The sequence below is a fragment of the Klebsiella sp. 10982 genome, assembly GCF_048589245.1.
Taxonomy (GTDB): domain Bacteria; phylum Pseudomonadota; class Gammaproteobacteria; order Enterobacterales; family Enterobacteriaceae; genus Klebsiella; species Klebsiella quasivariicola.
The window spans coordinates 1-110638 of record NZ_JBMAXV010000012.1; the positions used below are offsets into that span (position 1 = coordinate 1).

Annotated in this window: 101 protein-coding genes, 3 tRNA genes, 4 pseudogenes and 1 other annotated feature; of the genes and pseudogenes, 52 read left to right on the plus strand and 56 right to left on the minus strand. The window is 55.7% G+C overall.

What is annotated here, in order from left to right:
- The first annotated feature begins 69 nt into the window (after positions 1-69).
- Positions 70-369, plus strand: a complete 300-nt coding sequence (locus ACKLKD_RS11850; protein WP_050310681.1) for a DUF2188 domain-containing protein — start codon at positions 70-72, stop codon at positions 367-369.
- Positions 370-371: 2 nt separating this feature from the next.
- The gene (locus ACKLKD_RS11855) at positions 372-992 is read left to right on the plus strand and encodes a hypothetical protein (RefSeq protein ID WP_044784805.1); all 621 of its coding nucleotides are present in this window, start codon (positions 372-374) and stop codon (positions 990-992) included.
- A 209-nt stretch (positions 993-1201) separates the two neighbouring features.
- Here ACKLKD_RS11855 and ACKLKD_RS11860 read toward each other — a convergent pair.
- The 4 genes and pseudogenes from ACKLKD_RS11860 to ACKLKD_RS11875 form a co-directional block, all read right to left on the minus strand.
- Positions 1202-1357, minus strand: a pseudogene (locus ACKLKD_RS11860) (restriction endonuclease); the annotation flags it as partial.
- 9 nt (positions 1358-1366) lie between these two features.
- Positions 1367-2179, minus strand: coding sequence for a TIGR02391 family protein (locus tag ACKLKD_RS11865; RefSeq protein ID WP_047063039.1), 813 nt, complete (start codon positions 2177-2179; stop codon positions 1367-1369).
- Positions 2180-2200: 21 nt separating this feature from the next.
- On the minus strand, positions 2201-2680 hold the full coding sequence (locus tag ACKLKD_RS11870) for a hypothetical protein (protein ID WP_047063037.1): 480 nt from the start codon (positions 2678-2680) through the stop codon (positions 2201-2203).
- Positions 2681-2758: 78 nt separating this feature from the next.
- The gene (locus ACKLKD_RS11875) at positions 2759-3697 is read right to left on the minus strand and encodes a hypothetical protein (protein ID WP_075324470.1); all 939 of its coding nucleotides are present in this window, start codon (positions 3695-3697) and stop codon (positions 2759-2761) included.
- A gap of 884 nt (positions 3698-4581) precedes the next feature.
- On the opposite strand from ACKLKD_RS11875, the gene ACKLKD_RS11880 reads away from it, so the two are divergent.
- Positions 4582-5943, plus strand: a complete 1362-nt coding sequence (locus tag ACKLKD_RS11880) for a HEPN/Toprim-associated domain-containing protein (protein ID WP_080897514.1) — start codon at positions 4582-4584, stop codon at positions 5941-5943.
- 173 nt (positions 5944-6116) lie between these two features.
- On the opposite strand, the gene ACKLKD_RS11885 is transcribed toward ACKLKD_RS11880, so the two are convergent.
- The 9 genes from ACKLKD_RS11885 to ACKLKD_RS11925 are packed head-to-tail and all read right to left on the minus strand — an operon-like array spanning position 6117 to position 14080.
- Positions 6117-6272 carry a hypothetical protein gene (locus ACKLKD_RS11885; RefSeq protein ID WP_165931753.1) on the minus strand — a complete coding sequence of 52 codons (156 nt, stop codon included), beginning with the start codon at positions 6270-6272 and terminating at the stop codon, positions 6117-6119.
- A 40-nt stretch (positions 6273-6312) separates the two neighbouring features.
- On the minus strand, positions 6313-7503 hold the full coding sequence (locus tag ACKLKD_RS11890) for an ABC transporter substrate-binding protein (protein WP_080897513.1): 1191 nt from the start codon (positions 7501-7503) through the stop codon (positions 6313-6315).
- Between the two features lie 4 nt (positions 7504-7507).
- A complete protein-coding gene (locus tag ACKLKD_RS11895; RefSeq protein WP_080924877.1) occupies positions 7508-8530 on the minus strand; it encodes a CobW family GTP-binding protein in 1023 nt (340 codons plus the stop codon).
- On the minus strand, positions 8520-8831 hold the full coding sequence (locus ACKLKD_RS11900) for a hypothetical protein (RefSeq protein ID WP_080897511.1): 312 nt from the start codon (positions 8829-8831) through the stop codon (positions 8520-8522). Before ACKLKD_RS11900 ends, ACKLKD_RS11895 begins: the two co-directional genes overlap by 11 nt.
- Positions 8832-8841: 10 nt before the next feature.
- Positions 8842-9588, minus strand: coding sequence for an SDR family NAD(P)-dependent oxidoreductase (locus tag ACKLKD_RS11905; RefSeq protein ID WP_080897510.1), 747 nt, complete (start codon positions 9586-9588; stop codon positions 8842-8844).
- Positions 9589-9597: 9 nt separating this feature from the next.
- On the minus strand, positions 9598-10374 hold the full coding sequence (locus ACKLKD_RS11910; RefSeq protein ID WP_077253999.1) for an SDR family NAD(P)-dependent oxidoreductase: 777 nt from the start codon (positions 10372-10374) through the stop codon (positions 9598-9600).
- 9 nt (positions 10375-10383) lie between these two features.
- Positions 10384-11757, minus strand: a complete 1374-nt coding sequence (locus ACKLKD_RS11915) for an MFS transporter (protein ID WP_080897509.1) — start codon at positions 11755-11757, stop codon at positions 10384-10386.
- Positions 11758-11789: 32 nt separating this feature from the next.
- Entirely contained in the window at positions 11790-12671 is an 882-nt protein-coding gene (locus tag ACKLKD_RS11920) for a polysaccharide deacetylase family protein (RefSeq protein ID WP_025711155.1), read from the minus strand.
- Positions 12672-12673: 2 nt separating this feature from the next.
- On the minus strand, positions 12674-14080 hold the full coding sequence (locus ACKLKD_RS11925; protein ID WP_080924878.1) for an amidase family protein: 1407 nt from the start codon (positions 14078-14080) through the stop codon (positions 12674-12676).
- Between the two features lie 319 nt (positions 14081-14399).
- Between ACKLKD_RS11925 and ACKLKD_RS11930 the strand changes: the two genes are divergently transcribed.
- A complete protein-coding gene (locus ACKLKD_RS11930) occupies positions 14400-15410 on the plus strand; it encodes a GntR family transcriptional regulator (RefSeq protein ID WP_025711158.1) in 1011 nt (336 codons plus the stop codon).
- A gap of 47 nt (positions 15411-15457) precedes the next feature.
- Here ACKLKD_RS11930 and ldtA read toward each other — a convergent pair whose 3' ends face one another.
- From ldtA to nac, 3 genes are all read right to left on the minus strand, one after another.
- Positions 15458-16399, minus strand: coding sequence for a L,D-transpeptidase (gene ldtA / locus ACKLKD_RS11935; protein WP_080897507.1), 942 nt, complete (start codon positions 16397-16399; stop codon positions 15458-15460).
- A 78-nt stretch (positions 16400-16477) separates the two neighbouring features.
- Positions 16478-17428, minus strand: coding sequence for an HTH-type transcriptional regulator Cbl (gene cbl, locus ACKLKD_RS11940; RefSeq protein WP_004180456.1), 951 nt, complete (start codon positions 17426-17428; stop codon positions 16478-16480).
- Positions 17429-17534: 106 nt separating this feature from the next.
- Positions 17535-18452: a nitrogen assimilation transcriptional regulator NAC gene (nac, locus tag ACKLKD_RS11945; protein WP_002911729.1), complete on the minus strand. Its 918-nt coding sequence runs from the start codon at positions 18450-18452 to the stop codon at positions 17535-17537.
- Positions 18453-18782: 330 nt separating this feature from the next.
- Between nac and ACKLKD_RS11950 the strand changes: the two genes are divergently transcribed.
- Positions 18783-18858: transfer RNA gene (locus ACKLKD_RS11950), tRNA-Asn, on the plus strand.
- A gap of 93 nt (positions 18859-18951) precedes the next feature.
- Here ACKLKD_RS11950 and ACKLKD_RS11955 read toward each other — a convergent pair.
- Positions 18952-20586, minus strand: coding sequence for a Na+/H+ antiporter (locus ACKLKD_RS11955; protein ID WP_025711161.1), 1635 nt, complete (start codon positions 20584-20586; stop codon positions 18952-18954).
- Positions 20587-21177: 591 nt separating this feature from the next.
- On the opposite strand from ACKLKD_RS11955, the pseudogene ACKLKD_RS11960 reads away from it, so the two are divergent.
- The 3 genes and pseudogenes from ACKLKD_RS11960 (at position 21178) to ACKLKD_RS11970 (ending at position 23906) form a co-directional block, all read left to right on the plus strand.
- A pseudogene (locus tag ACKLKD_RS11960) lies at positions 21178-22003 on the plus strand (TetR/AcrR family transcriptional regulator).
- Positions 21936-22856 (plus strand): MDR family oxidoreductase, encoded by a 921-nt coding sequence (locus tag ACKLKD_RS11965; RefSeq protein WP_223862129.1) that lies wholly within the window; start codon positions 21936-21938, stop codon positions 22854-22856. The pseudogene ACKLKD_RS11960 and the gene ACKLKD_RS11965 overlap by 68 nt, the downstream one beginning before the upstream one ends.
- Before the next feature lie 117 nt (positions 22857-22973).
- Positions 22974-23906: a nucleoside recognition domain-containing protein gene (locus ACKLKD_RS11970; protein WP_025711164.1), complete on the plus strand. Its 933-nt coding sequence runs from the start codon at positions 22974-22976 to the stop codon at positions 23904-23906.
- Here ACKLKD_RS11970 and ACKLKD_RS11975 read toward each other — a convergent pair.
- Positions 23817-25439, minus strand: a complete 1623-nt coding sequence (locus ACKLKD_RS11975; protein WP_025711165.1) for an alpha/beta hydrolase — start codon at positions 25437-25439, stop codon at positions 23817-23819. The genes ACKLKD_RS11970 and ACKLKD_RS11975 overlap by 90 nt on opposite strands.
- 270 nt (positions 25440-25709) lie before the next feature.
- Between ACKLKD_RS11975 and pmrD the strand changes: the two genes are divergently transcribed.
- Positions 25710-25955: a signal transduction protein PmrD gene (pmrD, locus tag ACKLKD_RS11980; RefSeq protein ID WP_080897505.1), complete on the plus strand. Its 246-nt coding sequence runs from the start codon at positions 25710-25712 to the stop codon at positions 25953-25955.
- 129 nt (positions 25956-26084) lie between these two features.
- Entirely contained in the window at positions 26085-27539 is a 1455-nt protein-coding gene (locus tag ACKLKD_RS11985; RefSeq protein ID WP_025711167.1) for an AMP nucleosidase, read from the plus strand.
- Positions 27540-27627: 88 nt separating this feature from the next.
- Here ACKLKD_RS11985 and ACKLKD_RS11990 read toward each other — a convergent pair whose 3' ends face one another.
- The 4 genes from ACKLKD_RS11990 to ACKLKD_RS12005 all read right to left on the minus strand — a co-directional run bounded on the left by ACKLKD_RS11990 (position 27628) and on the right by ACKLKD_RS12005 (position 30985).
- Positions 27628-28839: a hypothetical protein gene (locus ACKLKD_RS11990; protein ID WP_080924880.1), complete on the minus strand. Its 1212-nt coding sequence runs from the start codon at positions 28837-28839 to the stop codon at positions 27628-27630.
- Positions 28840-29157: 318 nt separating this feature from the next.
- Positions 29158-29233, minus strand: a tRNA-Asn gene (locus ACKLKD_RS11995).
- Positions 29234-29360: 127 nt separating this feature from the next.
- The gene (locus tag ACKLKD_RS12000) at positions 29361-30797 is read right to left on the minus strand and encodes an EmmdR/YeeO family multidrug/toxin efflux MATE transporter (RefSeq protein ID WP_025711169.1); all 1437 of its coding nucleotides are present in this window, start codon (positions 30795-30797) and stop codon (positions 29361-29363) included.
- Between the two features lie 8 nt (positions 30798-30805).
- Entirely contained in the window at positions 30806-30985 is a 180-nt protein-coding gene (locus ACKLKD_RS12005) for a DUF5951 family protein (RefSeq protein WP_219163281.1), read from the minus strand.
- Positions 30986-30990: 5 nt separating this feature from the next.
- Here ACKLKD_RS12005 and ACKLKD_RS12010 point away from each other — a divergent pair.
- Positions 30991-31066 (plus strand) — tRNA-Asn (locus ACKLKD_RS12010).
- 53 nt (positions 31067-31119) lie between these two features.
- On the opposite strand, the pseudogene ACKLKD_RS12015 reads toward ACKLKD_RS12010, so the two are convergent.
- A pseudogene (locus ACKLKD_RS12015) lies at positions 31120-31197 on the minus strand (type II toxin-antitoxin system PemK/MazF family toxin); the annotation flags it as partial.
- A 141-nt stretch (positions 31198-31338) separates the two neighbouring features.
- Between ACKLKD_RS12015 and ACKLKD_RS12020 the strand changes: the two are divergent.
- Complete coding sequence (locus ACKLKD_RS12020) at positions 31339-32439, plus strand: phosphotransferase (RefSeq protein WP_025711171.1); 1101 nt, start codon at positions 31339-31341, stop codon at positions 32437-32439.
- Here the strand turns inward: ACKLKD_RS12020 and ACKLKD_RS12025 are convergent.
- The 3 genes from ACKLKD_RS12025 to ACKLKD_RS12035 form a co-directional block, all read right to left on the minus strand.
- Positions 32436-33407 (minus strand): sensor domain-containing diguanylate cyclase, encoded by a 972-nt coding sequence (locus ACKLKD_RS12025; protein WP_025711172.1) that lies wholly within the window; start codon positions 33405-33407, stop codon positions 32436-32438. The genes ACKLKD_RS12020 and ACKLKD_RS12025 overlap by 4 nt on opposite strands.
- A gap of 209 nt (positions 33408-33616) precedes the next feature.
- Positions 33617-34453, minus strand: a complete 837-nt coding sequence (locus ACKLKD_RS12030) for an alpha/beta fold hydrolase (protein ID WP_087805711.1) — start codon at positions 34451-34453, stop codon at positions 33617-33619.
- A gap of 188 nt (positions 34454-34641) precedes the next feature.
- Positions 34642-35217, minus strand: coding sequence for a hypothetical protein (locus ACKLKD_RS12035; RefSeq protein ID WP_025711174.1), 576 nt, complete (start codon positions 35215-35217; stop codon positions 34642-34644).
- Between the two features lie 131 nt (positions 35218-35348).
- Here ACKLKD_RS12035 and ACKLKD_RS12040 point away from each other — a divergent pair, with 131 nt between their 5' ends.
- On the plus strand, positions 35349-36263 hold the full coding sequence (locus tag ACKLKD_RS12040; protein ID WP_025711175.1) for a LysR substrate-binding domain-containing protein: 915 nt from the start codon (positions 35349-35351) through the stop codon (positions 36261-36263).
- Positions 36264-36268: 5 nt separating this feature from the next.
- On the opposite strand, the gene ACKLKD_RS12045 is transcribed toward ACKLKD_RS12040, so the two are convergent.
- Together ACKLKD_RS12045 and ACKLKD_RS12050 are read right to left on the minus strand one after the other, a co-directional pair.
- On the minus strand, positions 36269-36604 hold the full coding sequence (locus ACKLKD_RS12045; protein WP_025711176.1) for a DUF1869 domain-containing protein: 336 nt from the start codon (positions 36602-36604) through the stop codon (positions 36269-36271).
- Between the two features lie 6 nt (positions 36605-36610).
- Complete coding sequence (locus tag ACKLKD_RS12050; protein WP_080924881.1) at positions 36611-36943, minus strand: DUF1971 domain-containing protein; 333 nt, start codon at positions 36941-36943, stop codon at positions 36611-36613.
- Between the two features lie 97 nt (positions 36944-37040).
- Between ACKLKD_RS12050 and ACKLKD_RS12055 the strand changes: the two are divergent.
- Positions 37041-37147 (plus strand): annotated as a pseudogene (locus ACKLKD_RS12055) (hypothetical protein).
- Positions 37148-37163: 16 nt separating this feature from the next.
- Here the strand turns inward: ACKLKD_RS12055 and ACKLKD_RS12060 are convergent.
- Both ACKLKD_RS12060 and ACKLKD_RS12065 read right to left on the minus strand, forming a co-directional pair.
- Positions 37164-39074 (minus strand): putative bifunctional diguanylate cyclase/phosphodiesterase, encoded by a 1911-nt coding sequence (locus ACKLKD_RS12060; RefSeq protein WP_080924882.1) that lies wholly within the window; start codon positions 39072-39074, stop codon positions 37164-37166.
- A gap of 10 nt (positions 39075-39084) precedes the next feature.
- Entirely contained in the window at positions 39085-39582 is a 498-nt protein-coding gene (locus ACKLKD_RS12065) for a molybdopterin-dependent oxidoreductase (RefSeq protein WP_042929064.1), read from the minus strand.
- A gap of 306 nt (positions 39583-39888) precedes the next feature.
- On the opposite strand from ACKLKD_RS12065, the gene shiA reads away from it, so the two are divergent.
- Together shiA and ACKLKD_RS12075 are read left to right on the plus strand one after the other, a co-directional pair.
- Positions 39889-41208: a shikimate transporter gene (gene shiA / locus ACKLKD_RS12070; protein ID WP_025711180.1), complete on the plus strand. Its 1320-nt coding sequence runs from the start codon at positions 39889-39891 to the stop codon at positions 41206-41208.
- 46 nt (positions 41209-41254) lie between these two features.
- On the plus strand, positions 41255-41995 hold the full coding sequence (locus ACKLKD_RS12075) for a lipoyl protein ligase domain-containing protein (RefSeq protein ID WP_025711181.1): 741 nt from the start codon (positions 41255-41257) through the stop codon (positions 41993-41995).
- Here the strand turns inward: ACKLKD_RS12075 and ACKLKD_RS12080 are convergent.
- Complete coding sequence (locus ACKLKD_RS12080; protein WP_025711182.1) at positions 41955-42911, minus strand: LysR family transcriptional regulator; 957 nt, start codon at positions 42909-42911, stop codon at positions 41955-41957. The two genes, ACKLKD_RS12075 and ACKLKD_RS12080, sit on opposite strands and share 41 nt — an antisense overlap.
- A gap of 115 nt (positions 42912-43026) precedes the next feature.
- Between ACKLKD_RS12080 and ACKLKD_RS12085 the strand changes: the two genes are divergently transcribed.
- A complete protein-coding gene (locus ACKLKD_RS12085; RefSeq protein WP_004175282.1) occupies positions 43027-43416 on the plus strand; it encodes a tautomerase family protein in 390 nt (129 codons plus the stop codon).
- Positions 43417-43437: 21 nt separating this feature from the next.
- Here ACKLKD_RS12085 and ACKLKD_RS12090 read toward each other — a convergent pair whose 3' ends face one another.
- A complete protein-coding gene (locus ACKLKD_RS12090) occupies positions 43438-44169 on the minus strand; it encodes an HPP family protein (RefSeq protein ID WP_080924887.1) in 732 nt (243 codons plus the stop codon).
- A gap of 198 nt (positions 44170-44367) precedes the next feature.
- On the opposite strand from ACKLKD_RS12090, the gene ACKLKD_RS12095 reads away from it, so the two are divergent.
- Entirely contained in the window at positions 44368-45477 is a 1110-nt protein-coding gene (locus ACKLKD_RS12095; protein ID WP_004184774.1) for an adenosylhomocysteinase, read from the plus strand.
- Positions 45478-45519: 42 nt separating this feature from the next.
- Here the strand turns inward: ACKLKD_RS12095 and cobT are convergent, their stop codons facing one another.
- The 6 genes from cobT to dacD form a co-directional block, all read right to left on the minus strand.
- Entirely contained in the window at positions 45520-46587 is a 1068-nt protein-coding gene (cobT, locus tag ACKLKD_RS12100; protein ID WP_025711184.1) for a nicotinate-nucleotide--dimethylbenzimidazole phosphoribosyltransferase, read from the minus strand.
- Positions 46588-46614: 27 nt separating this feature from the next.
- Positions 46615-47355 (minus strand): adenosylcobinamide-GDP ribazoletransferase, encoded by a 741-nt coding sequence (gene cobS / locus ACKLKD_RS12105; protein ID WP_025711185.1) that lies wholly within the window; start codon positions 47353-47355, stop codon positions 46615-46617.
- A gap of 314 nt (positions 47356-47669) precedes the next feature.
- Complete coding sequence (locus tag ACKLKD_RS12110; protein ID WP_022631342.1) at positions 47670-47993, minus strand: DUF496 family protein; 324 nt, start codon at positions 47991-47993, stop codon at positions 47670-47672.
- A gap of 167 nt (positions 47994-48160) precedes the next feature.
- Positions 48161-49219, minus strand: coding sequence for an FUSC family protein (locus tag ACKLKD_RS12115; RefSeq protein WP_002911885.1), 1059 nt, complete (start codon positions 49217-49219; stop codon positions 48161-48163).
- Between the two features lie 98 nt (positions 49220-49317).
- Positions 49318-49791: a DNA gyrase inhibitor SbmC gene (sbmC, locus tag ACKLKD_RS12120; protein ID WP_080897496.1), complete on the minus strand. Its 474-nt coding sequence runs from the start codon at positions 49789-49791 to the stop codon at positions 49318-49320.
- Positions 49792-49967: 176 nt separating this feature from the next.
- Positions 49968-51131 carry a serine-type D-Ala-D-Ala carboxypeptidase DacD gene (gene dacD / locus ACKLKD_RS12125; RefSeq protein WP_025711187.1) on the minus strand — a complete coding sequence of 388 codons (1164 nt, stop codon included), beginning with the start codon at positions 51129-51131 and terminating at the stop codon, positions 49968-49970.
- 180 nt (positions 51132-51311) lie between these two features.
- On the opposite strand from dacD, the gene sbcB reads away from it, so the two are divergent.
- Positions 51312-52736, plus strand: a complete 1425-nt coding sequence (gene sbcB / locus ACKLKD_RS12130) for an exodeoxyribonuclease I (protein ID WP_021313318.1) — start codon at positions 51312-51314, stop codon at positions 52734-52736.
- A 49-nt stretch (positions 52737-52785) separates the two neighbouring features.
- Here sbcB and fusA read toward each other — a convergent pair whose 3' ends face one another.
- Positions 52786-54888 (minus strand): elongation factor G, encoded by a 2103-nt coding sequence (fusA, locus tag ACKLKD_RS12135; protein WP_016161446.1) that lies wholly within the window; start codon positions 54886-54888, stop codon positions 52786-52788.
- A 239-nt stretch (positions 54889-55127) separates the two neighbouring features.
- Between fusA and ACKLKD_RS12140 the strand changes: the two genes are divergently transcribed.
- Positions 55128-55436 carry an ArsR/SmtB family transcription factor gene (locus ACKLKD_RS12140; RefSeq protein ID WP_008804136.1) on the plus strand — a complete coding sequence of 103 codons (309 nt, stop codon included), beginning with the start codon at positions 55128-55130 and terminating at the stop codon, positions 55434-55436.
- Between the two features lie 16 nt (positions 55437-55452).
- On the opposite strand, the gene nifJ is transcribed toward ACKLKD_RS12140, so the two are convergent.
- Complete coding sequence (gene nifJ, locus ACKLKD_RS12145) at positions 55453-58968, minus strand: pyruvate:ferredoxin (flavodoxin) oxidoreductase (protein ID WP_087805715.1); 3516 nt, start codon at positions 58966-58968, stop codon at positions 55453-55455.
- A 403-nt stretch (positions 58969-59371) separates the two neighbouring features.
- On the opposite strand from nifJ, the gene nifH reads away from it, so the two are divergent.
- The 14 genes from nifH to nifM all read left to right on the plus strand — a co-directional run bounded on the left by nifH (position 59372) and on the right by nifM (position 73119).
- Positions 59372-60253 (plus strand): nitrogenase iron protein, encoded by an 882-nt coding sequence (gene nifH, locus ACKLKD_RS12150; protein WP_004203553.1) that lies wholly within the window; start codon positions 59372-59374, stop codon positions 60251-60253.
- A 16-nt stretch (positions 60254-60269) separates the two neighbouring features.
- Entirely contained in the window at positions 60270-61718 is a 1449-nt protein-coding gene (nifD, locus tag ACKLKD_RS12155; RefSeq protein WP_012541112.1) for a nitrogenase molybdenum-iron protein alpha chain, read from the plus strand.
- Positions 61719-61773: 55 nt separating this feature from the next.
- Positions 61774-63336 carry a nitrogenase molybdenum-iron protein subunit beta gene (nifK, locus tag ACKLKD_RS12160; protein ID WP_008804133.1) on the plus strand — a complete coding sequence of 521 codons (1563 nt, stop codon included), beginning with the start codon at positions 61774-61776 and terminating at the stop codon, positions 63334-63336.
- A gap of 39 nt (positions 63337-63375) precedes the next feature.
- Positions 63376-63594: a putative nitrogen fixation protein NifT gene (gene nifT, locus ACKLKD_RS12165; RefSeq protein ID WP_004203557.1), complete on the plus strand. Its 219-nt coding sequence runs from the start codon at positions 63376-63378 to the stop codon at positions 63592-63594.
- Positions 63595-63604: 10 nt separating this feature from the next.
- Positions 63605-64267 (plus strand): NifB/NifX family molybdenum-iron cluster-binding protein, encoded by a 663-nt coding sequence (locus tag ACKLKD_RS12170; protein WP_008804132.1) that lies wholly within the window; start codon positions 63605-63607, stop codon positions 64265-64267.
- A gap of 715 nt (positions 64268-64982) precedes the next feature.
- The gene (nifE, locus tag ACKLKD_RS12175) at positions 64983-66356 is read left to right on the plus strand and encodes a nitrogenase iron-molybdenum cofactor biosynthesis protein NifE (RefSeq protein ID WP_012541110.1); all 1374 of its coding nucleotides are present in this window, start codon (positions 64983-64985) and stop codon (positions 66354-66356) included.
- 9 nt (positions 66357-66365) lie between these two features.
- Complete coding sequence (gene nifN, locus ACKLKD_RS12180; protein ID WP_008804130.1) at positions 66366-67751, plus strand: nitrogenase iron-molybdenum cofactor biosynthesis protein NifN; 1386 nt, start codon at positions 66366-66368, stop codon at positions 67749-67751.
- The gene (locus tag ACKLKD_RS12185; protein ID WP_087805717.1) at positions 67738-68208 is read left to right on the plus strand and encodes a NifB/NifX family molybdenum-iron cluster-binding protein; all 471 of its coding nucleotides are present in this window, start codon (positions 67738-67740) and stop codon (positions 68206-68208) included. Before nifN ends, ACKLKD_RS12185 begins: the two co-directional genes overlap by 14 nt.
- Before the next feature lie 194 nt (positions 68209-68402).
- Positions 68403-69242 carry a Fe-S cluster assembly protein NifU gene (gene nifU, locus ACKLKD_RS12190; RefSeq protein WP_008804128.1) on the plus strand — a complete coding sequence of 280 codons (840 nt, stop codon included), beginning with the start codon at positions 68403-68405 and terminating at the stop codon, positions 69240-69242.
- A 15-nt stretch (positions 69243-69257) separates the two neighbouring features.
- On the plus strand, positions 69258-70460 hold the full coding sequence (gene nifS, locus ACKLKD_RS12195) for a cysteine desulfurase NifS (RefSeq protein ID WP_023297938.1): 1203 nt from the start codon (positions 69258-69260) through the stop codon (positions 70458-70460).
- 16 nt (positions 70461-70476) lie between these two features.
- Positions 70477-71619, plus strand: a complete 1143-nt coding sequence (gene nifV, locus ACKLKD_RS12200; protein WP_032733504.1) for a homocitrate synthase — start codon at positions 70477-70479, stop codon at positions 71617-71619.
- Between the two features lie 2 nt (positions 71620-71621).
- Complete coding sequence (locus ACKLKD_RS12205) at positions 71622-71879, plus strand: nitrogenase-stabilizing/protective protein NifW (protein ID WP_008804125.1); 258 nt, start codon at positions 71622-71624, stop codon at positions 71877-71879.
- Entirely contained in the window at positions 71876-72319 is a 444-nt protein-coding gene (locus tag ACKLKD_RS12210; RefSeq protein ID WP_087805719.1) for a nitrogen fixation protein NifZ, read from the plus strand. Before ACKLKD_RS12205 ends, ACKLKD_RS12210 begins: the two co-directional genes overlap by 4 nt.
- Positions 72319-73119: a nitrogen fixation protein NifM gene (gene nifM / locus ACKLKD_RS12215; RefSeq protein ID WP_087805722.1), complete on the plus strand. Its 801-nt coding sequence runs from the start codon at positions 72319-72321 to the stop codon at positions 73117-73119. The genes ACKLKD_RS12210 and nifM overlap by 1 nt, the downstream gene beginning before the upstream one ends.
- Positions 73120-73141: 22 nt before the next feature.
- Here nifM and ACKLKD_RS12220 read toward each other — a convergent pair whose 3' ends face one another.
- On the minus strand, positions 73142-73672 hold the full coding sequence (locus ACKLKD_RS12220; RefSeq protein WP_008804122.1) for a flavodoxin: 531 nt from the start codon (positions 73670-73672) through the stop codon (positions 73142-73144).
- Between the two features lie 319 nt (positions 73673-73991).
- Between ACKLKD_RS12220 and nifL the strand changes: the two genes are divergently transcribed.
- The 4 genes from nifL to ACKLKD_RS12240 all read left to right on the plus strand — a co-directional run bounded on the left by nifL (position 73992) and on the right by ACKLKD_RS12240 (position 79133).
- Positions 73992-75476, plus strand: a complete 1485-nt coding sequence (gene nifL, locus ACKLKD_RS12225; RefSeq protein ID WP_008804121.1) for a nitrogen fixation negative regulator NifL — start codon at positions 73992-73994, stop codon at positions 75474-75476.
- Positions 75473-77047 (plus strand): nif-specific transcriptional activator NifA, encoded by a 1575-nt coding sequence (gene nifA / locus ACKLKD_RS12230; RefSeq protein WP_008804120.1) that lies wholly within the window; start codon positions 75473-75475, stop codon positions 77045-77047. Before nifL ends, nifA begins: the two co-directional genes overlap by 4 nt.
- Before the next feature lie 164 nt (positions 77048-77211).
- Positions 77212-78618, plus strand: coding sequence for a nitrogenase cofactor biosynthesis protein NifB (nifB, locus tag ACKLKD_RS12235; protein WP_016161454.1), 1407 nt, complete (start codon positions 77212-77214; stop codon positions 78616-78618).
- Complete coding sequence (locus ACKLKD_RS12240) at positions 78618-79133, plus strand: nitrogen fixation protein NifQ (RefSeq protein ID WP_080897492.1); 516 nt, start codon at positions 78618-78620, stop codon at positions 79131-79133. The genes nifB and ACKLKD_RS12240 overlap by 1 nt, the downstream gene beginning before the upstream one ends.
- Before the next feature lie 1483 nt (positions 79134-80616).
- On the opposite strand, the gene plaP is transcribed toward ACKLKD_RS12240, so the two are convergent.
- The 4 genes from plaP to ACKLKD_RS12260 form a co-directional block, all read right to left on the minus strand.
- Positions 80617-81975: a putrescine/proton symporter PlaP gene (plaP, locus tag ACKLKD_RS12245; protein ID WP_080897490.1), complete on the minus strand. Its 1359-nt coding sequence runs from the start codon at positions 81973-81975 to the stop codon at positions 80617-80619.
- A complete protein-coding gene (gene yoeI / locus ACKLKD_RS12250) occupies positions 81965-82027 on the minus strand; it encodes a membrane protein YoeI (protein ID WP_096335043.1) in 63 nt (20 codons plus the stop codon). Before yoeI ends, plaP begins: the two co-directional genes overlap by 11 nt.
- A 237-nt stretch (positions 82028-82264) precedes the next feature.
- Positions 82265-83155: a LysR family transcriptional regulator gene (locus tag ACKLKD_RS12255; RefSeq protein WP_080897489.1), complete on the minus strand. Its 891-nt coding sequence runs from the start codon at positions 83153-83155 to the stop codon at positions 82265-82267.
- Between the two features lie 37 nt (positions 83156-83192).
- Positions 83193-84017, minus strand: coding sequence for an SDR family oxidoreductase (locus ACKLKD_RS12260; protein ID WP_025714195.1), 825 nt, complete (start codon positions 84015-84017; stop codon positions 83193-83195).
- Positions 84018-84193: 176 nt separating this feature from the next.
- On the opposite strand from ACKLKD_RS12260, the gene hisL reads away from it, so the two are divergent.
- From hisL to ACKLKD_RS12320, 12 genes are all read left to right on the plus strand, one after another.
- The gene (gene hisL, locus ACKLKD_RS12265; protein ID WP_004899375.1) at positions 84194-84244 is read left to right on the plus strand and encodes a his operon leader peptide; all 51 of its coding nucleotides are present in this window, start codon (positions 84194-84196) and stop codon (positions 84242-84244) included.
- Positions 84220-84342 (plus strand) — a sequence feature (His leader region). It overlaps the preceding gene by 25 nt.
- 47 nt (positions 84343-84389) lie before the next feature.
- Positions 84390-85289: an ATP phosphoribosyltransferase gene (hisG, locus tag ACKLKD_RS12270; RefSeq protein ID WP_002912152.1), complete on the plus strand. Its 900-nt coding sequence runs from the start codon at positions 84390-84392 to the stop codon at positions 85287-85289.
- 39 nt (positions 85290-85328) lie between these two features.
- Entirely contained in the window at positions 85329-86633 is a 1305-nt protein-coding gene (hisD, locus tag ACKLKD_RS12275) for a histidinol dehydrogenase (RefSeq protein ID WP_064188319.1), read from the plus strand.
- The gene (hisC, locus tag ACKLKD_RS12280; RefSeq protein WP_087806089.1) at positions 86630-87691 is read left to right on the plus strand and encodes a histidinol-phosphate transaminase; all 1062 of its coding nucleotides are present in this window, start codon (positions 86630-86632) and stop codon (positions 87689-87691) included. Before hisD ends, hisC begins: the two co-directional genes overlap by 4 nt.
- Entirely contained in the window at positions 87688-88755 is a 1068-nt protein-coding gene (gene hisB, locus ACKLKD_RS12285) for a bifunctional histidinol-phosphatase/imidazoleglycerol-phosphate dehydratase HisB (RefSeq protein ID WP_004144133.1), read from the plus strand. Before hisC ends, hisB begins: the two co-directional genes overlap by 4 nt.
- Complete coding sequence (hisH, locus tag ACKLKD_RS12290) at positions 88755-89345, plus strand: imidazole glycerol phosphate synthase subunit HisH (RefSeq protein ID WP_024622793.1); 591 nt, start codon at positions 88755-88757, stop codon at positions 89343-89345. Before hisB ends, hisH begins: the two co-directional genes overlap by 1 nt.
- Positions 89345-90082 (plus strand): 1-(5-phosphoribosyl)-5-[(5-phosphoribosylamino)methylideneamino]imidazole-4-carboxamide isomerase, encoded by a 738-nt coding sequence (gene hisA, locus ACKLKD_RS12295; RefSeq protein WP_087806087.1) that lies wholly within the window; start codon positions 89345-89347, stop codon positions 90080-90082. The genes hisH and hisA overlap by 1 nt, the downstream gene beginning before the upstream one ends.
- Complete coding sequence (hisF, locus tag ACKLKD_RS12300) at positions 90064-90840, plus strand: imidazole glycerol phosphate synthase subunit HisF (RefSeq protein ID WP_017899707.1); 777 nt, start codon at positions 90064-90066, stop codon at positions 90838-90840. The genes hisA and hisF overlap by 19 nt, the downstream gene beginning before the upstream one ends.
- Positions 90834-91433, plus strand: coding sequence for a bifunctional phosphoribosyl-AMP cyclohydrolase/phosphoribosyl-ATP diphosphatase HisIE (gene hisIE, locus ACKLKD_RS12305; RefSeq protein ID WP_025714192.1), 600 nt, complete (start codon positions 90834-90836; stop codon positions 91431-91433). The genes hisF and hisIE overlap by 7 nt, the downstream gene beginning before the upstream one ends.
- Before the next feature lie 284 nt (positions 91434-91717).
- Positions 91718-92002 carry a GtrA family protein gene (locus ACKLKD_RS12310; protein WP_229265947.1) on the plus strand — a complete coding sequence of 95 codons (285 nt, stop codon included), beginning with the start codon at positions 91718-91720 and terminating at the stop codon, positions 92000-92002.
- Positions 91999-92979, plus strand: a complete 981-nt coding sequence (locus ACKLKD_RS12315) for a glycosyltransferase family 2 protein (protein ID WP_025714437.1) — start codon at positions 91999-92001, stop codon at positions 92977-92979. Before ACKLKD_RS12310 ends, ACKLKD_RS12315 begins: the two co-directional genes overlap by 4 nt.
- A gap of 1 nt (position 92980) precedes the next feature.
- The gene (locus ACKLKD_RS12320; protein ID WP_025714436.1) at positions 92981-94441 is read left to right on the plus strand and encodes a glucosyltransferase domain-containing protein; all 1461 of its coding nucleotides are present in this window, start codon (positions 92981-92983) and stop codon (positions 94439-94441) included.
- Between the two features lie 69 nt (positions 94442-94510).
- On the opposite strand, the gene ACKLKD_RS12325 is transcribed toward ACKLKD_RS12320, so the two are convergent.
- The 7 genes from ACKLKD_RS12325 to rfbA form a co-directional block, all read right to left on the minus strand.
- Entirely contained in the window at positions 94511-95719 is a 1209-nt protein-coding gene (locus ACKLKD_RS12325) for a glycosyltransferase family 2 protein (RefSeq protein WP_025714435.1), read from the minus strand.
- A 93-nt stretch (positions 95720-95812) separates the two neighbouring features.
- Positions 95813-96955 (minus strand): glycosyltransferase family 4 protein, encoded by a 1143-nt coding sequence (locus ACKLKD_RS12330; RefSeq protein ID WP_165931778.1) that lies wholly within the window; start codon positions 96953-96955, stop codon positions 95813-95815.
- Positions 96956-97849: a glycosyltransferase gene (locus ACKLKD_RS12335; protein ID WP_087806083.1), complete on the minus strand. Its 894-nt coding sequence runs from the start codon at positions 97847-97849 to the stop codon at positions 96956-96958.
- A complete protein-coding gene (rfbD, locus tag ACKLKD_RS12340; protein WP_087806081.1) occupies positions 97846-99000 on the minus strand; it encodes a UDP-galactopyranose mutase in 1155 nt (384 codons plus the stop codon). The genes ACKLKD_RS12335 and rfbD overlap by 4 nt, the downstream gene beginning before the upstream one ends.
- Positions 99001-99015: 15 nt before the next feature.
- Entirely contained in the window at positions 99016-100911 is a 1896-nt protein-coding gene (locus ACKLKD_RS12345) for a DUF4422 domain-containing protein (RefSeq protein WP_087806079.1), read from the minus strand.
- Between the two features lie 15 nt (positions 100912-100926).
- Positions 100927-101667, minus strand: a complete 741-nt coding sequence (gene rfbB / locus ACKLKD_RS12350; protein WP_080897481.1) for an O-antigen export ABC transporter ATP-binding protein RfbB — start codon at positions 101665-101667, stop codon at positions 100927-100929.
- The gene (rfbA, locus tag ACKLKD_RS12355; RefSeq protein ID WP_002912373.1) at positions 101667-102434 is read right to left on the minus strand and encodes an O-antigen export ABC transporter permease RfbA; all 768 of its coding nucleotides are present in this window, start codon (positions 102432-102434) and stop codon (positions 101667-101669) included. Before rfbA ends, rfbB begins: the two co-directional genes overlap by 1 nt.
- A gap of 1037 nt (positions 102435-103471) precedes the next feature.
- Here rfbA and ACKLKD_RS12360 point away from each other — a divergent pair.
- Complete coding sequence (locus ACKLKD_RS12360) at positions 103472-104476, plus strand: NAD-dependent epimerase (RefSeq protein ID WP_087806077.1); 1005 nt, start codon at positions 103472-103474, stop codon at positions 104474-104476.
- 371 nt (positions 104477-104847) lie between these two features.
- A complete protein-coding gene (locus ACKLKD_RS12365) occupies positions 104848-104970 on the plus strand; it encodes a small membrane protein (protein WP_142289271.1) in 123 nt (40 codons plus the stop codon).
- A gap of 549 nt (positions 104971-105519) precedes the next feature.
- On the opposite strand, the gene ACKLKD_RS12370 is transcribed toward ACKLKD_RS12365, so the two are convergent.
- The 4 genes from ACKLKD_RS12370 to rfbK form a co-directional block, all read right to left on the minus strand.
- Positions 105520-106632 carry an IS3 family transposase gene (locus ACKLKD_RS12370; RefSeq protein ID WP_087806076.1) on the minus strand — a complete coding sequence of 371 codons (1113 nt, stop codon included), beginning with the start codon at positions 106630-106632 and terminating at the stop codon, positions 105520-105522.
- A 127-nt stretch (positions 106633-106759) separates the two neighbouring features.
- On the minus strand, positions 106760-107767 hold the full coding sequence (locus ACKLKD_RS12375) for an NAD-dependent epimerase (RefSeq protein ID WP_087806074.1): 1008 nt from the start codon (positions 107765-107767) through the stop codon (positions 106760-106762).
- Positions 107768-107958: 191 nt separating this feature from the next.
- Positions 107959-109125: a UDP-glucose 6-dehydrogenase gene (gene ugd / locus ACKLKD_RS12380; RefSeq protein WP_087806072.1), complete on the minus strand. Its 1167-nt coding sequence runs from the start codon at positions 109123-109125 to the stop codon at positions 107959-107961.
- Positions 109126-109283: 158 nt separating this feature from the next.
- On the minus strand, positions 109284-110638 hold a 1355-nt coding region (gene rfbK / locus ACKLKD_RS12385; protein WP_420061974.1), incomplete at its 5' end, for an O9 family phosphomannomutase RfbK.

A 110638-nucleotide genomic window follows, 5' to 3' on the forward strand; every position in this document is an offset into this window, starting at 1 on the left:
TAGGCTGTAAGGTATGCTGAATCTTAAAGCAGCTCGTGCCTTAATTTTTCTAACTGAATGGGGGAGTTCATGAAAAACTACTATACCATTGTTAAATCTGGCGCTGATTGGCGAATATTGTCGGCCAAAAATGAAAAGATAGCTACCAGTCAAAATTACAGGACACAAAAAGATGCTATAGAGGCAGCAAGAAATTTAATTAAAAATGGAGGGATTGTGTCCATTCATTCTGCAGATGGAAAAATACGTGATGTCATTAGCCAGAACAGCGAAAATTGGAACATTAAAAGGGCAAATACTAGCAACAGAATAGCTAAGAAAGAGATATTTAAAATCCTTGCTGACAACTTAGAAAAAAACAAGGCGTAAGTATGAGCTATGAGACTAATGTTTTTATAAACTGCCCATTTGACGATGCTTACACTGATTTTATTGATGCAGCATTGTTTGCAGTTTACCGTTGTAATTTTAAACCTCGATGCGCATTGGAAATAAATGACGCTGGTGATCAACGGCTCGATAAAATAAATCGCATAATCAAGGATTGTAAAATTGGAATCCATGACATATCTAGAACTGAATTAGATCACGTCAATAATTTGCCTAGATTTAACATGCCATTGGAACTAGGGTTATTTCTTGGTGCTAAAAAATTTGGCTCGAGTAAAAATCAAAAAAGCAAACTAGCAATTATTGTCGACAATGAAAAATATCGATATCAAAAATATATTTCAGATATTTCAGGACAAGACATTATGTCACATGACAATAGCCCTGAAAAATTCATAAAAATCATAAGGGACTGTTTATCCTCATACAGAATCGTTCAGAGAATCCCATCTGCAGCAATAATTATTGAAGACTACCGTAGATTCTTAGGAATTAAGCCAGCGCTGTGTGCTCAACTACAACTAGTTGAGCATGAGCTTACTTTTAATGATAAAACCAGCATTATTGAATGTTACATAGAGTTTTATGCAGCAGCAGCATAACTCTAAACAGGGGCAATCAATCCATATGCCCCTTAATGAAACATGAATAACAGCATTGCCTCCGAGATAAATGAAGATAGCCGGTTGTACTAATGGATTAAAATATCAGAATTTATATTCCTCTAATAAGGCCATTCGATATATTGTAATAACGCCAATAATAAATTATTCGTTTTAGCGTTTACTTACCCTCCCACCGCCACGATTCGACATCCACTACCCGGTCGAAGAAAGATCGCGAAGACGTCAATATCATGAGCCGCTCGATTGCCTTTGCCTCTATAGTCAATCAGAGCATTACATCCAAGACGTCTAAATACCTCTACAATGGCCTCCTGATAAACTCGCCAGTCCGTATAGCTCATGCAACTCTCCTATGGGGAGGCTATTTTTTTGTGTGTGCCATCCAGCTTGCGATGAATAAGCGAAACCAACGTAAGGATGTCCAGCGCATCCAGTTCAGACATGGGCCAATTCTTCTTAGGCGCATGGGCTAGTGGATTGCGCACAGCGCCGAATAGACCAATCAGTAGATTCGCAAAACCTTTCTGTTCGCTCTTTTCTGAGTCGGTGGTAAGCGATCCCAAAGTCAGAACAGGTTGTTGTCCGGTAAATGCCTTGTTCACCAAGTCAGCACCATCACCGCTCAACCCGGACAACTGACGAATACGTTCCGCAACCCCCTTCGTCGCCTCGAAGACGGCATGAAAATAGTTTTCGTCAAGAAGTTCGGCACGGCAATAGTTCAAAACTTCCGCATGCACAGCACGGCTTTCGAGTGCAGCCTTAAGTCGCCCGGCGCGGGCTCGAGCAGAATCCAGAGTCGTTACTTTAGCGGCGCTCGCGACCTTACCATCCTCACGGATATAAAAACCGGAAAAAGCCAGGACAACATTGAGTTCATCACGTCGCCAGGCAAACACCGATGGATCACGGGCATAATTAACCGGGTTCATCGCACGGTTAATGAACATAATAAGATGGTTGCCGACCTGATACTGGTTCTGCGCACCTGCGAGCGCATTAAACAGACGTTTCCACTTTGTCATTCCTGGCGATGTGTCAGCAACTTTAATTTCTTGTAGCAGTCGCTCGATCTGCGACCCACTCAAGCCACGTTCGGTATCAGCAAGGACGCGACAGGCGGCCTCAAGGTGCTGAGAGTTGAATGATGGAATACGTATCATGAATTATCTTTCTATCACCTCTCAGACCCACTCGAGCGCCGTGATGATCGATTGCCCTTCGGTGCCGACCTCCACAAACAGAGCGTGCTCGTAACCAAGCTGCTGCTTATAACCTCGAAGTTTTAGTAGATCGATCTCTCTATCTACGCGACTCGTTGATTTTTTGAACTCCAAGACCAAATGATTCTGTCGTGTACCTCGCCGATGCACGATCACATCAGGAAATACTGTCTTTGCCTCAACGTCTTCGCTGTCTGGATAAAGTTCCAAATGTCTGAGCCGTTTAGGGTCAATGCTGTCCCGGTTGTATTCGCAATCTACAGTCCAACCGGGGAAACATTGTTGGAGGTACATCGCAAAGCGAAAGGTAATCGACCGTTCGTTAGCATCGATACCGAGAAGATCATGATCAATGAATAGTAGCTCGGATAATGCATGTGACACAGCTTCGCCTGGTGCATATTGGTTGAGGTAGTGAATTTGTTCCGGGGTCAGTGCCATCATCACATTCGCATACTTAAGAAATTATATTGGGCTTTCAAGAAGAATGAGTACGCTGTAGGTTCCATTTTTCATTGCCTAACTAAGGCTCACACTGAAGGAAGTATACACTGATTGAAACGTCGTGAGGATTCTCTGTCTCGCGTCGTCTAGCTCGTCAGCCACGCGTTGCGTGAGCGTAAACGTGGGGCAATCGGGCTGACCACATCCACAAGGTCTGATTTCCCCTTCCTTAAGCCGAGTTACGAAGATGCGCCGCAGTTGGTCGACCTGACGAACCACTTTTCCCATCACTGTCTGGATGCGTTGATTTTTGAGATGGTGGATCGAAGGAATGCGCCTGATCTCGACGCCCTCACGCGTTCTCCACAAACCTGTATTTAGTGCGCCAATGGTATCTTCGATTGCCTTCTGAAAAGCAGGGAGAGAACTTTCTTGTTGAAACGGTGTGCGAAATGCTGGCCGGTCAAATACGGCAGCCATCAGTTGCAGAACATCGGCGTCGGAAAGGTCGGGAAAATCATCCGTGAATTTTTGAATATCAGCTTCAACATCAGGAAACTCGACGCCCTGGACAAAACGGTGCAGCAGATATTCAGCACGAAGACGCAAGTTTTCTTCGAACTCTACGCCCGACCATATCGTTACATGCCTGACGCCCAAGGAAGCTGCTGCTTGCTCGATGCGCGTTCTGCCAGCATCCGAGACCGCACCACGAGAGACGAACTTAAAGACGTCTGGGACACTGCCAGTTGCTTTAATCGACTTACTCATGTCGCTCTTGGCTTTTGCCAGTGTCAATGTGTCTCGGTTCGCGCATTGGATGATGGTCTTACGTGCTGGCTGGTCATCAAATGGTTCAATACCCGAGATATCTCGCCCTTGATCACCTCCTGATTGACCGTGCCAAATCAGATCATGCCAACCCGCGCGCAGGTGGTATGCAAAAACTAGGCGCTCGAACTGGATACCACTGTAGTCCTCAAAATGAACCGGAGAAACCGTTATCGTCGCCATACTCGCTCCTTTTCTGTTGCTATTAGTCTTCGGTAAACCTTACTACGTCCCTGTGAATTTCCGCCGTTACCCAATGAAAAGCACCAAATATTGGTGGCAAACCTTGCTTCGCCAAATGCCCACGGAGTTTGAAATGCAGAATAACTTATTAGTAAACTGGACGCGACAGCAGCACTGTAGCTCGCGCACAAAACAAATCTCCGGATCGAGTGTCCTTAACGACCTGTCTCAATTAATCAAAAACGGCGTTCTGCTATTTCTTAACACAATCCGTCGCCAAGAGCTGAGGCAGATTGAGATTGGCCTTGTAGCCAAAACGACTATCTACGAGATGGGTGCGGAAGTGAATTTCCGCCTCGCTTTAATCTGACGCTACGATGCGTTGTGCGGGACCTGGCCGAGATGGAAGAATGACTCAAAGTGCTCAAGTAAGCCCCTCGTGTCAACATCTGAAAGCCAAAAGTCCGTCTAAAAATATGTAGATGATGCTACCCACTGATTGACTGTGTTTACCAAACAAATTTAGGGAAGAGACAAAGTCTATTAATTAGTTTGACTGCTCCGCGTTGAGTGACACATTACGCCGTTAGCAACGCCTACTGCGGGCACAAAGCGGCCAGTCCTGTTGGCTGTCAGATCCGCTATGAGCAAAAAGTGGAAGCTCATAATTGTTCTCACCTCCGATGGTGCAATACGTAACTTACAGCGCGATAATCTGCAACGAGCCGATCGCTTGGTTCTGCCCTTGGATTAATTTATAATGATTGATATTCACTTTGAATTTTGAAGACATTATACCGCTTGTAATTTCATAGCATAGTTGATGACAGATGATATTCCTGATGGTTTAATTAAGTGATTGCCAACAGTTTAAAAGAGGAATTATGGGCACGGAAATTTCACTTAAGGTTTCAGGTGCAACGCTAGATTGGAGTAAAAATAGCTTAGGTGTTGATCATGGTGCATTGTTCCAGTCAACCGACCACATAATGATACCTCAGCACGAACGCTATGATCTCGAAGAAACCGATGAAATTGATGAAGAAAGACGCCTTCAGTGGACCGTACTCAGGAAGCCTCTTGCAGCAGTAGTTGAACGGGTTGAGTTACTTGGTTTTTCTCTTACTGCTATTCGTGCGGAATATGAAAATCTTGTAAAGCATGAGGTTTATCAAAGAAACGAAATGATTGAAGCCTATCCCGATAATTGGGAACCTTTAGAAAATCTTTTTAGTTTTGATGAGTTTCTGGGCTTACTTAAGAGCTATGTTCTGGGGGAGTTAAACGATAAAGATATCGACTTTGATAATTCAAAAAAAACAGAGAATGATAATTTCATTTTGAAGTTATTCCCTAACGACATTTTAAAAAGAATTCCTCTCTATGATCCTTATAACAACTTTTACTGGTCAGAAAAAACAGCGTTTTTCAGTGTCATAAACATACTTCATCCATACTCTATGATCAAACTTTTAAGTGAAAACAAACATAATCTTAGTGAGTATGTCGAGTGGGACTATGGGGAAATAGTCGCTAACGGATGGGTTCACATTAACCAAATAAAAACTGAAATTAACCGTGAAAATTCTTTTCTCATAGCAACTGAAGGTTCCTCGGACTCACATATATTACAAAAGGCATTTAAGCTAATTAAGCCTAGCGTTTGTGAATTTTTTCGTTTCATCGATGTAACATCTGGCCATCCATTCCCCGGCACTGGGGGATTATCAAAGTTTGCTGAGGGATTAGTAAAAATTGATGTACAGAACCAAATCATTTTTGTACTCGACAATGATAGTGAAGGGGTTGAAGCTTTCAAGAAAATCATAAAGATGAAGCTTCCTCATAATATGAGTTGCATATGTCTTCCGAATCTTAAGGAGTTTGAAAGTTTCCCTACTTGTGGCCCAGACGGCCTAACCTTATCCAATATTAATGGAACTGCTGCCGCTATAGAGTGTTACTTGGATTTAACATATAGTGAATATGACTCATACACTGTTAGATGGACTAACTATAAAAAAGAGACCGGGATGTATCAAGGCGCACTTGAATTTAAAGAGTATTACGCAAAAAGATATCTTGATACATCAGAAGCTAAGCTTATCGAAAGTAAATATGACACCTCCAAACTTGAGGCTTTGCTTAATGCGATCATTGATGCTTGTTCCAAATTATCTGGAGCAATACGTATTGAAAAAATAAAGAGTCACTATCCAAATATATGGACTGAAGAAAAAGTTTAACTCCATTGAATTATTTTTAACAACCTGAAAATAATATTGTGTATCACGTCATTCAAATATTACAATACGACATATTGGGTGTCCGTTTCTGGCACAGAACAGACAGCCCTTATAGATGTGACAATAGTAGCGATCACCAAATGCACGAGACCGCTCTAATCAGTTTTATTTAATCAGTTTTGATTGGTGGTCATTCTGGTGGTCTTGACAGGGAGAGTTTTCAGGTTTAGCTTATTTATTAGCCAGTTACTGGCAAAGGCGATCCCAGTCAGAGGAGCCAAATTTAAAAAGCCTGCTTTCGAGCAGGCTTTTTGCTTTTGAGCTTTCATCAGACCGGCCTCCCCTCTGGCCAGTCCGGCCGCATAAGGGTTAGCGGCGCATTAGTGCCTCCTGCCAGCGTCGCGTCAGATAGTTATGTTCATCCATCACCGAATTCCATACCGCAATATGTCCCATCCGCTGCTCGTAGCTTCCACCATCCCGACGTTCACCCGCAGGAATCAGCGGCGCGCCAGAGGCATCCAGGAGTAATTCAGCGGCCGGTTTTCCTGCATACCAATAATCCCATTCGGCCTGCGACAGACAAGCGCGGCTCCGCTGCGGGTTGGAAATATAATACCCCTGCCGGGCCATTACTGCGCCGGGCCAACCAGACTGCCACCAGTTAAGGTAATCATAGGCCGCTTCTTTTACCTTCCCGGTCACGCAGCGAGACAGCGACATGCCGCCATACCACGCCCGATAGCCTTCTCGCGGGCGCGCCATTTTATAGCCTCGCTGATGGAAATGGCGCCGGAAATAGATGGGAGCCCATAAACTCTGGACCTCAACGCATCGATTATCGATTAAATCGCATGCCTGATCCTGGGACGACCAGAATGCGGCAAAATGTCCCTGGCGATTAAGATGGGCTAATCCTTGAGTCAAAACATCGATCTCTTCCAGTGTCAGATTGCCAATATCGGCAAACTGCGCCATCCCCGCGCCCTGCATAGCCAGAGCGGCATCGATCCCTCCCATAGCCGCATCCTCCTGCAGGGCGACCGCGCCAGTGAGCGCATTATGCAGCAACCATCCCCAACTCTCTTCTTCCTGCTGAAGCGCCTCGGGAAGACGGTCGACATGATAGGCAAAGCTATCGGCATTATGCGTCAATGGCAGCATACTGATGAGATCGCTCGGCTGGCTGCTTAAATGGCGATCCCGTTGAACGTACAAGCGCTGGGACGGTACACTGCCATCGGCGACAACGCCGTTCAGCGTGCCCTGCTTCGCCAGTTCGTTTACTTCGTCCCAATATTTCAGCCGCTTCACCTCCAGCGGCTGAATAGCACGTGCCGGCCAGACAAAATCGATATTATGAAACCACTGGTCATAGAGATCGTAACTTTCAGGCTGCATAACCGCGATGCGCTGGGCATCTTCCACGCTATGCAGCAGGTATTCGATCTTGATCCCCAGCTCCTGCTCAGCGCGAACGCGCAATATCTCCAGTAACGTCACCGATGTGCCCAAAACCCGAAGCGTTAATGGGGGAGAAATAATCGCCGCAGAACTCATCCCTTCAGGACTCCTGTAATACTTGCATAAAGCGGCTAAAGGCCTGCTGCAAGCGATGCGCCTCCAGTCCACGTAATATAAATACCAACGTTGAACGGCTTAACGCTCCCGGCCAGTCATCCAAATGCACCGGAGGATGCAACGTATGCTGTACACCATGAATAACCACCGGACTATCGCTGTCGCTCACGCGCAAAATGCCTTTCATTCTCAGCACCGCGCCACCATGGCAATGTAATAGCATGGATAACCAGATAGCAAAAGCGGGCCAGTTTAGCGACTGCTCAAGCGAAATCACGCACGTTTCTGTCGTGGGATGCGCCCCGCCATCGCGCTTTGGCAGCAACGAAAACGTGTTGTCAGCACATGACCCTAACCAGCGGAAACGTTGTTCATGAGAGCCGCGAAACACTTCACTTCGGAACAGCCAGTCCGGGGTATCCTGCGCCAGCCGCGTAGTGCCCACTTCCGCCAGCGGATTAAGCTGACGCAGCCACTGCTGGAGTGTCACCGTCTCCTCGGGGGCAACGCGATCGCTCTTACTCACCAGCAGTTTGTCCGCTGCCGTCACCTGCGCCAGCCACTCGGGCTGAAGATCGGCTTGACGGTGGGCATGTTCCGCATCGACAAGTGTGACCAGCGTCCCTGGCGTGAAATGGCTCTGCAACTGACGATCGTGGAGAAGCGTCGATAAGATGGGAGCCGGATCAGCCAGCCCGCTGGTTTCCAGAACCACATAGCGAAACGGCGGGATCAGGCCGCGCGCCCGCCGTTCATAAAGCGCCAGCAGAGCGGCCTGCAATTCCCCCCGAATCTGACAGCATACGCAACCGCTCGGCAATAACACGGTATCCGGCGCGACTTCGTGAAGCAGATGATGGTCGATCCCGACCTCGCCAAACTCATTCACCAGCAGAGCAATGTCGTTCACGTCCTGCCGGGTGAGCCAGTTTTTCAGCAGCGTTGTTTTACCGCTACCCAGAAACCCGCTCAGCACATGGAGGGGTAATTTCTCTTCAGCAGGCATAGGCTTCCCCTTTGGCCTCAAGCGAGGCTAACCAGGCATCATCGAGCGGATCGATCGCCTGATGCAGCATCTTCTCTGCTTCTTTCCACAACCGATCCAGGGAGTGGACCAGCACCTGTTGTCCCGTCGGGCTGGCCAGCAGCCATTGACCATGAAATTCCGTCAGCGAGAGGCGCCAGGGCTTCAGCGTACGGTTTAGTAATGCCAGCTGCCGCAGGCGCAGCTGGCGTAGGGGAATATCCTGCCGCAGCGGATCGCTCCACTGCGGCCCGTTATCAAGCAGGCCGCATACTCCGCACATCATCTACTCCTCAAGGCATCACATCACCCGAATTAGGCCCCAGCGTCTGGCCAACGAACAGATTTCCCCCTGGCTCGCTGGCCAGCAGCAGCGCCACCGGCGCAACTTCTTCTGCTCGCCCAAAGCGCCCCAGCGGCAGCTCCGCCGTTTTTGCCGTCTTCCACGCCTGGTGGATCCCCTCAATAAGCGGGGTTTCAATCGGTCCGGGTGCGATAGCGTTTACCAGCACATTGTGGCTGGAGACTTCCAGCGCCAGTGATTTCGTCAGGCCAATTACGCCAGCCTTAGCGGCCGCATAGTGACACAGCTCTGCCCCACCTTTGATGCCCAGTTGGGAAGCGATATTGATAATACGCCCCCGGCGTTGGCTCAACATCACTGGCAGAGCTCGCTGGCAGGCCAGAAACACGCTGCGCAGATCGACGGCCATCATGGTTTCCCACATCTCCAGGGTGATATCGGTGCAGGGAGCCTGGGTAAGCATGCCCGCATTGTTGACCAGAACGTCAATCCCCTCATAGTGCCCCAGGCAGGCATCCACGCCAGCCGTTGCCCCGTCGACCTCGCCAACGTCAGCCACCACGCCATAACATTGCGCCCCAATTAACCGACAACGCTGTACCACCCCTTCCAGTTTTTTACGGTCCCGGTCGGTAAGTATCAGTCGTGCCCCTTCGCCGGCAAAAAGCAGTGCGATAGCCTCGCCGATACCACTTGCCGCCCCCGTCACCACACAACGTCTGTTTCGCAACTGCATAGTGGCTCCTTAATCCGGCCAGCGGACGGTCAAACCACCGTCAACAATAAGGCTTTGCCCGGTCAGATAGCGGCTTTCGTCGCTGGTGAGAAAAGCCACTACGCGAGCAATATCATCCGGACAGCCAACCCGCCCCAGTGGAATCGATCTGGCTGCTTTTGCCAGCCCCTCCGGCCCCAGTGAGTTCTGTTTATCCAGCGACTGTGGGGTTTCAATCAACCCTGGGATCACGGCGTTGCAGCGGATACCTCGTGGTGCAAGCTCAACGGCCAGTGAGCGACAGAGCCCGGGGACCGCGGCTTTCGCCGCCGCGTAGTGCGCGTGCTCCTGCCAGCCATAGACGCCCCCGGCAATCGATGAGATCGCGACCAGGCTTCCGCCGCTGACCAGCCGTGGCGAAGCCGCCCGGAAACACCGCATCACGCCGGTTAAGTCTACGTTAAGCATTTCGCTCCAGCGCTCGTCGCTCATCTCTTCAATAGAGGCACAGCGTAAGATCCCGGCATTGGCGATAACATAATCAAGGCGGCCAAAATGAGCGACGCCTTGCGCTATAAACGTATCAACCGACGCCGTATCGGCGACGTTCAGCGGTAGCCAGAGCGCATCGCCACCAGCCTCCTCAACCTGTGCAGCGGCGACAGTTGGGTCATGCGGATCGTCCGGGTAGTAACCGGCGATCACCCGCACACCGCGGCGGGCATACAGGGTGGCCAGCGCCAGACCAATGCCGCTTGCCGCACCACTGATTGCCGCTACTGGCTGACTGATGTTTGTCGTTTCCATCGTTGCTCCTTACGCCTGAGGTTGCGTATTAACGGTCTTGTTCATCCCTGACGCGTGCTGGACATCGCCACGCGCCAGCCACATCACCCCACCCGAGATAAAGCAGGGTATGGCGCCAAACCACAGCGCAGCATCCTGCCAGTGCCCTCCATGGCTTAACACCGCGGTGGTACCAACGCTGGCGATGATCGCCCCGACCGGTCCCATCGCGCCAATCAGCGCCCCTGCCGTAGCACGGATGGCGGTAGGAAAGCTTTCGCTAATGAAAAACAGCGCGGCGGCGTAGGGACCAATCAGGAAGAACAGACCAATACTGTAGAGCGTGACGATAGTGGCAAAGTTGTCCGGACAGTAAAGCATGCCGGCAAACGCCACACCGCCCAGCATCCACCCGACCGCGATAGTGTTACGACGCCCAATCCGGTCGCCCAGCCAGCCGTGAGCCAGGTAACCGCAATAGCCCACGAGGTTGGACAGGATTAAGATAAGCAATGAGTTGTTAAAAGAAACATCATGGGTTTTGGTGATGACCGTCGTTCCGAGCACGCTAAAAATCTGAATGGCAAACCAGTTAATCAGGACCGCCGCCCCCAGTACCAGGGTGGCGCGCAGTGATGGACCACGAAACGCTGCGGCAATCCCACCGCGGTGATGTTCTTCCCATGAAATCTGATAATCCTGAGCGACCTGACGGGCTTCGGCGACCTGCCCTTGTTCACGCAAATGTTGGATTTTCTTTTGTACCTGGAACTGAGGTGTTTCTTTAAGTTTTAGCGCCAGCACAGCGATGACCAGTGAAGGTAATGCCGCAAAAATGAAGCTGCCCTGCCAGCCGATGATGGGCATTAAAATGGCGGTCAATGCTGAAGCAACCAGCGCGCCGACCGGCCAGCCACCTTGCACAAGACTGTAGACAAACCCTTTACGTTTGTTGAGCTTCGGATCGTCGAGCGCGGTATACAGCTCCGATAAATAGGTGGCGTTCACCGTCTGTTCCGCGTATCCCAACCCCGCGACAGAGCGAATGGCCGTCAGCGCACCTTTGCCCCATGCGCCGCCCACAGCGGTCAGTAATGAGCACAACGCGGCACCGCCAACGGTAATGACAATCCCCATCCGGCGTCCCAGACGATCGACCAGCGGACCAATCGCCAGCGCGATCACTGCGCCGCCTACCGCCACCCAGGTGGCGATTTCCGCTTGCTCAACCTCATTCCAGCCAAAATGGAGACCAATTTCCGGCAGCAACGTGCCAAAAAGGATGAAATCATAGACAGCGAAAACCCAGGCAAAAAAGGCAATCCAGGTGGCAAATTTCACATCCTTGATGGTTAACTGCTGCGGCTGCCAGCCGTTTACGGAGGTTTTGTTAAAAATGCTCATAGCGTAATCCCTCTGTCAGGGGGTAAATGACATTATGCCGAGCGCGGTTTGCGCGCTTTAAAATCATCTGCAATTTCGTCAAAGGTCACGAAGCGAACGCCATCGTGGCTACGGATGTACTGAATCAGGCGTTCAAGCATCAACAACACCTGGGGACGGCCGGAAACATCGGGATGGATAGTCATGGTGAAGACGGCGTAATCATTTTCGCGATAGACCCAGTCGAACTGGTCGCGCCACATCTCCTCCAGATGGCGTGGGTTGACGAAGCCATGGCTATTAGGGGATTTTTTGATAAACATCATCGGTGGCAGATCGTCGAGATACCAGTTGGCTGGAATTTCAACCAGATCGGTCTCCTCTCCGCGCTGCAATGGTTTCATCCACGCATCGGGATGCTTGCTGTAGTCGATTTTTGTCCAGCTGTCACCTACCCTGACATAGTACGGATGGAAGTCGTTGTGCATCAGACTGTGGTCGTATTTAATGCCCTTTTTTAACAGCAGCTCGTTAGTCACATTGCTAAATTCCCACCACGGCGCCACATACCCGGTTGGGCGTTTACCGGCTAACTGCGTCACCAGTTCGATGCTACGATCCAGCACGGCTTCCTCCTGGGCCGGCGTCATGGCAATCGGGTTCTCATGGCTATAACCATGGATCCCCACTTCATGCCCTGCCTCCACAACCGCTTTCATCTGCTCCGGAAAGGTCTCTATCGAATGCCCGGGAATAAACCACGTCGTACGTAATTGCTGCTCCGCGAACAGTTTCAGCAGTCGTGGCGCGCCCACTTCCCCGGCAAACAAGCCGCGTGAGATATCATCTGGTGAATCCTCGCCACCGTATGACCCCAGCCAGCCGGCAACGGCATCAACGTCCACACCAAATGCGCAAAGGATTTCTTTGGCCATGTTTATTTTCCTTTTGAGTTGAGGGATAACGAATTGGCGCCATCACCTTTGGAGGGCGCCAGCAGATGCGCTACTGCACAGGCAGCGCCTAAAAGCGAGCGATCTTCACCGCTCGATGAAGAGAAAAGCAGACTGGTATACAGGCCGTTCATCGTCGTACCGCTTGGCACCGCGAGACCGGGCATATCCAGTAAACTACCTGGCATGGTTAAGCGCAGCGTGGCGCTATTGGCGAGGGCAAATGTCTCGGCATCCGCCTGCAAGGGCGCCAGTCGCGGCGCGGTATGCGCGACCGTCGGGGTCACCAAAATCGCGCCATTGAGTTCTTCAGCCAGTGCCTGCTGCCAGACCGGACGTAGACGCATAAAGCTGGTGAGCACCGCCGGATCAATCGTGCCGGAGGCCAGCAGCCGGCGGCGAATGAACGGATCCATCGCCGTTGCTGCCGGTGATGCCAACAGCGAGGCATGTAACTGAAAGGCTTCAATCGCCCCTGGCCAGCCATGGTGAGCAATCCAGGTAAGTGCCTCATGAAAGGCTGGCAGGCACCGATATTCAACAACAACGCCTGACGCCGCTAATCGGGACAGCAACGAGACACTGTTGTCACGGACGCTAGCATCAGCGGCGTCGAGAATGTCCGGATCGACAATTAACCGTGGAACCGGCGACGAAGTCGTCTCCTCGCCACAGAGAATGACATCAAGGGCGTAAGCATCGCGAACGCTGCGACAAAGAGGCCCGAGCGTATCGAGAGACGCCGCCAGGGGAAACACTCCGCTCGCGTCATAGCGGTGACGGCTGGCGCGAAAACCGATCGCTCCGTTAAACGCAGCAGGGATACGCACGGAACCCGCGGTGTCCGTTCCTATTGCAATACAGGCCACCCCTTGAGCAACCGCTCGCGCCGCGCCACTGGAAGAGCCGCCAGGAACATGTTCCTCGCCATCGGTTGCCAGTAATGCCGGGGTGGTAAACGTCGGGTTAATACCCAGGCCGGAAAAGGCAAACTCACTCAGATTGGTTTTGCCGATAGTCACCATTCCCGCCTGCGTCAGGCGCGCTACCATTCCGGCATCGTGTGTCGCGAGAGGCGCATCCAGACGGGTTGCGGAACCTGCAGTGGTTCGGGTCCCGATGATATCGAATAAATCTTTCCAGCAGACCGGGATACCGTCCAGCGGGCTCAGCGGCGCGCCCTTACGCCAGCGCTGCGTCGAGGCGGCAGCCTCCTGACGGGCGCGTTCGGGAGTCAGCGTAATAAAAATCCCCTGGGTCTCTTTTGCCGCCGTCAGGCAGGCTTCCGTAAACGCAAGTGGCGACAGCTGGCCGCTGGCAAACAGCGCGGCAATGGCACAGGCATCAATTTGCCCCTGCTGAAATTGCAGGCGAATCGTATTCGCGTTCATATCACCCTTAAATGTATATTTAAATAAAAATCCATTTAAACATAGCAAAACAAGTGCCAGAGCAATGACATAAAAGTGTCTAAAATGTGATCATTGTGTGTTAATTTTGTTTTAATTATGTATTTTCAAGAAGATATAAGCGGCTGGAGTAGTGCAATAACAGTTAGAAGGGAACGTCATGAGCGAGTGCTTTAAATGTACATTGTATGTGATGATCCATTAATGGGCAGCCTGCACCAGCGCGGTGCCAATGATGGGCGTTGGTATGACACTGCTCAGGATGTGATAAGGTAAGTTTGATGAGGTAAGGATCGAACATATGGTCATGCAGACAAACCCTTCGCATGCGGCAACGGAAGACACCGCCGCTGCGCGCTATGAAGTTATTCGTCAGTTTTTACGTCATATTCTGGTTGCCCAGCGAGTGCCCAAGGGGCTGGTGCTTCTGGAAGGTCCGTTAGCACAATTATTCGGTACCAGCCGGGTGCCAGTGCGTCGGGCGCTCAGTCTGTTACATGAAGAAGGGTTAATTACCCGCTTCGAGGGGCGTGGTTTTATCGTGGCGCAGCCTGACGAAGAGGTCGAGCCATTGCGCCTTGCCCTGACCAGGGAGCTCTTCGGCCTTGACGAGCAGCAGCCCCTGGTGGATACCCGTACCAGTGGTGAAAAGGTGCTGGAAAACCTGCAGGTTGTACTCTCAACAGCGATGGTATTTGGCTGTTACTCGGTAAATGAGCAAAAAGCGGCACAATATTATAATGTTAGCCGCTCGGTGATCCGTGAAAGTCTGATGCGTTTGCGCGACAAGGGACTGGTAGAAAAAGAACCTTACTCACAGTGGTTGACCGGCCCGCTTACCGCGCGCGAAATCGCCGATCACTTCGAGATCCGCGCCAGCCTTGAACCCGCAGCGCTGTGCAAGGCAGGCCCTCATCTTCCGTCGGCGTGGCTGGCTTCTATGTTGCAAAAGACGCAGGGTTATAAAGGTCGACAATTGACCGCCGCGGAACTGGAGTTACTGGAAGAAGATCTTCACATCCGCTGCCTCGAACAGGCAGGTAATAAGCTGATGATGCAGATCCTGCGCCAGCATCAGTCCCCTTTCATCATCACGCGTATCTTCTATGATTTACTGGCCATTCCGGTAGAAACCGCCACGCTGGAAGAACACGCTCTGGTGTATGACATGTTGCTGAAAGGAAACTGGGCGCTGGCGGCCGCCTGCCTGAAAGATCACCTTGAACGCGCGCAATCCCGGACGCTTCAGCGTTTAAAAGTGCTTTCCGTGCTGCCTGTCCCCGAGTTACCCGATTTTATGGAAGCGAACTAAACAGATGGCGTCCCGCAGACGGTGGTCAGCCCGCCATCGTTCGAGACCTACAAACTCCCCTGCACCGCTGCAGCGCTGATATTCACCGGCATGCCGGAACGGCGCTGCAGAGTCTGCTCGGCCTGTGAAGGGCTCACTCCTGGTCCCTGGGTAAACTCGCGCAGCGACGACGTCATCGGTAAGGGGACCTTTCTGTCAGATTCAAATTCCGCCCGGTTGCGCGACAGCGGCTCGTGCACCTCCAGCCAATGGCTGCCGTCCGGCTCCACGGTGTACTTCACCGGCTGATCGATTAGCTGGACGCGCGTCCCGACCGGCACATTATCAAACAGGAATTTAATATCGTCATTGCGCAGGCGAATGCACCCCTGGCTGACGCGCAGCCCAATGCCAAAGTTAGCGTTGGTGCCGTGGATGGCGTACAGCCTGCCAATGTAGATCGCATACAGCCCCATCGGATTATCAGGCCCGGGCGGCACCAGCGCCGGCAGGGTTTTGCCCTCTTTCGCATACTCGCGCCGGGTATTGGCGGTCGGAACCCAGGTCGGTCCCTCCTGCTTGCGCTCTACCGCCGTCACCCAGTTACGCGGCGTTTCACGCCCCGCCTGACCGATGCCGATTGGCAGGACTTCGACGCTATTACCCATTGGCGGGTAATAATAGAGGCGCATTTCCGCGACATTGATGACGATCCCTTCGCGCACCGTGTCGGGCAGGATCAACTGCTGGGGGATGGTTAGTGTTGAACCGGAATGCGGCAGATATACATCAACGCCGGGGTTAGCTTCCAGCATATTGCTCAACCCCTGGCCGTACTGGGCAGCAAAACTTTCCAGCGGTTGGGTGTTGTTCTCCGGAACGGCGATGGTAAATGTGCTGCCTACCAGACGGCTTCCCTCCGGCGGCAGCGGATAGCTGACGGCCAGTGCGCTATGGCTGGCGAGCAGCATCAGCGCCGAACAGAGTAATTTCACACGCCGCATCGTCATTTTCCCTTCCTCAGTCGCGACTCTCGTGTGTGAATTATAGCGGTATTTTCTCTACCCGACGCGTTAACCCGCCATGGCTTAAATCTGATAGTCGATTGCAGCCTCTTCCGGCTCCATCGCCTGACGCTTAATTTCATCCAGCGACAGTCCGGCATTGCACAGTTCGATAAAGCGCCAGACGTAGTTACGCTGGAGCTGGCCCCGCTTCAACCCCAGCCACACGGTATTGGCATCGAACAGATGACGAGTATCGAGACGCGTAAAGGTGTCCGCTTCCCTGGCATCTCCGGACTGCTCGGCAACCAGCCCGACGCCCAGCCCCAGCTCGACATAGGTCTTGATGACATCGGAATCCTGCGCGCTCAGCACGATATCCGGCATCAACCCCTTGCGGTTGAAGGCCTCATCGATTCGCGAACGGCCAGTGATCCCCTGGCGGTAGGTGATTAACGGCCAGCGGGCGATCGCCTCCAGCGTCAGAGGAGAAACCTGCGTCAAAGGATGATCCTTCGGCACCAGCAGGCTGTGATGCCAGCGGAACCAGGGGAAAGCCGCCAGCGTCGGGTCGTTGCTCAGGCGCTCGCTGGCGATACCGATATCCGCCCCGCCGTTATGCAGCAGCGCTTCGATTTCCTGCGGGGTGCCCTGCACCAGCTCGACGCGAACATCTGAGAACAGCTCGCGAAAGGCTTTAATCACCGGCGGCAGGCTGTAGCGCGCCTGGGTGTGGGTGGTGGCAATGGTTAAGACGCCGGAGGCATCATTGGTAAAGAGATCCGCCAGCCGCCGGACGTTGCTGGCTTCATTGAGGATGCGCTCGGCAATGGATAACAGCGCTTTACCCGGCTCGGTCATGCCTAACAGGCGCTTACCACGACGGATAAAGATCTCAATCCCCAGCTCCTCTTCCAGTTCCCGGATATGGCGGCTGACGCCTGACTGCGAGGTATAGAGCATATTCGCGACTTCCGTCAGGTTGTAATCCTGACGGGCCGCCTCACGGATAATTTTCAGTTGCTGGAAGTTCACCCTTTCCTCCGGGCCAATGGACTTAACGTATCTGCTATTGTTAAAGTCTGTTGTCCCAGGTAACAAATAATAAAAACCAGCAACTTATTCCTTAAGAGAATATAGCCTAACTAACCAGCTGCAGTTCACGGTTCTCCAGCGACGGGCGGCTCACCAGAGACAGCAGGATCTCTTTCACCGCCTGCGCCTGCGGCGACAGACTACCGCGTGCCGACATATTCAGCGACAGCGACAGGCTCATCGACGGCGTGCTAATCCGCGCCATCCAGCCGTTTGCCGCGCCGCACAGGGAGCGGGCAGCGGATTCCGGCAGGACCGTCGCCCCCATGCCGCTGGCGATAGCCGCGGTCAGGGTGGTAATGGATTCGATCTCGCCGATAATTTTCGCCGACAGACGACGCAGGGTGAACGCCTCGGTGACCCGCGCCCGTACCGCGCTGTAATCCCGCGGCAGGAACAGGTTCATCTCCGCCACCGCCGTGAGATCCACGCTCTGTCCCGGGCAGTCGCGGGTACCCACCAGATAGAGGTCCTCTTTCAGCAGCGGCTGACTGACGATGCCGGCCACCGGTGAACGCTCATACAGCACCGCCATATCCAGCTGGCCCGCCAGCAGTTTGTCATTCAGCGCGGTGCCACTGCTCTCCTGCAGATAGACCATCACCTCAGGCAGCTCATTACGCACCGTCTGCAGCAACGGCATGGTAATCGCGGAAGCTGCAGTACCCGGCGCCAGGCCAATCGAGACCTGACCACGCAGCGTCTGGCCGACGTTATTAACCGCCAGCTGCGCCTGCTCGCACTGGCGCAAAATGGTCCGCGCATGGGTATAGAGAATTTTACCGGCTTCCGTTGGCGTGACCCCTCGCTTGGTGCGTATCAGCAACTGCTGGTCCATTTCACCTTCCAGGGTCGCGACCTGCTGGCTGAGGGCCGGTTGGGCGATGTGCAAGACTTCAGCGGCCTGGGTCAGACTGCCGATATCGACGATTTTCACAAAATATTTCAGTCGTCTTAAGTTCATTTTGCCTCCTGTAAGGAACGCCAGCGTCAACGCTGGAAGTGTGATGCAAGGAGTTTTGCAATTTGCTTGCCAGCTTTGCATTTCCACCGCTGTTGCCCGCCAGAGGCCGTGTTATAAGGGATAGTGATAGCAATCCGAGTTTTATTTGCCCGGTAAGCAGATTGTGGTATGCCCCATCAGAGGTATATTTGCACCGCAACGGTGCAAACAGGTGAAAAAAACGACGCCAAAAAGTGAGTTGTTGAAATAGTCAGCAGTCGAACGCGATTCTTTGAATCAGGCTTTGACAAGGCAGTCCGGCATCGTTAATATGCGCCCCGTTCACACGATTCCTCTGTAGTTCAGTCGGTAGAACGGCGGACTGTTAATCCGTATGTCACTGGTTCGAGTCCAGTCAGAGGAGCCAAATTTAAAAAGCCTGCTTTCGAGCAGGCTTTTTGCTTTTCTGCGCAGTACGCCTGCCGGAAGGCGAACGGCCCACCCTCCGGCGATTGCGGCTCTAGCGCAAACTCTCTTCTTTCAGATCAATCTCTCTCAGCACCTCATAAAAGGTCGTATCGCTGATGTTATGCGCGCGCCGCAAGCGGAACAGCTCCTGACGCTGGGCGACAATGACCTCCCTTTGCATATATTTCTCCAGTCTGGCGCGTTTAGCCAGCTCCAGCCCGACATCCTGCCCCTCTTCATTATCGTTATAGTGAAGTCGCCGCTGGTACGTTTCCAGCAGCATATTACCGGCATCGGCGCGCAGCGCTTCCTCACTGGGATCGTCCAGCGGTTCATCCAGCAGCGCGTTCAGGCGGTTAATAGCCACTTCGGTCATCACCGCGCCAATATCATCCTTTCCGGTGTCATGAGGTAAATCATCGGCAAGATAGCGGGTCATGAACGGCAGACCGACCGCCGCCACAATGAGCGACATCAGGATCACCGCCATGGAGAGAAAGATCAGCAGTTCGCGCCCTGGAAACGGCGACCCATCGGCCAGCACCACCGGTAGCGTGAGGATACCGGCGAGGGTAACGGAGCCTTTGACCCCGGCCAGCGCCATCACGGACATGATGCTGAAGCGCGGGCGAATGGTGATGGCTTTCCCCCGGCGTTTACGACGGAAAATCGTCAGGGTCATCGACAGCCATACCCAGGCAAAACGCATCACACCGAGCGCCAGGGTGATGGCTACCGCGTACAACAGCAGATACCAGGGAGACGAGACCCCGGCCTGACTGGCTACCGCCGGCAGCGTCCTTAGCATACGCGGCAGCTGTTCGCCCAGCATGAGAAAAATCATTCCGTTGAGGGTCGTCTGCAGCATGCTCCATACCGCGCTACTTTTCATGCGCGTCGCCGGAAGCCGGGGACCCGACAGCTGCTCATAGTGCATTGCGATGCCGGCAGCAACCGCAGCAAGGATCCCCGAGACATGGAACGCCTCGGCAAGCAGATAAGCAACAAAAGGGATAAGCAGGCTTATCAGGATCTGAATAGCGGGCTCCTCGCGGGTGCGCCGCACGAGGAAATTATTGCATTTACCGGTCACCCATACCACTACGAGGCCACTGAGGATCCCCCCGGCCGCCATCAGAAAAAACTTCACGACCGCATCTCCCGGCGAGAAGCTGCCGGTCAGCACCGCGGCGATGGCGAAATTAAAGGCCACGAGGCCTGAAGCATCGTTTAACAGCGACTCCCCTTCGAGTATATGCGCCATCCTCGAGGGAAGCGGCGAGCTGGCGGTCATCGCCGAGACCGCTACCGGATCGGTGGGTGACAGAATAGCCGCAAGGGCAAACCCCGCCGCCACGGTGATAGCCGGAATAAGCCAGTGAATAAACAGACCAATGCCGAGGATCGTCACCAATACCAGACCTATCGCCAGTGACAAAATAGGCTTCATATCCCTGAAGAATGCGTCTTTGGGGATCCGCCAGCCATCGAGAAAAAGCAGCGGCGGGATAAACAGCAGCAAAAAGATATGCGGATCGAAATCAACCTGAAATCCACACGCGGCCAGCGCGGCACCCGCGGCTATCTGGATAAGCGGCAGGGGCACCTTAACGGGCAGAAGATGAGACAGGAACACGGTCACCACGATGGCCATGATAAAGACCAGCACAATAGCAATTAGCGACATTCATCCCCTCCTCTGGCGGTAATATTTATTCTGTACATCTGGCTGTTATTCCTTTTCGCAGGTGGTATTCAGCAACGGGGTATTTATCCCGACGCCGAGAATAAAGGACAGACTTCACTGTCTGGCGGCGTTTCTATTTAAACTGAGTTAGCATCAAGTGCCGAATCAGGGGTGACAATGTGTTTTATCATGTCGACTTTGTCAATGCGCCATCGTCTGCAAATCACTGCCAGCCCGTCTTCCGGGGAGAGAAGCCGTTATGGATCTGCCGACCGGGGACTACGCGAATTAGCCTTTTCACAAGGACAAAACGGCTCAAGCGCTCCGGTCACCCGGTATCTCTATATTTCCGATATTATTCATCCCTATCATTCATTGTGCATACGAATATTAATGACCTGCCCAATATAATCGGCAGATTTATATTTTTTGTCCCCACTGCAGGGAAAACCCCGTATTAGCAATAAATAATCATTAACGTCTCTCCTGCCCGGGATGATTCGTCAGCCTGGCTTACGCTTCCATGCCGTGCTTGCCCTGCCCCGGGATTGGGCGTACCCTGACAAACAATTAAACCATACGGTCTAAATGATGAATCCCGACATCTCTGACAACCTGAAACCCCGCCGCGGTCGGCCCCCAAAGGTCGATCGCCAGTTTATCGACACGCGTCAGGCGCTGATTCGCTCAGGCCTTGAGGTCCTAACTGAAACGGGCTATCTCGCAGCAGGGATCGAGGCCGTCATCAAGAACATCGCCGTACCCAAGGGATCGTTTTACCACTGTTTCAAAAGCAAGGAAGCCTTTGGCCTGGCCGTGCTTGCCGCCTATGGCGACTTTTTTGCGCATAAATTAGATAAATTCCTGCTGAATAGCGCCGTACTACCGCAGGAACGAATGGCGGCCTTCGTGCGTGATGCCGGCCAGGGAATGGAGAAATACCAGTTCCGTCGCGGCTGCCTGGTGGGCAATCTGCTGCAGGAGGCGCCGCTATTACCCGAGGCGTTTCACCAGCGATTGAAAACCATTCTGGCGGCATGGGAGGCGCGAGTAGCCCGCTGTCTGCACGAGGCACGGACTGCCGGGACCATCGCCAGCGACGCCTCACCGCAGGCGCTGGCGCAGGTATTCTGGATCGGCTGGGAAGGCGCGGTGATGCGCGCCAGGCTGGTCCAGTCCGCCACTCCGCTTAACCAGTACTGGGAATTCTTCGCGCACAGTATGACGACAATAACACCTGCACAGGACGGCGATAGCGCCGATAACCCCCTTCAGACGAGGAATACTCAGTCATGAAAGCATTAGTTCTGGACCAGATTGACAACCGTACCGTAGCCACCGTTAAAACGATCGACCTGCCTGCCCTCGCCGAAGGCGATGTGCGGGTCGCCGTCGACTGGTCGAGTCTCAACTATAAAGATGCGCTGGCAATCACTGGCAAAGGAAAGATTATCCGTCAGTTTCCGATGGTGCCCGGTATTGATTTTGCGGGTCAGGTGAAAGAAAGCCGCGATCCGCGCTTTGTTCCCGGCCAGGCCGTGATCCTTACCGGCTGGGGCGTCGGTGAAAACCACTGGGGTGGCCTGGCCACTGAGGCCTGCGTCAAAGGTGACTGGCTGGTTGCTCTGCCGGAGACGCTCAGCGCGCGCCAGGCGATGATCATCGGTACCGCCGGCTTTACCGCGATGTTATGCGTCGATGCTCTCGTCAACGCGGGCATCACTCCCGAAAGCGGGGATATCCTGGTCACCGGCGCCAGCGGCGGGGTCGGCAGCACAGCGGTGGTATTACTGAAAGCGTTAGGCTATCGGGTAACCGCAGTATCGGGCCGGGAGTCAACACACGACTACCTCCGCCAGCTGGGCGTCGATGCGATCCTGCCGCGCAGCGACTTCGCTGAAACCCGTCCACTGGAAAAACAGCTATGGGCGGGCGCAGTCGATACCGTCGGCGGCCCGGTGCTGGCCAAAGTGCTGGCGCAAACGCAATACCGCGGCTGCGTCGCTGCCTGTGGTCTGGCCGGAGGATTCGACCTGCCAACCACCGTGATGCCGTTTATTCTGCGTAATGTGCGCCTGCAGGGTGTGGATTCGGTGATGGTGCCAACCGCTGAACGCGGCGCCGTCTGGCAGCGTCTGGCCCAGCTTCTGCCGGAAAGCTACTACCAGCAAGCCGCCACGGAAATCACGCTGGAGCAGGCGCCAGCGTATGCCGCAGATTTCCTGAGCAACAATATCCACGGTCGCACGCTGGTCAATATCAGTCGGTAAGCCCCTCCGCCCGGCACTCAGCGGTGCCGGGCGGCGCCGCAATCCCGGCATATCATTTCCTTTCCCACGGGATTATGATGGCGCGAACGAATGGCTTTGCGAGTGGTAAAAAAGTAAATGGATGTCATAAGCATCATTATGTCGGCGGGCAAATCGTCCGTTGACGTCGCGCTGTATACGCTGTTGCCGATCATGGTGATTATGCTGATCATCATGAAGTACCTGGAGGTCCGCGGCATCCTCGATGTGATTGTTCGCTGGGTTGCTCCGCTGCTGAAGCCCTTCGGCTTAACCGGGATGAGCGCCTTCGCTCTGATCCAGATTAACTTTGTCAGCTTCGCTGCGCCGCTTGCCACGCTGTCGATTATGGACAAACGCGGCGTTTCCGACCGGCAAATGGCCGCCACGCTGGCCATGGTGTTCGCCATGGGGCAAGGCAATGTCTTCTATCCCCTCACCCCTTTTGGTCTGCACTGGCTGGCGTCGATCGTTATCTCCGTGGTTGGCGGCCTGTGCGCGGCGGCGGTGGCCTGGCACGTCACCGGCCGGCGCTTATCGGTCGTTGAGAATCCCCGCGCGGAAGCGCTGCCCAACGCTGAGCAAAACAGCCAGGGTATTCTGGCGGTAATCAACAGCGCCGGCTCCGACGCCATCCGCCTGGCGCTCGGCGCAGTGCCAATGCTGATCCTGTCGTTAACCATCGTGGGACTGCTGCAGGGTGCCGGGGCCATCGACCTGCTGCAGCAGTTGCTGAAGCCGCTTCTCGCCTGGCTACACATCCCGCAGAATTTTGTGCTACCGGCACTGGTGAAATGCGTCGCCGGGGGCACCGCCTACTTTGGCGTCATATCCGAGCTTATCCAGCAGGGCAAAGTTACCGTCAGCCAGGTCAACGCCTCGGCGGGGCTGCTGATCCAGACATTCGATTTGCCCGGCATTGGTATTTTTCTCGGCATCAGCTCACGGTTTGTCCGTCTGTTTCGCTTCGTGGTTCCGGCGGCGATCGTCGGGATCCTGCTGCGCACCGTTCTGCACCTGATCCTGTTTTAACGCCTCCGCTCTGGCCTGCGCTTTCAGGCAGGCCGCCACCGCCGCCTGTTCGCCGCAGGTGATGTGCTCATCGACGCGCGCCAGCATCCACGGAAAGAAAGGATTGGAGGTGACGCGCATTAACGTCTCCAGCCCCACGCTCAGCGTTCCAGTTTCCCCTCGCAGTGAAATAGTGCCCAGGCTGATGCCGTAGCGGTTCTTCTCGTCCGGCTCGCGACCATATAGCGAGTCACTCAGGGGAAACGGCACTGCCACATGCGACAGAGAATACATATCCGCCGGCCAGGCGAGATGCAACGGGTAACGATGCTCGTTCTGCTCCTGCGCCAGCGTGGTACGGGCGACGGTCTGCAGCGTGTGTGCCGTCGCGTTGGTCACCACCGTGGTGGTATAGGCCCGCGGCGCCGGCGGCAGCAGCGTATTCACTGCCGCATAGAGCGCAGGACGAAACAGGACGCGAAGATCCGCCGCCTGGTTAATATCGAACACCACCAGCTCGCTGCCGTTGTCCGGCAGGTAGCGATACAGGGACTCCACCACCGCCCGGGTGCTGACCGTGGAATCCATCACCGACTGGAAGGTGAGGACCGGCGGCAGTGCTTTCAGCTCGTCCTGCCGCGCCGCACGAATAATCTGCTGCTGCAGCGCCTGACTTAACAGCCAGGACTGTCTCGCTGCCTTAACCGGAAAGGAATTGTACTTGAACGGATTAAACTCAGGCGCCACGTTCAGCCAGGCCGCGCGGGCGAACGCCGGGAAGATGGACGGCAGCCCGGCGAGACCAGCGAAACGGGCAAATGCGGTCACGCCAATCATCGGCGACAGCAGGATAATCTGCTGCGGCTGACGCAGGTGGCTATCCTCCAGACTATCAAGGGCGTACTTGAGCGCCAGCGCGCCGCCGTTAGAGTAGCCGACCAGATGTAGCGGCACATCTTCCCCGGCCAGACGGGTCGCTTCGCGTACCGCCAGACGCGTTGTCGCCAGCCAGGTCTCCCAGTCAACCGCGGTTAAGGCGCCGGGCGCGGTACCGTGGCCCGGCAGACGTGGCACCACCGCCACATAGCCACGCTGCTGCCAGCGCTGCGCCAGATCGCGTACGCTATAAGGCGAATCGGTCAGGCCATGGAGCAGCACCACGCTGCCGCGCGGCTTACCCTGCGGCACCAGCACAAAAGAACGGTTCCAGTCCTGGTGAAACTGTCCCGGCCAGACCCGGCTATAGCGATAAAAGCGGTTGACGGGTGTTTTATCTTCTTCCGGCAACTTGTCAGTCACTTCCCGCTGGAGATCCGCAAAAATAGTCTGCTCCCGCGCCCGATACTGGGCAAAGGTCGCCTGGTCTATCTCTTCGGCCGACATCTCGTTGCCACTCCAGGTATGCCAGCGATGCAGGGCCGGGCCGCGCTGGGACTCATAGATCCGTCCAGCGAGAAAGACCACCAGCAGCACCAGTACCGCAATAATCCCTTTTTTCAGTAGCGAGCCGAGGACGATGCCCGGCCTTTGCCAGTGTCGAAAAATATGCTTCATGACGCTCTCTCTTATATTTATCACCTGGCCGTTATCACCCATCTCGTTCCTGACGGACTATTTTTACTGTCTGCTTTTCAGCATAGTTACCGCTGTCGGCAAATTAAACCCGGCCGATCATTCACTCTCAAAGAAAAAAAGCCTAACGATGAGATCAAGGTTCGGGCGCGTATTTCTAAACACTGTATAAACCAAGGGGATAATCTTATTGTCAGACGTTAAAGAAACATGAATTATCGATGTACGTGTCACCAGGACAGGGAGAAACTGATGGAGTGGTGGGTAAAAAAAATACAGGACAATGCTTCAGCCAGTCCCTGCCGCGTCGTGCTCCAGAGCGGCACGCTGGAGATGATCGCTGAAATTGAAGCCTGTAGGCTCCATCTGCGGGTGGGGGATAAACTCACGCCGCTGACCGATGCGCGCTATTGTCTGAATAATAATCCGGCGCACACGCTAAAGATCCTCAACGCCAGCCATTATAGCAGTGAGCGCTGGGCCAACTTCGTTGGATAAACAGCGCGGCGGGCCCTTAGCCAGTGACGTTTCAGTATCTTCGCATTCACCAGATAAATTCCCTTTCGCCCTTTTCGCGCTGTGACATACTATCGGGAATGTCAGCAGACCTGAAACAAGGAGCGAATCATGAATAACAAGGCCGCCAGTCTGACCCCGGAACAAGCGCTTACCGAGCTGGAAGCGCGCTATGAAGCCTCGGTCACCGCGCTACGCAAAGCCATTGGCGACTATATCGACCATAATACGCTCCCTGATACCGAAGCCCGCGCGGAAGGCCTTTTTGTCTATCCGCAGCTGTCGGTCTCCTGGGACGGTGCCGACCATAAGGCCCTCAAAACGCGCGCCTGGGGGCGTTTCACCCATGCCGGTTGCTATACCACCACCATCACCAATCCGAAATTGTTCCGCAGCTATCTGCTGGAACAACTGACCCTGCTGTATCAGGACTATGGCGCCCATATCAGCGTCGAGCTGTCGCAGCATGAGATCCCCTATCCTTACGTGATAGATGGTTCCACTCTGACCCTTGACCGCTCGATGAGCGCCGGTCTGACACGCTATTTTCCCACCACCGAGCTGTCGCAGATTGGCGATGAGACCGCGGATGGCCTGTTCCATCCCACTGAGTTTTACCCGCTGTCGCACTTTGACGCCCGTCGTGTCGATTTTTCGCTGGCGCGTCTGCGACACTATACCGGCACGCCGGCGGAACATTTCCAGCCCTACGTGCTGTTCACTAACTATACCCGCTACGTGGATGAGTTCGTCAGCTGGGGCTGCAGCCAGATCCTCGATCCTGACAGCCCCTATATCGCCCTCTCCTGTGCCGGCGGGATCTGGATCACTGCGGAAACCGAAGCGCCGGAACAGGCCATTTCCGATCTGGCCTGGAAGAAGCACCAGATGCCGGCCTGGCATCTGATCACCCACGACGGCAAAGGGATCACGCTGATTAATATTGGCGTCGGCCCGGCAAACGCCAAAACCATCTGCGACCACCTCGCTGTGCTGCGCCCGGACGTCTGGCTGATGATCGGCCACTGCGGCGGCCTGCGCGAAAGCCAGAGTATTGGCGACTACGTGCTGGCGCACGCCTATCTGCGCGACGACCATGTGCTGGACGCCGTTCTGCCGCCGGATATCCCGATCCCCAGCATTGCCGAAGTACAGCGCGCCCTCTACGACGCCACCAAGCAGGTGAGCGGGATGCCCGGCGAGGAAGTGAAGCAACGGCTGCGTACCGGAACAGTCGTCACCACCGACGACCGTAACTGGGAACTGCGCTATTCCGCTTCGGCGCTGCGCTTTAATCTCAGCCGCGCAGTAGCTATCGATATGGAGAGCGCGACCATTGCCGCCCAGGGCTATCGTTTCCGCGTCCCCTACGGCACTTTACTCTGCGTGTCGGACAAGCCGCTGCACGGTGAAATCAAACTCCCCGGCCAGGCCAACCGCTTTTACGAGGGCGCTATCTCGGAGCATTTGCAGATCGGTATCAGGGCGATCGACCTGCTACGCGCCGAGGGGGATCATATGCACTCGCGTAAGCTGCGCACCTTCAACGAGCCGCCGTTCCGTTAATCGATGACGCAGAGATAGAAAGGAAATACGCTGGCGTTCCCCGCAGGGGAGCGTCAGTGTGCAGCGATATACCCACCGGCGAGCAGAGTCATTTGGCGCTGAAGATGCCCACTTTTATTTTGTAAGCCATAAGCCGGACAATATCATTCTGGGCCTTTGCAAGGCTATCTGCGGAAGAAGACTCGGTCGACTCATAGCCAATAATATCCTGGTTTTTGAGTATGGTGCGACCATTCATGCTCATCATTATTTTTCCCCTTAGGGTGGTCGTATATTCTGTTCCGCTGTAAACGGCATTTTCAGTATAAGTATAGGTGCTATTGACACAGCGGGTTTTCGTTTCACCGGTTTTCATTTTTTTCCCTTTGCCGTCGCGACTGAAAACAGGGACATCGTAACACTGCTGTGTGACGCCCTCTCTTTCTTCCGGCGCGGTCCGTCTGTAACTTCCGGATTCACGTTTGGCTTTGGTTAAGCGCAATGTAATAACAAAATTTGTACCGGTTTTTTGTGGGGCATTGGGATAGTCGAAGACATAGTGACACATACAGCTGACTTCCAGAGGGTAAGGAAGCACTTTATTCCTGTCGCTAGCTTCTTTTTTGCGTTCATCGAGTGATTTTTCCGCGTAATAGTGACGAAGTCCGGGAATAACGCCTTCCCTCAATACATCTTTACCCGCGATAGCCCTGTCCCCGGCATTTTTTAAAATAATATGATTGGTAGCATTTTCATAAGCCGTTTGCAGATCGTGATTAAGACCTTTACGCCCCGGGCTGTAACGATAAGTTGCAAGCAGGTCATGGAGCTTCACTGTTTTATTTTTTTCTTTTTGCGCCAGTTGATAAAAAGCCTCTCCCGCCAGGTCCCTTCCTTTTTGCTCGTAAGCCGTGGATGGGTAAGATTCAGGATGAATCTGCGCTTTCATTTCTGCCGTCATTAAGGGCATGACGCGGCGCATCTCCGGCATCCAGCAGGCATAGCTTTCGCCTTTTTGCCAAATATCATTAATACTAGATTGTGCATGAATATATTTAAGATTAATTATAATTTTATTATAATTATCGACATAGGCCTGCAATACTTTGGCTTGCAGACCAGCACTCCCCTTAGCCTGTGCGATTGCCAGGGCTCCCTTCAGGTAATCAAGGCTGTCACAATAGGAAGAAGAATATGAATTCTTATTTGCCAGATAGGAAGCGCTCTCCAGGTTACGGTTGATTTTACCTCGCGAAGTCCATGCACAGGCGCTTAATAAGAGTGTAGATATCAATACTATAATAAAGCATTTACTTTTCATCGTTATTTCCATTAACAAAAAAGAGTGTAGTGAATAATCAGATCGGAGTTCCATTCGCATCTGATTATACGATCCCGTGCGGCAATGGAAACGGTATTTTATAGAAGTGAGTGTGTGTTCTGCATTGATGAAGAATAATTATATGACAAGCTTTATTGAAACAGAGAAATGTATACAAAGGAAAATGCTGTGTTCCCCGCTGGGAAGCGTCAGGATGGACCAGACGAACGGCCCGGTGATGACTTTAGATCTTCGTCCACAGAGAAGCGTGGCGGGCAGAAAAGCAAAAAGCCTGCTCGAAAGCAGGCTTCTTAAATTTGGCTCCTCTGACTGGACTCGAACCAGTGACATACGGATTAACAGTCCGCCGTTCTACCGACTGAACTACAGAGGAATCGTGTGAACGGGGCGCATAGTATCGATGACGCCCGGTCCTGTCAAAGCCTGTTTTTAATAAAATGAATCGTTTGCCGAATTATTCTTCACTTTGCGCAAAAAATGGCGTTTATCCGGCAAGAGACTCAGTTTTTTTCTGGCGAAGCCTTCACGCGCGGGTACTTCCACAGCCAGCGCCCGCTCACCATGCGGAAGTAAAACAACACGCCGCGCACTGCCCAGTCGAGCACCATCCCCAACCAGACGCCGATCACCCCCATCCCCAGCACGATACCGAGCGTATAGCCCGCCACCACCCGGCAGCCCCACATGCCAAGCATCGACACCCACATGGTATAGCGTACGTCGCGCGCGCCTTTAAAGGCGCAAGGTAAGGTCCACGACAGCGACCAGATCGGCATAAACAGCGCATTGAGCCACAAAAGCTGTTTCACCACCTCTTTTACGTCTTCTTCATGGGTATAGAACGAGGCAATAAAGCCGGCGAAGGGGGCGCTGCCCCAGGCAATTAGCGTCAGAATGATCGTCGACAGCCAGAATACGTGCCAGGCCTGAAATTCAGCCTGGCCAATCTGCCCTTTCCCCAGCCGCTTGCCGGTAATAATTGTCGAGGCAGATCCAAGGGCGTTGCCCGGCAGGTTAATCAGCGAAGCCACCGAAAAGGCGATAAAGTTGCCGGCGATAACGTTGGTGCCCATCCCGGCGACAAACATCTGGGTCAGCAGTTTACCGCCATTGAACAGTACCGATTCGATACTGGCCGGAATGCCGATCCCCATCACCTCCCAGATAATGGCGAAGTTAAAGGGTTTAAAGTAGCCTTTCAGCGACAGTCGTAACGCCGGGTTGAGCCCCACCATCAGCACCCAGATCGTGGCTATCGCGCCAATATAGCGGGCAATGGTCAGCCCAAGCCCGGCGCCGACAAAGCCCAGCCCCGGCCAGGAGAAGATGCCGTAGATGAGCACGCTGCTGATTAAGATATTGAGGATATTCATCCCGCCGTTGATCAGCAGCGGGATTTTGGTGGTTCCGGCGCCGCGCAGCGCCCCGCTACCGATCAGCGCAATCGCCGCCGCAGGGTAGCTCAGCGCCGTCAGCTCCAGATAGGTCAGCGCCAGGTCCTTAACCTGGGCGGTGGCATCGCCGGCGACAAAATCAATAATCTCCTGGCCAAAGGCATGGATCACCCCCGCCAGCAAAATCGAAAACAGGGTCATAATGGCCAGCGACTGGCGCGCGGCCGCCCTCGCCCGTCGCCGATCGCGCTTGCCGAGGCTAAAGGCCACCACCACCGTGGTGCCGAGATCGATGGCGGCAAAGAACGACATAATCACCATGTTGAAGCTATCGGCCAGACCTACCCCGGCCATGGCCTCTTTTCCCAGCCAGCTGACAAGGAAGGTACTCAATACCCCCATCAACAGCACACAGGCATTTTCCAGCAGAATGGGCACAGCGAGAGGGCTAATTTCGCGCCAGTACAGCACACGATAACGCTGACGTTTTTTAAACCAGGGTGTCCGTTCGACGGCCTGGCGTACGGCGGAGGTGACGTTCAAGAGAGACCTTAGTGAGAGATGTTGAAACAACATTTCAAATGATGATTGAGAAATGGGTATCCTGCAAAGTATTTTTCCTGAATAATTGTCGGAAATGACAACAAATTGTTGATGGAAGCGGCAGTTGCACCTGAACAGGCGAATTGATGTTTGACAAAAGATTTTTCGCCGCTAAGATACGACTCCACACGATTCCTCTGTAGTTCAGTCGGTAGAACGGCGGACTGTTAATCCGTATGTCACTGGTTCGAGTCCAGTCAGAGGAGCCACATTTAAAAAGCCTGCTTTCGAGCAGGCTTTTTGCTTTTTTGCGTCGCTGACGTTAACTCAGAATCGCATCCAGCCTGGCATCGATAACGGCGTCAGGTATGCGTTCCAGACGCTTGCCGTTCCGGGCCGCCGCCCTACGCCCCGAGTCTCCTCCGTGAACGCAGCCCAGCTCAGCCTGAAAAAGCCCCCGCCAGTAGGATGAATTCACCGCCGCTTGCGGGTGAGATAGCGTGGATTATCCACGCTATCTAACGTTATACCCGGAGGCACCATGAACCTCAGACAACAGCAACAGCAGGCGTTCGATCGCAGCGGAGACCCCCTTATCGTTGGCGACGTCAGCCACTGCCCGCTGCCACCAGAAACCCTCGCCGCGCTGGGCCCCGATTCACCCTATGTGGTGCAGGTATACGGCTCGGGACTAACCGGCGAGGTTTACCGGCTGCGCATCGCCGGCGAGGAGTACAATTTAAAGAAACGGCGCGCCGTCGCCGGCGTCGCCAACCTCAACGGCCAGCTGTCGTTTTTAAATGAAGTGCAGCGCCGGCAGGCGTTGCAGCGGCTGAAGGATAACCCGGTCACCGCGCCGCGCTTCACCCACATCGTTCCGACGCTGTATGCCGATTATCGCCTCGGCATCCTGCTCTCGCCGTGGATCGATGGCGAGCTGATTCACCAGCTGACCCCGCCGCTGATCGCCCAGCTATTTACGACCCTGGAAGCCTGTGAGGAAAAGGGGCTGATGGAGTGGGATCTCTGTCGTGGAAATCTGCTGGTGGACTGTCAGGAGCAGCTGTGGCTGTTCGATTTTGGCTATATGTATCCCTTCGATCCGCTCAGGGAATTCAACAGCAACGGTCTGGCCGATCCGCTGTTTCACTTTGTCGAGCGCTTTGAGACCCGTTTCTTTTTTGGCTGGCTGATGACCCAGGTCCCCGACGCGGAGCAGCAGCTGGCGCACTATCGCGATCTGAAGCGGCTGGCGCTCGAAAGCTACCGGCGCAAGCTCGCCTGGCTCCGCGCCCGGCGGGCCGCTCCGCAGGTGCAGGCCCATTTTCAGCAGATAACGGCGCGCTGGGCGTCGGCGCTGGCGGACCCAGCCGCGCTGAGCCGGTTATTTGCCGTTGAGGCCTTCCGCTCCCACGTGCTGGATATCGAAGACGATCTGCATGGCCAGTCGTGCACCTTACTCACCCTGCAACGCATCGACTGGGTGCTAAACCAGCTGGAACAGCATTATCGCTTTATCGCTGACGAAGGCGGTCTGTTTTACGATAACGAAGGGCAATCACAGCAGGCGCTGCTCAGCAGCTATGCACAGAAGCGGCAGCAGGCACAGCGGTATCTGCAGAACGCCTCCACGCCAGGTTAGCGACGTTCGCGCCCCTGCTTCTGCTTTGCCTGGTACATCAGGCGGTCGGCGGTGGCCACCAGCGCGTTAAGATTGGGGTGAGTGGCGGGATCGTACTCAACGCAGCCCCAGGAGAAAGCCAGCTGCCAGGGATGAGCCGCCTGCTGGTTAAAACGGGCCACATTCTGGCTCAGTGTCTCCATTGCTGTTGCCGCATCGTGGCGGCCGGTATTGGCGAACAGAATAATAAACTCATCGCCCCCCTGCCTGGCGAGAATATCGGACTCGCGAAAGGCCGCTTTCATCAGATCGGCGATGGCGATCAGCGCGCGATCGCCCTCTTCATGCCCCCAGGTATCATTGATATGTTTGAAGCGGTCAAGGTCGACAAACGCCAGACTCATCGGCTCATGGCGGCGCTGGGCGGTCAGCAGGGCATACTCTGCCAGGGTGAGGAATCCCCGACGATTAAACAACCCTGTGAGTTCATCTGAGGTTGCCGCATCCAGCACCTTAAACTCATCCTCCACGATCGCAGCCAGATCGCTTAAGATCTGGATTTCATGGGCGGAAAACGAACGCGGCTGATGATCCATCAGACAGAAAGACCCCACGGTGGCCCCATCCGGTAGTTGTACCGGATAGCCGGCATAAAAACGGATAAACGGGGCCTGGATCACCAGCGGATTATCATGAAAGCGCACGTCCTGCTGCATATCGTTAACGATAAGCGGGTCGGTTTGCAGAATGGTATGGGCGCAAAATGATATATCTCTCGGCACCGTGTCCACATCCAGACCGGCACAGGATTTGATATGCAGCAGATCTTCCTCCACCAGACTAATGGAGGCGACAGGCAGGTTGTACAGCGAACGAGCAAGCCTGGTCAGGCGATCGAAACGTTCTTCTTTTCCGCTATTCAACAGCCCGGAGGAGCGAAGCGATTGCAGGCGACGCTGCTCGTCGGGATGAAGGCCGGCTAATTTCATTGTCTCTCTCTTGTCTCTCTTGCGCAGAATTCCGCCGGTCTCCCATACGGGAAAGCCGGTGTTTTATCCTGTCAGGGGCAAATAATCGTCAGGTATCTCATGAGTTAAGCAGATTTCCCCTGCTCGTCAACCGATACGCCCCGGCGCCTCAGGCGTCCAGGGCAGGGGCAGAAGGCAAAAAACGACGTTCTGCCCGGTGACATCGAGGATCAGGCGCGGATAAACGCCAGCAGATCGGCGTTAATGGTATCAGCGTGGGAGGTGTGCATCCCATGCGGGAAGCCAGGATAAATAATCAGCTGGCTGTTTGGTAACAGCTTGTCCTGCAGAATGGCCGCATTTTTATAGGGAACCACCTGATCGTCATCCCCCTGCATGACCAGCACCGGCAGCGTAATCGACTTAAGGTCGTCGGTCTGGTCGGTTTCTGAAAAGGCTTTGATGCCTTCGTAATGGGCTTTGGCGCTGCCGATCATTCCCTGTCGCCACCAGTTCTGGATCGTCCCCTGGGAGACCTCAGCGCCGTCGCGATTGAAGCCATAGAACGGGCCAGAGGCGACGTCGAGATAGAACTGGGCGCGGTTAGCCGCCAGCGCTTTACGGAAACCGTCAAACACTTCGATCGGCGTACCGCCCGGATTCTGGTCGGTTTTCACCATCAACGGCGGAACGGCGCTGATCAATACCGCCTTAGCCACCCGCCCCTGCGGCTGCCCATAGCGAGCCACGTAGCGAGCAACCTGGCCGCCGCCGGTGGAGTGCCCCACATGGACCGCATTGTGCAGATCCAGATGTTCCACCACCGCCGTGACGTCCGCCGCGTAATGGTCCATATCGTGCCCCTCGCTGACCTGATCGGAGCGGCCATGGCCCCGGCGGTCAATGGCGATAACCCGAAAACCTTCAGCCAGGAAAAACAGCATCTGGTTATCCCAGTCGTCGGCGCTTAACGGCAAGCCGTGATGGAAAACAATCGGCTGAGCTTCCTTTGGACCCCAGTCTTTGAAGTAAATGTTGACGCCGTCTTGGGTGGTGACAAATGCCATGTTACAGACTCCTCTTTCAGGATAACCAGCCAGCAGGCCCATGCCTTGGCTGAATGCCGATGGCGACCGGCAGAGGTGCTGGCCGCACAGGAATGTGATGTCTGTAACAGTGTAGAAGATATTTACCGCCTCGTCGGACAACGTTCCCGTCTCGCTTGACTGGCCCCCGTTGCAGCCCTCGCTTGCCGCTACGCCGCACTCTCCTGCTGGCGAATACGGACGATCAGCGCGCCGAGCAGCGCCCAGTCCAGCAGTACCGCGAAAGCAAAGCACACGCCGCTGCGTCCTGCCCCGGCGGTGTGCCAGGTCAGCAGCGTCGCCGCAATGGCCACCGCCACGCTCAGCAGTGTGGCGCCACTGACCCGGCCAGTCGCCGGACTCGCCCAACCTGCGCTAACGCGCCAGGCAGTCGCCGCACCGGCCCCGCCGAACGCCACACCGGGCAGCAGTCCCGGCCAGTCCTGTCCACCATACCAGGCCACCAGTGCCAGCAACCAGCCGGTCGCTGACAAAAAGAAGGCCCAACGCATCGTCGCCAGAGGCGCCCGATAAAGCCAGGGCAGGCTGCGCGCGAATCCCCATCCGGCACCAAAGGCCGCAATCAGAAGCGCAAGCAGCGTCAGACTACCGACAATTCCGATCACGGGAGTCATGTTTATCAGTAAGGCGCCAGCGGCAAACACCACGCTGAGGGCAATGGCGCGACCGCGTGGGTCAATCATCTCCGCAGTGTCCGCGGTGGTGTAATGGCTTAAAACACGCATATTTCGCTCCTGACACGTTAAACGACATGAATTTAATTCATGCCGTTGTCTTTACATGCCCGTAGCCTATCGCCACTATACGGAGACACACAAACGCATAGTTTTCAGCCATAGATGAGAAAAACTCAGCCATGAGAACACCCCGTCTGCCGCCGCTGGGGGCGCTGCGCGCCTTTCATGCCGTTGCACGCCATCGCAGTTTTAAACAGGCCGCTGAAGCACTCGGCGTCAGCGCGACGGCAGTCAGCCATCAGATCAAACTGCTGGAATCGGTGCTGGAGTGCCGGGTCTGCGAGCGTAGTGCCCAGGGGGTCAGTTTGACCGCTGATGGCGAGATCCTCTACGCCGCTACGCAGCGCGCTTTTAGCGCCCTGGAACAGGCGATTGTGCAGATCGCGCAGTCCCGCCAGCCGCCATCCTTAACCGTCACCACCACCTCCAATTTCCTCACCCACTGGCTGGTGCCACGGCTGGCGGATTTTACCGCCCGCTTTCCAGCCATCGACCTGCGGCTACACACCAGCGTCGAACGGGTGGATCTGCATCTGGGCACGGTGGATGCGGCGATTCGCTATCGCGAAACGCCGGAGACGGCGCTGTGCTGCACGCTGCTGTATGAGGATCGTTTTATCGTAGTCGCCAGTCCGTCGCTGGGCCTCGTCCGGCCTGAGGATCTGGCGCAGGTGACGCTGTTTCACGTCGCCAACCGGCATGTGCCAGCCGATTCACCCACCTGGGAGAACTGGCGCCGTCGCTATGGACCGCCGACGCTGACTAGTGATGCGGGGTTAACCTTCAGCGATGAGACGCATGCCCTGCAGGCGGCGGTGGCCGGTCAGGGGGCGGTCATTGCCAGCGAACTGCTGGCGCGGGATCTGCTGCAGCGCGGCGTATTGTCCGCGCCGTTCAGCAACGCGTTACCGGGCGCCCGCTACTACCTGGTCACTACCGAAGCGGCAGCGCAGCGGGCGGATATTATCGCTCTGCGGGAGTGGCTGGTCGGCCAGATGGCGTCGGGCAACGATAGTCACCCGGCAGAGGCGTAGCGGATCTACCAGCCGCAGACGTTGGTCTCTTCATCGGACTCATAACCGCGGACGATATTGATCAGATCTTTCACGGCATCGGCGGCAGTGGACGGATCGCCTAGCGCTGTGCGCGAGGAAAAGGTTTTATCGACCGAGACGCCGTTATTATTATTGGTGACGGTCAATACCCACTCTCCTTGTTCATTGCCACCCGGCAGGTCATTCAGCAGACTATTAACGGCCTCCACTGCCTGCTGCGGAATATACAGCGCCATCGGTTTGAGGAATATTTTTTCACGCTTCTGGTGTAGCTGGCAGTTTTCCAGCGCTAAAGCATAGCCTTTATTTTCACTGGTCATCTCTTTTTATCCCTCTATGAGTATTTGCGGATCAACGTAAAAGTCGACATTAAACACCGTGTCTTCGGTGAGCGCCTCAATACAGTGCCATTTTTCCGGCGGAAAGACGCCAAACTGTCCAGCTTCAATGGTCAGGGTTTCCACAGGATCGGGGCTGGTTTCATCGGCATAGCCGAGATAGCGGATCGCCCCCTGCATCACCGAAAGACGAGGGTAAACCCCCTGTCGGGTGCCGGCATCCAGATGGCGGCGCCAGATAGAGGCCGGGGCGGTCTCTTTGGTCCACAGCGGCGTGCTGCGGGTGTGAACGTAATGGGTGGGAATAATGATTCGCTGCATGATGGTGCCTCACTTTACCGCCGCAAACGAGGCGGTCAGAAATAGCCTATATGATGCATATCATATACCTCTTTTAAACGTTGAGGATATTATTTTATTGTCGAATTTTACCCCTACCCCTTTTTATACCCCTCAGGGATTAGCGACACGTTTAAATAAAAAAGCGATTTCAGGATCCTGAAATCACCCGGAATAATAATATAAACGTGTTCGGGAGTTGCTAGCGCAGTGGACTTGGCTTACCGATTAAATACCCCTGGACCAGATCACACCCCAGCGCCTGCAGCGAGGTCAACTGTTCTTCGGTTTCCACGCCTTCCGCCACAATACGCATATGCAGGCTCTTTCCCATACTGATAATCAGACGAACGATATCGAGATCGTCTTTTTGCGCCGGAATATTAATAACAAACGAGCGATCGATTTTAATTTTGTCGAACGGGAAGTAGCTTAGGCGCGACAGGGAGGAATAACCGGTTCCAAAGTCATCAATGGAGATCTGAATGCCCTGCTCACGCAGCTGGCTGAGAATTTCCAGCGAGCGGGTGTTCTCGTTGAAGACATCGGATTCGGTGATCTCCAGATCCAGGCGTCGCGGATCGAGGCCGGTTTGCTGCAGCACACTGATAATGGTGTCAGTCAGCGAGGTGTTCATCAGCTGAATAGGTGAAACGTTAACCGAGACCTTGAGCGGCGTCGCCCAGCTGGCCGCTTCGGCACAGGCGGTCTTCAGTACCCACTCACCAAGGGCATTAATCAGGCCGATTTTCTCTGCCACCGGAATAAATACCGTCGGCGGCACGGCGCCGCGTACCGGATGAAACCAGCGAACCAGCGCTTCATAACCATAGATTTCGCGGGTAACGGTATCGGCGATCGGCTGGTAGTAAACTTTGAATTCGTCATGGGCCAACGCGAGCAGCAGATCGTCTTCGAACGATTTATTCTCCTGCAAACGTTGCAGCATCCCGGGTCGGAAAATTTGCACATGCCCGCTGCCCTCTTTTTTCGCCTCATACAGCGCGAGGTCGGCACATTTGTACAAATAATCGGTACGGCTTTCGCCGTCTGAAATCACGATCCCAATGCAGGCGTCGATATTAATTTGCGCATCATAGATCTGATAGGGCTGGCTGATTTTTTCGCGGATAACATTGGCCCGCTCAAGGGCCATCTCTTCGGTCAGATCGTAAGAGAGCATCGCGAACTCATCCCCGCCGAGGCGATACAGCGTCTCGGTGGTTTTACGAAAAAAGGAGAGACGACTGGCCAGATCCTGCAGCAGCTTATCGCCAGCATCATGGCCGAGGGTGTCGTTCACATCCTTAAAGCTGTCGAGGTCAAAAAGCATCACCACGGCGCATCCCTTATAAGGACGCACCTGATTGACGATCTCCTGCAGTCGTTGCCAGAAAGAGAGGCGGTTGGGCATGCCGGTTAGTGAATCATGGTAGGCATCGTACTGGAGACGGCGGTTCTGCACCTGCAGCTTCTCTTTTGAGATCTGCAGATCGTTGGCCAGGGTCTTCATACGAACATGGGCGCGACGCAGGTTATTATTCTGCCGCAGCATCAGCAAACCCAGGGTAATACACATGGCGATCAGCAGAATGGAGATCACCGAGTAGATATAATAGAGATGCTGAATTTTATCATGCGTGACATTAACGATATTAATATCTTGCGTCAGCGTGGCGGCGGCCATTGAGGTCAGGGGACCGTCCAGCTCGCTTAACACCGGCAGGATCTGTTTAACCTGCGCCGGCGTCATGGTATCAACCTGTTTATCAAGCTGATGGAGATTGCGGATCAGCGTGGCGACAACCGTCTTTCGCTGCTCGCTTTTATTAATAAATTTACCCAGATCGCCCTGCTGCAGGAGTTCGATCTGGCTCATCATGATCTCCAGGCGCAGGCGCACCTCATCGTGGTCCGCCCCTTCGGCCCCAATCGCCATTCCCGCCAGTCGGGACTCCAGCCGCATATATTCCGACACCATCTGCGACATGGACCACGAGTCCGTATAACGGGTAAATTTTTGCAACTCACTTTGTCGCTCATGCACCAGATAAGTTATATATCCGGTAACAACAAATAACGACAAAATAATAGCCGTGAGTATTCGATTCAAGATCCAACCCTTATTCTATAATAATCTTTGAAACTTGCCAGGCCGATCGGGAATAATAGATCTGGTTCTGTAATTCAGCACTACTGTCGTAAGGGTAGACGATAAATAATGGGCCTTTATCTCGAATACGCATATATTCGCCGTTCATTTTTAACGCCATAATGACCGGGAATTTATAAAAATCATCCATCGGGATAATGGTCGTGTAGTCGTTCAGCGCCAGCACGCGGGCAGATGTGCCTTTCGCGCCGACTAAATCCATGAGTTTATTAAGGGGAATGCCGTCAAAACGAACCTTGCCGGTGTACCAGGGGGTCGTGGTTTCCACTGTCTTCATCCCCAGTTTTTCCAGCATCGCGAGATCAAAAACGGCCTTGTCACCGACGTTTGTATTTCCGATTTTTCCGGAAATGGTCAGCACAGGTTTTCCTGTCGGCGCAGGCAGTTTTTCAGCGTAAGCAGAAGGTAACATCACAGAACAAAATAAAACTGCAAGAAGTAAACGCATTTAACTCACCATTCCAGAGAAGGAGACGTGTTAAGTGTAAACCATTTACGTCAATTCTTAAAAGATGTCCCTCTTTGCTATCCGTTGATTTAATTAAAAGTATAAGCTGGTGGGCAAATTGCCAGAATGTTTACCACAGGTTGTGATTTCGCCCGCCATTCCAGTCGCTTATTTTTTGCACCATTCTGTTTTTTGCCATGCAAATCGCTTTCCTGAACCGGCACGGCACGGTAGTCTCAGGACAGGCGCCAGGGTAAAAGCGTCTCATTCCAATAACGACAAATTACGTGACTGACAGGACAGGGTATGGATTCAACAATAAGCGTGCAGCCCGCCGAGCCAGCGGATGCACTGCATCGCGCCCGTCGGGCGGCATGGGGCAGTTTTGCCGGCGCCGTGGTCGACTGGTACGATTTTCTTCTCTATGGCATTACCGCCGCGCTGGTGTTCAACCGCGAATTTTTCCCGCAAATCGGCCCGGCGATGGGAACGCTTGCCGCCTTTGCCACCTTCGGCGTTGGGTTTCTTTTTCGCCCGCTCGGCGGAATTATTTTTGGCCACTTCGGCGATCGCCTCGGGCGGAAACGGATGCTGATGATGACCGTCTGGATGATGGGTATCGCCACTGCCTGCATCGGCCTGCTCCCCTCGTTCAACCAGATCGGCTGGTGGGCGCCGGTGCTGCTGGTGTTCCTGCGTGCGGTTCAGGGATTCGCCGTCGGCGGCGAATGGGGCGGCGCCGCGCTGCTCTCCGTCGAAAATGCGCCGAAAGGGAAAAAAGCCTTTTACAGCAGCGGGGTGCAGGTGGGTTACGGCGTCGGCCTGCTGCTCTCCACCGGACTGGTATCGCTGATCAGCAGCCTGACCACCGACGAGCAGTTCCTCAACTGGGGCTGGCGCTTACCGTTCCTGTTCAGCGTGGTGCTGGTCCTTATTGCGCTGTGGATCCGTAACGGCATGGCGGAATCGCAGGAATTTGAAGCGCAGCAGAGCCAGGCCAACCTTCAGCCGGAGAAAAAGCGACTACCGGTGGTGGAAGCCCTGCTTCGCCATCCGGGAGCGTTTTTACTGATTATCGCCCTGCGGCTGTGCGAACTGCTGACGATGTATATCGTCACCGCCTTCGCCCTCAACTATTCCACGCAAAACCTCGGCCTGTCGCGCGAGCTGTTTCTCAACATCGGCCTGCTGGTGGGCGGTCTTAGCTGCCTGACTATCCCCTGCTTCGCCTGGCTGGCAGACCGCTTTGGTCGCCGACGGATCTATATCACCGGCGCGCTGATCGGCACGCTGAGCGGTTTTCCGTTCTTTATGGCGCTGGAGAGTCAGTCTGTTTTCTGGATCCTGTTCTTCGCCCTGATGCTGGCCAATATCGCCCATGATATGGTGGTCTGCGTCCAGCAGCCGATGTTTACCGAGCTGTTCGGCGCCAGCTATCGCTATAGCGGCGCCGGCGTCGGCTACCAGGTGGCGAGCGTGGTCGGCGGCGGTTTTACGCCGTTTATCGCCGCGGCGCTGGTCACCTTCTCCGGCGGTTCATGGCACAGCGTGGCCCTCTATCTGACCGCGGGATGCCTGCTGTCGGCGCTCACCGCCCTGCTGATGAAAAAACAGACCGTCCACTGACCCACAAGCGGAGGGCGTGACCCGCGCCCTCCGGTAAGGAGAATGCATGTCTCTGTTATCGCTGGCCGACTGCTGGCCTCGCCGTTTTACCCCCTCCTCGCTGGCGCTGCAGTTTTGCGAGGACCCCACCCAGGCGGAACAGCCGCTGTTTGCCAAAGCCTGCGCCGGGGAAGCCGTCGCCCAGCTCTGGCAGGCACCGCAGGGATTTGTGGTGCCGGGGAGCTATCGTCAGTTTGCGGATCTGCCGGCGGTCAGCGCGCATTTTGCCGCGCGCGGCTGGCCGGTATGGCTCCGCCGCTCCGGGGGCGGTCTGGTACCCCAGGGGCCGGGTATTATCAACCTTAGCCTCGCCTGGCCGGTGCAGCAGCCGCTCGGCGAGGCCGCCGAACCTATCTATCACTCGCTGTGCGCTGTGCTGCAGCGTACCCTGGCGCGCTTCGGCGTTGCCAGCCACGCCCGGGCGGTAAACGGTTCCTTTTGCGATGGCCGGTACAACCTCGCCTGCGGAGAGGGCGAGGCGGCGCGCAAGATTGTTGGCACCGCCCAGTACTGGCGGCCGCTGGCGGCAGGCCGCGGCCATGTCGTGCTGGCCCATGCGGTGATCCTTATTGACGCTGATCTTACCGCGGCGCATCAGGCGGCAAACGCCTTCGAAGCGCAGCTCGGCAGCGAGCGGGTCTATTGCGCCGACAAAACCATCACCCTCGCACAACGGCTTCCCGGCGAGCGCCATCTGCTTCCCCGCTTTAGCGAGGCGCTGGCGCGGGAGCTGGACGCGGCTCGCTGAAGGTCGCTTTCAGGTAGCGGCTGAAGGTTTCCACCGCGCGCGACACGCGCGGGGTATAGGGCCGGATGACGTACAGCTTATCGGCAAACACCTCCACCGGCTGCCACGCCGGCAGCAGCTCCTGCACCAGCCCGCGACCGATGGCCTCCCGGGCGCTGAAATCCGGCAGCAGCGCCACCCCCAGCCCCGCCAGCACCGCATCACGTAGCGACTCGCTGTTATTCGTAGCGAACGGCCCCTGCACGTTGATCGTCACCCGTGCATCGGGCGTCTGGCGGGAGGTGAACGTCCACTGCGGGCGCTGTGGCCCGCGGGGATAGGTCAGGCACTGGTGGTGGCGCAGATCGTCGGGGGTCTCCGGGCGGCCATGGCGGCGAATATAGTCGGCGGACGCCACGATCAGCGTCGCAGTGTGACACAGCGGCCAGGCGACGTGGGTGTCCGGGAACGCCTCGCGCCGACAGTGGCGGATGGCAAGATCGAACCCTTCGCTGGCCAGAGAGACCAGCCGGTCGGTCACCTCCAGCTGCAAATGCAGCTGGGGATGCTGATGCAAAAACGGCGCGATCGCCGGGACCAGCTGCTGGCGGGAAAAGGCCACCGGCGCGGTCAGGCGCAGCGTTCCCCGCAGCGGCCCGCCCTCATCGCAGGCGACGGTGAAAATATCCCGCAACTGACCAAACGGCTCGTTGAGTTCCGCCACCAGCCGCAGTCCGTCGTCGCTGAGGCTCACGCTGCGGGTGGTGCGATGGACGAGGGTTTTACCGATCACCCGCTCCAGCTCGCTGATTTTCTGGCTGATAGCCGACTTGCTGATCCCCAGCTTTTCCGCGGCCCGGGTATAGCTTTTTTGTTCTTCCAGCACCGTCAGCCAGTACAGATGGAGCCAGTAACTCTCCGGACGACTCTCGCTCATGTGATTGTTCACCAGTAAAAACAATGTATTCAACTATAGCGGTTTTTGCCGACGGCGGCATCGGCTAGCATCTTGTTGAGCCCATCATTATTCCCTAACGATAAGGAGCACCTGCATGCCATTACTGACATTTGACCTGATTGAAGGCCGTACGGAACAGGAGGTCAAAACCCTGCTGGATGCCGCCCATCGCGCCGTGCTACGCGCCTTCGAGGTACCAGAACGCGACCGTTACCAGATTGTTCATGAAAACAAAGCCCACCATATGGTGATTGAAGATACCGGCCTCGGACTGACCCGCACGCGGGATCTGGTGGTGGTGCGGGTCTATACCAGCCCGCGCAGCGAGGCGCAGAAGCAGCGCTTCTTCGCCATTTTGCAGGAGGAGCTGGCGGAACACTGCGGCCTGAGCGGCGATGATCTGATGGTGTCGATTATCAGTAACCAGAAAGGCGACTGGAGCTTTGGCCGCGGGGTCGCGCAGTATCTTACCGGCGATCTGTAATCCGCAGCCCGCTGTACGCCCTTAGCGGCGGGCTGCCGTCGCGATGCGCTGCCGCGCCTGCTGCTCGATATTCTCCAGCAACTCCTGGACATCGTCTTCATCAATGTCGAGGAACTGGCCTTCCAGCAGCGCGGCGTGAATATCTTCCCGGGTGACCGAAATACCCAGCGGCACCGCCCTGGATTTGACCTCCTCTGCCGCCAGCGGATGCGGATAACGGCGGCCAACCAGGTTATTAAACACAATAGCCAGCAGCGCCAGCATCAGCGAGTTGAGGAGCACCGGGGTCAGCACAAAGTGATAGCCTTCGCTGTGCACCCCGGCGCCGCCGAGGATCGCCGTCAGGGCCACCGCGCCGCCGGGGGGATGCAGACAGCGCAGAAAATACATCCCGGCGATCGCCAGAGCCGCCGCCAGACCGCAGGCCAGCGCCGCATCGGGGACCAGCATACCGACCGTGACGCCGATCAGCGCCGACAGCACGTTGCCGCCGACAATCGACCACGGCTGCGCCAGCGGGCTGCTCGGTACGCCAAACAGGAGTACCGCCGAGGCCCCCATCGGGGCAATAAACCACAGATTGACTTCGCCGAGCAGCCAGTGGCTGAACATGCTGGTCACCGCCAGTCCGGTGCCGGCGCCAATGGATCCCAGCACGATATGCCGGCGGGCCACCGGCAGCGCGTGCGGCTTCAGGCGGCCAAGGAAAATCCGCAGCCGTGAAAACAGCCCCGCAGGAATAACACTCAACATCGCTTCATCGCTCAAATCATAGGAATTACTTATATTTTATTTTCTTTTTTTAACCTTAAATTAACAACCCTGTCTTTCGCAGGGGATAGCGCGGGCGGCGATGTCCGACGGCATTGTGCTGTGAATTCTCGCGGGGGCTGATAGAATCCCTTTTCGGTCAGGGGGATACCCCTTTTGCGAATTGAAGGTCATAACCCAGTGAATAATAAAATCTCTTTAGCGAAAGAAGTGGCATGGGCCAGCCAGAATATGCCGCGTACCCTGCGTCAGGTCGCCGCGCTGCCCGACCTCAGCGGCGTGCGTCTGGCCTGCTGTATGCACCTCGACATGAAAATGATCCCGCTGGTGCAGGGGATCCTCGACAAGGGCGCTCAGGTCTTTTTAACCACCTGTAACCCCACCACCGTGCAGGACGACGTGGTGGCCTGGCTGGTGGAGCGCGGCGCCGAGGCCTGCGCGTGGCGCAATATGAGCGATGCCGACTGGCAACAGTCATGGGAAAAAGCGATTGCCTGGCAGCCCACTCACCTGTGCGAGATGGGCGCCGATATCACCACCCTGCTCCACCAGCGCGGCGAGTTTGGGAACATCGTGGCGGGTCTGGAAGCCACCGGCTCGGGCGTCAATCGGCTGGGGGATATTCAGCCAGGCTATCCGATCTTTAACTGGGACGATCTGCCGGTAAAAGAGGGGCTGCACAACCGCCATATGGTCGGTCTCACCGCCTGGCACACCTTCTTCCAGACCACTCACCTCACCCTGCATGAGAAAAAAGTGCTGGTGATCGGCTACGGCCTGGTCGGCCAGGGCGTCGCGGCGGCGGCGAAAGCTTTTGGCGGTCAGGTGATGGTGGCGGAGATCGATCCTGCCCGCCGTCTGCAGGCGGCCTACGACGGCTGGCACGTGGTGGACCTCCAGGAGGCAATCGCCTCGGCGGACGTGGTGGCCACAGCGACAGGCGGTAAAAACGTGGTTAATCGCCAGGCGCTGGACCGGGCGAAAGCGGGAGTATTTATCCTTAACGTCGGCCACGTGGCGGAAGAGATCGACGGCGAGTACCTGCGCCAGTACCCCCAGGAAGAGGTGATGCCGTATATCAACGCCTACCGCATGGCCGACAAAACCGTCTATCTGCTGGCCAATGGTTCGATGCTCAATCTGACCGCTGGCTTCGGCGATAGCCTGAACGCCTTTGACGTCACCCTGGCGGTGATGGCCAGCGGCATCCGCCATATTGTCACCGACGGCATGCGCGCCCCGGCGAAGGTTTATCTCCTACCCCAGGCGGTCTGGCAGCAGGCCCTGTAAACCCGGCGCATCGCCCCCATCGCGGGACGATGCGCTTTACCATCAGGATGACGGCGCGCTATCGGGCAACACAATATTGCTCTGCGCCAGCGTTCCCATCTGGTTGTACATCACGCTGGCGGCATCCAACAGGTGCATCGCCAGCGCGGCGCCGCTGCCCTCTCCCAGGCGCATGTCCATATCGAGATACGGCCGCAGACCCAGCGCGTCGAGGGCGATCTGCGCTCCTTTCTCCGCCGACAGGTGTGAAGGAATAAGATAAGGGTGCGCCGACGGGGCCATGCGGCAGGCGGCCAGGGCAGAGGCATAGGAGAGGAAGCCATCCAGCACCACCGGCAGGCCACAGGAGGCCGCCCCGAGGATCACCCCGGTCATGCCCACCAGATCGTAACCCCCCACCTTCGCCAGGACATCCAGCCCGTCCGCCGGGTTCGGCTGATTATGGGCTATCGCCTGGCGCACCACCGCCACCTTATGGCCCCGCTGCGCCAGCGGCAGATTAGCCCCACAGCCCACCACCGCGTCAGGGTCGCTGCCCGTCAGGACACTGATCGTCGCTGCGGCCGGGGTGGTATTGGCCATTCCCAGTTCGCCGACGCCGAAGGCTTTCACCCCGTCGGCAGCGAGCTGGCGGGTGAGATGCATGCTGGCCAGCAGCACCGTCTCCGCCTGCTGGCGGCTCATCGCCGCCGTCCGGGCGATATTCCCGCTACCGCGGGCCACTTTGAGGTTAATCAGGCCCGGCAGCGGGTCGGCATCGATGCCGACATCCACTACCTGCACCCTGGCCCCGGCCTGCGCCGCCAGCACGCAGACGCCGGTGTTGCCCCGCACCATATTGCCGGCATGAATGGCCGTCACCCCCTGCGGCGAAGGGGTCACGCCTTCATGCCAGACGCCATGGTCGGCGCACATGACCACGATCGCTTTCTCCGCCAGCGCCAGCTGCCCCTGCAAGCCAGGCAGACCGGCCAGCTGCACCGCCAGCGTCTCCAGACGGCCAAGACTGCCGGGCGGCTTTAACAGGCCATCTACATGCTGCTGAGCGCGCGCCATGCCCGCCACATCGGGCTGCGGAATGGCAGCCAGTAACGCCGAAAGTGTTTCCATTCTGTTCCTCACCGTTGGCGTCAGGCCTTACAGCAGCGCCAGTAAAAAGAGTAATTCGCCCAGCTCAATCGCCGCCCCGAGGGTATCTCCGGTCTGCCCGCCGAGGGTTCGCTTCAGCGCCCATCCCAGACCCCAGATCAGCACCAGGGTGATCAGCGCGGCGCGCAGCCCCTGCAGCCCCAGCAGGGCGGTGGCCAGCGCGATCGCCATCGCCATCGTCACCAGCGTCTGCTGCAGGCTAATTTTGCCGATAAACAGATTGCCCAGCCCCTTTTCCCGCGCATAGCGATGACGATACATCAGCAGCACCGCCATCCCGCGACCGACGGCGCAGGCCGCCGCCAGGGCTGCGATGGGGTGGATATCACGCAGCAGCAGCTCGCCGATCGCCAGCACTTTCGCTACCAGTACGAAGATCAGCGCCAGCCCGCCGTGGGTGCCCAGCCGGCTGTCGCGCATGATCTCCAGCATCCGATCGCGGGTGCGGGCGGAGAAAATGCCGTCGCAGGTATCAGCCAGCCCGTCAAGATGGAATCCGCCGGTGAGCAGCGCCAGCGCCAGCACGCCGAACAGCGCCGCCAGCGGGACGCCGCACCACGGATGCAGGAGGAGCGCCACCGCGCCGGCGATGGCGCCAAGCAGTAAACCGACCAGCGGAAAGGTGACGATACTGCGCTGGTACTGTTCGATCTCCAGGCCCTGAGATAACCGCGCCGGGACCGGCAGGCGGCTGATAAACGAGAGTGCAGCAAAGAATGACTTAATCACGTGAGGTTGACTCCTGTCGGCGAAAGCAGCGGAAGAGTTCTGTCGCGCCCGGTCAGCACCTGAGTTTGTCTTCTGGCGAATCGATCGTCGGAGAGGTGAGAGGTGTTGAGATATCGCCCTGACGCCGCTGCGTCAGATGCCCGGCCAGGATGAGAGAAACCTTTCCGATATCAATACGTTTTTCGCGGGCCAGTATAGCAAAGTGTCGGTGAGGAGAGGCAGTTGCCGGAACAAAGTTTTCGCAGAAAAAAGCAGGGAAGAGAGGGAAACGCGGAACAGCCCGGCGACGCTGACCGCCGCCGGACCGGCAGGGTTTAGCTTTCGACTTTGGCTTCGCCCATCACTTTCAGTTTTTTCGAGATGTCGCGGCGCTCTTTGGACAGCTCGGCATTTTTGATGATGTAATCATCAACGCGATCTTCGTAATCGCTCTTCATGCTGGCGATGATGCCCTGGATGGCTTCCACGCTCATGCCCGGTTTGATGTAGTCGCTGAGGTTGTCCAGCAGCAGAACGCGCTTCTGGTTATCACGGATCTTTTTCTCAACGTCCTGAATTTCACGCTGCAGTTTGTTCTTACGACGGTACAGACGAACAAACTCCAGTACGTCCTGGAAAGAAGGCTTAGTTGTTTCCATTTTTACACCCCTAATAATTGAGATTCGGATTCGTAAAGCGACTGCGTTATAGGGCTAACATAACTGCTAGCAGCCGCTGATGACAATGTTTTTTCCTTTGCGTTTATCATAACCCTAAACGCTGCTGAATCGAAACAACCCATGTGGTTACCCGGTGCATCTGGTGTTTATTTGCGCAACGCGCGGCAGATCAGATGCGAGAGCAGCTCCAGCTGGCGCGCCAGTTCGATTGAGAGCCAAACATAGCCATGGACCGGGGTTTCCGCCAGGCCGTCATCACCCTGCTCTTTCAGCAGCTGGCGCAGTTCGAGGACGATCTCAGTCAGCTTTTCATTGTTGGCGCGCACAGGCTGAGGGTTCCCTTCGTACAGCGCGTGGGCGATGGACAACAGCGTCTGCTGGGTCATCTGCTGCGTCTCCCGCAGGGTGTGCGCATTGAGCATCACAAAGTGACCCGGACGCGTTGCCCACCAGGCGTTGATCTGCAGCTCCAGCATGCAGACGAGGTTGCGGCTGACGGTCTGGATAGCCTCGAAGATCGCCTTCTGGATGTGCGTCTCTTTGCTGGCGGGGGTGATCAGCCCGCGCATTTTAACCACGTCGTTCAGCGCCTGCTGGAGATGCTTTTCCAGCCGCGGTCGATCCACCAGATTTGGCGAGAAGCCGGCCTGGTAGAGGCGGTTAAAGTTGGTGACATAGCTGGCCATCTGGATGCGCCAGTGGATGAACGCCCGCTGCGGCCAGATGCCGGTAAACAGCATCGCCAGCAGCGAGCCGAAGATCACATCGCCGCTTCGCCACAGCGCGGTATGCATATCGCCGGGCGGCGCCCCGACCACCACCGACAGAGTAATGCCGATCAGCAGCGCCTGATAGGGTTTCTTGCCCAGCGCCAGCCAGCCGCAGAGGAACATCGCCGCCGCGCACCAGAGGACCATCAGCGGCAGAGAGATGAGCTCAAGCTTCAGCGCCACCAGCCCCAGCGCCGAACCGAGGATCGTGCCGCCGATACGCTGAAACGCCCGCGGCACGACGTTACCCCAGAAGGAGATCGGCCCCATCACCACCACCAGAGTGATGAGAGGCCAGGTTCCCTCAGGCACGTTCAGCAGCCGCACCAGCAAAAAGGTGAGCACAAAGGCCAGCGCAATCCGCACACCATGCACCACCCGATAATGGCGATACAAGCGGATCTCAAATGGCTTGAGTGATTTATCAGCGCGCACAACCCTCTCCGGCAAAACGAAAAGGCCAATTGTAACTGCTTTTTCGCCCGGAGCATGCCGGGAATGTAAAAAACCTTGTCCGAAACAGGGGTAAACCGCTACGACGCGACGCGCTCAACGGGAACATACATGTCGATATCCCAGTAGCCGTCGTGGTTGCCGTCGTTAAGATAGACCTCAAAGCAGGGCTGGGGGGCGATGCGATACGCCGTGCTCTGCTGCAGGCTGTCAAAAAACTGCATCCACGGGGTGGCGAAGTCGTAATCCACCACCCGCGCGCGGGCGCAGGCGTAATCCCCGCCGGCAATCGCCGCCAGGATCACCCCTTCGCTGTTGGCGGGAATGACATAATCCTCATCCACGGTGACCGCTGTCGCGCAGCGCAGTTTTTCCGCCGGCACTTCCTCCGGGTTATCGTAGTAGACGGCAAGCCATTCACGGGCGGGCACCTGATGGTTCTCAACCCACATCATCAGTTGCTCAAACCCCTGCTTGACCGTTTGATCCCAGGGCCCGACCAGATGGAAACCGGCAATGGTTTTCTTGCCGAGGGTGGTGACGCTGTAGTTCATCTTGCCTCCTTTGGAAATAAAGGACTGTATTAATATACAGTTAATTTAACAGGAGATCCCCCCTCAGTATGTGCGCGAATTCACAGAGTCGCCATCACACTGCTGAAAAAACAGGCGCCCCGCCAGCAGGAGCGACAGACGTAAAAAAACCGCCTGCAAAGAGGCGGTTATCATGGTTACAGCTCGTGGTGCAGGTAATCGCTCATTCGCGAGAACACCCCGCCTTTATTGATGCTTTCGAGGGTGACCAGCGGATAGTGCCCCACCACCTTGTCGCCGTCATACAGCGAAATCTCGCCGACCCGCTGGTTGGCGGCGATCGGCGCCTCCAGATCCTTCTTATCCAGCACATATTTCGCTTTAATCCGCGACACTTCCGCCTTCGGCAGCGCTAACCAGAAATCCTGATCGGTGCCGAGCTTAATCTGCTCTTTATCTCCGTACCAGATGCGTTCGCTGCCGACCTTCTGGCCCTTCTGCAGCACCTGCACGGTGTCGAAGTTCTGCTGCCCCCAGTGCAACAGTTTAGCGGCCTGCTGCTCGCGGCCTTTCGGACTGTCCGCCCCCATCACCACGGCGATCAGCCGGCGCTGGCCATCCACCGCCGAGGCGATCAGGTTGAACCCGGCGCCCGATGTGTGGCCCGTTTTCAGGCCATCGACGTTCATGGTTTTATCCCACAGCAGACCGTTACGGTTTTGCTGGGTGATCCCGTTCCACGTCAGGCTTTTCTGGCTGTACATGTGGTAGACGTCAGGTTCGCCATGAATAATCGCCCGCGAGAGCACCGCGAGGTCATAGGCCGAACTGTGCTGGCCCGGAGCGTCGAGGCCGTGGACGGTTTCGAAATGGGTGTCCCGCAGGTGCAGTTTTTCGACATACTGATTCATCAGGGCGACAAACTGCGGCTGGCCGCCGGCGACATAGTCGGCCAGCGCGACGCAGGCGTCGTTACCGGAGTCGACAATCAGCCCGCGGCTGAGGTCGCGGACGCTGACGCGATCCCCTGGCTTTAAGAACATCAGCGATGACCCGTCGAACACCGGGTTGCCCTTCGCCCAGGCGTCTTTACCCACGGTGACGATATCGTCAAAGGTGATACGATGGCTGTCGATGGCGCGATCGACCACGTAGCCGGTCATCAGTTTGGTCAGACTGGCAGGATTGCGCTGCTGATGTTCGTTACCCGCGGTCAGGACCTGACCGGTGGTGTAATCCATCAGCACCCAGGAGCCAGCCTGAATGGAAGGCGGCGCGACCGTAGCAGGTAAGTCGACGGCAAATGCGCAGGAAACGCTCGAAGCGAGCAAAGATACAGCAATAAACAAACGGCCTTTCAACGGCATATCCTCTAGATTTACAGATCCGCCGTCCTTTTTACGGAACTTCGCGTTTCATATCAGGGTTTAATTGCAAGAAAATATGACACAGCAGAGGAAGTTGCTTGCCGCGACCCTTCTGATGACCGGGCAAATCGTTTACCATACCGGTCGCACGCCACCACGGATAATGAACAGACTATGCAAGATAGCGTCAACCAGCCCGGATTTTTATTCCACGATTATGAAACCTTCGGCACCAGCCCTTCCCTCGACCGGCCGGCGCAGTTCGCCGCCATCCGCACCGACGCGGAGCTGAATGTGCTCGGCGAGCCCGAAGTGTTTTACTGCAAACCCGCTGACGATTACCTGCCGCAGCCGCAGGCGGTGATGATCACCGGGATCACCCCGCAGGAAGCGCTGGCCAAAGGGGATAATGAGGCCGCGTTTGCCCGCCGCATCCACGATCTGTTCACGGTGCCGCAAACCTGTATCGTCGGCTATAACAACGTGCGCTTTGATGACGAAGTGACGCGGAATATCTTCTATCGCAACTTCTATGACCCTTATGCCTGGAGCTGGCAGCACGATAACTCGCGCTGGGATCTGCTCGACGTGATGCGCGCCTGCTATGCCCTGCGCCCGGAAGGGATCGCCTGGCCGGAGAATGACGAAGGGTTGCCGAGCTTCCGGCTTGAACATCTGACCGTCGCCAACGGTATTGAACACCAGAACGCCCATGACGCGATGGCCGATGTGTACGCCACCATCGCCATGGCGAAGCTGGTGAAAACCCGGCAGCCGCGGCTGTTTGATTATCTCTACAGCCACCGCAATAAGCGCAAGCTGGCGACGCTCATCGACGTGCCGCAGATGAAACCGCTGGTGCATGTCTCCGGCATGTTTGGCGCCGCGCGCGGCAACACCAGCCTGGTGGCGCCCCTGGCCTGGCATCCGGAAAACCGCAATGCGGTGATTATGGTCGATCTGGCGGGCGATATGGCGCCGCTGCTGGAACTGGATGCCGATGCCTTGCGCGAGCGGCTTTACACCCCGCGCGCCGAGCTTGGCGATCTGCCGGCAGCGCCGATCAAGCTGGTGCATCTCAATAAATGTCCGGTGCTGGCTCAGGCCAATACCCTGCGCCCGCAGGATGCCGACCGGCTGGGGATCTCCATTCAGCGCTGTCTGGAGAATGCCCAGCTGCTGCGGGCGAATCCGCAGGTGCGGGAGAAAGTGGTGGCGGTCTATGCCGAAGCCGAGCCGTTCGTGCCGTCCGAAAACGTCGACGCCCAGCTGTACAATGGGTTCTTTAGCGATGCCGACCGCGCGGCGATGAAAATCGTGCTGGAAACCGAACCGCGCAATCTGCCGGCGCTGGATATCACCTTCGCCGACAAGCGCATCGAACGCCTGCTGTTTAACTACCGGGCGCGCAACTTCCCCGGCACGCTCGATGAACATGAGCAGCAGCGCTGGTTAGAGCACCGTCGTCAGGTGTTTACGCCAGAGTTTTTGCAAGCCTATGCCGATGAGCTGCAGATGCTGTATCAGCAGTATGCGGATGATAAAGAGAAGCTGGCGCAGCTGAAGGCGCTGTGGCAGTACGCACAGGATATTGTCTGATTGGCTGAAATTCCCGGGTTGCGGCTAACGCCTTACCCGGGAACATTGCTTAGCTTTTCGCGCGGCTGGCGATGATTTCATCCGCCACATTACGCGGCGCTTCCGCGTAATGGTGGAACTCCATGCTGTAGGTTGCCCGTCCCTGCGACATCGAGCGCAGCGTGGTGGAATAACCAAACATCTCCGCCAGCGGCACGTCGGCGCGGATGATCTGGCTGCCGAAGCGCTCTTCCATCCCCTGCACCATCCCGCGACGGGAAGAGAGATCGCCCATAATATTCCCGGCGTACTCTTCCGGCGTCTCCACCTCGACGTGCATCACCGGCTCAAGGATCACCGGATCCGCTTTGCGCGCGCCTTCCCGGAAGCCAAAGATCGCCGCCATGCGGAACGCCATCTCCGAGGAGTCCACGTCGTGGTACGACCCGAAGGTCAGGGTCGCTTTCACGTCAACCACCGGATAACCCGCCAGCACGCCGGTGCCCATCGCTTCGCGCAGCCCTTTCTCCACGGAAGGGATGTACTCGCGTGGCACCACGCCGCCTTTGGTGGCGTCCTCGAAGACGAAACCGCTGCCCGGCTCCAGCGGCTCCAGGGTCAGCACAACGTGCCCGTACTGCCCTTTGCCGCCGGACTGGCGCACAAATTTGCCTTCCACGTCCATCACTTTCTTGCGCAGGGTTTCGCGGTAGGTGACCTGCGGACGACCAATGTTGGCCTCGACGCCAAACTCGCGCTTCATCCGGTCGACAATGATCTCCAGATGCAGCTCGCCCATGCCGGAGATAATCGTCTGGCCGGACTCTTCATCGGTATGTAGACGGAACGACGGATCTTCCGCCGCCAGCCGCTGCAGCGCGATGCCCATTTTCTCCTGATCCGCTTTGGTCTTCGGCTCGATGGCCAGCGAAATCACCGGCTCCGGAAACTCCATCCGTTCGAGGGTAATGATCGCATCCGGATCGCACAGCGTATCACCGGTGGTCACATCCTTCAGACCGACGCAGGCCGCGATATCCCCGGCGTGCAGTTCGTCAACTTCGTGGCGGTCGTTGGCCTGCATCAGCACGATACGCCCGATGCGCTCTTTCTTGCCCTTCACCGGGTTCCACACCGCATCGCCTTTCTTCAGCGTCCCGGAGTAGACGCGGATAAAGGTCAGCTGGCCGACGTAGGGGTCGGTCATCAGTTTAAACGCCAGCGCCGACAGCGGCTCATCGTCGCTCGGATGGCGTTCCGCCGGCTGGCCTTTCTCATCAACGCCTTGTATCGCCGGAATATCCAGCGGCGACGGCATCAGCTCCACCACCGCATCGAGCATGCGCTGCACGCCTTTGTTTTTAAAGGCGCTCCCGCAGAGCACCGCCTGGATTTCCCCCTTCACCGTGCGCTGGCGCAGACCGGCAACGATCTCCGCCTCGTCCAGCTCACCGGTTTCCAGGTATTTATCCATCAGCTCATCGCTGGCTTCCGCCGCCGCCGAGACCATTTTCTCCCGCCACTGCTGTGCCGTCGCCAGCAGATCGTCAGGGACAGGCCCATAGCTGAAGGTCATGCCCTGGGTGGCGTCATCCCACAGGATGGCGCGCATTTTCACCAGATCGACAACGCCGGTGAAATGCTCTTCGGCGCCAATGGGGATCACAATCGGCACCGGGTTAGCCTTCAGACGGTCGATCATCATCTGCACCACGCGGAAGAAGTCCGCGCCGGGGCGGTCCATCTTGTTGACGAAGGCCAGCCGCGGAACGTGGTATTTATTCGCCTGGCGCCAGACGGTCTCCGACTGGGGCTGCACCCCGCCGACGGAGTCATACACCATCACCGCGCCGTCGAGCACGCGCATGGAACGCTCCACCTCAATGGTGAAATCCACGTGCCCCGGGGTGTCGATGATATTGATCCGGTGCGGCTCGAAGCTGCGGTCCATCCCCGGCCAGAAGCAGCTGACCGCCGCCGAGGTAATGGTGATCCCGCGCTCTTGCTCCTGGGCCATCCAGTCGGTGGTTGCCGCGCCATCGTGTACTTCACCCAGCTTATGGCTCATCCCGGTGTAAAACAGGATGCGCTCGGTGGTGGTGGTTTTACCGGCATCGATATGCGCGGAGATACCGATGTTGCGATAACGTTCGAGAGGGATGGGTCGGGGCATGATGCGTCCTTAGTCGTTTTGACGGTCAGTCTGCGGTCGAAATGATCCGCAGTTCATTTAACTGCGTCTATCATAGTACAACTGTACGAGTATATTCGAACTATTTTTGCTATCATTACGATTGGGCAGGTTGCGGCGGCGTGCGTGGTATCAGAACCGGAGTTTGGGTATAGTAGCCGCCAGCCGCCGATATGGGCTGCGGCTACCATGCGCCGCGCCACCGCCGACACAGGATTATTATGATCGCCAATCACCCCGAACGAGAACAAATTCGCCTGGAAAATGTCCTTTCCGCGCTCGGAAACCCGCTGCGACTGGAGATCATTCGTACGCTGGCCGACGGCAGCGAGCTGAGCTGCAACGCCCTGCGCCAGGAGGAGGTGGCCAAGTCCACCATGACCCACCACTGGCGCGTCCTGCGCGACAGCGGTGTGATCTGGCAACGGCCTCAGGGACGGGAGAACATGATTTCGCTGCGCCGGGAAGATCTGGACGCCCGTTTTCCCGGCCTGCTGGATACGCTGCTGAACGTCATGCAGCAGCCGTGAATCGCTAACCGACAGCCTACTCCTCTCCCGCCAGCCGCTGATACTGCCTGAAACGGGCCCGGGCATCGTCCTCCGTTTGCCGGAACAGCGCGTCCGCCAGATCCGGCGTGGTTTTATGCAGCGCGGCATAGCGCACCTCGCCGAGCAAAAAGTCGCGGAAACTCTCTTCCGGCTCTTCGGAGTCCAGTATAAACGGCGTTTTGCCCTCGGCTTCCCGCTGCGGATGATAGCGCCACAGGTGCCAGTATCCCGCCTCCACCGCCCACTTCGCCTCGCGCTGACTGCAGCGCATCCCGGCTTTCAGACCGTGGTTGATACAGGCGGCATAGGCGATCACCAGCGACGGTCCCGGCCAGGCCTCGGCCTCGGCGATGGCCCGCAGGGTCTGATCTTTATCGGCGCCCATGGCGATCTGGGCGACGTAAACATTGCCGTAGCTCATCGCCATCATGCCGAGATCTTTTTTACGCGTGCGTTTCCCCTGAGCGGCAAATTTGGCGATCGCCGCCACCGGGGTCGACTTGGACGACTGGCCGCCGGTGTTGGAGTAGACCTCGGTATCAAACACCAGAATGTTGACGTCTTCCCCACTGGCCAGCACATGATCGAGGCCGCCAAAGCCGATATCGTAGGCCCAGCCGTCGCCGCCGAAGATCCACTGCGAACGCCGGACGAAATAGTCGCGGTTCTGCCAGAGCTGCTCCAGCAGCGGGACGCCCTCTTTTTCCTCCGCCAGCAACGCACTGAGGCGGTCCGCGCGCTCGCGGGTCCCCTCCCCCTCATCCTGCTGCGCCAGCCACTGCCGCATCGCGGCGTGAAGCGCGTCGCTGACCGGCAGCGCCAGCGCGGCGGTTAGCTCCTCGGCGATCTGTTGGCGGATCGCCTGGCCGCCAAGCATCATGCCGAGACCGAACTCGGCGTTATCCTCAAACAGCGAGTTTGCCCAGGCCGGCCCGTGGCCGCGATGGTTGGTGGTATAGGGCATCGAAGGCGCGCTGGCGCCCCAGATCGAAGAGCAGCCGGTGGCATTGGCGATCAGCATCCGGTCGCCAAACAGCTGGGTGATAAGCCGGGCATAGGGCGTTTCTCCGCAGCCCGCGCAGGCGCCGGAAAACTCCAGCAGCGGCGTTTCGAACTGGCTGCCTTTGACCGTCGTTTTGCGAAACGGGTTATCTTTTGGCGCCAGTCCCAGGGCGTAATCCCAGACCGGAGCCATCGCCCGCTGGCTGTCGAGGGAGACCATCTGCAGCGCCTTGCCGCGCGACGGGCAGCTCTCCACGCAGTTGCCGCAGCCGGAGCAGTCCAGCGGCGAGATGGCCAGATGATAGTGATAGTCTTTGGCCCCCTGGGCGGGTTTACTCAGCAGCCCGGCGGGAGCCGTGTCCTGCTCTTCAGGGCTCAGTAACGCCGGGCGGATCGCCGCATGCGGGCAGACAAAGGCGCACTGGTTACACTGGGTACAGCCGTCAGGCTGCCAGACCGGCACCTCCAGCGCGATGCCGCGCTTCTCCCAGGCGGCGGTGCCGGAGGGAAAGGTGCCGTCTTCCATCCCGGCGAAGGCGCTCACCGGCAACAGGTCGCCACGCTGGCGGTTCATGGGCTGCAGGATATCGCGGATGAAGTCCGGCATCAGGGTGCTCGCCTGCGGTGCCGGCGCCTCAAGGGTCGCCCAGTGGGCGGGTACCGTCACCCGGTGCAGCGCCGCCATCCCCAGCTCGATAGCCCGCTGGTTCATCTCAATGACGCTCGCCCCTTTGCTGCCATAGCTTTTCTCCACCGCCTGCTTGAGATAGTCTGCCGCCGTTTGCGGATCGATAATCGCCGTCAGCTTAAAGAACGCCGCCTGCATCAGCATGTTAAAGCGCCCACCGAGGCCCAGCTCGCGGGCAATGTCCACCGCATTAAGGGTATAAAAGTCGATCTTTTCCTGCGCCAGATAGCGCCGGACGCTGACCGGCAGGTGCTGCTCCAGCTCTGCCTCGGACCAGCTGCAGTTGAGCAGAAAGGTGCCTCCCGGCTTCAGCCCCTCCAGCAGGTCGTAGCGGTCGACATAGGATTGCTGAGAGCAGGCGATAAAATCGGCCCGGTGGATCAGGTAGGGCGAGGTGATCGGCCGGTCGCCAAAGCGCAGGTGCGAAACGGTGATCCCCCCGGACTTTTTCGAGTCGTAGGAAAAGTAGGCCTGGGCGTAGAGTGGCGTGTTATCGCCGATGATCTTGATGGCGCTTTTGTTCGCCCCGACGGTGCCGTCCGAGCCCATCCCCCAGAATTTACAGGCGGTGATCCCGGCATGGGAGACCGCCAGCGGTTCCTGCCGGGCGGGCAGCGAGGTAAAAGTGACATCATCGACAATACCCAGGGTAAAGCCGTCCTTCGGCAGCGGCTGCCTGAGGTTGTCAAACACCGCGGCGATATCGTTGGGCAGCACGTCCTTACCGCCGAGCGCGTAGCGACCGCCGACGATCAGCGGCGCATCGTCGCGTTGATAGAAGGCGTTCTTGACGTCGAGGCACAGCGGTTCCGCCTGCGCCCCCGGCTCTTTGGTGCGGTCAAGGACGGCAATACGCTGCACGCTGGCGGGCAGTTGCGCGAAAAAGTGCGCCAGCGAGAACGGCCGATAGAGATGGACGCTGAGCAGCCCCACCTTCTCCCCCGCCGCATTCAGCGTCTCCACCACCTCCTGGACGGTGTCGCACACTGAGCCCATGGCGATAATTACCCGCTCGGCATCCGGCGCGCCGTGGTAATTAAACAGGTGATATTCCCGCCCGGTCAGCGCGGTGATCTTCGCCATATAGCTTTCCACCAAATCGGGCAGCGCGAGGTAGAAGCGGTTACCGGCCTCCCGCTCCTGGAAGTAGATATCCGGATTTTGCGCGGTGCCGCGGATCACCGGATGATCCGGGTGCAGCGCCTGCCGACGAAAGCGCTCCAGCGCCGGGCGGTCCAGCAGCGTCGCCAGTTGCTCATACGCCAGCACCTCAATCTTCTGTATTTCGTGCGAGGTGCGAAAGCCGTCGAAGAAGTTGATAAACGGGATCCGCCCGGCGATCGCCGCCAGGTGCGCCACCGCCGACAGGTCCATCACCTGCTGAACGTTATTCTCCACCAGCATGGCGCAGCCGGTCTGGCGTACCGCCATCACGTCCTGGTGATCGCCAAAAATATTCAGCGAATTGGTCGCCAGTGCCCGCGCGCTGACGTGAAAAACGCCCGGTAGCAGTTCACCGGCAATTTTGTACAAATTGGGGATCATCAGCAGCAGCCCCTGCGAGGCGGTGTAGGTAGTGGTGAGCGCTCCCGCCTGCAGCGCGCCGTGGACCGCCCCGGCGGCACCGGCTTCGGATTGCATCTCCATCAGGCGCACCGGCTGGTCAAACAGATTCTTTTTACCCTTAGCGGCCCATTCATCGACATTTTCCGCCATCGGCGTGGAGGGGGTGATGGGGTAGATGGCCGCCACGTCGGTAAAGGCGTAGGAGATCCAGGCCGCCGCCGTGTTGCCATCCATTGTTTTCATGTTTCCGGACATCGTTCAATCCTCAAAGGTGAGCGTTCTCTTTACCGCGGCAGCCCGCGGCAAACCCTGTCACCTCTCCAAGCACAGCCTGTGCCAGCTCGTGGATTGCCGCCTGTCGCTTATCAATTCAACAGGTTAAGGGAAGAAACGCGCAGGCCCGTCCGGCAGGATTGCGGGGAATAAGACACTGTGCGCGACAAGCTGTTGAACAGGTGACAAAGCGCCGCGCCGGGCCCGTGGGGGGAAATTGTTCTGTTTCGCACATTTGGTAGCGTTATTGTGCCGTTTGCTCAGCCTCCCGGCGCGGCTGTTTTACAAAAAATACTTATTTATCAAATAACTGAGCAAAAATTCGCAGCTGGTACGTTCCCTGCACTTCTCTGCTGGCAAACACTCAACAACAGGAGAAGTCACCATGACCATGCGTCAATGCGCTATCTACGGTAAAGGCGGTATCGGTAAATCCACCACCACCCAGAATCTCGTCGCGGCCCTCGCCGAGATGGGTAAGAAAGTGATGATCGTCGGCTGCGATCCGAAAGCGGACTCCACCCGTCTGATCCTTCACGCTAAAGCCCAGAACACCATCATGGAGATGGCGGCGGAAGTGGGCTCGGTCGAGGATCTGGAGCTCGAAGACGTGCTGCAAATCGGCTATGGCGATGTCCGTTGCGCCGAATCCGGCGGCCCGGAGCCAGGCGTCGGTTGCGCCGGACGCGGGGTGATCACCGCCATCAACTTCCTCGAAGAAGAAGGCGCCTATGAGGAAGATTTGGATTTCGTCTTCTATGACGTCCTCGGCGACGTGGTCTGCGGCGGCTTCGCCATGCCGATCCGCGAAAACAAAGCCCAGGAGATCTACATCGTCTGCTCCGGCGAGATGATGGCGATGTATGCCGCCAACAATATCTCCAAAGGGATCGTGAAGTACGCCAAATCCGGCAAGGTGCGCCTCGGCGGCCTGATCTGTAACTCGCGCAAAACCGACCGGGAAGACGAACTGATCATCGCCCTGGCGGAGAAGCTTGGCACGCAGATGATCCACTTCGTTCCCCGCGACAACATTGTGCAGCGCGCGGAGATCCGCCGGATGACGGTGATCGAGTACGACCCGACCTGTCAGCAGGCGAATGAATATCGTCAACTGGCGCAGAAGATCGTCAATAACACCAAAAAAGTGGTGCCAACGCCGTGCACCATGGACGAGCTGGAATCGCTGCTGATGGAGTTCGGCATCATGGAAGAAGAAGACACCAGCATCATTGGTAAAACCGCCGCTGAAGAAAACGCGGCCTGAGCACAGGATCCTCACCATGACCAACGCAACAGGCGAACGTAACCTTGCGCTCATCCAGGAAGTCCTGGAGGTGTTTCCCGAAACCGCGCGCAAAGAGCGCAGAAAGCACATGATGATCAGCGATCCACAGATGGAGAGCGTCGGCAAGTGCATTATCTCGAACCGTAAATCGCAGCCCGGGGTGATGACCGTGCGCGGCTGCGCCTATGCGGGCTCGAAAGGGGTGGTGTTTGGGCCAATCAAAGACATGGCCCATATCTCGCACGGCCCCATCGGCTGCGGCCAGTACTCGCGCGCCGGACGGCGCAACTACTATACCGGCGTCAGCGGTGTCGACAGCTTCGGCACCCTGAACTTCACCTCTGATTTTCAGGAGCGCGATATTGTTTTCGGCGGCGATAAAAAGCTGACCAAACTGATCGAAGAGATGGAGCTGCTGTTCCCGCTGACCAAAGGGATCACCATCCAGTCGGAGTGCCCGGTGGGCCTGATCGGCGATGACATCAGCGCCGTGGCCAACGCCAGCAGCAAGGCGCTGGATAAACCGGTGATCCCGGTGCGCTGCGAAGGCTTTCGCGGCGTATCGCAATCGCTGGGCCACCATATCGCCAACGACGTGGTGCGCGACTGGGTGCTGAACAATCGCGAAGGGCAGCCGTTTGCCAGCACCCCGTATGATGTTGCCATCATTGGCGATTACAACATCGGCGGCGACGCCTGGGCCTCGCGCATTCTGCTGGAAGAGATGGGGCTGCGCGTAGTGGCGCAGTGGTCCGGCGACGGCACCCTGGTGGAGATGGAGAACACCCCATTCGTTAAGCTTAACCTCGTCCACTGCTACCGTTCGATGAACTATATCGCCCGCCATATGGAGGAGAAACATCAGATCCCGTGGATGGAATATAACTTCTTCGGCCCGACCAAAATCGCCGAATCGCTGCGCAAGATCGCCGATCAATTTGATGACACCATTCGCGCCAATGCGGAAGCGGTGATAGCCAAATATGAGGGGCAGATGGCGGCCATCATCGCCAAATATCGCCCGCGGCTGGAGGGGCGCAAAGTGCTGCTGTACATGGGGGGGCTGCGGCCGCGCCACGTCATCGGCGCCTATGAGGATCTCGGGATGGAGATCATCGCCGCCGGCTACGAGTTTGCCCATAACGATGATTACGACCGCACCCTGCCGGACCTGAAAGAGGGCACCCTGCTGTTTGACGATGCCAGCAGCTATGAGCTGGAGGCCTTCGTCAAAGCGCTGAAACCTGACCTCATCGGCTCCGGGATCAAAGAGAAATATATCTTCCAGAAAATGGGGGTGCCGTTCCGCCAGATGCACTCCTGGGACTATTCCGGCCCCTATCACGGCTATGACGGCTTCGCCATCTTTGCCCGCGATATGGATATGACCCTGAACAATCCGGCGTGGAACGAACTGACTGCCCCGTGGCTGAAGTCTGCGTGATTGCCCCTTCACTGTCCCGTCAGTCCACCGATTTGTGGCGCGGGAGGAGAACACCATGAGCCAAACGATCGATAAAATTCACAGCTGTTATCCGCTGTTTGAACAGGATGAATACCAGACCCTGTTCCAGAATAAAAAGACCCTTGAAGAGGCGCACGACGCGCAGCGTGTGCAGGAGGTTTTTGCCTGGACCACCACCGCCGAGTATGAAGCGCTGAACTTCCAGCGCGAGGCGCTGACCGTCGACCCGGCCAAAGCCTGCCAGCCGCTCGGCGCCGTACTCTGCGCGCTGGGGTTCGCCGGCACCCTGCCCTACGTGCACGGCTCCCAGGGCTGCGTCGCCTATTTTCGCACCTACTTTAACCGCCATTTTAAAGAGCCGGTCGCCTGCGTCTCCGACTCCATGACCGAGGACGCGGCGGTGTTCGGCGGCAACAACAACATGAATCTGGGCCTGCAGAATGCCAGCGCGCTGTATAAACCCGAGATTATCGCCGTCTCCACCACCTGTATGGCCGAGGTGATCGGCGACGATCTGCAGGCGTTTATCGCCAACGCCAAAAAAGAGGGATTTGTTGACGACAGCATCGCCATTCCTTACGCCCATACCCCCAGCTTTATCGGCAGCCATGTCACCGGCTGGGACAATATGTTCGAAGGGTTCGCGAAGACCTTTACCGCTGACTACGCCGGGCAGCCGGGCAAACAGCAAAAGCTCAATCTGGTGACCGGATTTGAGACCTATCTCGGCAACTTCCGCGTGCTGAAACGGATGATGGCGCAGATGGATGTCCCGTGCAGCCTGCTCTCCGACCCATCAGAGGTGCTCGACACCCCCGCCGACGGCCATTACCGGATGTACGCCGGCGGCACCAGCCAGCAGGAGATCAAAACCGCGCCGGACGCCATTGACACCCTGCTGCTGCAGCCGTGGCAGCTGGTGAAAAGCAAAAAGGTGGTTCAGGAGATGTGGAACCAGCCCGCCACCGAGGTGGCCGTTCCGCTGGGCCTGGCCGCCACCGACGCGCTGCTGATGACCGTCAGTCAGCTGACCGGCAAACCGATCGCCGACGCTCTGACCCTGGAGCGCGGCCGGCTGGTCGACATGATGCTGGATTCCCACACCTGGCTGCATGGCAAAAAATTCGGCCTCTACGGCGATCCGGATTTCGTGATGGGGCTGACGCGCTTCCTGCTGGAGCTGGGCTGCGAGCCGACGGTGATCCTCAGCCATAACGCCAATAAACGCTGGCAAAAAGCGATGAAGAAAATGCTCGATGCCTCGCCGTACGGTCAGGAAAGCGAAGTGTTCATCAACTGCGACCTGTGGCACTTCCGGTCGCTGATGTTCACCCGTCAGCCGGACTTTATGATCGGTAACTCCTATGGCAAGTTTATCCAGCGCGATACCCTGGCGAAAGGCAAAGCCTTCGAAGTGCCGCTGATCCGTCTGGGCTTTCCGCTGTTCGACCGCCATCATCTGCACCGCCAGACCACCTGGGGCTATGAAGGCGCAATGAACATCGTCACGACGCTGGTGAACGCCGTGCTGGAAAAACTGGACCACGACACCAGCCAGTTGGGCAAAACCGATTACAGCTTCGACCTCGTTCGTTAACCATCAGGCGCCCCGCCGCAGGCGGGGCCAGGAGGGAGTATGCCCATCGTGATTTTCCGTGAGCGCGGCGAGGCGTTGTATGCCTATATCGCCAAACAGGATCTGGAGGCCCGGGTGCTCCAGGTCGAACATGACGAGACGGACCGCTGGGGCGGCGCGATTGCCCTCGAGGGGGGACGTCGCTACTACGTCAATCCGCAGCCGGGGCGACCCGTCTTCCCGATAAGCCTGCGCGCCACCCGCAGCACGCTGCTATAAGGAGCTGGAAATGTCCGACAACGATACCCTTTTCTGGCGTCTGCTGGCGCTGTTCCAGACGCTGCCGGAGCTGCAGCCGGTGCAAGTCGTCGACTGGCTGGCGCAGGAGTGCGGCGAAACGTTGACCCCGGCACGGTTAACCACCCTGACGCAGCCTCAGCTGGCCGCCAGCTTTCCTTCGGCGACGGCGGTGATGTCCCCGGCCCGCTGGGCGCGGGTCATCGCCTGCCTGCAGGGGGTGCTGCCCGGCCATTTGCGCATCGCCCGCCCCCCTCAGCGAACGCCGCAGCTGCGGGTCGCTTTTTGCTCGCAGGATGGCCTGGCCATCAATGGTCATTTTGGCCAGAACCGGCTGTTTTTTATCTATGCCTTCGATGACCAGGGCGGCTGGCTGGCGGATCTGCGCCGCTATGCCTCTTCTTCTGCGGCGTCGGACGCCAGCGAGATGCGCGCCAGGCTGCTGGAGGATTGCCATCTGCTGTTTTGTCAGGAGATTGGCGGGCCTGCCGCCGCGAGGTTGATCCGCCATCAGATCCATCCGATGAAAGCGCCGCCGGGCACGACGATTCAGGCGCAGTGCGACGCGGTAAGCACGATGCTGGCCGGTCGGCTGCCGCCGTGGCTGGCGAAGCGCCTCAACCGGGATAACCCTCTGGAGGAACGTGTTTTTTAATCGTTGCGTTTTGCTTGTTGCCCGCCGACCCCGCGGGCCTTTTTTTGCCCCCGCAGGGGCATCCTTTCTTTCAGCAAGGCAAGCGCCGCAGGACAGGGACAAAAGTAACAGCGGGGGGTTGGGCGCATCAGGAAATGTTGTGCTTGCTGCCCGCCGACCCCGCGGGCCTTTTTTTGTCCCGCAGGGGACATCCTTTCTTTCAGCAAGGCAAGCGCCGCAGGACAGGGACAAAAGTGACAGCGGGGGGGTTGGGCGCATCAGGAAAATTGGCGAGAACGCAGGCGCGCATCCAGGACTGGCCGCCAGGACGGCGGCCAGAGGGCGGTCGAGACAAGGATGTCGAGTCCGCCCGTTCCGCCAGATGAAGCCGGAGTGGAGCGGACCGCGCAGCGGCAATTTTCAGCGCCATGCGGGGGGTCATGGGGGGCGGGCGAAACGCCCCCCATGCCGTTCACCCGCAGAGGGCGCGATGAAATAAAGAGGAAGGTCGGTGAACGGAATATTCCACCTTATCGTCGCCTCCCACCTTTCACCAATCTGCAGTAATACTGTCGCGGTAAATCCAGTTATCAGCGCGATAAATCATGCCTTCCCCCTGTTTGATTGTTGCCTTTGTCGCAAAACCCACAACCCTTTTCCCTTAAAAATCAATCTCCCTCTCCCTGGAGCGCGAATTGCATCACCTCTCCGGTCTCCCACCGTCAACGAGGTCACTATGAAGGGAAAGGAAATTCTGGCGCTGCTGGACGAACCCGCCTGCGAGCACAACCAGAAGCAAAAATCCGGCTGCAGCGCCCCTAAGCCCGGCGCTACCGCCGGCGGTTGCGCCTTCGACGGCGCGCAGATAACGCTCCTGCCCATCGCCGACGTCGCGCACCTGGTGCACGGCCCCATCGGCTGCGCGGGCAGCTCGTGGGATAACCGCGGCAGCGTCAGCGCCGGCCCGGCCCTCAACCGGCTCGGCTTTACCACCGATCTTAACGAACAGGATGTGATTATGGGCCGCGGCGAACGCCGCCTGTTCCACGCCGTGCGTCACATCGTCGACCGCTATCATCCGGCGGCGGTCTTTATCTACAACACCTGCGTACCGGCGATGGAGGGGGATGACCTGGAGGCGGTCTGCCAGGCCGCACAGACCGCCACCGGCGTCCCGGTCATCGCTATTGACGCCGCCGGTTTCTACGGCAGTAAAAATCTTGGCAACCGAATGGCGGGCGACGTGATGCTCAGGCAGGTGATTGGCCAGCGCGAACCGGCCCCGTGGCCAGACAACACGCCCTTTGCCCCGGCCCAGCGCCACGATATCGGCCTGATTGGCGAATTCAATATCGCCGGCGAGTTCTGGCAGGTCCAGCCGCTGCTCGACGAGCTGGGGATCCGCGTCCTCGGCAGCCTCTCCGGCGACGGCCGCTTTGCCGAGATCCAGACCCTGCACCGGGCGCAGGCCAATATGCTGGTGTGCTCGCGCGCGCTGATCAACGTCGCCCGGGGGCTGGAGCTGCGCTACGGCACGCCGTGGTTTGAAGGCAGCTTCTACGGGATCCGCGCCACCTCCGACGCCTTGCGCCAGCTGGCGACGCTGCTGGGGGATGACGACCTGCGCCGCCGCACCGACGCGCTAATCGCCCGCGAAGAGCAGGCGGCGGAGCAGGCTCTTGCGCCGTGGCGTGAGCAGCTCCGCGGGCGCAAAGTGCTGCTCTATACCGGCGGCGTGAAATCCTGGTCGGTGGTATCGGCCCTGCAGGATCTCGGCATGACCGTGGTGGCCACCGGCACGCGTAAATCCACCGAGGAGGACAAACAGCGGATCCGTGAGCTGATGGGCGACGAGGCGGTGATGCTTGAGGAGGGCAATGCCCGCACCCTGCTCGACGTGGTGTACCGCTATCAGGCCGACCTGATGATCGCCGGCGGACGCAATATGTACACCGCCTGGAAAGCCCGGCTGCCGTTTCTCGATATCAATCAGGAGCGCGAGCACGCCTACGCCGGCTATCAGGGCATCATCACCCTCGCCCGCCAGCTCTGTCTGACCCTCGCCAGCCCCGTCTGGCCGCAAACGCATACCCGCGCCCCGTGGCGCTAGGAGAACACCATGGCAGATATTATCCGCAGTGAAAAACCGCTGGCGGTGAGCCCGATTAAAACCGGGCAACCGCTCGGGGCGATCCTCGCCAGCCTCGGGCTGGCCCAGGCCATCCCGCTGGTCCACGGCGCCCAGGGCTGCAGCGCCTTCGCCAAAGTTTTCTTTATTCAGCATTTCCATGACCCGGTGCCGCTGCAGTCGACGGCCATGGATCCGACCGCCACGATCATGGGGGCCGACGGCAATATCTTCACCGCGCTCGACACCCTCTGCCAGCGCCACAGCCCGCAGGCCATCGTGCTGCTCAGCACCGGTCTGGCGGAAGCGCAGGGCAGCGATATCGCCCGGGTGGTGCGCCAGTTTCGCGAGGCGCATCCGCGCCATAACGGCGTGGCGATCCTCACCGTCAATACCCCGGATTTTTTTGGCTCTATGGAAAACGGCTACAGCGCGGTGATCGAGAGCGTGATCGAGCAGTGGGTCGCGCCGACGCCGCGTCCGGGGCAGCGGCCCCGGCGGGTCAACCTGCTGGTCAGCCACCTCTGTTCGCCAGGGGATATCGAATGGCTGGGCCGCTGCGTGGAGGCCTTTGGCCTGCAGCCGGTGATCCTGCCGGACCTCTCGCAGTCAATGGATGGCCACCTCGGTGAAGGGGATTTTACGCCCCTGACCCAGGGCGGCGCCTCGCTGCGCCAGATTGCCCAGATGGGCCAGAGTCTGGGCAGCTTCGCCATTGGCGTGTCGCTCCAGCGGGCGGCATCGCTCCTGACCCAACGCAGCCGCGGCGACGTGATCGCCCTGCCGCATCTGATGACCCTCGACCATTGCGATACCTTTATCCATCAGCTGGCGAAGATGTCCGGACGCCGCGTACCGGCCTGGATTGAGCGCCAGCGTGGCCAGCTGCAGGATGCGATGATCGACTGCCATATGTGGCTTCAGGGCCAGCGCATGGCGATGGCGGCGGAGGGCGACCTGCTGGCGGCGTGGTGTGATTTCGCCCGCAGCCAGGGGATGCAGCCCGGCCCGCTGGTCGCCCCCACCAGCCACCCCAGCCTGCGCCAGCTGCCGGTCGAGCAAGTCGTGCCGGGGGATCTTGAGGATCTGCAGCAGCTGCTGAGCCACCAACCCGCCGATCTGCTGGTGGCTAACTCTCACGCCCGCGATCTGGCGGAGCAGTTTGCCCTGCCGCTGATCCGCGTCGGTTTTCCCCTCTTCGACCGGCTCGGTGAGTTTCGTCGCGTCCGCCAGGGGTACGCCGGTATGCGAGATACGCTGTTTGAACTGGCCAATCTGCTGCGCGACCGCCATCACCACACCGCCCTCTACCGCTCGCCGCTTCGCCAGGGCGCCGACCCCCAGCCGGCTTCAGGAGACGCTTATGCCGCCCATTAATCGTCAGTTTGATATGGTCCACGCCGACGAGTGGTCGATGAAAGTCGCCTTCGCCAGCTCCGATTACCGCCACGTCGATCAGCATTTCGGCGCCACGCCGCGGCTGGTGGTCTACGGCGTCAAAGCCGACCGGGTCACCCTGCTGCGGGTGGTGGAGTTCCCGGTCGCCAGCGGTCACCAGACCGAGAAGATAGCCGAGCGCATCCACGCCCTTGAGGATTGCGTCACCCTGTTCTGCGTGGCGATTGGCGAGGCGGTTTTTCGCCAGCTGCTGCAGGTGGGCGTCCGCGCCGAACGTGTCCCAGACCAGACCACCATCCTCGGCTTGCTGCAGGAGATCCAACTCTCCTGGTATGAAAAAGCGCAGCGCCGCAGCGCGCGGCAACGCGATCCGCAGCGCTTTAACCGCCTGCTGGAGGAGCCGGCGTGGCGGGAGGAGCCCGACCCGCTCCTCTGATCCTGTCGTTTATGTGACAAAGCCCACAAAACGCCACAACAGTGTCGGCCCTGTCGGGGGCGCTTACCCCGCCAGGTCATTAACAAATAAGGTTTTTATGCGTTGGTATCGCAATTGCTTGGGGGTCAGTACCACCGCCAGTCTGCGGTGTACCGCGCCCCGGCGTTTTCGTCATCATCCCTGGAGCTGACAGCATGTGGAACTACTCCGAGAAAGTGAAAGACCATTTTTTTCATCCCCGCAACGCGCGCGTGGTCGACAACGCCAACGCGGTGGGCGATGTGGGTTCATTAAGCTGCGGCGATGCGCTGCGCCTGATGCTGCGGGTTGATCCGCAGACCGAGATCATCGAGGAGGCGGGCTTCCAGACCTTCGGCTGCGGCAGCGCCATCGCCTCCTCTTCCGCGCTGACGGAGCTGATTATCGGCCACACCCTGACCGAAGCCGGGCAGATCACCAACCAGCAGATCGCCGACTACCTCGACGGTCTGCCGCCGGAAAAAATGCACTGCTCGGTGATGGGCCAGGAAGCGCTGCGTGCGGCCATCGCCCATTTTCGCGGCGAAAGCCTTGAGGAGGAGCATGAGGAGGGCAAGCTGATCTGTAAATGCTTCGGCGTCGACGAAGGGCATATTCGCCGGGCCGTGGTGAACAACGGCCTGACCACCCTCGAAGAAGTGATCAACTACACCAAAGCCGGCGGCGGCTGCACCGCCTGCCATGAAAAAATTGAGCTGGCGCTGGCGGCGATCCTCGCCCAACAGCCGCCAGCGCCCCTGCCAGCGGAGACGGCCCACGATGCGCACTGGCAAAGCGTGGTCGATACCATCAACGAACTGCGCCCGCACATTCAGGCCGACGGCGGCGACATGACGTTGCTCAACGTCACCCCGCGTCAGGTGACCGTCAGCCTCTCCGGCAGCTGCAGCGGCTGCATGATGACCGACATGACCCTCGCCTGGCTGCAGCAAAAGCTGATGGAGCGTACCGGAACTTACATGGACGTGGTGGCGGCCCCGGCCGCGGTTAACTAACCCAAGGGGGATACGATGAAACCTGTTTATCTTGATAACAACGCCACCACCCGTCTCGACCCGATGGTTCTCGACGCGATGATGCCCTTTTTAACCGACTTTTACGGCAACCCTTCGTCGATACACGATTTTGGTCTGCCGGCGCAGGCGGCCCTTGAACGGGCGCACCAGCAGGTGGCCGCCCTGCTCGGGGCCGACTACCCCAGCGAGATCATCTTTACCTCCTGCGCCACCGAGGCCACCACCACCGCTATCGCCTCGGCGGTGGCCCTGATGCCGGAGCGGCGCGAGATCATCACCAGCGCGGTCGAACATCCCGCCACTCTGGCGGTGTGCGAGCAGCTGGAGCGCCAGGGATACCTGATCCACCGTATCGCCGTGGATCAGCAGGGCGCCCTGGATATGGCGCAATTTCGGGCGGCGCTTAGCCCGCGCGTGGCGCTGGTCAGCATCATGTGGGCCAATAACGAAACCGGCGTCATGTTCCCGGTGCCCGAACTGGCGGAGCTGGCTCATGAGCAGGGCGCGCTGTTTCACTGCGACGCGGTGCAGGTGGTGGGCAAAATCCCGATGGCGCTCAGCCAGACGCGGATCGATATGCTCTCCTGCTCGGCGCATAAATTCCACGGTCCCAAAGGGGTGGGCTGCCTCTGGCTGCGGCGGGGAACGCGTTTTCGCCCGCTGCTGCGCGGCGGCCACCAGGCGCATGGCCGGCGGGCCGGTACGGAAAATATCAGCGGCATTGTCGGGATGGGCGCCGCCAGCGAGCTGGCGCAGGTTCATTTGCCGGGCATGGCGCAGATTAGCCAGCTGCGCGATCGTCTTGAACAGCATCTCCAGGCCACTATCCCGGCGGTGACGGTGATGGGCGGCAGCCAGCCGCGGGTGCCCGGCACCCTCAATCTGGCCTTCGAGTGTATCGAGGGTGAGGCAATCCTGCTGCTGATGAATCAGGCCGGGATCGCCGCCTCCAGCGGCAGCGCCTGCACCTCCGGCTCGCTGGAGCCGTCGCACGTCATGCGGGCGATGAATATCCCCTACACCGCGGCCCACGGCACCATCCGCTTCTCCCTCTCACGCTATACCCGGGAAAAAGAGATCGACTACGTCATCGCCACCCTGCCGTCGGTTATCGACCGGCTGCGCGCCCTGTCGCCCTACTGGCGACAGGGTCAGCCGCACCTGCAGGATGGCGCCTTCACGCCGGTCTACGGCTAAGGCGGGGGAGACAATGATGGGACGCGTACTGATTAACGACACCACCCTGCGCGATGGTGAACAGAGTCCCGGCGTGGCCTTTCAGGCCAGCGAAAAGATCGCCATCGCCGAGGCGCTGTACGCGGCGGGGATCGAAGCCATGGAGGTTGGCACCCCGGCGATGGGCGAGGAGGAGTGCGCCCGCATCCGGCAGGTGCGCCGACAGCTCCCGGGCGCCACGCTGATGACCTGGTGCCGGATGCAGGCGGGAGAAATTCGCCAGAGCGCCGACCTGGGCATGGACTGGGTGGATATCTCCATCCCCGCCTCCGACAAGCTGCGGCAGTACAAACTGCGCGAAGGCTTACCGCTGCTGCTGGAGCGGCTGGCGGCCCTGATCCACCTCGCCCACACCCTTGGCCTGAAGGTCTGCATTGGCTGTGAGGACGCCTCGCGAGCCAGCGACGCGACGCTGCAGGACATTGCCCGCCTGGCCCGGGAGGCGGGAGCCACCCGTCTGCGCTATGCCGATACCGTCGGTATCCTCGACCCGTTCACTACCGCGGCGCAGATCGCCGCCCTGCGCCGCGTCTGGCCCGGCGAACTCGAGATGCACGCCCATAACGATCTGGGCCTGGCTACCGCCAACACCCTGGCGGCGGTGCGCGCCGGGGCCACCAGCGTGAACACCACCGTGCTGGGCCTGGGCGAACGCGCGGGCAACGCGGCGCTGGAGACCGTGGCGCTCGGACTAGAGCGCTGCCTGGAGGTCAAGACCGGCGTGCGTTTCACCGCCCTGCCGGCGCTGTGCGAACAGGTGGCCCTCGCCACCCGCCGCCCGGTGGATCCCCAGCAGCCGCTGGTGGGCGAGCTGGTCTTTACCCACGAATCCGGCGTGCACGTTGCGGCGCTGCTGCGCGACAGCGAGAGCTATCAGGCGATCGACCCCGCCCTGCTGGGCCGCGGCTATCGGCTGGTGCTGGGCAAACACTCCGGTCGCCAGGCGGTTAACGGCGTCTTCGATCGGATGGGTTATCACCTGACATCAGCGCAAATTGACCAGCTGCTGCCAGCGCTCCGTCGCTTTGCCGAAAACGGCAAACGCAGCCCGCGGGATGATGAGCTGGCGGCAATCTACCACGCGCTCTGCGGCGCCGAAACGCTGCAGGCCAGGGGGTGAGTATGGAGTGGTTTTATCAGATCCCCGGCGTGGGCGACCTGCGCTCCGCCGATGCGTTCTTTCAGTTTTTCGCCGTTCCCTATCAGCCCGAGCGCCTGGCGCACTGCAGCCTGCCGGTGCTGGCCACCTTTCACCGCAAGCTGAAGGCGGAAGTGCCTCTGCTCAACCAGCTGGAGGATAACCCGCGCGCGCACTGGCTGCTGGCGCGCCGACTGCTGGCGGAGAGTTATCAGCAACAGTTCGAGGAGAACACGCCATGAGACCCCGATTTACCTTTAGCGAAGCGGTCCGCGTCGTGCGCGCCATCCGTAACGATGGCACCTATGCGGGCCTGCCGTCCGGCGCCCTGCTGGTGCGCCGGGGCAGCATCGGCTATGTCCGCGACTGGGGAGTATTCTTGCAGGACCAGATCATCTACCAGATCCACTTCCCGGACTGCGACCGGGTGGTCGGCTGTCGCGAACAGGAGCTGATTGCCGGCGATCGGCCCTGGCTGGCCGGCAATCTGCAGTATGGCGATAGCGTAATCTGTCAGACAGTGCTGGCGATGCAGGGCGAGATGGTGGTCAGCGTCGGTCAGTTGGGTCGCATCGAAGCCACCGACCGGGGCGAGCACGGCGACGGCTATATCGTCGACTTCGGAGGCCGCTGGTTCCAGGTCCCGGTAAGCGCGCTGGCGCTGGCAAAGGAGGAAGAATAATGGAGCCATGGCAACGATTTGGCCGACAGCGGCTGGCGCAGAGCCGCTGGAACTGCGAGCCGGCGGCCATCGACGCGGTCGACCGGCAGGCCTTCGAGGCGGCCTGGCAGCGCCAGGCCCAGATGGAGCAGGTTATTGTCGCCCAGATTGCGCCGGAGGCGATCCCCGCCGCGCTGCAGGAGGGCCTCGCCACTTCGCTGGGCGCCTGGCTGGATGAGGGAGGATTTACGCCAGCGGAGCGGGCGGCGATCGTCCTGCACCACGCCCGGCTGGAAACCGCCTTCGCCGGGATTGCCAGCCAGGCGCCGCGGCCGGATCCCGCCACGGTGCAGGCCTGGTATCTGCGGCATCAGGCGCAGTTTATGCGCCCGGAACAGCGCCTGACCCGCCATCTGCTGCTCACCGTCGATGGCGACGACCAGACAGTTTACTCGCGCATACGGGAGCTTCATGGGCAAATCGAAGCCTCCTGCGAGGCGTTTGCGCCGCTGGCCCAGCGACACTCCCACTGCCCGAGCGCGCTGGACGGCGGACTGCTGGGCTGGATCGGCCGGGGGCTGCTCTATCCGCAGCTGGAGGAGGCGCTGTTTGCGCTGGCGGAAAATGCGCTGAGCGCGCCGGTGGCCAGCGAGCTCGGCTGGCATCTGGTCTGGTGTGAGGCCATTCGCCCTGCCGCGCCGATGACGCCTGAGCAGGCGCTGGAAAGCGCCCGCGATTACCTCAGTCAACAGAGCCAGCGCCGCCACCAGCACCAGTGGCTGGCCGAGATGTTAGCGCGCCAGCCGGGGCTGTGCGGGTAGCCGACAGGCTACCCGCCATCGCCTACAGCAGATGCGGTTTAATCTCCTCAAGCCAGGTCGCCAGCCGCGCGTCGGTCTCGTCGAACTGGTTATCCTGGTCCAGCACCAGTCCGACAAAGCGATCCCCCTCCAGCGCCGATGAGGCACTGAACTCATACCCCTCGTTCGGCCAGCTGCCGATCATCGTCGCCCCGCGGGCACGCAGGGCGTCGTACAGCGGCCGCAGCCCGCTGGCGAAGTTATCCGGATAGCCACGCTGATCGCCGAGGCCAAACAGCGCCACCGTTTTCCCCTGCAGGCTAACGTCGCCGAGGTTGCGGATAAACTCGGCCCACGACTCGCTCTCGCCCCCGGCCTCGAGGCCCGGCAACTGGCCGTCGCCCAGCGTCGGCGTCCCCAACAGCAGGGCCGGGTAGGCCAGCAGGTCCGCCAGCGTGGCGCGGTTAATATTGACCGGGGCGGCGGCGGCCTCCCCCAGCTGCTTGTGGATCATTTTCGCGATCTTGCGGGTTTTACCGGTATCGGTACCAAAGAAAATGCCAATGTTCGCCATAGTACGCTCCTGTCGGAATGGTGTTGAAAAAAGGAATGACGACAGAGGTATTGCGAAGGCTGTGCCAGGTTGCCCTGCACCGCGACGGCCCATCCCTGCCCCATCAGGATCGCTTCGCATCACGATGCCGCGCGCCAAAGGCGCACCCGGCGGGGCGAAAGGTAAAAATCCGTGAATTTTCCCCCTGTCGGATCAATGTTTCGCGTGGTCGTTCCGATAAGGGCTCACACTTTGCATGGTTATCCGGGTTCGGCTTACCCCGCCGCGTTTTGCGCACGGTGTCGGACAATTTGTCATAACTGCGACACAGGAGTTTGCGATGACCCTGAATATGATGCTCGATAACGCCGCGCCGGAGGCCATCGCCGGCGCGCTGATTCAACAACATCCGGGGCTGTTTTTTACCATGGTGGAACAGGCCTCGGTGGCCATCTCCCTCACCGATGCCAGCGCCAGGATCATTTACGCCAACCCGGCGTTTTGCCGCCAGACCGGCTATTCGCTGGCGCAATTGTTAAACCAGAACCCGCGCCTGCTGGCCAGCAGCCAGACGCCGCGCGAGATCTATCAGGAGATGTGGCATACCCTGCTCCAGCGTCAGCCCTGGCGCGGTCAGCTGATTAATCAGCGTCGGGACGGCGGCCTGTACCTGGTGGAGATTGACATCACCCCGGTGCTTAGCCCGCAAGGGGAACTGGAGCATTATCTGGCGATGCAGCGGGATATCAGCGTCAGCTACACCCTCGAACAGCGGCTGCGCAACCATATGACCCTGATGGAGGCGGTGCTGAATAATATCCCCGCCGCCGTGGTAGTGGTGGACGAGCAGGATCGGGTGGTGATGGACAACCTCGCCTACAAAACCTTCTGCGCTGACTGCGGCGGCCGGGAGCTGCTCACCGAGCTGCAGGTCTCCCCTGGCCGGATGACGCCCGGCGTGGAGGCGATCCTGCCGGTGGCGCTGCGCGGGGCCGCGCGCTGGCTGTCGGTAACCTGCTGGCCGTTGCCCGGCGTCAGTGAAGAGGCCAGCCGCTACTTTATCGACAGCGCGCTGGCGCGGACCCTGGTGGTGATCGCCGACTGTACCCAGCAGCGTCAGCAGCAGGAGCAAGGGCGCCTTGACCGGCTGAAGCAGCAAATGACCGCCGGCAAGCTGCTGGCGGCGATCCGCGAGTCGCTGGACGCCGCGCTGATCCAGCTGAACTGCCCGATTAATATGCTGGCGGCAGCCCGTCGGCTGAACGGCGAGGGAAGCGGGAATGTGGCGCTGGAGGCCGCCTGGCGTGAAGGGGAAGAGGCGATGGCGCGGCTCCAGCGCTGTCGCCCATCGCTGGAACTCGAAAACCCCGCCGTCTGGCCGCTGCAGCCCTTTTTCGACGATCTGTGCGCCCTCTACCGTACCCGCTTCGATCCCGACGGGCTGCAGGTCGACATGGCCTCACCGCATCTGATCGGCTTTGGCCAGCGCACCCCACTGCTGGCGTGCTTAAGCCTGTGGCTCGATCGCACCCTGGCCCTCGCCGCCGAACTCCCCTCCGTGCCGCTGGCGATGCAGCTCTACGCCGAGGAGAACGACGGCTGGCTGTCGCTGTATCTGACTGACAACGTACCGCTGCTGCAGGTGCGCTACGCTCACTCCCCCGACGCGCTGAACTCGCCGGGCAAAGGCATGGAGCTGCGGCTGATCCAGACCCTGGTGGCGCACCATCGCGGGGCCATTGAGCTGGCTTCCCGACCGCAGGGCGGCACCTGCCTGACCCTGCGTTTCCCGCTGTTTAACACCCTGACCGGAGGTGAAGCATGATCCCTGAATCCGACCCGGACACCACCGTCAGACGCTTCGACCTCTCTCAGCAGTTCACCGCCATGCAGCGGATAAGCGTGGTGCTGAGCCGGGCCACCGAGGCCAGCAAAACGCTGCAGGAGGTGCTCAGCGTATTACACAACGATGCCTTTATGCAGCACGGGATGATCTGCCTGTACGACAGCGAGCAGGAGATCCTCAGTATCGAAGCGCTGCAGCAAACCGGCCAGCAGCCCCTCCCCGGCAGCACGCAGATCCGCTATCGCCCCGGCGAGGGACTGGTGGGGACCGTGCTGGCCCAGGGGCAGTCGCTGGTGCTGCCCCGGGTCGCCGACGATCAGCGTTTTCTCGACCGCCTGAGCCTCTACGATTACGATCTGCCGTTTATCGCCGTACCGTTGATGGGGCCCAACGCCCGGCCAATAGGGGTGCTGGCGGCCCAGCCGATGGCGCGCCAGGAAGAGCGGCTGCCGGCCTGCACCCGTTTTCTCGAAACCGTCGCCAACCTCGTCGCCCAGACCATCCGGCTGATGATCCTTCCTGCCTCACCCGCCCTGTCGAGCCGCCAGCCGCCGAAGGTGGAACGGCCGCCGGCCTGCTCGTCGTCCCGCGGCGTGGGCCTTGACAATATGGTCGGCAAGAGCCCGGCGATGCGCCAGATCGTGGAGGTGATCCGTCAGGTTTCGCGCTGGGACACCACCGTGCTGGTGCGCGGCGAAAGCGGCACCGGGAAAGAGCTGATCGCCAATGCCATCCATCACCATTCGCCACGGGCTGGCGCCGCCTTCGTCAAATTTAACTGCGCGGCGCTGCCGGACACCCTGCTGGAAAGCGAACTGTTCGGCCATGAGAAAGGCGCCTTTACCGGGGCGGTGCGTCAGCGTAAAGGACGTTTTGAGCTGGCGGATGGCGGCACCTTGTTCCTCGATGAGATTGGTGAAAGCAGCGCCTCGTTCCAGGCCAAGCTGCTGCGTATCCTCCAGGAGGGGGAGATGGAGCGGGTCGGCGGCGATGAGACCCTGCGGGTGAATGTCCGCATCATCGCCGCCACCAACCGTCACCTGGAGGAGGAGGTCCGGCTGGGCCATTTCCGCGAGGATCTCTACTATCGTCTGAACGTGATGCCCATCGCCCTGCCCCCGCTGCGCGAGCGTCAGGAGGACATCGCCGAGCTGGCGCACTTCCTGGTGCGCAAAATCGGCCAGCATCAGGGGCGCACGCTGCGGATCAGCGAGGGCGCGATCCGCCTGCTGATGGAGTACAGCTGGCCGGGTAACGTTCGCGAACTGGAGAACTGCCTCGAACGATCGGCAGTGATGTCGGAGAGTGGCCTGATCGATCGCGACGTGATCCTCTTCACTCACCAGGATCGTCCCGCCAAAGCCCTGCCCGCCAGCGGGCCAGCGGAAGACAGCTGGCTGGACAACAGCCTGGACGAACGCCAGCGACTGATCGCCGCGCTGGAAAAAGCGGGCTGGGTGCAGGCCAAGGCGGCACGGCTGCTGGGGATGACGCCGCGCCAGGTCGCTTACCGGATCCAGATCATGGATATCACCCTGCCGCGTCTGTAGGCCGCGGTGTCAGGTTCAGGACATTGTCGTCAGTGCGGCAGGAACGCGACAATGTTGTGCCGCAGGGATGCGGGATAACGCTTTATTTTTCAGTCAGATAAAAAATTCGTCTCTGGTACGTCGTTTGCAGCAGGAAGGTATCGCCCAACCATGAAGGTACGACCATGACTTCCTGCTCTTCTTTTTCCGGCGGTAACGCCTGTCAGTCGGCGGACGCCAGCGCGTTAGCGCCGCGGGTGGCCGACAAGGTCGCCGCGCACCCCTGCTACTCCCGCAGCGGGCACCACCGTTTCGCCCGGATGCATCTTCCGGTCGCCCCGGCCTGCAATCTGCAGTGCAACTACTGCAACCGTAAATTCGACTGCAGCAATGAGTCCCGTCCCGGGGTGTCATCGACGCTGCTGACCCCCGAGCAGGCGGTGTTGAAAGTGCGCCAGGTGGCCCAGGCCATCCCGCAGCTGTCGGTGGTCGGCATAGCCGGGCCCGGCGATCCGCTGGCCAATATGACCCGCACCTTCCGCACCCTGGAGCTGGTCCGCGACCAGCTTCCGGACCTCAAATTATGCCTGTCGACCAACGGGCTGATGCTGCCCGACGCGGTCGATCGCCTGCTGGAGGTCGGCGTGGATCACGTCACGGTGACCATCAATACCCTGGATGCCGATATCGCCGGGCAAATCTATGCCTGGCTGTGGCTCGACGGCGAACGCTACTGCGGCCGGGAAGCCGGGGAGATCCTGATTGCCCGCCAGCTTGAAGGAGTCCGCAGGCTGACCGCCGCGGGAGTGCTGGTCAAGATAAACTCGGTGCTGATCCCGGGGATCAACGACGGCGGCATGGCTGAGGTCGGCCGTCGTTTGCGGGAAAGTGGCGCGTTTATTCACAATATTATGCCGCTGATTGCCAGACCGGAGCACGGCACGGTTTTTGGTCTCAACGGCCAGCCGGAGCCGGACGCCGGGATGCTCGCCGCGATCCGCAGCCAGTGCGGGGAGGTGATGCCGCAGATGACCCACTGCCACCAGTGCCGTGCCGACGCCATCGGCATGCTGGGCGAAGATCGCAGCCAGCAGTTCACCCGGCTGCCGGACCCGGACAGCCTCCCCGACTGGCTGCCCATCCTCCACCAGCGCGCCGAACTTCATGCCAGCCTCGCCACGCAGGGGGAGTCGGACGCGGATGACGCCTGTCTGGTGGCCGTGGCCTCCCGCCACGGCGAGGTCATTGACTGTCATTTTGGCCATGCCGACCGCTTCTCGATCTACAGCCTGTCGGCCGCCGGTATGGTGCTGGTGGGCGAGCGCTTTACGCCAAAATATTGCCGCGGCGAAGAGGAGTGTGATCCCCAGGAGAACGAGGCCAGACTGGCGGCGCTGCTGGCGCTGCTCGCCGACGTAAAAGCGGTGTTCTGCGTGCGTATCGGCCATACGCCATGGCAGCAACTGGAATTGCAGGGCATTGAGCCGCAGGTGGACGGCGCGTGGCGTTCGGTCGCTGAGGTGCTGCCCGCCTGGTGGCAGCGGCGGCGCCAGAGCCTGGCGGCATCGCGCCTGCGTCAGGGAGTCGCCTGATGGCGCCCGTCGACTGGTTGACCCGCCTGTGGCGACTGTATCACGCCGGAAAAGGCTGCTTTCCGCTGCGGATGGGGCTGACTCCCGCTGCATGGCGGTCGCTGCAGCAGCGGCTGGGCGAGGTGGCGACGCCGCTGGACAGCGCGACGCTGAGCCGCCGTCGGCTGATGACCGAGCTGAATGCCACCCGCGACGAAGAGCGTCGGCAGCTGGGGCAGTGGCTGACGGAGTGGATGGTGCCGGGAGCTGAACCGATGGCGCAGATCGTTGCCGAGGTGGCGCTGGCGTTTAACCATCTGTGGGAGGATCTGGGACTCGATTCGCGGGCGGAACTGGGCCGACTGATGAGCGACTGCTTTCCACAGCTGGTGGTGCAGAACGTCCACCATATGCGCTGGAAAAAGTTCTTTTACCGCCAGCGCTGCCTGCAATCGCAGGGGGAGATTGTCTGCCGATCGCCAAGCTGCGACGAGTGCCTGGAGCGCAGCCTCTGCTTCGAACCGCCGCCGCTATAAACAAGCCGCAGCCCCCTGCGGCTGACCCAACCACACTCGCGTTTTAGCGCTTTACGCGGGTTTCTGCCGGGTGGCGCTTCGCTTACCCGGCCTACATAACAATTAAGTTTCAGAAGGTTAACCATCACCGTAGGCCCGGCAAGCGCCGCGCCGCCGGGCAAGGACAGCGGGCGCGGAGCCGCTTTTGTGCCGGGTGGCGCTTCGCTTACCCGGCCTACAACCCCAAATCACCACTGGATCAGGGGCCGCTGAAACTGCCGGTGCTGGCGGCCTCAAAATCGCTGAGACGTTCCCGGCAGGCCGGGGCAGCCCGCATGGATGCGGGCTGAGGGCCGTGTTTTGCAGGGACGCTGCCTCGGCCCGACCCGAAGCCTGCAGGGATAAGTCGAAGGTACCACGCAGTGGCGATTTTGCCGGCCGGAGCCCGGGGGTACAGGGGGCGGCGGCGACTGGCCGCCCCCTGTGCGCTCCCTGCGCCATAAGAGACATAACGCAGAAGACTAACCGGGAGCGCAAACTACGCTGAAGCCACTGATAACATAAACAACCACACTGCAATGCTTCCCCTCACCCTAACCCTCTCCCGGAGGGAGAGGGAACCGTCCGGTCGTCGTTTCCGTGCCCAACATATTGCCGGGTGGCGGCTGCGCCTGACCCGGCCTACGGAGTCTGAGAACGTGGTAAACCGATAACAGTCTCCCCGCCGCCGGGCAATACATCAGGCTCCGTGCCCAACATGTTGCCGGGTGGCGCTTCGCTTACCCGGCCTACAAAGACATTTACATATAAGAAGGTTACTCAACACCGTAGGCCCGGCAAGCGCAGCGCCGCCGGGCAAGGACAGCGGGCGCGGAGCCGCTTTTGTGCCGGGTGGCGCTTCGCTTACCCAGCCTACAACCCCAAATCACCACTGGATCAGGGGCCACTGAAACTGCCGGTGCTGGCGGCCTCAAAATCGCTGAGACGTTCCCGGCAGGCCGGGGCAGCCCGCATGGATGCGGGCTGAGGGCCGTGTTTTGCAGGGACGCTGCCTCGGCCCGACCCGAAGCCTGCAGGGATAAGTCGAAGGTACCACGCAGTGGCGATTTTGCCGGCCGGAGCCCGGGGGTACAGGGGGCGGCGGCGACTGGCCGCCCCCTGTGCGCTCCCAGCACCATAAGAGACATAACGCAGAAGACTAATCGGGAGCGCAAACTACGCTGAAGCCACCGATAACATAAACAACCACACTGCAGTGCTTCCCCTCACCCTAACCCTCTCCCGGAGGGAGAGGGAACCGTCCGGTCGTCGTTTCCGTGCCCAACATATTGCCGGGTGGCGCTTCGCTTACCCGGCCTACATAACCATTAAATTTCAGAAGGTTAACCATCACCGTAGGCCCGCGCAAGCGCAGCGCCGCCGGGCAAAAGATATCGCACCGAGCCAAGCGAAAAAAAAGCCGGAGGTTTCCCTCCGGCTTTTCTCATTCACACTACGCTATGCCTTAGGCCACATCTTCGTACTGCGGCACCGGGTTGCGGAAGCTTTTGGTCACGCAGGCCAGGTAGACCAGACCGATACCGGCCCAGATCAGGCCCAGAATCATTGAGCTCTCTTCCAGGTTGACCCACAGGGCGCCAACGGTCAGGGCGCCGCACATCGGCAGGAACAGATACTGGAAGTGGTCTTTCAGCGTCTTGTTGCGTTTCTCACGGATCCAGAACTGCGAAATCACCGACAGGTTAACGAAGGTAAACGCCACCAGCGCACCAAAGTTAATCAGCGCCGTCGCCATCACCAGGTCGAAGTTAATCGCCAGCAGCGCAATAGCGCCAACCAGGATGATGTTCATCGCCGGGGTGCGCCAGGTCGGGTGGACGTAGCCGAAGAAACTTTTCGGGAACACGCCGTCGCGGCCCATAACGTACATCAGACGCGCCACGCCAGCGTGCGCCGCCATACCGGACGCCAGTACGGTGATGGTGGAGAAGATCAGCGCGCCCACCTGGAAGGCTTTACCTGCTACGTAGAGCATAATTTCCGGCTGTGACGCATCCGGATCTTTAAAGCGCGAGATATCCGGGAAGTACAGCTGCAGGAAGTAGGTGGCAAAGATGAAGATCAGGCCGCCGATCAGCGCGGTCAGGAAGATCGCGCGCGGAATGACGCGTTCTGCATTTTTGGTCTCTTCAGACAGGTTGCTGATGCCGTCAAAGCCGGTAAACGAGAAGCACAGGATCGTCGCCCCGGTAATCATCGGGATCACATGCGCGTCACCGGACCAGAACGGCCGGCTGCTGGCCAGCGTACCGGCGCCTTCGCCTTCAAACACGCCATAAATCACCATGCCGAGAATGACGGCAATCAGCACCACCTGCAGCACCACAATCACGGTGTTGAAGTTGGCCACGGATTTAATGCTGCGCAGGTTAAAGGCGGTCATAAAGGCGACCAGCGCGATAACGAACACCCACGACGGAATCGAAGGCACCAGCGCTTCAAAATAGATTTTTGCCAGCAGAATGTTGATCATCGGCGCGAACAGGTAGTCGAGCAGCGAAGACCAACCCACCATAAAGCCTACGGTCGGGCTAATGGATTTCTGCGCATAGGTATACGCCGAGCCGGCGGAAGGGTAACGACGTACCAGCTTGCCATAGCTCAGGGCAGTAAACAGGATAGCGATTAACGCAAAGGCGTAGGCCGTCGGCACGTGACCGTCGGTCATACCAGAGACGATACCAAACGTATCGAACAGCGTCATCGGCTGCATATAGGCCAGGCCCATCATTACAACCGGAACTAACGTAAGCGTTTTACGTAATTCCACGCGAGAGGTATTTGGAGTAGCGTTATGCGACATAGTTATCCCCTTTTACGGTGAACGCCAGCGCGTAAGCAAAAAATTGCCCCATTTCTTTCTATTCCTCAGCGACAACGACTGTCGGTTTTTAGTAAATATCTATCCGGTACGAAGCCCGGCCTCTTGGTATTGAATGATGTGTCTTTCGACCAAAAAAATAACCGACACTTTAAAAAAAAGCGTCGGCTAGTCTCTGGTTTTCAGGCCGCATATTTTGCAACAAATTCAACGGCGTTGACAAGATGTTATGAAGTTCACTGCGTAAGCATATTTTTTAACGTGCTAATATCTATACGATTTCCGTATTATAAACTGTAAAAATAGCACTATTTGCTAATAGCGCTTCACGCCACCATTTACTGGCCAAACCGCAGGTAGCGTCATTCCAGGCAATCCAGGCGCGCTGACGAGGCGACCGCCCGCGCACGACCAGGCTAATAAGCTCACCGCTATCCAGCAGCCCCTGCGCCTGGTAGCGCGGCAGACAGCCCCAGCCCAGCCCCATGCGCAGCAGCGCCAGCTGCCCCGCGGCGTCACACACCGTCAGGGTCTCCTGATCGCTGAGCAGCGCCCCACCCTCGCCGGTGGCCACCGCCCGGTAACGGCGCAGGGTCCGCCAGCTCAGCGGAGGACTGTGCCGGGCCAGCGGGTGCAGTGGGGAAACCACCAGCAGCAGTTCCAGTTCGCCAAGGGGAAGATAATCATAGCCGCTTAGCGGCGGCGGATCGCCGAGCGCCCCCAGCAGGAGATCGGCCTGCCCGCCAGTGAGCGGCTGCCAGTCCAGCAGCGACGGGTTAAGCGTGAAGTGCAGCCGGGTCAGCGGCTGCTGTTGATAAAATGCCGCGATCAGCGGTGAGAGTTGCGCCACGGGAAACGTGCTGTCCACGGCCAGGCGCAGACTATTCTCCCACCCCTGCTGCAGCTTAACCGCCCGGTTCTCCAGTTCGCGAGCGATATGCAGCACCTCCCGCCCTTTCTCCAGCAACATCTGTCCGGTGGGGGTAAAGCGTGCGCGGTGGCCGCTGCGGTCGAGCAGCTGAATATTGAGATCGCTTTCCAGCCGGTGAATGGTGTAGCTCAGCGCCGAGGGCGTTTTATAGAGCTTTGCCGATGCGGCGGCAAAGCTCCCCTCTTTTTCCAGAGCATCCAGGATCACCAGGACATCCAGCAGTGGTTTCATCGCTCCCCCTTACGGTATGCGAATCACCGCTGGCGGATCATTCCATCGGCATCACCAGCGGATCGGGGTACTGGTACTCAAACCCCAGCTCATTGCAGATACGATTGCCATCGACAATCTTGCCCTGACCGCCGTCCGGGCTGTCGCTGAACACCGGCGGCGGCAGCCCCAGCTCGCGAGCCATCTGCGGGTAAAAGAGGCCGCGTGCCGGATGGCGGGGCGCACATAGATTATAGATGTGCCCGCCCTTCGGAGCCTGCAGCAGCAGTTCAATAGCGGCCACCACATCCTGAAGATGCACCAGATTGACCACGTGCTGGCCATCCGGCGCTGACTTGCCGGCAAAAAAACGTCCTGGATGACGGGAAGGCCCCACCAGCCCGGCCAGACGCAGGATATCCACCGACGTCCCCGGCAAATTGTGTAACCAGTCCTCCAGCTCCTTCAGCACCCGCCCGCTGGCGGTCTGCGGCAGGCGCGGCGTGTTCTCTTTCACCGTACCGTTGACATTGCCATACACCGAGGTGGAGCTGGTGAAGACGATGCGTGGAATATGGTGCGCCAGCGCGGTATCGACAATCTCCTGCACCGCCTGCAGATAAAACCCTTCTCCCGCCCCGGTACGCCGGGCGGGCAGTGTGATCACCAGCGCATCGACGTTCATCAGCGCGTCGAGGTCCTCGGTATCACAGACCAGCTGCGGCTCCAGGCGCAGCGGATAGCTATCGATCCCGCACATCCGCGCCGCCTCCACGCCATCCTGCGTGGTTTTACTCCCGGTGACCTGCCAGCCTCGCGCCATTAACGACAGCGCCAGCGGCATCCCCAGCCATCCCAAACCGACTATCGCGACCTTTTTCATCCCAGGCTCCTGACTCTTTCGCTGTGCTGATTACAGGCTACGCCAGCCAGCGGCAACTGACAATTTCTTCCCTCAATGTGAAATGAATTAATGATAGAAAAAAGCCCTTGCTTTCTGCGGCTGAAGTGGTTTAGGTTAAAGGACATCAAATGCATAGTCATTCACAGAGAATTTATATGAACCGCGTTCAATTTAAACACCACCATCATCACCATCATCCTGACTAGTCTTTCAGGCGATGTGTGCTGGAAGACATTTGGATCTTCCAGTGGTGCATGAACGCGCAGAGAGCCCCCGTAAGATTCACTTCCGGGGGCTTTTTTTTGGACCAAATTCAAGCAGATTCAGACAGGTATTTAGAGGAAAAGAACAATGTTAGACAACACCCGTTTACGCATAGCTATTCAGAAATCAGGCCGTTTAAGCGAAGATTCACGCGAATTACTCAGCCGCTGCGGCATTAAAGTCAATTTGCACACCCAGCGTCTGATTGCGCTGGCGGAAAATATGCCAATCGACATTCTGCGCGTGCGTGATGACGATATCCCGGGCCTGGTGATGGACGGTGTTGTCGACCTCGGCATTATCGGCGAAAACGTGCTGGAAGAAGAGCTGCTCAGCCGCCGCGCCCAGGGCGAAGACCCGCGCTACTTCACCTTGCGCCGTCTGGACTTCGGCGGCTGCCGCCTGTCGCTGGCGACCCCGGTGGATGAAGCCTGGAACGGCCCGGCGGCGCTGGACGGCAAACGCATCGCCACGTCTTACCCGCACCTGCTGAAGCGCTACCTCGATCAAAAAGGTATCTCTTTTAAATCCTGTCTGCTGAACGGCTCCGTGGAAGTAGCGCCGCGCGCCGGCCTCGCCGACGCTATCTGCGACCTCGTCTCCACCGGCGCCACCCTGGAAGCCAACGGCCTGCGCGAAGTGGAAGTGATTTACCGCTCCAAAGCCTGCCTGATCCAGCGCGACGGCGAGATGGCCGACGCCAAACAGCAGCTGATCGACCGCCTGCTGACCCGTATTCAGGGTGTGATCCAGGCTCGCGAGTCGAAATACATCATGATGCACGCCCCGACCGAACGTCTGGAAGAAGTGGTGGCCCTGCTGCCGGGCGCCGAGCGTCCGACTATTCTGCCGCTGGCAGGCGACAAGCAGCGCGTAGCGATGCACATGGTCAGCAGCGAAACCCTGTTCTGGGAGACCATGGAAAAACTGAAAGCGCTGGGCGCCAGCTCCATTCTGGTGCTGCCGATTGAGAAGATGATGGAGTAATCGGCCAGCCGGTCACGGGACACACAGGGGAAAACAATCATGAGCTTCAACACAATCATCGACTGGAACGGCTGTAGTGCAGACCAACAGCAACAACTCTTAACGCGCCCGGCGATTTCCGCCTCCGACAGCATCAGTAAAACGGTGGCGGAGATCCTCGATAACGTCAAAGCCAACGGCGACGCGGCGCTGCGCGAATACAGCGCGAAGTTTGATAAAACCACCGTCGCCGCGCTGCAGGTGAGTGAGGCGGAGATCGCCGCCGCCGGTGAACGCCTCAGCGACGAGCTGAAGCAGGCGATGGCGGTGGCGGTGAAAAACATCGAGACCTTCCACAACGCGCAGCAGCTGCAGGCGGTGGATGTCGAAACGCTGCCGGGCGTGCGCTGCCAGCAGGTTACCCGCCCTATCGCCTCCGTCGGGCTGTACATTCCGGGTGGCTCAGCGCCGCTGTTCTCCACGGTGCTGATGCTGGCGACGCCGGCGCGCATCGCCGGCTGTCAGCAGGTGGTGCTCTGCTCGCCGCCGCCAATTGCCGATGAGATCCTCTATGCCGCGCAGCTGTGCGGCGTGAAAACCATCTTTAACGTCGGCGGCGCGCAGGCCATCGCCGCCCTCGCCCTCGGTACCGAGTCGGTGCCGAAGGTGGATAAAATCTTTGGCCCGGGCAACGCTTACGTGACGGAAGCCAAACGCCAGGTCAGCCAGCGTCTGGACGGGGCGGCGATCGACATGCCGGCCGGCCCGTCGGAAGTACTGGTGATCGCCGACAGCGGCGCTAACCCGGACTTTGTTGCCTCCGACCTGCTGTCGCAGGCAGAACACGGCCCGGACTCGCAGGTGATCCTCCTGACCCCGGACGCCGGGATGGGCAGCCGTGTCGCCGAGGCGGTTGAACGCCAGCTGGCCGCCCTGCCGCGCGCAGAAACCGCCCGCGTGGCGCTCTCCGCCAGCCGGATCATCGTGGCCCGCGACCTGGCGCAGTGCGTGGCTATCTCCAACCAGTACGGCCCGGAGCACCTGATCATTCAGACCCGTCAGGCCCGCGAGCTGGTGGACAGCATCACCAGCGCCGGCTCGGTTTTCCTCGGTGACTGGTCACCGGAATCCGCGGGCGACTACGCCTCGGGCACCAACCACGTCCTGCCGACCTATGGTTATACCGCCACCTGCTCAAGCCTCGGTCTGGCTGACTTCCAGAAGCGGATGACCGTGCAGGAGCTGTCGCGCGACGGCTTTGCCGCCCTCGCCTCAACGATTGAGATCCTGGCCGCCGCCGAGCGCCTTGACGCCCACAAAAACGCCGTAACGCTGCGCGTTGCCGCCCTGAAGGAGCAAGCATGAGCATTGAAGATTTAGCCCGCGCCAACGTCCGCGCGCTGACCCCGTATCAATCCGCTCGCCGCCTGGGCGGTAAAGGCGATGTCTGGCTCAACGCCAACGAATTCCCCACCGCCGTGGCCTTCCAGCTGACCGAGCAGACGCTGAACCGCTATCCGGAGCCGCAGCCGAAGGCCGTGATTGAGAGCTACGCCCGCTACGCCGAGGTCAAACCGGAGCAGGTGCTGGTCAGCCGCGGCGCCGACGAAGGCATCGAGCTGCTGATCCGCGCCTTCTGTGAACCAGGTGAGGACGCCGTGCTCTACTGCCCGCCGACCTACGGCATGTACAGCGTCAGCGCCGAAACCATCGGCGTCGAATGCCGCACTGTGCCGACGCTGGCCGACTGGCAGCTCGACCTGCCGGGTATCGAAGCGCAACTGGACGGGGTGAAGGTGGTCTTCGTCTGCAGCCCGAACAACCCGACCGGGCAGATTATCGACCCGCAGTCGATGCGCGACCTGCTGGAGATGACCCGCGGCAAAGCCATCGTGGTGGCCGACGAAGCCTACATTGAATTCTGCCCGCAGGCGACGCTGGCCGGCTGGCTCAGCGACTATCCACACCTGGTGGTGCTGCGCACGCTGTCCAAAGCCTTCGCCCTCGCCGGCCTGCGCTGCGGCTTCACCCTCGCCAACGCCGAGGTGATTAACGTGCTGCTGAAAGTGATCGCCCCGTACCCGCTCTCCACGCCGGTGGCCGATATCGCCGCCCAGGCCCTGAGCGCGGAAGGCATCGCGGCAATGCGCCAGCGCGTCACGCAGATCCTTGACGAGCGCCGCTACCTGGTGGAACAACTGCGCGGCATCGCCTGCGTAGAGCAGGTCTTCGATTCCGAAACGAACTATGTCCTGGCGCGGATAACCGCCTCCAGCGCAGTGTTTAAATCTTTGTGGGATCAGGGCATTATCTTACGTGACCAGAATAAACAACCTTCATTAAGCGGCTGTTTGCGTATCACTATCGGTACCCGTGCCGAGAGCCAGCGCGTGATTGACGCCTTGACTGCGGAGAATGTATGACCCAGAAGTATCTCTTTATTGACCGTGACGGCACCCTGATTTCCGAACCACCGGAGGATTTCCAGGTGGACCGGTTCGACAAGCTGGCGTTTGAGCCGCAGGTGATCCCGGCGCTGCTTAAGCTGCAGCAGGAAGGCTATAAGCTGGTGATGATCACCAATCAGGATGGTCTGGGGACGGACAGCCTGCCGCAGGAAGCGTTTGATGGCCCGCACAACCTGATGATGCAGATTTTCGCCTCGCAGGGCGTCAATTTCGAAGAGGTGCTGATTTGTCCGCACTTCCCGGGCGACAACTGCGCCTGCCGCAAGCCGAAAACGCAGCTGGTGCTGCCGTGGCTGGAAGAGGGTGTGCTGGATAAAGCCCACAGCTATGTGATTGGCGACCGGGCCACCGACCTCGAGCTGGCGGATAACATGGGGATTACCGGCCTGCGCTATGACCGTGAGACCCTGGACTGGCCGACCATCTGCGAGCAACTGACCCGTCGCGACCGCTATGCCCACGTCGAGCGCATCACCAAAGAGACCCAGGTGGATGTGAAAGTATGGCTGGACCGCGAAGGCGGCAGCAAGATCCACACCGGCGTCGGCTTTTTTGACCATATGCTCGACCAAATCGCCACCCACGGCGGCTTCCGCATGGAGGTTAACGTCGGCGGCGATCTGTACATCGACGATCACCACACGGTGGAGGATACCGGCCTGGCCCTCGGCGAAGCCCTGAAGCTGGCGCTCGGCGACAAGCGCGGCATTAACCGCTTCGGCTTCGTGCTGCCGATGGACGAGTGTCTCGCCCGCTGCGCGCTGGATATCTCCGGCCGCCCGCACCTGGAGTATAAGGCGGACTTCACCTATCAGCGCGTCGGCGATCTGAGCACCGAGATGGTGGAACACTTCTTCCGCTCGCTCTCCTACACCATGGCGGTGACCCTGCACCTGAAAACCAAGGGTAAGAACGATCACCACCGCGTGGAGAGCCTGTTCAAAGCCTTTGGCCGTACGCTGCGCCAGGCGATCCGCGTCCAGGGCGATGCCCTGCCGTCTTCCAAAGGGGTGCTGTAATGAATGTGGTGATCCTTGATACCGGCTGCGCCAACCTCAATTCGGTGAAATCGGCGATTGGCCGCCACGGCTATGAGCCGCTGGTCAGCCGCGATCCGGAAGTGGTATTGCGTGCCGATAAACTGTTTCTTCCCGGCGTCGGCACCGCCCAGGCGGCGATGGATCAGCTGCGCGACCGGGAGCTGATCGACCTGATCAAAGCCTGTACCCAGCCGGTGCTGGGGATTTGCCTGGGCATGCAGCTGCTCGGCAAGCGCAGCGAGGAGAACAACGGCGTCGATCTGCTGGGCATTATCGAAGAAGAGGTGCCGAAGATGACCGACCACGGCCTGCCATTGCCGCACATGGGCTGGAACCGGGTATATGCCAAAGCGGGCGATCGTCTGTTCCGCGGCATTGAAGAAGGCGCCTATTTCTACTTCGTGCACAGCTACGCCATGCCGGTCAACCCGTACACGATTGCCCAGTGTAATTACGGGGAGGCGTTCACCGCCGCGGTGCAGAAAGATAACTTCTTTGGCGTGCAGTTCCACCCGGAGCGCTCCGGAAGCGCCGGGGCGCAGCTGCTGAAAAACTTCCTGGAGATGTGATGATTATTCCTGCTTTAGATTTAATCGACGGCACCGTCGTTCGTCTCCATCAGGGCGATTACGACCAGCAGCGCGACTATGGCAGCGATCCGCTGCCGCGCCTGCAGTCCTATGCCGCTCAGGGAGCGGAAGTCCTGCACCTGGTGGACCTGACCGGGGCGAAGGATCCGGCGAAGCGCCAGATCCCGCTGCTGAAATCGCTGGTCGCCGGGGTTGACGTCCCGGTACAGGTTGGCGGCGGCGTGCGGACCGAAGCGGATGTCGCGGCTCTGCTTGAGGCCGGCGTCGCCCGCGTGGTGGTCGGCTCCACCGCGGTGAAGTCACCGGAAGAAGTAAAAGGCTGGTTTAAACGCTTTGGCCCTGAACGGCTGGTGCTGGCGCTCGATGTGCGCATTGACGCCGACGGCAACAAGCAGGTGGCGGTCAGCGGCTGGCAGGAAAACTCCGGCGTAACGCTGGAGGAGCTGGTGGAGAGCTATCTGCCGGTCGGTCTGCAGCACGTGCTGTGCACCGATATCTCCCGCGACGGCACGCTGGCGGGCTCTAACGTTTCGCTGTACGAGGAAGTCTGCGCCCGCTACCCGCAGGTGGCGTTTCAGTCATCCGGCGGCATCGGCGATCTCAATGATATTGCCGCCCTGCGCGGCACCGGGGTGCGCGGCGTGATTGTTGGTCGCGCGCTGCTGGAAGGTAAATTCAACGTAACGGAGGCCATTCAATGCTGGCAAAACGGATAATCCCCTGCCTCGACGTCCGCGACGGCCAGGTAGTGAAAGGCGTGCAGTTCCGTAATCACGAGATCATTGGCGACATCGTTCCGCTGGCCAAGCGCTATGCCGACGAAGGGGCCGACGAGCTGGTGTTCTATGATATCACCGCCTCCAGCGACGGCCGGGTGGTCGACAAGAGCTGGGTTTCGCGCGTGGCGGAAGTGATCGACATTCCTTTCTGCGTGGCGGGCGGGATCAAGTCGCTGGAAGATGCAGCGCAGATCCTCTCCTTCGGCGCCGATAAGATCTCGATTAACTCCCCTGCTCTCGCCGACCCAACGCTGATCACCCGCCTTGCCGACCGCTTTGGCGTGCAGTGCATTGTGGTGGGGATTGATACCTGGTTTGATGCACAGACCGGCAAGTATCACGTCAACCAGTATACCGGCGACGAGAGCCGCACCCGGGTGACACAGTGGGAAACCCTCGACTGGGTGGAGGAAGTGCAGAAGCGCGGCGCGGGCGAGATCGTCCTTAACATGATGAACCAGGACGGGGTGCGCAACGGCTACGACCTCCAGCAGCTGGCGAAGGTCCGCGCGGTGTGCCATGTGCCGCTGATCGCCTCCGGCGGCGCGGGAACCATGGAACACTTCCTCGAAGCCTTCCGCGACGCCGACGTTGACGGCGCGCTGGCGGCCTCGGTATTCCACAAACAGATTATTAATATTGGCGAACTGAAAGCGTACCTGGCGGCACAGGGCGTGGAGATAAGGGTATGTTGACTGAACAGCTGGACTGGGAAAAAACGGACGGCATGATGCCGGCCATCGTGCAGCACGCCGTATCCGGCGAAGTGCTGATGCTGGGCTACATGAACAAGGAGGCGCTGGAGAAAACCGAAGCCACCGGCAAGGTCACCTTTTACTCACGCACCAAGCAGCGGCTGTGGACCAAGGGTGAAACCTCGGGCCATGTCCTCAACGTAGTAAGCATCACCCCGGACTGTGACAACGACACGCTGCTGGTACTGGTGAACCCAATCGGCCCAACCTGCCATAAAGGCACCACCAGCTGCTTTGGCGAAACCGGCCACCAGTGGCTGTTCCTCTATCAGCTTGAGCAGTTGCTGGCCGAGCGCAAGCACGCCGACCCGGAGAGCTCCTACACGGCGAAGCTGTATGCCAGCGGTACCAAGCGTATTGCGCAGAAAGTGGGGGAAGAAGGCGTGGAGACCGCGCTGGCCGCCACGGTGAACGACCGCTTCGAGCTGAAGAATGAGGCGTCGGACCTGATGTATCACCTGCTGGTGCTGCTTCAGGACCAGGGACTGGATCTCGGGGAAGTGATTGATAATTTAAGAGCACGGCATAAGTAATATAAGACATGGCGGTTATAAAACCGCCATTAATTACTCTTTCTAAATGATCCCTTCGCGCAGCACTCGAAATACCCCCAATATCCTTTACAACCTAATATTTCAGATGTGAATTGGATTCACATGACAGATGTAGTTTGTTAGAATGCTGCCGCCTTTAACAACCAAATGGAACGCAAGCGGAGTATATAATGCCAAGTTCAGGCCCATTATGGCAACTAATGAAATATGGGTTAGTTGGTATAGTCAATACACTAATTACGGCAGTTGTAATTTTTATCCTAATGCATTTGGGTTTAGGTATTTATTTGTCCAATGCGATGGGTTATGTGGTAGGTATCGTTTTCAGCTTCATAGTGAACACAATATTTACATTTACGCAACCAATCAGTATCAATAGACTAATAAAATTCTTATGTGTTTGCTTCATTTGTTATGTGGCAAATATCATTGTCATGAAAATATTTTTCGTTTTTATGCCAGAAAAAATATATTCAGCACAAATCCTTGGGATGTTCACATACACTATCACAGGTTTTATTTTAAACAAGTTCTGGGCGATGAAATGACAACCTCAACTGATATAAAAAGCACTCCTTCTTTAGCTATTGTGGTACCCTGCTATAATGAACAAGAGGCTTTCCCTTTCTGTCTCGAAAAGCTTTCGAATGTACTAAACTCATTGATAACCAGAAATAAAATCAACAACAATAGTTATCTTTTGTTTGTCGATGATGGTAGTCGTGACAATACTTGGGTGCAAATTAAAGATGCCTCAACCGCTTATCGCTATGTGCGAGGAATAAAATTATCAAGAAATAAAGGACATCAAATTGCCTTAATGGCAGGGTTACGCACGGTCGATACAGACGTAACCATTAGCATCGATGCGGATCTACAGGATGATGTTAATTGCATCGAAAAAATGATCGACGCTTACAGCCAAGGATATGACATAGTATACGGCGTAAGATGTAATCGAGACAGTGACACGTTTTTTAAACGCACAACAGCTAATGCATTTTACGCAATCATGTCCCACATGGGAGTAAATCAAACTCCAAATCATGCCGATTATAGATTATTAAGTAATCGCGCATTGGAGGCTTTGAAACAATATAAAGAGCAAAATATATATTTACGTGGATTAGTGCCTCTTGTGGGATATCCTTCGATCGAGGTGCAATATAGCCGTGAAGAGAGAATTGCAGGCGAATCAAAATATCCAATTAAAAAAATGCTTGCGCTGGCTCTCGAGGGAATTACCTCATTATCAGTTACACCGTTACGAATTATAGCCATGACAGGTTTTATAACTTGCATAATATCTACCATCGCAGCGATTTATGCTTTAATTCAAAAAACAACTGGTACTACAGTTGAGGGATGGACATCAGTCATGATCGCTATATTCTTTCTTGGCGGTGTGCAAATGCTTTCCTTAGGTATTATAGGTGAATATGTCGGCAAAATTTATATAGAGACAAAAAATAGACCTAAATATTTCATTGATGAAAGCGTAGGTAATGATAGCAATGGAAAATAACATGCAAAATCTGATCAATCCTTTAGCAGAGGGAAATAAAAAAAACGTTTACATTTTTTATTTCTTTTTGCTTATGTTAACATTTTCACCAGTAATTTTCTTTTCATATGCATTTTCAGACGACTGGTCCACATTCTTTGATGCTATAACAAGAAACGGCTCTTCTTTTCAGTGGGATGTCCAATCTGGTCGTCCCGTTTATGCTGTGTTCCGTTACTATGGGCAAATGCTAATTAATGATATTTCTTCATTTTCGTATTTGCGACTTTTTAATATATTAAGTCTTGTTGCCTTAAGTGGCTTCATTTACAACTTCATAGACAGCAGAAAAATATTTGACAACCTCGCGTTCAAAGTAATATTTCCGCTGTTAATTTGCCTACTCCCTGCGTTTCAAGTTTATGCTTCATGGGCAACATGTTTCCCATTCACTATTTCAGTGTTGCTTGCAGGTATTAGTTATAATAAATGCTTTCCACATTCGAAGCAGCGGTCGTCATTGCCAGAAAAATTAGCATCCATTGTTGTCTTATGGGTGGCATTTGCAATATATCAACCGACAGCAATTACGTTCTTATTCTTTTTTATGCTTGATAGTTGCGTAAAAAAAGAAAATAGTTTAACTGTAAAAAAGGTTGCGACATGTTTTATCATTTTAGTTATTGGTGTTGCAGGCAGTTTTATCATGTCAAAAGTATTTCCTGTCTGGCTATATGGGGAATCATTATCGAGAGCTGAGTTAACCGCAGATTTCGGTGGAAAAATGAAATGGTTCATAAATGAATCACTAATAAACGCTGTAAATAACTATAACATACAACCAGCAAAAATATATTCCTGGTTCTCCGCGTTTGCAATTTTAATCGGCTTATATACTATTTTGATGGGAAAATCAGGCAGATGGAAAACGTTAATAGTCATAGCGATCGGGATCGGTTCCTACGCTCCAAATTTAGCGACAAAAGAAAATTGGGCAGCATTCCGCTCGTTAGTGGCCTTAGAACTTATTATATCAACTCTATTTCTTATTGGCATAAATAGCATTGTCAGTAGACTACTTAAGCAAGCCTTTGTCTGGCCTCTTATCGCTTTAACAACTATGATAATAGCTCAGTATAATATTATAAATGGATTTATTATTCCTCAACGCTCTGAAATTCAGGCGCTTGCTGCGGAAATAACTAATAAAGTACCTAAGCATTATACAGGAAAATTAATGTTTGATCTTACAGATCCTGCTTACAATGCCTTTACAAAAACGCAGAGATATGATGAGTTTGGGAATATTTCATTAGCAGCGCCCTGGGCGCTCAAAGGTATGGCTGAAGAGATCAGAATTATGAAAGGGTTTAATTTCAAGCTATCTAACAACGTAATAATTTCTGAGACCAATCGATGTATTGATGATTGTATGGTTATCAAAACGTCAGATGCAATGCGAAGGTCAACGATAAATTATTAGTAATTTTTATGCCGCCCTCATTTTTTATGAGGGCATTATTGCCATACTCATAAAGTACGTTTTTAAATACTAGTCCTTGCTTGAGAGTAGTTTAAGAAACTTCGCATGAACAGTCTTTAGCTCTTCATTGTAATTTTCGAGAATTTTATTATCTGCTTTAATAGCTAAATTCTCCCTTTTCATAGAAGCAATCATTTCGTCCTTTTGATGAAGCTGCTGTTTTATCTCCTCAACTTCGTTTTGTAAGGTCAAAATATTTCGTTGGGCATTTTCTAATTCATTAAGAACCCGATCTTTTAATGAAAAAAGATACTCTTCAGCAGACATATCAGCAATACGTCGATAAGCAGAAAGAATAAACTCGTCATAAAAGTCTTCATTATTGATATCAAAACTGCTGATGAATAATTTCACATTTTGAAACAGTTTATTAAAGGCTTCACCCGATAGCGTATTTAAGTGCCACTCAAGGAATACGACAATGTAATTATAAAAATCCCTTTGTCGCTTTTGCATCATGCCATTTTTAAAGAGAAAATCCCTTAGAGCAACAAGAGCATCAAGTGCGCAATGATAGGAAACAGAGCGAGTTGAAGACAATGATGTTTTTCGATTAATCGTATGAGCAATCAATATTTCATCAAGAATAGTTACCTTTTCGGCACTAAGCATAGATGCACACACAAAAAACAGATCATTTGATGTTCTTAAATCTTGGTAGCGCAACGAGTGCTTAATAATAAATTCACGTCGGAATAGTTTATCCCATGGCCACCATATAAATGCCCTGAAAAAGTCTCGTTCAATATCACCAGGGGAGAAAACTGCTTTTTCTGGTAATAAATCTTTTCGAATCGAATCTGGCATTGGAGCATACTGGAGAGATTGTAGATTAAATGAGCGACTTCTGCATACAACGATATCTGCCCCTGATAGCTCCGCATAATCAGACATATGCTTCAACATGTTTGTATCGACATAATCATCATCATCAAGAAATATTATGTATTCTCCCTTTGCTTCTGAAAGACCTATATTACGTGATATGCCAGCTCCAATATTTACAGCGTTGTCAATAATTTGTATTCTTTCATCGCTGGATGCAATCTTCTTAAGAATATCTAATGTATTATCACTCGAATGATCATTGATTATTATAATTTCAATTTCATACAATGACTGTGAAACAATGTTTTTTAGAGTATCTGCAATATACTCTTCGGCGTTGTAAACAGGAATAACGACCGAAACAATAATATCACTTTTTTCATGAGCCATAAAAATACCATTAGTAGTAAATTGAATTACATTATATAAACGTTAGTATTATCAATGAAGTTTTTTCACAATAAAAAATGTGAAACTTACACATCATCGAACTACATCATGATATATTTTCAATGTTTTATCGATAATCATAACACTAGAAAATTTATCTTGTATACGTTTCCTACCCTTAATACCCATTTCAACGCGTGCTTTAGGATTGCTAAGCAAAAAGGCAAGTTTATCAGCCAGTTCTTCAGGTGAATTGCTTTTAACAATAATTCCATTATCGTTATCAATAATAAGGCTATCACAACCACCGACATCATAAGCAATACAAGCGCGACCCACAGAAGATGCTTCCAGAAGAATTCGCGGAACACCTTCAGAATAAACTGACGGCAAAGCAACGATATTTGATTGCTCAATAAGATCGCAAACGTTATTCGAACGACCTAACCAGTTAATTAATCCTTGCTGATGCCAATTTTCAATGACCTGAAGGGAAATTGCATCTTTATCATTTTCGACCAAAATTCCTGCAACATTCAAAGTAAAGTGAATATTCTTGCTGCGTAATATTTTCTTCGCTTCAATTAAGTCGCCCAGTCCTTTACTCCACAGCATACGACTGGCAAACAATACAACAGGGACATCGTGATCCTGTTCAAGAGAATATTTGTATATCTCTGGATTAATGCCGGCACCATCAATAACAATCGTCTGTTGTTCTTCGAGTCCAACCAACTTAGCCAGTTTTTTTCTGTCTCGGTCATGTTCAAACATAAATATACAGCGCTTATTACTGGCAATATATTTATATGCAGCAATAGTAAACTGTCGCAATAATTTTAAAGGCATGCTGTCTGAAGAAAATACTCTTCCAAGCCCAACAAAACTTACGATGACCGGTAGATTAAATTTCTTAGCGAGCACGCCACCAATCAAACATGGCTTGATAGTGATGCAATGCAAAAGATCCGGCTTTATATTTTTAATGATTTTTTGTACATGATGGTAAGTACGAAAGAAAACTAATGCATTAAAAGATTGAGCATCAAGAGTAACATTATGGCAAATAAAGCCAAATGTTTTGAATTTATTTATTATGTTGTCATCAATAAAATGGCTGATGATGTGAATCTCATAACCTGCATCACGGGAGGCGATGGCACGATCGATCCAGTGTAAATCGAAGTACCAATCCGAATTTATGAAATAACACAATTTTCTCATTGCTATGCCCACTTAATGATACTTACCACTAATACCTTTTATGCCATGTGAAATTCCACGTAGAATAAATTTCATATAGGAATATTTTTGACGTTGCCATGGCAGGATTAATATATATTTTAGGATGCGTATCGCTATCGCTGAATTGCTATACACGGCATTTTTCTGGAATATTTTCTTCGACAGGATCAAATTACGGCATAGATAGTAAACCTTCCATTCAGGTGCAATAAGTTTGCCCTGAATACTTACATCATGATAAAAAAGCAACTCCGGGCTATACATAATTTGCTCACCAGCTAATGATAGCTGATAGCCAAAGTAAAGATCATCAAAGTAGATAAAAAGCTGTTCATGGATGTGGTCAAGACTGGTCGCCAGCAGATCACGATGTATGACCATCCCAACAAATGAAACCGTTTGTACGAACATAGAACGATTAGCTGCCGGGATAAACTCTCCAGGGTAGCGTAAATAGCGTACAGTGTCGCCAAGTGAGGTTGGTACACGCGAGAACGGCATATTCATCGGACACGGTTTTCCTTGCGGATCTTTCACCAGTCCACTAAATACCCGACATCCCCGCTTATCCAGCTGTGAAAAGGACCTCAACGTGTCTGGATACGGGTAAGCATCGTCATCGTAGAAAAATACCCAATCACTTGCCAGCTGTTCACAGATATACTGACTACCGGTTTTAAAGCCCCCCGCCCCACCGGTATTCTCGGTGAGAGTTAATACAATGACTCGTGTATCAACAATTGACGAAAGCCAGGCTTGGGTCCCATCCGTGGACCCGTTATTGACAATAACAATATTAGTGAATTCAAGTTTGAGGGTCTCTTCAACGGTTTTTTTCAGTTTACCGAGACGATTGAATGTCACTATCAATGCCGTATATTTCATCGTACAGAAACCGTAAACACAGGCATTGGTTGATTTTCAGTGAGTGAATTTAAATAGACTTCTGCCGTTTTCAATGCTTCGGCGATGGTCACATCCATGTCGAGGTAACGGTAGGTTCCAAGACGGCCGACAAAAGTGATATTGGTTTCATTCTCGGCCAGTGACAAGTATTTTTCAAGAAGGGCCATCTCTCCCATCTGGCGAATAGGATAGTAAGGAATATCATTTTCTTCACAAGCACGGCTATACTCTTTATAACAAACAGAGCCGTCGTGTTGTTCCCAGGGAGAAAAATATTTATGTTCAGTGATGCGAGTATAGGGCACATCCACAGAACAATAATTCATCACTGCGCATCCCTGGTAATCACCCTGGTAGGTAAACTTTTTAAAATCTAATGTTCGATAGCCCAGACGGCCATATTGGTAGCCATAAAACGCATCTAATGGACCGCTATAGAATACGTGATCATAATGAGTTCGCTCTTCAACGATAAATTCCCGCTGTAAATCAACCTTGATATTCTCATGATTGAGAATGGACTTAATCATCTGCGTATAACCACATTTCGGCATGCCCTGAAATTTGTGGTTAAAATAATTATCATCATAGTTAAAACGAACAGGAAGACGTTTAAGAATAGATGCCGGCAGTTCCGAGGGTTGCATCCCCCACTGTTTAATCGTATAGCCTTTAAAAAAGGCCTCATATAACTCTTTACCAATAAAGCGTAACGCTTGCTCTTCAAAAGTTTGTGGATCAGCAATAGTGCTATCCCCTTTCTCAGCAATGAGCGCTCTGGCCTCATCAGGCGAACAAGTTTTTGAGAAAAACTGATTGATGGTATGCAAATTAATAGGCAGGGAAAATACCTGACCATTAACTGTCGCTTTAACCCGGTTCACATAGGGCATCATCTCTGCATGCTCGTTGACATAGTTCCACACTGTTTCATTGTCAGTATGGAAAATATGGGGTCCATAAACATGTACCATCACATTCGTTTCAGCGTCCCGTGCATCATAGGAATTTCCCCCGATATGATCACGCTGATCGATAATATGGACTTGATGTCCCTGCTCAGCAAGCTGGCGACCAATAACTGCACCAGAGAAGCCAGCACCTACGATCAATATTTTTTTAGTTTTCATCTGTTGTCTCTTTTATTATCCAAGAATAGCACGGCGTACTTTGTAATAATATTTAGTCATCATGTTTCTTCTTGGCGTGCCTATTGGTGCATATTTATTAACATAAGGCATCAGTAGGTTCTTGATTTTGGTCTGGAACAAGATTTGTTGTTGCGGCTCGCTATGGGTTAAGCCAATCGAAGCCGCTAACGACATCTGTCGTTTATAGATTTCCATCTCCCATGGAGTGTTAGCGATGTTTTCAATAAAGTCGTCATAAAAATCGACTTTTTCGGTATTCCATGGTTTGTTCTCACCCGCATAATGAATCATTTTAGGCTGCTTGCGAGCGGCTAAAAATTTCATATACGTTGCAAACTTAAGATTAGGGAAGAAATCATCCGTGTTGCCATTACCATGATAAACGTTCCACTCTAATGGCAGAAATGTGACTCGAGAGTAGAATACTTTATTCATGATGTCCTGGTCGAGGAACCAGTATTTTTTTGCCTTTAATACCCGCATTAATTCAGCAAAGGTATTTTCTTCGACCATTTGTTTGACATTAAAAACAATAATGCCCGCCTGAAAATACTCATCAGGGTTATTCATATTTAAGGTTTTTTGTAAATATTCGCCTGCCGGCATAACGCCATCATCTGATGCCGACATTGCAGAAAATTTTACAAAACCTTCCATGACGATATCCTTGACCGCTGCAACTAAATTGTTGCCCAGAGGGATATCAAGCAGTTCACCCAGGTCAGCTTTTACAACGGTATCTGAATCAATAAATACGACTTTATCGTATCGTCTGAACAGTTGAGGAATAAAAAGACGGGCATACGTTGATGCGCTAAAATGCGCTCGAGTATGCACACCATTTATTTCAGTGAAGGCATTTACGTCAAAAAAACGAAGAGAAATATTCGGATGACCAGAGGTTAGATTTACTAACCGCGTTTTATTCAAATAACTGACTTTGTTTTCGAGTACGACGATATCATAATTTTTCTTTTTATCCGCATGACGGACAATAGAATTAATTAATGCGCCACCGCTGATTGCGTAATTATCATCGAAACTGATAACCACTGGAACCGCAGAATCATAAACTGGATTCAGTGCACCATTGAATGTTTCATTGCTGACAAAGGTACGCTGTAATTCTTTTACCTTAAGCTCACCATCTTGTTGCAACTTAATAATGTAAATATTAAACAGCCGTTCGGCTATATGCCCAATAACGCGTTTTTCTTGAGCATTATAATTGTTCATCGAGATGGCATCTTCGAGATTATCCAGAATAGAAAAGAGCCACTCTGAATAGTCAACAAAAATATCTTTGCGCATGACAAACATATTAGTGTAATAGCCATCACTGGCATCATTGAATGTTTTTATTGCCGTACTATATTCTGGATATAGTTTTTCAACGATGGCAATGGCAGCCTGATAATCACGAATGTGTAAGTATTCACCTCGTTCATAGTGATCATAATTGTTTTTACTTCCCGCCGCAGTGACAGACCATTTTTTGGGCAGTAAGACATCAATACCGTCAACACACCGTTGAATTGTTTCTTCGTTTAATCCAAAGGTCTTCTCATACTCTTCATCAATGCATGGATGGTTCACGACCCCCCAGGTATCCTCAGAAAAATTTTGTTTTTCGGAAAAGTTAAGATGACGGCGATAGTGCATAAAACCGACATAGTCGGCCAACTCTTCGTTTTTCCAAACCCAATAATGCGCAGTCAGTTCGCAATAAAACGGATTCTTAAAGGAAATATTATCGCCAGTGTCATCTCCTGGGCAACCAATCTCATTATAAGAATTGGCTTTGCCGACATGCAGAGGTTTGATAATTGCAGCATTGAGAAAAGCACTAGGCTTATGGTGGCTGGTATAGATTTTAACGCTATTGTTCATTATATTACCCAATGATTAAGCCATTGCTTGCTTGTACAGTTCAATGATTCGCTCTGCTGACCCCACTTCCCTGAGTCTATGATTTTCGATCCAGATGACTCTGTCGCAGATTTTTTCAACGTCATTCATATTGTGGCTAACAAACAGTATCGTCACGCCTCTTTTCTTAAAATCTCTGATGGTCTGAATACATTTAGCCTGAAAAGCGATATCACCTACAGCCAGAACTTCATCAATAATTAAAATATCCGGTTCAACCTGACTGATGACCGAAAAACCTAACTTAGCTAGCATTCCGCTTGAATATACTCTGATGGGCTCGTCGATGAATTCTCCCAGTTCCGAAAATTCAATAATACGCTCCATACGTTGCTGGACCTCTTTGCGCCGTAGCCCCAGCAGAGTTGCATTCAGATAAATATTCTCACGCCCGGTAAGCTCTGGATGAAAGCCTCCGCCGAGTTCAAGCATCGATGCTACCCGTCCTTCAGTGGTGACGGTTCCCTTAGTTGGCTTAATCACCCCGGCAACCAGGCCAAGCGAGGTACTCTTTCCTGCCCCATTACGTCCAATCAGGGCAACAGCCTCACCTTTTCCCACAGTAAAGGATACGTCTTCGATAGCTAAATATTTCCGCCCCTTCAGCAACTGAAGGGCGCGCTTCGGATGGAAGACTAAGTCTTTGATTCCTGAGCCAATATGATGGTACAGAGGATACTCTTTTGTAACATGACTGAAGTTTATAACTGGGTGCATTACAAGATCTCTGCAAATCGATATTTTAATTTATTGAAAATAGACAAACCAACAACCGTCAGAATGATTCCCGTAAAATAAAGTATTGAAATATACTCATAATTTAGAGTCCCATTCATGAATAAATCGCGCCAACTAAGAATCATACTCGCTAGCGGATTGTAGGTAATTATCCAGCTAAATTTTTCCGGAATCATATCAGACGCATATAAAATCGGCGTACAATAAAACATCAACATAATTCCAAGACTAACAAAGCGCTCCAGGTCACGGAAAAACAGATTCAACGTTGAAAAGATGATTGAAACCCCAAAGGTGAAAATCACCTGGCCAATAGCAATGAGTGGTATACCCCAAACCCAGGACAAAGACGGCGTCATGCCATAAACAAAAAGAAAAACGACAATAACCGGTATGGTGCACAGAAAATGCAAGCCTTCCATCATTACATTACTTAGCGGAATCACGGACCGGGGAAAAACTGTTTTCTTGATAATTTGAGCGTTAGCAATGAATGAAAATAATGAGTTAGTGGCCGAACTGGCAAACCATTGCCACGGGAACAAACCGGTAATGAGGAAAACCGTATAATTTGGAATTTGTACTCTCATTACCAGCTTAAATATAAAATAATAAATCATGGCAAAAAGCAATGGATTTGCTACTGACCATAAATAACCTAGCATGCTGCTCTTATAGCGCACTTTTAGATCTTTATTTGTTATAACAACAAGCAAATCAAATAAATACCCTAAATTGTACTTCATCTTTATACTCATAAATTATTCTACAAATATCCACTGAATGAGTTAGTCATACCAGGTCTACCTCGCCGATCCTGCCAGGCTCAACAATCGAGTAACCGACTGCTTTGTGCTGCGGGCAAAGTTTATCAGGTCAACAGTCATTCATCGACTGCAACCGATGATTTGAATGAAAACGCAAGCAAAACCCGGCCTCATGCTTGACAAAAACCCTTTTAATTCAAAAAATTAACATTTTGACTTATGCTTTCTTCCACGCTACCGCCATTGGCTATCGCAACCAAAATGCGTGATCCACCGAGTTTTTAGCACTCACATCCGTTCAAACCGCGGGGTAGATGGCGTTACAGCTCAGTACAGCCCTGCATCTCGTTACCTTAGCTACAAAAAGGCTTTACTCTGGCGTTTCCCTTCCGCGTTAGCTATCAGGACTTTCTCATTTCCGCAAGCAGCATGCCTGGCCTGGCACTTCCCCTCACCTGCTCATTACGCCTTTACATTCAAAAGAACCATCTAAGGACAGCATGAAATTCTGAAATAATTTCTTGCATCTTAATAACAACTTTTCGTGATGATTTATCCAGCAATACCTAAGTCTGCCAAATAGAACGGCAGCGTATTATAACTCTGCAAGTAAGGAATTAAAGTAAAAATCCGGTGCATGGCTTTTTCAATGTAAAAATGGACACACTTTAGACGATAACATGGCATTATCCCTAAATAGGCACCCTGGAAACATACACACCTGGCTAAACCAAAGTTACAATCTTTACTCTACGATATCAGGCCGTCTCTAAAACCTCGCAATACTCGATAAAACCGAAGAATAAAGCTAACCCATTGTTTATAATTATTTTTTAATCTTCTGAATGGCTTAATGCCTTTCGAGAATGATAATTAATTACATGACATTTACTCTCTGACGCCGCTGTTTACAGGTACTTACCTATCTTGTCATGGCAAACCAAGTGATCCCAACCGCAAGCCAGTGTAAAATCAGCCCTTATGTAAAACGGGATATCCACACCCGGAGGATAAATATGAAGTTTTTGGTTACTGGTGCCGCAGGTTTTATCGGCTTTCATATCGCGCAGCGCCTGCTGAATGAGGGGCATGATGTTGTCGGCATCGACAACATGAATGACTATTATGACGTTAGCCTGAAACAGGCTCGTCTGGATCGTCTGGCATCCCCGGCATTTCATTTCCAGCAACTGGATCTTGCCGACCGTGAGGGGATGGCGGAGCTGTTCGCCGCGGAACAGTTCGATCGGGTGATACACCTGGCGGCTCAGGCCGGGGTGCGCTATTCGCTGGAAAACCCATATGCCTACGCAGACGCTAACCTGATGGGGTATCTGAACATTTTGGAAGGCTGCCGCCACACCAAAGTAAAACACCTGGTCTACGCCTCCTCCAGCTCGGTTTACGGCCTCAACCGTAAAATGCCGTTCTCCACCGAAGATTCCGTCGATCATCCGGTCTCCCTGTATGCCGCCACCAAGAAAGCCAATGAGCTGATGGCGCACACCTATTCCCACCTGTACGGCATCCCGACCACCGGGCTGCGCTTCTTTACGGTCTATGGTCCGTGGGGACGCCCGGATATGGCGCTGTTTAAGTTTACGAAAGCGATGCTGGAAGGGAAAAGTATCGACGTTTATAACTACGGCAAAATGAAGCGCGACTTCACCTATATCGACGACATCGTCGAAGCGGTGCTTCGTGTTCAGGATGTGATCCCGCAGGCCAATGCCGACTGGACCGTTGAAAGCGGTTCGCCGGCGACCAGCTCCGCGCCGTATCGGGTGTATAACATCGGCAACAGTTCGCCGGTGGAACTGATGGACTACATCACCGCCCTGGAAGAAGCGCTGGGGATGGAAGCGCAGAAGAATATGATGCCAATTCAGCCAGGCGATGTACTTGAAACCAGCGCGGATACTAAACCGCTGTATAATATGGTGGGATTCAGGCCGCAAACCTCGTTCAAGCAAGGAGTTAAGAACTTCGTTGACTGGTACAAGGCGTATTACAAGGCGTAACAACGCAAGGTAGTGGACTTATCTATAGCCGCAGTGGAACTCCATTGCGGCTTTTTATATCGGGAAAAGTTATTCGACTGTCTTATCCACTCTGGTGCTATTGATAGCACTGACTTATATATCTTCCAGCATAGAGCCAAAACAACCAGCAATCGGTCAATCAGACTACCGTTAAGACCTACTTGAGAGATTTAGCTTATCATTGTGCATTAGAAAAGATTTTTTCACTTTCCTGAAAAAAAACCATAAACACCTTATAGGAATTTTCTTAAATTCAGGATATGTTAATCAGGCAAAAGATACCTTTGCAGATGCTCTAATAGTTCGCAGGCAAATGGATTTATAACACTCCTTTCATTCTGGTACGCATTATGGCAAACATAATTTTCTTAGCAGTCGCTGCCATCCTGTTGATTGTTTCAGTTTATTTTCTGATTTCTTATATTAAAGATCAGAAAAAGACCAGGCTGACGTTTAACAAACGCAGGTGGTGAAACGAAAACTTAATATAATTATAATACAGGCATAGGAAATAATAATATAAGAATAAAACACTGCCAGCGGTGGGGATCGGTACAGTCTTCTCAGCTGGCATTGAATACTGTCTATTTAAAGCTAAAATATTTTTGTCAGACAATTAAAACAATATGATACTTTTATGATGGTTAATATTTTTGGCTTGCCATGACTTGGCGACACATCCTCCAGTACATCCTCTCACTCTATCATCAGTAAAAATTTCAATCATCAGCCATGAGGATAGCAAGACAGGGAGCTTAAAGGGCCGGGAGCCAGAAACAACAAAAGCCTGCAAGCAGGCTCTGTTTTACCTTCTGGCGCTTATCTCCAGCATCTACATCTCAGTGACGGTAGCTCTTCACAAGGTAGATTTAACATATCCGACCTCAATGATAGGAACAAGATAATCGATTGAAGAATACAAGCGGGGTCACGTTTTTTGGGTATTTAGTCAGGGAAGAAAAGCAGTACGATTTGCCAGACGAATAGCTTAACAGCTAAGGAGGGATGTAAGCACCCCTGCTTCAGTTCCATGCACTTTTTGAGAGTTCCGGTTTTTCAGCCATCAGCCGGTACTCTTCCGGTGTCAGGTTATTCAGGGATTCATGAGGCCGCTCGTTGTTATATTCCATCAGCCAGCGCTCGGTAATTTCCCGTGCTTCATTCAGTGTTCTGAACAGGTAAAAATCCAGGATTTCTGTCCGGTATGTTCGGTTGAACCGTTCGATAAAAGCATTTTGTGTCGGCTTACCCGGCTTGATAAATTCGAGCTGTACGCCATGTTCTTCGGCCCATTGTGCCAGCGCCAGCGAGACCAGCTCTGGCCCGTTGTCCATCCGCATTTTCAGCGGGTAGCCGCGGTTTGCCACGATCCTGTCCAGCACCCGGATGACTCGCTGAGCCGGGATATTCAGGTCGATTTCTATCGCCAGTGCATCACAGTTAAAATCATCCACCACATTAAAGGTTCGGAAGCGTCTGCCGCAGACCAGCGCGTCGTGCATAAAATCGATGGACCAGCTCTGGTTTAACGCTTGCGGTGTCGCCAGTGGTGCGGGATTACGCACAGGCAGCCGCTGTTTTCCCTTGCGGCGAAAATTCAGTTTCAGCAGACAGTAAATCCGGTGAACACGTTTATGGTTCCAGGTATTACCCTGCCTGCGCAGCAGCTGGAACAGTTTCTTAAAACCGTAGCGCGGATAGCGTTCTGGCAGCTCAGTCAGCGCGTGGATCACTGGTTCATCACGCCGGGTATCGGGCTGATAAAAATACACCGTCCTGCTCAGCGATAACGTCCTGCAGGCCTGGCGTAAACTCATAGCAAATTGCACCGTCAGATAGCTGACGAGTTCACGCTTTATCGCTGGTTTTAAAGCTTTTTTTTCGATGACGTCTTTAAGTGCCCGGCACTCAAGGCTGAGATCAGCAAACATCTGTTTTAAACGTCGATTCTCATCCTCAAGATCTTTGATTTTTTTAATATCGGCCGCTTCCATCCCGCCATATTTCGCCTTCCAGTTGTAATAGCTGGCTTCCGAAATAGCGGCCTCACGGCACACATCCTTGACGGTACGTCCGGCTTCGACGGACTTCAGAACGGCGATGATCTGGTGTTCAGTGAATCGGATCTTACGCATAGCGATCTCCTCAGGGGACATTATCAGTATGTCGGAAGATCTCTAAAAGTGAATGGTTCGTTTTGCCGGGATACTTACATCTTAATAGAGAGGCTCGGAAATTGTCCGAGCCATACCCAATACCATACTAGTTGTATCGATAATATTCTTTATACCAATCAACAAATTTTTTGACGCCTCTGTGAACTGGCGTTTCCGGTTTAAAGTCAATAGCTTTATAAAGATCTTGTGTCTCAGCACTAGTATTCAGGACATCGCCCGGCTGGATCGGCATCATGTTCTTCTCGGCGACCATTCCCAGAGCATCTTCCAGTGCAGTGATGTAATCCATCAATTCAACCGGTGAACTATTGCCTATGTTGTAAACTTGATATGGCGCTGAGCTAGTAGCCGGGGACCCTTCCTCAACTGTCCATTCAGGATCACGCTTAGGTATCAAGTCTTGAATACGAACAATCGCCTCAACGATATCATCAATGTAAGTGAAGTCGCGCTTCATCTTCCCGTAGTTATATACATCAATACTCTTTCCTTCCAGTATGGCCTTTGTGAACTTGAAGAGCGCCATATCCGGTCGGCCCCATGGGCCATAGACGGTAAAAAACCTCAGTCCTGTCGTCGGGATACCGTACAGGTGTGAGTAGGTATGGGCCATCAGTTCATTGGCTTTCTTCGTCGCCGCATAGAGAGAAACCGGATGATCAACTGAATCGTCGGTCGAAAACGGCATCTTGCGGTTTAAACCATAGACTGAACTGGATGAGGCGTAGAGCAGGTGCTCAACTTTATTATGTCGGCAGCCTTCCAGAATGTTCAGATAACCAATCAGGTTCGAATCAGCATAAGCGAACGGATTTTCCAGCGAGTAACGCACGCCAGCTTGAGCTGCTAGGTGGATAACACGGTCGAACTGCTCTTCATTGAACAACTGAGCCATACCATTGCGATCAGCCAGATCCAATTTATGAAAATCAAAGGCAGGTGATTTCAATTGCTCCAGACGTGATTTTTTTAAACTTATATCATAATAGTCGTTAATGTTATCGACCCCAACGACTTTATGTCCATCATTCAAAAGACGTTTACTGATGTGAAACCCAATAAAACCAGCCGCACCAGTGACTAAAAACTTCATATTTAAACTCCTGACAAATATTCGATCGGTAGCATCGATGTTTCATAAAATTATTTTACATCATCAGAAAAAATTCTAACAATCATAAATAGCTATTTTTTCCAATACTTAAAGTTAATCAACATCAATCAAATCAAACTACATATTAAGTTTGGCTGGAAATACTAGCCTCCAGCCATAGATTAATAATACTAGTCATTACCAAACAGATCTCTAGTGTAAACCTTGTTTGCCACATCAGATAACTCTTCTGCCATACGGTTTGAAATAATGACGTCGGCTTCTTGTTTGAAAGCATCTAGATCGCGCACTATGCGGGAATTGAAGAATTCATCTTCCCGCATGACCGGTTCGTAAATAATAACTGGGATACCTTTGGCCTTGATGCGCTTCATGATGCCCTGAATAGAGGAAGCGCGGAAGTTATCGGAACCGCTCTTCATTATCAGACGATAGACTCCAACAACTTTAGGTTTGCGTGACAAGATAGAGTCAGCGATAAAATCTTTGCGTGTGCGGTTGGCATCAACAATCGCGCCAATGATGTTGTTCGGCACAGATTCATAGTTCGCCAGCAGCTGCTTAGTATCTTTTGGCAAACAGTAGCCGCCATAACCAAAGGACGGGTTGTTATAGTGATTACCAATGCGCGGATCGAGGCACACGCCTTCAATAATCTGCTTACTGTTCAGGCCCTGACTCTCAGCGTAGCTATCCAGTTCATTGAAGTAAGCCACACGCAGCGCCAGGTAGGTGTTGGCAAATAACTTAATGGCTTCAGCTTCTGTAGAATCCGTAAACAGCGTCGGAATGTCCTGTTTGATCGCCCCTTCTTTAAGGAGGTTAGCAAAACGCTCCGCACGTTCTGAGCGCTCGCCAATGACTATACGAGACGGATGCAGGTTGTCGTAGAGGGCACGGCCTTCACGCAGAAACTCAGGAGAGAAAATAACATTATCAATTCCCATGCGCTCTTTGATATCACGAGTAAATCCGACGGGAATGGTTGACTTAATAATCATTACCGCATTCGGATTAATTTCCGTGACATCACGAATAACCGCTTCAACGGTCGAGGTATTGAAGTAGTTTGTTTTCGGATCGTAGTCAGTCGGCGTAGCGATAATGACATAATCAGCATTACGATAGGCATCATGCTTGTCAGTTGTCGCGCGAAAATTCAACGGTTTTTCCGCCAGATATTCCTGGATCTCCTTGTCGACAATCGGAGAAATCTTTTGGTTAATCATATCAACTTTGGATTGAATGATATCCAACGCAACCACTTCATGGTTTTGCGCAATCAGGATGCCATTCGACAAACCAACATAACCGGTACCGGAAATAGTAATTTTCATTCGATCACACTTTAATCAGTTAACTGGACGGCGGCATATTAGCCACCCTGGTAATCAACACTTGTGGCGGTTTTACTCTCAGAAAGATGGGAAGTCAAGAAAGAGCCATAAGGTGATTTCCACATATCAACCCTTATGGCTCTAATGCAAAATAAGTTTTATTTAAGAAGACTTAATAATTCATCTGTTTTGGCCTTCATTAAAGCATCATCTGCTTTTGATTCGACGTTGAGGCGTACCACCGGCTCGGTATTCGAGCTGCGCAGGTTAAAGCGCCACTCCGGGTATTCAATACTGATACCGTCGGTGGTGTCCACGTTGACCGCATCCGCCTCATAGCGTTCACGGATGCGCGCAATCGCCGCTCCCGCGTTCGCAAGCTTACGGTTTATTTCTCCGGAGGCCGGAAACGCCGCCTGCCGGTCCGCCACCAGCGCCTTCAGCGGGCTGTTCTTCACGCACAGCAGCTCCGCCACCAGCAGCCACGGGATCATCCCGCTATCGCAATAAGCAAAATCGCGGAAATAGTGATGCGCGCTCATCTCCCCGCCATAAATCGCATCTTCCTGGCGCATACGCTCTTTAATAAACGCGTGTCCGGTCTTCGACATCACCGGCGTGCCCCCGCTGCGGGTCACGATATCCATCGTGTTCCACGTCAGCCGCGGGTCATGGATAATCTTCGCGCCCGGCTGCTTCTGCAGGAACGCTTCCGCCAGCAGACCAACGATATAATACCCTTCGATAAATTCCGCCTCGTTATCAAACATAAAGCAGCGGTCAAAGTCGCCATCAAAGGCAATCCCCATGTCCGCACCGTGCTCGCGCACCGCATCCGCGGTGTCCTGGCGGCACTCCGGCAGCAGCGGGTTCGGAATACCGTTCGGGAAGTTGCCGTCCGGTTGGTGGTGTACCTTAACAAAGGTCACCGGCACGCCAGCCGCCACAAAACGCTTTTCCACTTCATCAATCACATGCCCGGCTGCACCGTTGCCGGAGTTCACCACCAGCTTCAGCGGACGGGTGAAATTGGCCAGGTTCACGTAACCCATCAGGTGGTCCACGTACGCCTGAAGAACCGAAACCTGGCGCAGCGTGCCGCGACGGGACGCGTCAACCGGCGCAAACTGGTTCTCTTCCGCCAGACGCTGGATATCGCGCAGGCCGGTATCGCCGCTGATGGGCTTCGCGTTTTCACGCACCAGCTTCATGCCGTTGTAGTTCATCGGATTATGGCTGGCCGTCACTTCAATGCCGCCGTCCACGCCCAGGTGGAACGTGGCGAAGTAAATCTCCTCGGTGCCGCTCATACCGATATCCAGCACGTCGGTGCCCGCATCCATCAGGCCGTTGGCCAGCGCCAGCTTCAGAGACTCGCTGGTCAGACGGACATCGCCGCCCACCACGATTTTTTTGGGCTTCAGGAACTCACCATAGGCGCGCCCGATGCGGTAGGCGATATCTTCGTTTAACTCTTCACCCAGTTCACCGCGAATATCGTAGGCTTTAAAAC

Excerpts from the sequence above, each read along its gene's own strand:
- ACKLKD_RS11850 (WP_050310681.1), top strand. The coding sequence starts at position 70 with ATGAAAAACTACTATACCATTGTTAAATCTGGCGCTGATTGGCGAATA.
- ACKLKD_RS11855 (WP_044784805.1), top strand. The coding sequence starts at position 372 with ATGAGCTATGAGACTAATGTTTTTATAAACTGCCCATTTGACGATGCT.
- ACKLKD_RS11865 (WP_047063039.1), bottom strand. The coding sequence starts at position 2,179 with ATGATACGTATTCCATCATTCAACTCTCAGCACCTTGAGGCCGCCTGT.
- ACKLKD_RS11870 (WP_047063037.1), bottom strand. The coding sequence starts at position 2,680 with ATGGCACTGACCCCGGAACAAATTCACTACCTCAACCAATATGCACCA.
- ACKLKD_RS11875 (WP_075324470.1), bottom strand. The coding sequence starts at position 3,697 with ATGGCGACGATAACGGTTTCTCCGGTTCATTTTGAGGACTACAGTGGT.
- ACKLKD_RS11880 (WP_080897514.1), top strand. The coding sequence starts at position 4,582 with ATGGGCACGGAAATTTCACTTAAGGTTTCAGGTGCAACGCTAGATTGG.
- ACKLKD_RS11885 (WP_165931753.1), bottom strand. The coding sequence starts at position 6,272 with ATGAAAGCTCAAAAGCAAAAAGCCTGCTCGAAAGCAGGCTTTTTAAAT.
- ACKLKD_RS11890 (WP_080897513.1), bottom strand. The coding sequence starts at position 7,503 with ATGAGTTCTGCGGCGATTATTTCTCCCCCATTAACGCTTCGGGTTTTG.
- ACKLKD_RS11895 (WP_080924877.1), bottom strand. The coding sequence starts at position 8,530 with ATGCCTGCTGAAGAGAAATTACCCCTCCATGTGCTGAGCGGGTTTCTG.
- ACKLKD_RS11900 (WP_080897511.1), bottom strand. The coding sequence starts at position 8,831 with ATGTGCGGAGTATGCGGCCTGCTTGATAACGGGCCGCAGTGGAGCGAT.
- ACKLKD_RS11905 (WP_080897510.1), bottom strand. The coding sequence starts at position 9,588 with ATGCAGTTGCGAAACAGACGTTGTGTGGTGACGGGGGCGGCAAGTGGT.
- ACKLKD_RS11910 (WP_077253999.1), bottom strand. The coding sequence starts at position 10,374 with ATGGAAACGACAAACATCAGTCAGCCAGTAGCGGCAATCAGTGGTGCG.
- ACKLKD_RS11915 (WP_080897509.1), bottom strand. The coding sequence starts at position 11,757 with ATGAGCATTTTTAACAAAACCTCCGTAAACGGCTGGCAGCCGCAGCAG.
- ACKLKD_RS11920 (WP_025711155.1), bottom strand. The coding sequence starts at position 12,671 with ATGGCCAAAGAAATCCTTTGCGCATTTGGTGTGGACGTTGATGCCGTT.
- ACKLKD_RS11925 (WP_080924878.1), bottom strand. The coding sequence starts at position 14,080 with ATGAACGCGAATACGATTCGCCTGCAATTTCAGCAGGGGCAAATTGAT.
- ACKLKD_RS11930 (WP_025711158.1), top strand. The coding sequence starts at position 14,400 with ATGGTCATGCAGACAAACCCTTCGCATGCGGCAACGGAAGACACCGCC.
- ldtA (WP_080897507.1), bottom strand. The coding sequence starts at position 16,399 with ATGACGATGCGGCGTGTGAAATTACTCTGTTCGGCGCTGATGCTGCTC.
- nac (WP_002911729.1), bottom strand. The coding sequence starts at position 18,452 with ATGAACTTAAGACGACTGAAATATTTTGTGAAAATCGTCGATATCGGC.
- ACKLKD_RS11955 (WP_025711161.1), bottom strand. The coding sequence starts at position 20,586 with ATGTCGCTAATTGCTATTGTGCTGGTCTTTATCATGGCCATCGTGGTG.
- ACKLKD_RS11970 (WP_025711164.1), top strand. The coding sequence starts at position 22,974 with ATGGATGTCATAAGCATCATTATGTCGGCGGGCAAATCGTCCGTTGAC.
- ACKLKD_RS11975 (WP_025711165.1), bottom strand. The coding sequence starts at position 25,439 with ATGAAGCATATTTTTCGACACTGGCAAAGGCCGGGCATCGTCCTCGGC.
- pmrD (WP_080897505.1), top strand. The coding sequence starts at position 25,710 with ATGGAGTGGTGGGTAAAAAAAATACAGGACAATGCTTCAGCCAGTCCC.
- ACKLKD_RS11985 (WP_025711167.1), top strand. The coding sequence starts at position 26,085 with ATGAATAACAAGGCCGCCAGTCTGACCCCGGAACAAGCGCTTACCGAG.
- ACKLKD_RS11990 (WP_080924880.1), bottom strand. The coding sequence starts at position 28,839 with ATGAAAAGTAAATGCTTTATTATAGTATTGATATCTACACTCTTATTA.
- ACKLKD_RS12020 (WP_025711171.1), top strand. The coding sequence starts at position 31,339 with ATGAACCTCAGACAACAGCAACAGCAGGCGTTCGATCGCAGCGGAGAC.
- ACKLKD_RS12025 (WP_025711172.1), bottom strand. The coding sequence starts at position 33,407 with ATGAAATTAGCCGGCCTTCATCCCGACGAGCAGCGTCGCCTGCAATCG.
- ACKLKD_RS12030 (WP_087805711.1), bottom strand. The coding sequence starts at position 34,453 with ATGGCATTTGTCACCACCCAAGACGGCGTCAACATTTACTTCAAAGAC.
- ACKLKD_RS12035 (WP_025711174.1), bottom strand. The coding sequence starts at position 35,217 with ATGCGTGTTTTAAGCCATTACACCACCGCGGACACTGCGGAGATGATT.
- ACKLKD_RS12040 (WP_025711175.1), top strand. The coding sequence starts at position 35,349 with ATGAGAACACCCCGTCTGCCGCCGCTGGGGGCGCTGCGCGCCTTTCAT.
- ACKLKD_RS12045 (WP_025711176.1), bottom strand. The coding sequence starts at position 36,604 with ATGACCAGTGAAAATAAAGGCTATGCTTTAGCGCTGGAAAACTGCCAG.
- ACKLKD_RS12050 (WP_080924881.1), bottom strand. The coding sequence starts at position 36,943 with ATGCAGCGAATCATTATTCCCACCCATTACGTTCACACCCGCAGCACG.
- ACKLKD_RS12065 (WP_042929064.1), bottom strand. The coding sequence starts at position 39,582 with ATGCGTTTACTTCTTGCAGTTTTATTTTGTTCTGTGATGTTACCTTCT.
- shiA (WP_025711180.1), top strand. The coding sequence starts at position 39,889 with ATGGATTCAACAATAAGCGTGCAGCCCGCCGAGCCAGCGGATGCACTG.
- ACKLKD_RS12075 (WP_025711181.1), top strand. The coding sequence starts at position 41,255 with ATGTCTCTGTTATCGCTGGCCGACTGCTGGCCTCGCCGTTTTACCCCC.
- ACKLKD_RS12080 (WP_025711182.1), bottom strand. The coding sequence starts at position 42,911 with ATGAGCGAGAGTCGTCCGGAGAGTTACTGGCTCCATCTGTACTGGCTG.
- ACKLKD_RS12085 (WP_004175282.1), top strand. The coding sequence starts at position 43,027 with ATGCCATTACTGACATTTGACCTGATTGAAGGCCGTACGGAACAGGAG.
- ACKLKD_RS12090 (WP_080924887.1), bottom strand. The coding sequence starts at position 44,169 with ATGTTGAGTGTTATTCCTGCGGGGCTGTTTTCACGGCTGCGGATTTTC.
- cobT (WP_025711184.1), bottom strand. The coding sequence starts at position 46,587 with ATGGAAACACTTTCGGCGTTACTGGCTGCCATTCCGCAGCCCGATGTG.
- ACKLKD_RS12110 (WP_022631342.1), bottom strand. The coding sequence starts at position 47,993 with ATGGAAACAACTAAGCCTTCTTTCCAGGACGTACTGGAGTTTGTTCGT.
- sbmC (WP_080897496.1), bottom strand. The coding sequence starts at position 49,791 with ATGAACTACAGCGTCACCACCCTCGGCAAGAAAACCATTGCCGGTTTC.
- sbcB (WP_021313318.1), top strand. The coding sequence starts at position 51,312 with ATGCAAGATAGCGTCAACCAGCCCGGATTTTTATTCCACGATTATGAA.
- fusA (WP_016161446.1), bottom strand. The coding sequence starts at position 54,888 with ATGCCCCGACCCATCCCTCTCGAACGTTATCGCAACATCGGTATCTCC.
- ACKLKD_RS12140 (WP_008804136.1), top strand. The coding sequence starts at position 55,128 with ATGATCGCCAATCACCCCGAACGAGAACAAATTCGCCTGGAAAATGTC.
- nifJ (WP_087805715.1), bottom strand. The coding sequence starts at position 58,968 with ATGTCCGGAAACATGAAAACAATGGATGGCAACACGGCGGCGGCCTGG.
- nifH (WP_004203553.1), top strand. The coding sequence starts at position 59,372 with ATGACCATGCGTCAATGCGCTATCTACGGTAAAGGCGGTATCGGTAAA.
- nifD (WP_012541112.1), top strand. The coding sequence starts at position 60,270 with ATGACCAACGCAACAGGCGAACGTAACCTTGCGCTCATCCAGGAAGTC.
- nifK (WP_008804133.1), top strand. The coding sequence starts at position 61,774 with ATGAGCCAAACGATCGATAAAATTCACAGCTGTTATCCGCTGTTTGAA.
- nifT (WP_004203557.1), top strand. The coding sequence starts at position 63,376 with ATGCCCATCGTGATTTTCCGTGAGCGCGGCGAGGCGTTGTATGCCTAT.
- ACKLKD_RS12170 (WP_008804132.1), top strand. The coding sequence starts at position 63,605 with ATGTCCGACAACGATACCCTTTTCTGGCGTCTGCTGGCGCTGTTCCAG.
- nifE (WP_012541110.1), top strand. The coding sequence starts at position 64,983 with ATGAAGGGAAAGGAAATTCTGGCGCTGCTGGACGAACCCGCCTGCGAG.
- nifN (WP_008804130.1), top strand. The coding sequence starts at position 66,366 with ATGGCAGATATTATCCGCAGTGAAAAACCGCTGGCGGTGAGCCCGATT.
- ACKLKD_RS12185 (WP_087805717.1), top strand. The coding sequence starts at position 67,738 with ATGCCGCCCATTAATCGTCAGTTTGATATGGTCCACGCCGACGAGTGG.
- nifU (WP_008804128.1), top strand. The coding sequence starts at position 68,403 with ATGTGGAACTACTCCGAGAAAGTGAAAGACCATTTTTTTCATCCCCGC.
- nifS (WP_023297938.1), top strand. The coding sequence starts at position 69,258 with ATGAAACCTGTTTATCTTGATAACAACGCCACCACCCGTCTCGACCCG.
- nifV (WP_032733504.1), top strand. The coding sequence starts at position 70,477 with ATGGGACGCGTACTGATTAACGACACCACCCTGCGCGATGGTGAACAG.
- ACKLKD_RS12205 (WP_008804125.1), top strand. The coding sequence starts at position 71,622 with ATGGAGTGGTTTTATCAGATCCCCGGCGTGGGCGACCTGCGCTCCGCC.
- ACKLKD_RS12210 (WP_087805719.1), top strand. The coding sequence starts at position 71,876 with ATGAGACCCCGATTTACCTTTAGCGAAGCGGTCCGCGTCGTGCGCGCC.
- nifM (WP_087805722.1), top strand. The coding sequence starts at position 72,319 with ATGGAGCCATGGCAACGATTTGGCCGACAGCGGCTGGCGCAGAGCCGC.
- ACKLKD_RS12220 (WP_008804122.1), bottom strand. The coding sequence starts at position 73,672 with ATGGCGAACATTGGCATTTTCTTTGGTACCGATACCGGTAAAACCCGC.
- nifL (WP_008804121.1), top strand. The coding sequence starts at position 73,992 with ATGACCCTGAATATGATGCTCGATAACGCCGCGCCGGAGGCCATCGCC.
- nifA (WP_008804120.1), top strand. The coding sequence starts at position 75,473 with ATGATCCCTGAATCCGACCCGGACACCACCGTCAGACGCTTCGACCTC.
- nifB (WP_016161454.1), top strand. The coding sequence starts at position 77,212 with ATGACTTCCTGCTCTTCTTTTTCCGGCGGTAACGCCTGTCAGTCGGCG.
- ACKLKD_RS12240 (WP_080897492.1), top strand. The coding sequence starts at position 78,618 with ATGGCGCCCGTCGACTGGTTGACCCGCCTGTGGCGACTGTATCACGCC.
- plaP (WP_080897490.1), bottom strand. The coding sequence starts at position 81,975 with ATGTCGCATAACGCTACTCCAAATACCTCTCGCGTGGAATTACGTAAA.
- ACKLKD_RS12255 (WP_080897489.1), bottom strand. The coding sequence starts at position 83,155 with ATGAAACCACTGCTGGATGTCCTGGTGATCCTGGATGCTCTGGAAAAA.
- ACKLKD_RS12260 (WP_025714195.1), bottom strand. The coding sequence starts at position 84,017 with ATGAAAAAGGTCGCGATAGTCGGTTTGGGATGGCTGGGGATGCCGCTG.
- hisG (WP_002912152.1), top strand. The coding sequence starts at position 84,390 with ATGTTAGACAACACCCGTTTACGCATAGCTATTCAGAAATCAGGCCGT.
- hisD (WP_064188319.1), top strand. The coding sequence starts at position 85,329 with ATGAGCTTCAACACAATCATCGACTGGAACGGCTGTAGTGCAGACCAA.
- hisC (WP_087806089.1), top strand. The coding sequence starts at position 86,630 with ATGAGCATTGAAGATTTAGCCCGCGCCAACGTCCGCGCGCTGACCCCG.
- hisB (WP_004144133.1), top strand. The coding sequence starts at position 87,688 with ATGACCCAGAAGTATCTCTTTATTGACCGTGACGGCACCCTGATTTCC.
- hisH (WP_024622793.1), top strand. The coding sequence starts at position 88,755 with ATGAATGTGGTGATCCTTGATACCGGCTGCGCCAACCTCAATTCGGTG.
- hisA (WP_087806087.1), top strand. The coding sequence starts at position 89,345 with ATGATTATTCCTGCTTTAGATTTAATCGACGGCACCGTCGTTCGTCTC.
- hisF (WP_017899707.1), top strand. The coding sequence starts at position 90,064 with ATGCTGGCAAAACGGATAATCCCCTGCCTCGACGTCCGCGACGGCCAG.
- hisIE (WP_025714192.1), top strand. The coding sequence starts at position 90,834 with ATGTTGACTGAACAGCTGGACTGGGAAAAAACGGACGGCATGATGCCG.
- ACKLKD_RS12310 (WP_229265947.1), top strand. The coding sequence starts at position 91,718 with ATGCATTTGGGTTTAGGTATTTATTTGTCCAATGCGATGGGTTATGTG.
- ACKLKD_RS12315 (WP_025714437.1), top strand. The coding sequence starts at position 91,999 with ATGACAACCTCAACTGATATAAAAAGCACTCCTTCTTTAGCTATTGTG.
- ACKLKD_RS12320 (WP_025714436.1), top strand. The coding sequence starts at position 92,981 with ATGCAAAATCTGATCAATCCTTTAGCAGAGGGAAATAAAAAAAACGTT.
- ACKLKD_RS12325 (WP_025714435.1), bottom strand. The coding sequence starts at position 95,719 with ATGGCTCATGAAAAAAGTGATATTATTGTTTCGGTCGTTATTCCTGTT.
- ACKLKD_RS12335 (WP_087806083.1), bottom strand. The coding sequence starts at position 97,849 with ATGAAATATACGGCATTGATAGTGACATTCAATCGTCTCGGTAAACTG.
- rfbD (WP_087806081.1), bottom strand. The coding sequence starts at position 99,000 with ATGAAAACTAAAAAAATATTGATCGTAGGTGCTGGCTTCTCTGGTGCA.
- ACKLKD_RS12345 (WP_087806079.1), bottom strand. The coding sequence starts at position 100,911 with ATGAACAATAGCGTTAAAATCTATACCAGCCACCATAAGCCTAGTGCT.
- rfbB (WP_080897481.1), bottom strand. The coding sequence starts at position 101,667 with ATGCACCCAGTTATAAACTTCAGTCATGTTACAAAAGAGTATCCTCTG.
- rfbA (WP_002912373.1), bottom strand. The coding sequence starts at position 102,434 with ATGAAGTACAATTTAGGGTATTTATTTGATTTGCTTGTTGTTATAACA.
- ACKLKD_RS12360 (WP_087806077.1), top strand. The coding sequence starts at position 103,472 with ATGAAGTTTTTGGTTACTGGTGCCGCAGGTTTTATCGGCTTTCATATC.
- ACKLKD_RS12365 (WP_142289271.1), top strand. The coding sequence starts at position 104,848 with ATGGCAAACATAATTTTCTTAGCAGTCGCTGCCATCCTGTTGATTGTT.
- ACKLKD_RS12370 (WP_087806076.1), bottom strand. The coding sequence starts at position 106,632 with ATGCGTAAGATCCGATTCACTGAACACCAGATCATCGCCGTTCTGAAG.
- ACKLKD_RS12375 (WP_087806074.1), bottom strand. The coding sequence starts at position 107,767 with ATGAAGTTTTTAGTCACTGGTGCGGCTGGTTTTATTGGGTTTCACATC.
- ugd (WP_087806072.1), bottom strand. The coding sequence starts at position 109,125 with ATGAAAATTACTATTTCCGGTACCGGTTATGTTGGTTTGTCGAATGGC.